Annotated in this window: 96 protein-coding genes, 2 pseudogenes, 1 riboswitch and 1 other annotated feature; of the genes and pseudogenes, 75 read left to right on the forward strand and 23 right to left on the reverse strand. The window is 27.8% G+C overall.

The genetic code is table 11. From position 1 onward, the window contains the following. Positions 1 to 28: 28 nt before the first annotated feature. The gene (locus tag Q3304_RS06740) at positions 29 to 733 is read right to left on the reverse strand and encodes a Crp/Fnr family transcriptional regulator (protein WP_407813869.1); all 705 of its coding nucleotides are present in this window, start codon (positions 731 to 733) and stop codon (positions 29 to 31) included. A 164-nt stretch (positions 734 to 897) separates the two neighbouring features. On the opposite strand from Q3304_RS06740, the gene Q3304_RS06745 reads away from it, so the two are divergent. The 5 genes from Q3304_RS06745 to Q3304_RS06765 all read left to right on the forward strand — a co-directional run bounded on the left by Q3304_RS06745 (position 898) and on the right by Q3304_RS06765 (position 6,972). Continuing rightward, on the forward strand, positions 898 to 1,626 hold the full coding sequence (locus tag Q3304_RS06745) for a 4Fe-4S binding protein (RefSeq protein WP_054270627.1): 729 nt from the start codon (positions 898 to 900) through the stop codon (positions 1,624 to 1,626). A 57-nt stretch (positions 1,627 to 1,683) separates the two neighbouring features. Continuing rightward, the gene (gene hcp / locus Q3304_RS06750; RefSeq protein ID WP_407813868.1) at positions 1,684 to 3,276 is read left to right on the forward strand and encodes a hydroxylamine reductase; all 1,593 of its coding nucleotides are present in this window, start codon (positions 1,684 to 1,686) and stop codon (positions 3,274 to 3,276) included. Positions 3,277 to 3,703: 427 nt separating this feature from the next. Then, positions 3,704 to 4,609 carry a patatin-like phospholipase family protein gene (locus Q3304_RS06755; protein WP_407813867.1) on the forward strand — a complete coding sequence of 302 codons (906 nt, stop codon included), beginning with the start codon at positions 3,704 to 3,706 and terminating at the stop codon, positions 4,607 to 4,609. Positions 4,610 to 4,733: 124 nt separating this feature from the next. Further along, complete coding sequence (gene msrA, locus Q3304_RS06760) at positions 4,734 to 5,687, forward strand: peptide-methionine (S)-S-oxide reductase MsrA (RefSeq protein ID WP_054270624.1); 954 nt, start codon at positions 4,734 to 4,736, stop codon at positions 5,685 to 5,687. Positions 5,688 to 5,841: 154 nt separating this feature from the next. Continuing rightward, positions 5,842 to 6,972: a helix-turn-helix transcriptional regulator gene (locus Q3304_RS06765; RefSeq protein WP_074179631.1), complete on the forward strand. Its 1,131-nt coding sequence runs from the start codon at positions 5,842 to 5,844 to the stop codon at positions 6,970 to 6,972. A 127-nt stretch (positions 6,973 to 7,099) separates the two neighbouring features. On the opposite strand, the gene Q3304_RS06770 is transcribed toward Q3304_RS06765, so the two are convergent. Together Q3304_RS06770 and Q3304_RS06775 are read right to left on the reverse strand one after the other, a co-directional pair. Further along, complete coding sequence (locus Q3304_RS06770) at positions 7,100 to 7,222, reverse strand: hypothetical protein (protein WP_265340538.1); 123 nt, start codon at positions 7,220 to 7,222, stop codon at positions 7,100 to 7,102. Positions 7,223 to 7,323: 101 nt separating this feature from the next. Continuing rightward, on the reverse strand, positions 7,324 to 8,292 hold the full coding sequence (locus Q3304_RS06775; protein ID WP_407813866.1) for an L-lactate dehydrogenase: 969 nt from the start codon (positions 8,290 to 8,292) through the stop codon (positions 7,324 to 7,326). Positions 8,293 to 8,640: 348 nt separating this feature from the next. Between Q3304_RS06775 and Q3304_RS06780 the strand changes: the two genes are divergently transcribed. The 7 genes from Q3304_RS06780 (at position 8,641) to Q3304_RS06810 (ending at position 15,064) form a co-directional block, all read left to right on the forward strand. After that, entirely contained in the window at positions 8,641 to 9,006 is a 366-nt protein-coding gene (locus Q3304_RS06780) for a hypothetical protein (protein WP_407813865.1), read from the forward strand. Positions 9,007 to 9,265: 259 nt separating this feature from the next. Beyond that, positions 9,266 to 10,465 carry a DHHA1 domain-containing protein gene (locus Q3304_RS06785; protein WP_407813864.1) on the forward strand — a complete coding sequence of 400 codons (1,200 nt, stop codon included), beginning with the start codon at positions 9,266 to 9,268 and terminating at the stop codon, positions 10,463 to 10,465. Positions 10,466 to 10,517: 52 nt separating this feature from the next. Continuing rightward, on the forward strand, positions 10,518 to 11,018 hold the full coding sequence (locus Q3304_RS06790; RefSeq protein WP_054270619.1) for a GNAT family N-acetyltransferase: 501 nt from the start codon (positions 10,518 to 10,520) through the stop codon (positions 11,016 to 11,018). A gap of 97 nt (positions 11,019 to 11,115) precedes the next feature. Next, positions 11,116 to 11,433, forward strand: a complete 318-nt coding sequence (locus Q3304_RS06795; RefSeq protein WP_054270618.1) for a hypothetical protein — start codon at positions 11,116 to 11,118, stop codon at positions 11,431 to 11,433. Positions 11,434 to 11,588: 155 nt separating this feature from the next. Next, complete coding sequence (locus Q3304_RS06800) at positions 11,589 to 12,548, forward strand: VanZ family protein (RefSeq protein ID WP_407813863.1); 960 nt, start codon at positions 11,589 to 11,591, stop codon at positions 12,546 to 12,548. 115 nt (positions 12,549 to 12,663) lie between these two features. Beyond that, complete coding sequence (locus Q3304_RS06805) at positions 12,664 to 13,452, forward strand: putative ABC transporter permease (protein WP_407813862.1); 789 nt, start codon at positions 12,664 to 12,666, stop codon at positions 13,450 to 13,452. 292 nt (positions 13,453 to 13,744) lie between these two features. Further along, a complete protein-coding gene (locus Q3304_RS06810) occupies positions 13,745 to 15,064 on the forward strand; it encodes an aminotransferase class III-fold pyridoxal phosphate-dependent enzyme (RefSeq protein WP_054270615.1) in 1,320 nt (439 codons plus the stop codon). Between the two features lie 73 nt (positions 15,065 to 15,137). Here Q3304_RS06810 and Q3304_RS06815 read toward each other — a convergent pair whose 3' ends face one another. The 6 genes from Q3304_RS06815 to Q3304_RS06840 all read right to left on the reverse strand — a co-directional run bounded on the left by Q3304_RS06815 (position 15,138) and on the right by Q3304_RS06840 (position 21,054). Then, the gene (locus Q3304_RS06815; RefSeq protein WP_054276933.1) at positions 15,138 to 15,572 is read right to left on the reverse strand and encodes a hypothetical protein; all 435 of its coding nucleotides are present in this window, start codon (positions 15,570 to 15,572) and stop codon (positions 15,138 to 15,140) included. 90 nt (positions 15,573 to 15,662) lie between these two features. Further along, positions 15,663 to 17,039 (reverse strand): [FeFe] hydrogenase H-cluster radical SAM maturase HydG, encoded by a 1,377-nt coding sequence (hydG, locus tag Q3304_RS06820; protein ID WP_407813861.1) that lies wholly within the window; start codon positions 17,037 to 17,039, stop codon positions 15,663 to 15,665. Further along, the gene (gene hydE, locus Q3304_RS06825) at positions 17,040 to 18,125 is read right to left on the reverse strand and encodes a [FeFe] hydrogenase H-cluster radical SAM maturase HydE (protein ID WP_231300711.1); all 1,086 of its coding nucleotides are present in this window, start codon (positions 18,123 to 18,125) and stop codon (positions 17,040 to 17,042) included. A 35-nt stretch (positions 18,126 to 18,160) separates the two neighbouring features. Beyond that, entirely contained in the window at positions 18,161 to 19,369 is a 1,209-nt protein-coding gene (gene hydF, locus Q3304_RS06830; RefSeq protein ID WP_407813860.1) for a [FeFe] hydrogenase H-cluster maturation GTPase HydF, read from the reverse strand. 14 nt (positions 19,370 to 19,383) lie between these two features. Next, positions 19,384 to 19,635: a TM1266 family iron-only hydrogenase system putative regulator gene (locus Q3304_RS06835; protein ID WP_003430584.1), complete on the reverse strand. Its 252-nt coding sequence runs from the start codon at positions 19,633 to 19,635 to the stop codon at positions 19,384 to 19,386. A gap of 378 nt (positions 19,636 to 20,013) precedes the next feature. Beyond that, a complete protein-coding gene (locus Q3304_RS06840) occupies positions 20,014 to 21,054 on the reverse strand; it encodes a M42 family metallopeptidase (RefSeq protein ID WP_407813859.1) in 1,041 nt (346 codons plus the stop codon). Positions 21,055 to 21,529: 475 nt separating this feature from the next. Between Q3304_RS06840 and Q3304_RS06845 the strand changes: the two genes are divergently transcribed. From Q3304_RS06845 to Q3304_RS06875, 7 genes are all read left to right on the forward strand, one after another. After that, on the forward strand, positions 21,530 to 22,690 hold the full coding sequence (locus tag Q3304_RS06845) for a DUF819 domain-containing protein (protein ID WP_054270609.1): 1,161 nt from the start codon (positions 21,530 to 21,532) through the stop codon (positions 22,688 to 22,690). Between the two features lie 340 nt (positions 22,691 to 23,030). Further along, positions 23,031 to 23,192, forward strand: a complete 162-nt coding sequence (locus Q3304_RS06850; protein WP_003424559.1) for a hypothetical protein — start codon at positions 23,031 to 23,033, stop codon at positions 23,190 to 23,192. A gap of 204 nt (positions 23,193 to 23,396) precedes the next feature. Beyond that, entirely contained in the window at positions 23,397 to 24,026 is a 630-nt protein-coding gene (locus Q3304_RS06855; protein WP_407813858.1) for an endonuclease/exonuclease/phosphatase family protein, read from the forward strand. Positions 24,027 to 24,265: 239 nt separating this feature from the next. Then, complete coding sequence (locus tag Q3304_RS06860; RefSeq protein ID WP_407813857.1) at positions 24,266 to 25,525, forward strand: VanW family protein; 1,260 nt, start codon at positions 24,266 to 24,268, stop codon at positions 25,523 to 25,525. Positions 25,526 to 25,706: 181 nt separating this feature from the next. Next, complete coding sequence (locus Q3304_RS06865; protein WP_407813898.1) at positions 25,707 to 26,687, forward strand: protein kinase domain-containing protein; 981 nt, start codon at positions 25,707 to 25,709, stop codon at positions 26,685 to 26,687. Between the two features lie 249 nt (positions 26,688 to 26,936). Then, positions 26,937 to 28,004 (forward strand): RNA ligase RtcB family protein, encoded by a 1,068-nt coding sequence (locus tag Q3304_RS06870; protein ID WP_407813856.1) that lies wholly within the window; start codon positions 26,937 to 26,939, stop codon positions 28,002 to 28,004. 518 nt (positions 28,005 to 28,522) lie between these two features. Then, the gene (locus Q3304_RS06875; RefSeq protein ID WP_054270604.1) at positions 28,523 to 30,439 is read left to right on the forward strand and encodes an endonuclease MutS2; all 1,917 of its coding nucleotides are present in this window, start codon (positions 28,523 to 28,525) and stop codon (positions 30,437 to 30,439) included. Between the two features lie 54 nt (positions 30,440 to 30,493). Here Q3304_RS06875 and ytaF read toward each other — a convergent pair whose 3' ends face one another. Beyond that, on the reverse strand, positions 30,494 to 31,117 hold the full coding sequence (gene ytaF, locus Q3304_RS06880; protein WP_074179643.1) for a sporulation membrane protein YtaF: 624 nt from the start codon (positions 31,115 to 31,117) through the stop codon (positions 30,494 to 30,496). Positions 31,118 to 31,300: 183 nt separating this feature from the next. Between ytaF and Q3304_RS06885 the strand changes: the two genes are divergently transcribed. The 13 genes from Q3304_RS06885 to Q3304_RS06945 all read left to right on the forward strand — a co-directional run bounded on the left by Q3304_RS06885 (position 31,301) and on the right by Q3304_RS06945 (position 45,271). Further along, entirely contained in the window at positions 31,301 to 31,945 is a 645-nt protein-coding gene (locus Q3304_RS06885; RefSeq protein WP_054276925.1) for a helix-turn-helix domain-containing protein, read from the forward strand. Positions 31,946 to 32,137: 192 nt separating this feature from the next. After that, on the forward strand, positions 32,138 to 33,196 hold the full coding sequence (locus tag Q3304_RS06890; protein WP_407813855.1) for a potassium channel family protein: 1,059 nt from the start codon (positions 32,138 to 32,140) through the stop codon (positions 33,194 to 33,196). A gap of 103 nt (positions 33,197 to 33,299) precedes the next feature. Continuing rightward, positions 33,300 to 34,484: a D-alanyl-D-alanine carboxypeptidase family protein gene (locus Q3304_RS06895; RefSeq protein ID WP_176702528.1), complete on the forward strand. Its 1,185-nt coding sequence runs from the start codon at positions 33,300 to 33,302 to the stop codon at positions 34,482 to 34,484. 207 nt (positions 34,485 to 34,691) lie between these two features. After that, positions 34,692 to 35,405: a 30S ribosomal protein S2 gene (gene rpsB, locus Q3304_RS06900; protein WP_003424537.1), complete on the forward strand. Its 714-nt coding sequence runs from the start codon at positions 34,692 to 34,694 to the stop codon at positions 35,403 to 35,405. Between the two features lie 78 nt (positions 35,406 to 35,483). Beyond that, complete coding sequence (tsf, locus tag Q3304_RS06905; RefSeq protein WP_054276922.1) at positions 35,484 to 36,395, forward strand: translation elongation factor Ts; 912 nt, start codon at positions 35,484 to 35,486, stop codon at positions 36,393 to 36,395. A gap of 84 nt (positions 36,396 to 36,479) precedes the next feature. Further along, positions 36,480 to 37,184 (forward strand): UMP kinase, encoded by a 705-nt coding sequence (gene pyrH / locus Q3304_RS06910; protein WP_021384989.1) that lies wholly within the window; start codon positions 36,480 to 36,482, stop codon positions 37,182 to 37,184. Between the two features lie 25 nt (positions 37,185 to 37,209). Next, the gene (gene frr / locus Q3304_RS06915; RefSeq protein WP_021384992.1) at positions 37,210 to 37,767 is read left to right on the forward strand and encodes a ribosome recycling factor; all 558 of its coding nucleotides are present in this window, start codon (positions 37,210 to 37,212) and stop codon (positions 37,765 to 37,767) included. A 2-nt stretch (positions 37,768 to 37,769) separates the two neighbouring features. Then, on the forward strand, positions 37,770 to 37,973 hold the full coding sequence (locus Q3304_RS06920; protein WP_054270598.1) for a hypothetical protein: 204 nt from the start codon (positions 37,770 to 37,772) through the stop codon (positions 37,971 to 37,973). A 28-nt stretch (positions 37,974 to 38,001) separates the two neighbouring features. Beyond that, positions 38,002 to 38,736: an isoprenyl transferase gene (locus Q3304_RS06925; protein WP_054270597.1), complete on the forward strand. Its 735-nt coding sequence runs from the start codon at positions 38,002 to 38,004 to the stop codon at positions 38,734 to 38,736. A 12-nt stretch (positions 38,737 to 38,748) separates the two neighbouring features. After that, a complete protein-coding gene (locus tag Q3304_RS06930; protein WP_054270596.1) occupies positions 38,749 to 39,528 on the forward strand; it encodes a phosphatidate cytidylyltransferase in 780 nt (259 codons plus the stop codon). Positions 39,529 to 39,531: 3 nt separating this feature from the next. Next, positions 39,532 to 39,672 carry an RNA helicase gene (locus Q3304_RS06935; RefSeq protein ID WP_407815416.1) on the forward strand — a complete coding sequence of 47 codons (141 nt, stop codon included), beginning with the start codon at positions 39,532 to 39,534 and terminating at the stop codon, positions 39,670 to 39,672. 541 nt (positions 39,673 to 40,213) lie between these two features. Next, the gene (locus Q3304_RS06940) at positions 40,214 to 43,255 is read left to right on the forward strand and encodes a diguanylate cyclase domain-containing protein (protein ID WP_407815171.1); all 3,042 of its coding nucleotides are present in this window, start codon (positions 40,214 to 40,216) and stop codon (positions 43,253 to 43,255) included. A 198-nt stretch (positions 43,256 to 43,453) separates the two neighbouring features. Next, positions 43,454 to 45,271 (forward strand): putative bifunctional diguanylate cyclase/phosphodiesterase, encoded by a 1,818-nt coding sequence (locus tag Q3304_RS06945; protein WP_407815170.1) that lies wholly within the window; start codon positions 43,454 to 43,456, stop codon positions 45,269 to 45,271. An 84-nt stretch (positions 45,272 to 45,355) separates the two neighbouring features. Here Q3304_RS06945 and Q3304_RS06950 read toward each other — a convergent pair whose 3' ends face one another. Together Q3304_RS06950 and Q3304_RS06955 are read right to left on the reverse strand one after the other, a co-directional pair. Then, a complete protein-coding gene (locus tag Q3304_RS06950) occupies positions 45,356 to 45,937 on the reverse strand; it encodes a hypothetical protein (protein ID WP_074179646.1) in 582 nt (193 codons plus the stop codon). A gap of 129 nt (positions 45,938 to 46,066) precedes the next feature. Continuing rightward, entirely contained in the window at positions 46,067 to 46,792 is a 726-nt protein-coding gene (locus Q3304_RS06955) for a hypothetical protein (protein ID WP_407815169.1), read from the reverse strand. A gap of 176 nt (positions 46,793 to 46,968) precedes the next feature. Between Q3304_RS06955 and Q3304_RS06960 the strand changes: the two genes are divergently transcribed. From Q3304_RS06960 to ispG, 4 genes are all read left to right on the forward strand, one after another. Beyond that, entirely contained in the window at positions 46,969 to 47,172 is a 204-nt protein-coding gene (locus Q3304_RS06960) for a helix-turn-helix transcriptional regulator (RefSeq protein WP_021384994.1), read from the forward strand. Between the two features lie 164 nt (positions 47,173 to 47,336). Further along, positions 47,337 to 48,491 (forward strand): 1-deoxy-D-xylulose-5-phosphate reductoisomerase, encoded by a 1,155-nt coding sequence (locus tag Q3304_RS06965; RefSeq protein ID WP_243192568.1) that lies wholly within the window; start codon positions 47,337 to 47,339, stop codon positions 48,489 to 48,491. Positions 48,492 to 48,503: 12 nt separating this feature from the next. Continuing rightward, positions 48,504 to 49,508 carry an RIP metalloprotease RseP gene (gene rseP, locus Q3304_RS06970; protein WP_054270591.1) on the forward strand — a complete coding sequence of 335 codons (1,005 nt, stop codon included), beginning with the start codon at positions 48,504 to 48,506 and terminating at the stop codon, positions 49,506 to 49,508. Positions 49,509 to 49,694: 186 nt separating this feature from the next. Continuing rightward, complete coding sequence (gene ispG, locus Q3304_RS06975; protein ID WP_074179648.1) at positions 49,695 to 50,750, forward strand: flavodoxin-dependent (E)-4-hydroxy-3-methylbut-2-enyl-diphosphate synthase; 1,056 nt, start codon at positions 49,695 to 49,697, stop codon at positions 50,748 to 50,750. Between the two features lie 196 nt (positions 50,751 to 50,946). Here the strand turns inward: ispG and Q3304_RS06980 are convergent, their stop codons facing one another. Continuing rightward, entirely contained in the window at positions 50,947 to 52,071 is a 1,125-nt protein-coding gene (locus Q3304_RS06980; RefSeq protein ID WP_407815168.1) for a DUF3810 domain-containing protein, read from the reverse strand. Positions 52,072 to 52,266: 195 nt separating this feature from the next. On the opposite strand from Q3304_RS06980, the gene Q3304_RS06985 reads away from it, so the two are divergent. Beyond that, the gene (locus tag Q3304_RS06985) at positions 52,267 to 52,491 is read left to right on the forward strand and encodes a hypothetical protein (RefSeq protein ID WP_054270588.1); all 225 of its coding nucleotides are present in this window, start codon (positions 52,267 to 52,269) and stop codon (positions 52,489 to 52,491) included. Positions 52,492 to 52,537: 46 nt separating this feature from the next. Beyond that, complete coding sequence (locus Q3304_RS06990; protein ID WP_054276912.1) at positions 52,538 to 53,062, forward strand: GNAT family N-acetyltransferase; 525 nt, start codon at positions 52,538 to 52,540, stop codon at positions 53,060 to 53,062. Positions 53,063 to 53,171: 109 nt separating this feature from the next. Here Q3304_RS06990 and Q3304_RS06995 read toward each other — a convergent pair whose 3' ends face one another. Continuing rightward, complete coding sequence (locus tag Q3304_RS06995) at positions 53,172 to 53,318, reverse strand: hypothetical protein (RefSeq protein WP_167640550.1); 147 nt, start codon at positions 53,316 to 53,318, stop codon at positions 53,172 to 53,174. A gap of 138 nt (positions 53,319 to 53,456) precedes the next feature. After that, positions 53,457 to 54,383 (reverse strand): AEC family transporter, encoded by a 927-nt coding sequence (locus Q3304_RS07000; protein WP_074179650.1) that lies wholly within the window; start codon positions 54,381 to 54,383, stop codon positions 53,457 to 53,459. A 191-nt stretch (positions 54,384 to 54,574) separates the two neighbouring features. On the opposite strand from Q3304_RS07000, the gene Q3304_RS07005 reads away from it, so the two are divergent. Beyond that, a complete protein-coding gene (locus tag Q3304_RS07005; protein ID WP_407815002.1) occupies positions 54,575 to 56,446 on the forward strand; it encodes a tetratricopeptide repeat protein in 1,872 nt (623 codons plus the stop codon). A gap of 91 nt (positions 56,447 to 56,537) precedes the next feature. Here Q3304_RS07005 and Q3304_RS07010 read toward each other — a convergent pair whose 3' ends face one another. Further along, positions 56,538 to 57,473 (reverse strand): magnesium transporter CorA family protein, encoded by a 936-nt coding sequence (locus Q3304_RS07010; protein WP_021384983.1) that lies wholly within the window; start codon positions 57,471 to 57,473, stop codon positions 56,538 to 56,540. A gap of 519 nt (positions 57,474 to 57,992) precedes the next feature. On the opposite strand from Q3304_RS07010, the gene Q3304_RS07015 reads away from it, so the two are divergent. Beyond that, positions 57,993 to 58,505, forward strand: a complete 513-nt coding sequence (locus Q3304_RS07015) for a flavin reductase family protein (protein WP_054270585.1) — start codon at positions 57,993 to 57,995, stop codon at positions 58,503 to 58,505. Positions 58,506 to 58,670: 165 nt separating this feature from the next. Here the strand turns inward: Q3304_RS07015 and Q3304_RS07020 are convergent, their stop codons facing one another. The 3 genes from Q3304_RS07020 to thrC form a co-directional block, all read right to left on the reverse strand. Next, a complete protein-coding gene (locus tag Q3304_RS07020) occupies positions 58,671 to 59,729 on the reverse strand; it encodes a nitronate monooxygenase family protein (protein ID WP_074179651.1) in 1,059 nt (352 codons plus the stop codon). A 126-nt stretch (positions 59,730 to 59,855) separates the two neighbouring features. Further along, the gene (thrB, locus tag Q3304_RS07025) at positions 59,856 to 60,749 is read right to left on the reverse strand and encodes a homoserine kinase (RefSeq protein ID WP_054270583.1); all 894 of its coding nucleotides are present in this window, start codon (positions 60,747 to 60,749) and stop codon (positions 59,856 to 59,858) included. Positions 60,750 to 60,758: 9 nt separating this feature from the next. Then, positions 60,759 to 62,240: a threonine synthase gene (gene thrC / locus Q3304_RS07030; RefSeq protein ID WP_407815001.1), complete on the reverse strand. Its 1,482-nt coding sequence runs from the start codon at positions 62,238 to 62,240 to the stop codon at positions 60,759 to 60,761. 106 nt (positions 62,241 to 62,346) lie between these two features. Beyond that, positions 62,347 to 62,578 (reverse strand) — a binding site (T-box leader). Positions 62,579 to 63,434: 856 nt separating this feature from the next. On the opposite strand from thrC, the gene trxB reads away from it, so the two are divergent. After that, positions 63,435 to 64,343, forward strand: coding sequence for a thioredoxin-disulfide reductase (gene trxB / locus Q3304_RS07035; RefSeq protein ID WP_054270581.1), 909 nt, complete (start codon positions 63,435 to 63,437; stop codon positions 64,341 to 64,343). A gap of 87 nt (positions 64,344 to 64,430) precedes the next feature. On the opposite strand, the gene typA is transcribed toward trxB, so the two are convergent. Continuing rightward, positions 64,431 to 66,254, reverse strand: coding sequence for a translational GTPase TypA (typA, locus tag Q3304_RS07040; protein WP_407815000.1), 1,824 nt, complete (start codon positions 66,252 to 66,254; stop codon positions 64,431 to 64,433). A gap of 210 nt (positions 66,255 to 66,464) precedes the next feature. On the opposite strand from typA, the gene Q3304_RS07045 reads away from it, so the two are divergent. The 9 genes and pseudogenes from Q3304_RS07045 (at position 66,465) to Q3304_RS07085 (ending at position 75,718) form a co-directional block, all read left to right on the forward strand. Beyond that, complete coding sequence (locus Q3304_RS07045) at positions 66,465 to 66,707, forward strand: hypothetical protein (RefSeq protein ID WP_021384973.1); 243 nt, start codon at positions 66,465 to 66,467, stop codon at positions 66,705 to 66,707. A 145-nt stretch (positions 66,708 to 66,852) separates the two neighbouring features. Continuing rightward, a complete protein-coding gene (locus Q3304_RS07050) occupies positions 66,853 to 67,044 on the forward strand; it encodes a hypothetical protein (protein WP_003424459.1) in 192 nt (63 codons plus the stop codon). Positions 67,045 to 67,343: 299 nt separating this feature from the next. Then, a complete protein-coding gene (locus Q3304_RS07055; RefSeq protein WP_407814999.1) occupies positions 67,344 to 69,842 on the forward strand; it encodes a heavy metal translocating P-type ATPase in 2,499 nt (832 codons plus the stop codon). 159 nt (positions 69,843 to 70,001) lie between these two features. Continuing rightward, positions 70,002 to 70,325: pseudogene (locus tag Q3304_RS07060) on the forward strand (response regulator); the annotation flags it as partial. A gap of 666 nt (positions 70,326 to 70,991) precedes the next feature. Next, the gene (locus Q3304_RS07065; protein ID WP_407814998.1) at positions 70,992 to 71,237 is read left to right on the forward strand and encodes a hypothetical protein; all 246 of its coding nucleotides are present in this window, start codon (positions 70,992 to 70,994) and stop codon (positions 71,235 to 71,237) included. 252 nt (positions 71,238 to 71,489) lie between these two features. Further along, positions 71,490 to 73,361 carry a group II intron reverse transcriptase/maturase gene (gene ltrA / locus Q3304_RS07070; protein WP_407814997.1) on the forward strand — a complete coding sequence of 624 codons (1,872 nt, stop codon included), beginning with the start codon at positions 71,490 to 71,492 and terminating at the stop codon, positions 73,359 to 73,361. A gap of 90 nt (positions 73,362 to 73,451) precedes the next feature. Continuing rightward, a pseudogene (locus Q3304_RS07075) lies at positions 73,452 to 73,826 on the forward strand (response regulator transcription factor); the annotation flags it as partial. Further along, positions 73,810 to 75,087, forward strand: a complete 1,278-nt coding sequence (locus tag Q3304_RS07080; protein WP_054270578.1) for a cell wall metabolism sensor histidine kinase WalK — start codon at positions 73,810 to 73,812, stop codon at positions 75,085 to 75,087. The pseudogene Q3304_RS07075 and the gene Q3304_RS07080, both read left to right, overlap by 17 nt. A 409-nt stretch (positions 75,088 to 75,496) precedes the next feature. After that, a complete protein-coding gene (locus tag Q3304_RS07085; RefSeq protein ID WP_054270577.1) occupies positions 75,497 to 75,718 on the forward strand; it encodes a hypothetical protein in 222 nt (73 codons plus the stop codon). Positions 75,719 to 75,930: 212 nt separating this feature from the next. Here the strand turns inward: Q3304_RS07085 and Q3304_RS07090 are convergent, their stop codons facing one another. Next, a complete protein-coding gene (locus Q3304_RS07090; RefSeq protein WP_054270576.1) occupies positions 75,931 to 76,695 on the reverse strand; it encodes a DeoR/GlpR family DNA-binding transcription regulator in 765 nt (254 codons plus the stop codon). A gap of 272 nt (positions 76,696 to 76,967) precedes the next feature. Here Q3304_RS07090 and fsa point away from each other — a divergent pair, with 272 nt between their 5' ends. Further along, positions 76,968 to 77,642 carry a fructose-6-phosphate aldolase gene (gene fsa / locus Q3304_RS07095; protein ID WP_054276903.1) on the forward strand — a complete coding sequence of 225 codons (675 nt, stop codon included), beginning with the start codon at positions 76,968 to 76,970 and terminating at the stop codon, positions 77,640 to 77,642. A 123-nt stretch (positions 77,643 to 77,765) separates the two neighbouring features. Here the strand turns inward: fsa and Q3304_RS07100 are convergent, their stop codons facing one another. Next, positions 77,766 to 79,160 carry an SLC13 family permease gene (locus tag Q3304_RS07100; RefSeq protein ID WP_407815011.1) on the reverse strand — a complete coding sequence of 465 codons (1,395 nt, stop codon included), beginning with the start codon at positions 79,158 to 79,160 and terminating at the stop codon, positions 77,766 to 77,768. Positions 79,161 to 79,547: 387 nt separating this feature from the next. Then, a riboswitch (purine riboswitch) is annotated at positions 79,548 to 79,650 on the forward strand. A gap of 93 nt (positions 79,651 to 79,743) precedes the next feature. Between Q3304_RS07100 and Q3304_RS07105 the strand changes: the two genes are divergently transcribed. Further along, positions 79,744 to 81,120, forward strand: a complete 1,377-nt coding sequence (locus Q3304_RS07105; protein ID WP_054270573.1) for an NCS2 family permease — start codon at positions 79,744 to 79,746, stop codon at positions 81,118 to 81,120. A gap of 94 nt (positions 81,121 to 81,214) precedes the next feature. On the opposite strand, the gene Q3304_RS07110 is transcribed toward Q3304_RS07105, so the two are convergent. Continuing rightward, on the reverse strand, positions 81,215 to 82,360 hold the full coding sequence (locus Q3304_RS07110; protein WP_407815012.1) for a DEAD/DEAH box helicase: 1,146 nt from the start codon (positions 82,358 to 82,360) through the stop codon (positions 81,215 to 81,217). 254 nt (positions 82,361 to 82,614) lie between these two features. On the opposite strand from Q3304_RS07110, the gene Q3304_RS07115 reads away from it, so the two are divergent. From Q3304_RS07115 to Q3304_RS07225, 23 genes are all read left to right on the forward strand, one after another. Then, the gene (locus Q3304_RS07115; RefSeq protein WP_054270571.1) at positions 82,615 to 83,322 is read left to right on the forward strand and encodes an ABC transporter ATP-binding protein; all 708 of its coding nucleotides are present in this window, start codon (positions 82,615 to 82,617) and stop codon (positions 83,320 to 83,322) included. Between the two features lie 46 nt (positions 83,323 to 83,368). After that, positions 83,369 to 84,964 carry a putative ABC transporter permease subunit gene (locus tag Q3304_RS07120; RefSeq protein WP_407815013.1) on the forward strand — a complete coding sequence of 532 codons (1,596 nt, stop codon included), beginning with the start codon at positions 83,369 to 83,371 and terminating at the stop codon, positions 84,962 to 84,964. A 103-nt stretch (positions 84,965 to 85,067) separates the two neighbouring features. Beyond that, a complete protein-coding gene (locus tag Q3304_RS07125; protein ID WP_407815014.1) occupies positions 85,068 to 86,150 on the forward strand; it encodes a lysylphosphatidylglycerol synthase transmembrane domain-containing protein in 1,083 nt (360 codons plus the stop codon). 148 nt (positions 86,151 to 86,298) lie between these two features. Further along, positions 86,299 to 86,460, forward strand: a complete 162-nt coding sequence (locus tag Q3304_RS07130) for a DNA polymerase III (RefSeq protein WP_407815015.1) — start codon at positions 86,299 to 86,301, stop codon at positions 86,458 to 86,460. A 346-nt stretch (positions 86,461 to 86,806) separates the two neighbouring features. Continuing rightward, positions 86,807 to 88,075 (forward strand): sodium:proton antiporter, encoded by a 1,269-nt coding sequence (locus Q3304_RS07135; protein WP_054270567.1) that lies wholly within the window; start codon positions 86,807 to 86,809, stop codon positions 88,073 to 88,075. 192 nt (positions 88,076 to 88,267) lie between these two features. Then, positions 88,268 to 89,056 carry an FAD binding domain-containing protein gene (locus tag Q3304_RS07140; protein WP_407815016.1) on the forward strand — a complete coding sequence of 263 codons (789 nt, stop codon included), beginning with the start codon at positions 88,268 to 88,270 and terminating at the stop codon, positions 89,054 to 89,056. Further along, the gene (locus tag Q3304_RS07145) at positions 89,056 to 89,505 is read left to right on the forward strand and encodes a (2Fe-2S)-binding protein (protein ID WP_054270565.1); all 450 of its coding nucleotides are present in this window, start codon (positions 89,056 to 89,058) and stop codon (positions 89,503 to 89,505) included. The genes Q3304_RS07140 and Q3304_RS07145 overlap by 1 nt, the downstream gene beginning before the upstream one ends. A 3-nt stretch (positions 89,506 to 89,508) precedes the next feature. Then, positions 89,509 to 91,773, forward strand: coding sequence for a xanthine dehydrogenase family protein molybdopterin-binding subunit (locus Q3304_RS07150; RefSeq protein WP_407815017.1), 2,265 nt, complete (start codon positions 89,509 to 89,511; stop codon positions 91,771 to 91,773). Between the two features lie 140 nt (positions 91,774 to 91,913). Further along, complete coding sequence (locus Q3304_RS07155; protein ID WP_054270563.1) at positions 91,914 to 92,222, forward strand: hypothetical protein; 309 nt, start codon at positions 91,914 to 91,916, stop codon at positions 92,220 to 92,222. Between the two features lie 283 nt (positions 92,223 to 92,505). Further along, entirely contained in the window at positions 92,506 to 93,006 is a 501-nt protein-coding gene (locus Q3304_RS07160) for a QueT transporter family protein (protein ID WP_074179660.1), read from the forward strand. A 57-nt stretch (positions 93,007 to 93,063) separates the two neighbouring features. After that, positions 93,064 to 94,041, forward strand: coding sequence for a WYL domain-containing protein (locus tag Q3304_RS07165; protein WP_284182024.1), 978 nt, complete (start codon positions 93,064 to 93,066; stop codon positions 94,039 to 94,041). Between the two features lie 49 nt (positions 94,042 to 94,090). Beyond that, positions 94,091 to 94,813: a cell division protein gene (locus tag Q3304_RS07170; RefSeq protein ID WP_407815018.1), complete on the forward strand. Its 723-nt coding sequence runs from the start codon at positions 94,091 to 94,093 to the stop codon at positions 94,811 to 94,813. Positions 94,814 to 94,840: 27 nt separating this feature from the next. Continuing rightward, complete coding sequence (locus Q3304_RS07175) at positions 94,841 to 96,775, forward strand: McrB family protein (RefSeq protein WP_407815019.1); 1,935 nt, start codon at positions 94,841 to 94,843, stop codon at positions 96,773 to 96,775. Beyond that, positions 96,768 to 98,036: an McrC family protein gene (locus Q3304_RS07180; RefSeq protein WP_054276891.1), complete on the forward strand. Its 1,269-nt coding sequence runs from the start codon at positions 96,768 to 96,770 to the stop codon at positions 98,034 to 98,036. The genes Q3304_RS07175 and Q3304_RS07180 overlap by 8 nt, the downstream gene beginning before the upstream one ends. A 352-nt stretch (positions 98,037 to 98,388) precedes the next feature. Beyond that, positions 98,389 to 99,429, forward strand: a complete 1,041-nt coding sequence (locus tag Q3304_RS07185; protein WP_054270557.1) for a sigma-54-dependent Fis family transcriptional regulator — start codon at positions 98,389 to 98,391, stop codon at positions 99,427 to 99,429. Positions 99,430 to 99,784: 355 nt separating this feature from the next. Then, positions 99,785 to 101,107: a uracil-xanthine permease family protein gene (locus tag Q3304_RS07190; RefSeq protein ID WP_407815181.1), complete on the forward strand. Its 1,323-nt coding sequence runs from the start codon at positions 99,785 to 99,787 to the stop codon at positions 101,105 to 101,107. Positions 101,108 to 101,403: 296 nt separating this feature from the next. Then, positions 101,404 to 102,765, forward strand: coding sequence for a uracil-xanthine permease family protein (locus tag Q3304_RS07195; RefSeq protein ID WP_054276888.1), 1,362 nt, complete (start codon positions 101,404 to 101,406; stop codon positions 102,763 to 102,765). A gap of 73 nt (positions 102,766 to 102,838) precedes the next feature. Next, a complete protein-coding gene (locus Q3304_RS07200; protein WP_054270554.1) occupies positions 102,839 to 104,233 on the forward strand; it encodes an amidohydrolase family protein in 1,395 nt (464 codons plus the stop codon). Positions 104,234 to 104,294: 61 nt separating this feature from the next. After that, positions 104,295 to 104,765 (forward strand): (2Fe-2S)-binding protein, encoded by a 471-nt coding sequence (locus tag Q3304_RS07205; protein ID WP_054270553.1) that lies wholly within the window; start codon positions 104,295 to 104,297, stop codon positions 104,763 to 104,765. A gap of 2 nt (positions 104,766 to 104,767) precedes the next feature. Beyond that, positions 104,768 to 106,984 carry a xanthine dehydrogenase family protein molybdopterin-binding subunit gene (locus Q3304_RS07210; RefSeq protein WP_407815179.1) on the forward strand — a complete coding sequence of 739 codons (2,217 nt, stop codon included), beginning with the start codon at positions 104,768 to 104,770 and terminating at the stop codon, positions 106,982 to 106,984. A gap of 82 nt (positions 106,985 to 107,066) precedes the next feature. Further along, positions 107,067 to 107,738, forward strand: coding sequence for a flavodoxin family protein (locus Q3304_RS07215; protein WP_054270551.1), 672 nt, complete (start codon positions 107,067 to 107,069; stop codon positions 107,736 to 107,738). Positions 107,739 to 108,096: 358 nt separating this feature from the next. Continuing rightward, positions 108,097 to 109,311: a diaminopropionate ammonia-lyase gene (gene dpaL, locus Q3304_RS07220; RefSeq protein WP_054270550.1), complete on the forward strand. Its 1,215-nt coding sequence runs from the start codon at positions 108,097 to 108,099 to the stop codon at positions 109,309 to 109,311. A 123-nt stretch (positions 109,312 to 109,434) separates the two neighbouring features. Beyond that, positions 109,435 to 109,798, forward strand: a 364-nt coding sequence (locus tag Q3304_RS07225) for a M20/M25/M40 family metallo-hydrolase (protein WP_407815180.1), incomplete at its 3' end; no start/stop codon positions are given.

Here is a 109,798-nt window from a genome sequence, read left to right on the forward strand (position 1 = left end):
TTGAGGTAGACAAGTTTAAATGTCTAGTCTATTTTTGAAAACAGAATATTTCAAACTTGTTTTTATTAAAAGATAACAAACCTTCATCTCTCATCTTACCAAGCTCTCTTGACATAGAACTCCTATCAACGCACAAAAAATCAGCCATTTCATTTCTTGAAAAAGGAACTGTAAATTTGTGACTACCTGTTTGTTCTATTTGTTTTGAAAAATACATAAGTAATTTTTCACGAGTCGTTTTACGAGAAAGTAATTCTATTTTATTGTGAAGTAAAATATTTTTTTCAGCTATTAATTGTAACATGTTTTCAATTAATCTATTATGAAATACACATGTTGATGAACAAATACCAGTTACACTTTTAAACTTTATAAATAAAATTTCACAAGAAGATGTTGTAGTCACTGTGACATTGCTTTTATGTAGTCTAGTACATGCAAATACTTCTCCAAATAAATCTCCAGGTAATAGTTCAGCTACAATATTTCGATTACCTTCAATATCTTCCTTTATTATATGTGCACTTCCTTTAAGCATAATTCCAATAGAAGTGACCTCACTTCCAACTGAGAATATTATGCTATCCTTTGGATAAATCTTATCAACAACACCTAAACATTCTAACATTGCTTCAAGTTCGTCATTTTTAATTCCTTCAAAGAGAGGAATTTTTTTTAGCAGATTTATATGTTTTTCTAAAATTTTTTTCAAACAATCACTTCCTTGTTGCATATGCAACCGATAATTTGTTTTTATTGTACTATACTAAATTTATAAAAGCAAGAAGATATAAAAATCTTATTACAAAAAATTTGAAAGAAAAAGATGTAAGTCTTGAAAATAAATATATAAAAAATCAATATTTTAAATTAAAAAAATTTTATGAGGTGATATAAATGATGAGAAAAATAATTAAAATCGATGAGAAAAAATGTAATGGTTGTGGATTATGTGTTGAAGCTTGCCATGAAGAAGCTATAGGAATGGTAAATGGAAAAGCAAAACTTTTAAGAGATGATTATTGTGATGGTCTAGGAGATTGTCTACCAACTTGTCCAACAAATGCTATTTCATTTGAATATAGAGAAGCAGCAGAGTATGATGAAGTAGCAGTAAAAGCAAACATGGAAGCAAAGAAAGCACAAAATACAAATCTAGCATGTGGATGTCCAGGCTCTCAGTCTAAATCTATAAATAGAGACGTGTCAGATAATGAACAGGTAAATAATAATATAGCAGCTGAAACACAAGGGTCTCAGCTTAATCAGTGGCCAGTACAAATAAAACTAGTACCAGCTAATGCATCATATTTAAAAAATGCAAGTCTTTTGATAGCAGCTGACTGTACAGCATATGCATATGGAAATTTCCATAATAAATTTATGAAAAACAAGGTTACATTAATTGGTTGCCCTAAACTTGATGAAGTAGATTATGCTGAAAAACTTACAGAGATTTTAAAAACGAATGATATTAAAAATATAGTAGTAACACGTATGGAAGTTCCTTGTTGTGGTGGTATAGTAAATGCTGTTAAGACAGCTCTACAAAATAGTGGAAAGATGATACCATGGCAAATAGTTACTATATCTGTAGATGGAAAAATTGTGGATGGAGAAATTTAATTAAGCTAATAACAAAAAATGTAATAAATTTTAATAAATAAAAAGGGAGGAATAAAAATGGAGAATATGTTTTGTTTTCAATGTGAACAAACAGCAGGGGGTAAAGGATGTACTATAAACGGAGTTTGTGGCAAAAAGGGGGGTACAGCCAACTTACAAGATGAGCTTACAGGAGTATTAATTGGTCTTTCAAGAGCAACTATTGGAAATAAAAATAGACCAACAAGTGAAACAGATAAAGTTATGATAGAGGGATTATTCACTACTATAACAAATGTAAGTTTTGATGATGAAGCTATAAAAAGACAAATTGAAAAAACTGAGATAGAAAAAAGTAAACTTGTACCTAGATGTTTAGATTGTGAAACAAAATGTAGTAGAAATGATAACTATGATATGAAAAACTTGTGGAATGACAATGAAGATGTACGTTCATTAAAATCATTAATTCTATTTGGATTAAGAGGTATGGCTGCTTATGCATATCATGCAATGGTACTTGGTTATACAGACAAAGAAGTAAATGAATTTTTCTATGAAGGATTAATAGCAGTTGGAGGGGACTTAGCGATTGATGAACTTTTAGGATTGGTTATGAAAACTGGAGAAATAAACTTAAAATGCATGAAATTACTTGATAGAGCAAATACTGAAACTTATGGAATACCAGAGCCAACTCAAGTACCTATGAAAATTGAGAAAGGGCCATTCATAGTAGTTACAGGACATGACCTTTATGATTTACACAAATTATTAGAACAAACAAAAGATAAGGGAATAAATATATATACTCATGGAGAGTTATTACCAGCACATGCATATCCAAAATTAAAAGAATATAAGCACTTAAAAGGAAATTTTGGTACAGCATGGCAAAATCAACAAAAAGAGTTTGATAATATTCCTGCTCCAATACTGTTTACAACAAACTGTTTAATGCCTGTTAAAGACAGTTATAGAGATAGAGTATTTACTACAGAAGTAGTTGCTTATCCAGGAATGATTCATATTGATGAAGATAAAGATTTTTCTAGTGTAATAGAGAAATCTCTTGAACTTGGAGGCTATAAAGAAGATGTTCATATGACTGGCATTAATGGAGGAGATACATTAACTACTGGTTTTGCAAGAGGTACAGTTTCATCTGTACAGGATAAAGTAGTAGATGCTGTTAAAAGTGGAGATATAAGACACTTTTTATTAGTTGGAGGTTGTGATGGTGCAAAACCTGGAAGAAACTATTATACTGAATTTGTAAAACAAGCCCCTAAAGATACTGTCATATTGACACTTGCATGCGGAAAATATAGATTTAATGATTTAGACCTTGGAGAAATTGGAGGTTTGCCTCGTTTAATGGATATGGGGCAATGTAATGATGCTTATAGTGCGATACAAGTAGCAGTCTCATTGGCGAATGCTTTTGAATGTGGAGTAAATGAATTACCTCTTAGTATGGTATTATCATGGTATGAGCAAAAGGCTGTTTGTATACTTCTTACATTACTTCATTTAGGTATCAAGAATATTTATATAGGACCTTCTTTACCAGCATTCTTATCTCAAAATGTATTGGATATATTGGTTGATAAATTTGCATTAACACCTATATCTACTCCAGAAGAAGATATGAAGAAAATACTAGGATAAAGAAAATAAGTATATTCAAGAAGGGAAGTATTTGTAATTAAAATAAATAAGGAGGTGTCTCAAATTAACTTTTTAGTTCATGAGGCACTCTTTTTTTTATGAAATCAAATATATTTTTATCATTTCAATAATAAAAAAGAGACTTATCTCTACTTTGGGATAGCCTCTTATTTATTTTTTATAATATGTTAAGGTAGAGAAATTATTTTGATTCTTTAAATTTATTACTTATAATATCTAAAACAAATACTATATTCTATAATATTTATTTTAGATATTATAAGGTATGTACAGTACAAAGTACTTTAAATACCGAAATAGTAACATCGTTATATAGAACTTGCATAAAATATATATACTACTATAATGAAATTATTTTGACTGAAATTTAAAATCGATAAGGTATTTTGTATGGGGGTATATGTATATGAAAAATTCTAATTTTAATATATTGACTTTTGATGGTGGTGGATTAAGAGGAGCATTGAGTGTAGCCATACTTGAGAGAATGGTAAATCAGTATCCAAATTTGTTAGATAATATAAATATGTTTGGAGGTACATCTACAGGAAGTTTAATCGCATTAGGTCTTGCGTATGGTGTAAGTCCAAAAGATATAAAAGAACTCTATTCAATAGAAAATTCAAAGCATATTTTCAGTAAAAGTTATGCAGAAATGTTAAGACCTAAGTATGAAAATAAAAATTTAAAAGAAGTTTTACTAAGTATATTTCCAGAAGAATTAGAATTAAAAGACTTGAAAAAATTAGTAATGATACCAAGTTTTTATATAGGAAATGAAGAAAACTCATGGAAACCAGTGTTTTATAATAATATGCCAAGTTCTCTTACAAAGACTAGTAAGGTTATAGATGTAGCAATGGCAAGTAGTGCTGCTCCTGTGTTTTTTCCAACGTATAATCGACATATCGATGGAGGAATAATAGCAACTGACCCAAGTTTAGCATGTATAATTCATGCCATTGATAGTGGGTTTAAACTTAAAAATACAAGACTTTTTTCAATAGGAACTGGATATGTGTATAATAGTATAAAGGCAGATACTACTGAATGGGGAGCTATTGATTGGATAATTAATAAAGAACCCGATTTACCAATTATATCTATAACATTAGAAGGAAATTCTCAAATGAGCCAGTTATTTTCTCAAAAACTTCTTGGAGATAATTACTATAGACTAAATCCAAAAATGGAAAAGAATGTAGCTATGGATGATTATGATGAGTTGGAATATCTGTTATCTTTGGGCGAAAATTGTGATATAAAGGATGCTTTTGGATGGATAAGTAAAAAGAGTTTTTATAGAAAATAGATTTAATTTATAATTACATTTACAAACATTATTTTACTAATTAGATAAAAACAAGAAAATACAAGATTATTAAGCTACTTCTTAGGGAATAAATAAAATATAATTTTTTTAAGGAGTGATGAAAATGATAAAACTTGCTACTTTTGCAGGTGGATGTTTTTGGTGTATGGTGAAGCCTTTTGATAAATATGATGGAGTTATAAAGGTAGTTTCTGGATATATAGGTGGTCATGTTGAAAATCCCACATATCAAGAAGTATGTTCAGGAACAACTGGTCATGTAGAAGCTATTCAAATAACTTATGATGATGATATAATAAGCTATGATGAGTTACTAAATATATTTTGGAAACAGATTAATCCTACAGATGATGGTGGACAATTTGGTGATAGAGGGACTCAATATAAGACTGCTATATTTTATCATGATGAAGAACAAAAAAATATAGCTTTAAAGTCAAAAGAAGATTTAGAAAATAGTAAAATATTTGATAGCGAAATAGTAACAGCTATAATTCCAGCAACTAAATTTTATGATGCAGAAGAAAATCATCAAGATTATTATAAAAAAAGACCATTAAACTATAATATGTATTATAAAGGTTCAGGTAGGTATAACTTTGTAAAAAGTCACTGGGATGGAAATAATATAAATAGAGAAGAGTTAAAAAAGACTTTAACTCCTATACAATTTGAAGTTACTCAAAATGATATGACAGAAGTACCTTTTGAAAATGAATACTATGATAATGATAAAGAAGGGGTTTATGTTGATGTTGTGAGTGGAGAAGTTTTATTTTCATCAAAAGATAAATTTGATTCAGGATGTGGATGGCCAAGTTTTTCAAAGCCAGTAATAGATAAATCTATAGTTGAGAGAAGCGATTTCTCACAAGGTATGTATAGAGTTGAAGTAAGAAGTGCTAAAGGAAACTCTCATTTAGGTCATGTATTTGATGATGGGCCAAAAGAACTTGGAGGCTTAAGATACTGCATAAATTCTGCCTCTCTTAAATTTATACCTAAAGAAGAGATGGAAGGTTTAGGATATGGAGAATATCTAAAACTTTTTAAATAATTAAAATTAGCTATTATAGACTTAGATAAAAGGTGAAAATAAAAGATATATTTTCATCTTTTGTTTTTTTGTCAATAATATGATAAATTATTAATTGTAATCTTATAATTTATATTGATAGATTAAGAATTTAATTTTGAAAGAGAGAAAACAAATGAATTTAAAAGACTTTAATGGAAAGAGATTAAAATCAGCTAGAGTTTTTAGAGCAAAGACTATAGAACAGTTAGCTAAGGAAACGAAAATAAATAAGAAAGATTTGAAGGCTTTTGAAGAAAATAAATATATTCCTAATATGGAAAATACATTAAAATTATCAAATATATTAAATTTTCCAAAAGAGTATTTTTATAAACATGAAAATATGAATGTTATTGTTGAGGATAGTCATTTTAACCCTCAATCTAAACTACCTAGAGTAGAAGAAATTTCTTATAGAGAAAAAATGATAATTATTCATAAAATATACTCATTTATGGAGAGTTATATTAAGTTTCCAAAAGAAAATTTACCAAGCAAAAGAATAATGTCAGATACTAACATAAATGATATAGAAAGTCTTGCATATAAAACAAGAGAATTTTGGGATTTAAATAACAGCCCAATAGTAAATATGGTAAACTTACTAGAATCTAATGGAATTATAATATCTGGTATGAATGTAGATAAAAAAGGGGCAACAATCTTTACCCAAAAACAGAGAATTGGAAAAGAAGTTAAATATTTAATATCTCTGGGCAATGATAAAAAATCAGCATCAATTAGAAACTATGATTTAGCATATGAACTTGGTTATATAGTGTCAAGTGAATTGAGAATACCAAATAAGCAATTTTCAGCAGATGAGTATGCATGTGCATTTTTATTACCAAAAGAGAGTTTTTTAGAAGACTTGATTCATCCAGAAGACATAGATTATTATGTAGAGTTAAAGAAGAAGTGGATTGTACCTATGTCTGCTATGCTTTTTAGAGCATATAATCTAGGTAAGATAAATTATAAAAAATATAATTATCTTATGAATGAGATGGAGAAAAAAGGGTGGTTAAGAGAAGAACCTCTAGATAAAATGAAAGGTTCAAGTCCAATGTATTTAAAAAGAGCAGTCGAATTATTGATAGAAAATAAAATAATGAGTACAAATAGTATAGTATCTAGTTTAGAAGAATTTGGAATAAATCTTTATCCAGAAGATTTAGAATTGTTAATGGGACTAAAAAAGGGATTATTATCTCAAAATATAAATAAAAAAAGCAAAGTTATAAAATTTGATGGAAATAAGTAGGTTGACATTTGAGTATTGAAATTAAAAGCAGGTATAGATGATTTTAACATTAACTTAGTTAAAAGATTTTTGTTATGAGTAATTTACCTGCTTTTAATATAAAGTTTTAAAATTTAAAAAAAGTATCTTAGTCTACCATTAGTAGCTCATAACAAACACCTTGAGCTACCAAGTTAAATCCAAAATGTGAACCAACATGACCAATTCCGATTATTGATATTTTTCTAGGTTTTATTGTAAAACTTAGCATCTCATCACATTTTGTTTTATGTATACATATCATGATACTCTACAATAATCATAGAGTTATTTAAATGAGTTAGATAAGACTCTCTTAAAATAATTTTGAATCTAAAGTGTTTTTGAAAGTGCAATATGTTCTCTTAAAACAGAGCAAGATTTACTAAATTCATTTTGCTCATCTTCAGTCAGATTGATTTCAATAATTTCTTCTATGCCATCTTTTCCTATAACACAAGGAACACCTGCAAATACATTTGTCTCATTGTATTGACCTTCTAACAGTGTAGAGACAGGTAGAATTTTTTTCTCATTATGTAATATAGCTTTTACAATTTCTACTAAAGCAGTGCCTATTCCAAATTCTGTACAATCTTTACCATTTATTATACTTATACCTGTTTTCTTATTTTTTTCAACTATTGATGGCAAATCTAGTTCTCCATAAGTAGTTGGATTATCCTTTATCATGTCTAATAAAGGCTTACCACCAATTGAAACATGAGACCAAGGAACCATTTGAGAGTCTCCATGTTCACCCATAGCATAAGCTTGTATTGACTGTTGAGCTATTCCAGTTTCTTCAGATAGAAGTCTTCTAAGTCTTGTTGAATCTAAAGCTGTGCCAGTTCCAATAACTTTATTTTTAGGAAAACCAGATTTTTCCCAAATATAATTTGTGACTACATCAACAGGATTAGATATAACTATAAATATACCATCGAAACCAGAATTAATTATAGGTTCTACTATAGACTTTATCATTCCAATGGTTGGTCTTAGTAGGTCTAATCTAGTTGTGTTTTGTCTACGTAAAGGTCCTTCTGAAGAGTCAGCAACGCTTATTACTACTATATCAGAATCTTGGCAATCATCAAAAGTTCCCTTGTCTATAGATACTTTATGTGGTAAATAAGAAACTGCATCAGCTAAGTCTAAAGCTTGAGCTTTTGCTTTAGCCTCATCTATATCAATCATAAAGAGTTCATCACAAACCCCTTGAGTTATCAAACTAAATCCACAATGAGACCCAACATGCCCTGAACCCACAATAGATATTTTTCTTGGTTTTATTGCCATTTTATATCACTCCCCCTAAAACAACGACACATTTATAAGAAAATTATAGATGTTATTAAAAGCTGTTTTTGTATATTTTAATATTCTATTATTTCAGAAAATTTATTTAATATGATTTTATACTAAAATTTTTAAAAAATCAATGTTAATATACTCTATATTAATGAATGTTAAAGTATTATATGTATATTTAAAATTATTAATAATTATTAAAATATGTAATGTCACGGATATTCAAAACATTTAAGAGTAGAATATGTTCATAAATAATAATGATGTCGGTTGATAATGATATTAAATTGAGGTATACTGTTTTTTCAAATTAAAAAATAAAGGAGTAAATGTGTTATGAATTATTACACAAAGGAAGAATTGATGAAAGCACTGAGAGTAGTTTCTTCAAGTATTATTAATTGTGAAAAAATGCAACCAAAATTTTCAGAGGGGACTTCTCAGCATTCCCTTCTTAGAAATAGGATAAAAGCCTTGTATATTTCTAAGGCATTGATAGAATCTGAGGATATTATGGATAAATATACAAAAGAAGAGTTAATAGAAGCTTTACCACCTGTAACTTCGATTATTAGCAAATGTGAAAAAGGAGAGATGAAATTTTCAGAGGGGACTTCTCATCATACACGTTTTAAGAATATTATAGAAGCAATGTATATTTCAAAATCATTAATAATGTATGAAATTAGTAAAAGAGATTAAAGCTTGTTTTACAATTTAACATGTTTTAATATACTTTTCATTATATAAGAAAATAAGTAAGCATGCATGTTATAAAATATTGGAATAATATACAATTATAAATTTGTTAACATTAATATCTATATGTTAAAATATAGTAGATGATGTTAGTAAATAATAGGATGAGTTCTATTTTAATACAATTAAATTAAGCTTAGGTTGAAATTTGTATTTAAAAAGTAAAGTAGTCTAGAATTAAGAAAATGGAGATAGAATTATAATGGAAAAGTTATATTATACAAACCAATATGTAAGAGATTTTACAGCAGAAATAATTGAAATAAAAGAAATAGAAAATAAGTATCATGTTTTATTAGATAAGACAGCGTTTTTTCCTGGAGGAGGAGGTCAGTTTGGAGACCTGGGAAAAATAGAGAATTATGATGTAACAAGTGTGTATGAAGATGGAAAAAATATATACCATATATTAGATAAAAAACCTATAAAGATACATAAGGTAAAGTGTAGTATTGATTGGGAGAGAAGAGAGGATGGAATGCATCAACATTTTGGACAACATGTACTATCTGGATGTTTTTTTAAAACTTTTAATGCAAATACGACAGGTTTTCATCTAGGAAATGAGTATAGTACAGTAGATATAGAAGGTAATTTAGAAGAAGATAAAATTAGAGAGATAGAGTTGCTTGCTAATGAAATTATTCGTCAAAATATACAAGTAGAAACCTTACTTCCAACAAAAAAAGAACTAAAAAAGATTTGGTTAAGACGTGACTTGCCAAATACTAATGAAGAGATAAGAGTAATAAAAATAGGTGATTTAGATACAAATGCGTGTTGTGGAGTGCATCCAAAATCAACTGGTGAATTGAGAATGATAAAAATAAAGAAATGGGAAAAACATAAGTCAAGTACAAGAATAGAGTTTCTAGCAGGTAAAAGGGCAGTGGATGAAGTATTAAAAAGGGATATATATCTGACTAAAATATGTAGATATTTGAGTTGCAATGAAGAGGATGCTATAAATGGTATTGTAAATTTAAATAATAAGGTGGAAGCAGCTCTAAGTAAAAAAAGAAAGATTGAAGAAGTAGTAGCTAATTATCAAGTTAAGGAAATGATTGAAAATGCAAATAAAATTAATACTATTTCAGTTATTAAAAAGGTCTATGATAATGAAGATTTAAAATATGTAAACAAAATAGCAAACAAAATTACAGAAGATGAAAATAATATTGCATTATTTGCTGTTAAATTTGAAGATAAAATAAATCTAATTTTTGCATGTTCTAAAAACTTGAAAAATATTAATATGGGAAATTTATTAAAAGATGCAATAAGTCTTATAGATGGTAAAGGTGGAGGAAGCCAAGTACTAGCTCAAGGTGGAGGAAAAAATAATGGTAATTTAGAAGCTACACTTGATTATGCATTTATGAAGCTAGAAAAAACTCTATAAATATATTTAAGCAAAAACATCAATGTAATAAAATAGATATGGGGGAATAAACATGGAACAACAAAAGGATTATATAGAGTTATATGAAAATGAAGAATTAATAGAGATAAGGGAAGCTCGTATAGATGATTTGGATGTAATAGCAAAATTTAATTATAATTTAGCTAAGGAAACTGAAGGAAAAGAGCTTGATATGGATGTTCTGACTAAAGGTGTAAAAGCATTATTATTGGATGAAAGAAAAGGTAAATATCATGTCTATACAGTATTTGATAAAGTTGTTGCACAGATTATGTATACGTATGAGTGGAGTGATTGGAGAAATGGGAATTTTCTTTGGATTCAGAGTGTATATGTAGAGAAAGAATATAGAAGAAAAGGTATTTTTAATTATTTATTTAATTATATAAAAAATATGTGTGATAGAGATGAAACTATTGTTGGAATGAGATTATATGTAGAAAAAGAAAACATAAATGCAAAAGCAACATATGAGTCTTTAAATATGTATGAGTGTGATTATAATATGTATGAATATGAAGTAATACACTAGTAATATAAACCTATGATATTATAGAGATTATTGAGTATATTGATAATTATGTGAAATAAACTGGATATTATAATTAGAATTTTTAGGGGGTATAAAAATGGACGTTTTCAAAGGAATGTTTTATGTATTTTTATTTTTAGATTTAGTATCAATATTTTGCTTCTTTTTCAACAAAGGAAAAATAGCATCTAATAAATTTGTATTTAATGCAATAGGGGTACTTACATTTGTGCTTTGTTTTATGCTTTTTAGTTATTATCCAAATAGCAATATTCTTGGTAAGTTTATTGCATCTATATTTTTTATATTTGGAATAGTAGGAGTTATGTTAAAAGAGAAAAACTTTTTATATGCTAGGCTTCTTTTAACATTAGTTATTGTTTTTTCAACAATTATATTGTTCGTTATTCATTAGAAGATATTTGTTTAAGGATTTGTTAAGGTCTACACTTTTTAGTGTAGGCTTTTTTATGTTTTTAATAAATATTTAAGGAAATTTTAAGAAAATTTTAAAATCGTCTTAAATGTTTATTGCTACCATTGAAATATTAAGAGAGAAGGTGATTATTAGTGGAAGAAAATAAAAAATTAGAAAAATTCTTACTATCAATTGTGTACATAATATTTTTTGTATATGTTTTATTGACTATAAGAATAATTTTATTTAAAGATGTACCAATTTATGCTATTTTTAAAGGAATGTTCAGGTCTGTAAATTTAATACCATTTTATACAATATGGCAATTTATCATAGATAATAATATTAGTTTTATGAGAGCTACTGTAAATATTATAGGAAATATAGGCATATTTATTCCAATGGGGATTTTCTTCCCTATAGTATTTAAAGAATTAAATAAAAAAACTATGATTATAGCAATTATATTTATTAGTTTAGGATTTGAAACAATACAATATATTCTTGCTCTTGGAAGTAGTGATATAGATGATATTATTTTAAATTCATTGGGTGGTATAATTGGTATTGCTATTTACATAAATATGACTAAATTATTTCCTAATAATATAATAAAGTTCAAGGCTATAATAGGAACGAGCTTGGTTTTAGGAGTTATAGGGCTAGGAATTATTTCTATAAATTATCAAGATTTGCTAAACTTTAAATTTAAATCAAATAAAGAAATATCAAAAATATTAATTGAGGAAAATAAGGAAATAATCAAGGATATAAATAAAGATGAAGTAGACATAATTGGTACATTTGAGAAATTTGAAAAAGGCACAATAACCATTAAAGCTGGTTCTAATAATAAAGTAAAGAGACCAGAAAATATAATTGATAGTGATGGAAATGTAAGAATTTATTTAAGTGAAAATACAAGATTAGTATCTTATGTGATTACTGAAGAATCAAAAAGTGATGTAGTTAAATATCAAGAATTTGATGTTAAAAATTTACCATTATTAAGGAAATACGATACATTTTATGTTTGGATTGATAAAGAAAACCAATCAAAAGATAAACATGGGATTGTAGCTAGCAAATTGTTAATTGGATTAAATGAATAGGACATTAATTTAATATAAAAGAATAACAAACATAAAAAACGAAAAAACTATTTCTATAACTATTTTTACATTATGCATAAAATAAGACAACTTAGTGAAGGAGTAGAGATAAATTATGGAAATAATAAGGTATGTTTTGTACTTTTTTATATATTCTTTTTTAGGATGGACAGTAGAAAGTATAGGTTGTTCTATAGCGAGCAAAAGAATAATTAATAGAGGCTTTTTAAATGGTCCAATATGTCCTGTTTATGGTTTTGGAGCAGTGATTATAATATCATTATTGGAAAGGTTTGATAATATAGTCATAATATTTATATTAGGCATGATTTTAACAACAATATTAGAGTATTTTACAGGATTTATTTTAGAGACCTTATTTCATGCAAAATGGTGGGATTATTCTGACAGAAAATTCAATATAAAGGGTAGAGTATGTTTAAAAAATGCAATATACTTTGGTGTAATGTCTGTTATAATAGTAAAGTTGATACATCCATTTATAAAGTATTTTGTAGGAACAATTCCATATAGAATATTAATATCAATGGCTATAATTACAACACTTTGGGCTATAATTGATTTGATTGTTACTATTATAACACTCAAAAAATTGGATATAAAGTTAAACTTGTTAGATGAGATAATTGCAGACCTTAGTGAGATAAATGTGAAACTTGATAAATTTGATAGAGGCGAGATACAAGCTTTATTTAAAACAGTAAATAAAGATGAATTGGAGACTAGAGAAAAAATAAACAAAATAAACAGTAAATTAGACCGTATAGAGTCCAATATTATCCTACAAAAAAGAGTTATCAAAGCTTTTCCATATATAAAACATAAAAAACAACAAGAGCAATTAGAGTATTTCAAAGGTATTATTAGAGAAAATAAAAAATAATTATATAATTTAATAGAAAATAAACAGAATAATGGTATTTATAAGTTAATTTTCAAAGGACTCTATAAAAATAGAATAGAGTCCTTTATTTTTTGTGGAATAATGTTTATTTGATAAGAATAAAATATATTGTTCCTGAATAACAAATATTTTGAAAATTGTAAAAACATATATTGACAATTTGTGTCAAAGATAATAACATTAAGTATATAAAGAATTTTATATAGGAATATCTTTATAAATCGCAATAATTTTAAAACATAAATCTATTTAAAGAGGGGATGATTTGCCAATGAGCGAGATAACTAGTCAAATGATAAGTACAGAAGAAAAAAAATATGTTGCTAAAACTCAAAAAATACCTTACTATCCAGTAGCATTTAAATCAGGTGATGGTGCAATGTTATATGATTATGAAGGTAATGAGTATGTTGATTTTTTAGCAAGTGCAGGCTCTGCGAATGTAGGTCATGGAAATAAGGAAATCTCACAAGCAGTTAAAGAACAAATGGATGATATTACACAATATACACTTGCGTATTTCCATAGTGATCCTCCTGTAAAATTAGCTGAGAAGCTTGTGGAAATAGCCCCTGGAGATAATGATAAAAAAGTATTATACAGTGCAACAGGTTCTGCTTGTATAGATGCTGCTATAAAACTAGCAAGAGGGTATACTGGAAGAACAAAAATAATATCTATGTATGAATCTTATCATGGAAGTACTTATGGAGCTATATCTATATCTGCATTAAGTACAAATATGAGAAGAAAAATGGGTCCATTGTTACCAGAAGTTTATCACTTCCATTATCCTGATAAAAATAGAACAGCTAAAGAATGCTTAGATGAGATAGAATATGCTTTTGCGCACTATTTACCAGCAGAAGAAGTAGCTGCAATATTTATAGAACCAATTGCAGGAGATGCAGGAATAATAGTACCTCCAGTAGAGTGGGTACAAGGTTTAAGTAAAATATGTAAAGAAAATGGAATACTACTTATAAGTGATGAAATACAACAAGGTATGGGAAGAACAGGTAAGTGGTTTGGTATAGAAAATTTCGGAGTTGAAGCAGACCTTATAGTTCTTGGAAAATCTGTTGGAGGTGGATTACCTTTAGGAGCAGTTGTTGGAAGAACTGAGATAATGCAAAGCCTTGATGCTCCAGCACATCTATTTACTTTAGCTGGAAATACAACAGTATGTGTAGCTGCTTTAAAATCTATAGAAATAATTGAAAGAGAAAACTTACTTCAAAAGAGTATAGAAATGGGAGATTATATTAAAGCAGGATTTGAGAAGTTAAGAGAAAAATACGATATAATTGGAGAAATAAGAGCTTTAGGATTATCTATAGGAGTTGATATAGTTAAAGGAAATGGCTCTAATGAAAAAAATCCAGATGCTACAGCTAAGATATGTTATAGATGTATACAAACTGGTTTAATAATGATATTCTTAGGTCAATCTACTTTAAGAGTACAACCTCCTCTAGTAATAACTAAGGAACAAGTAGATAAAGCAATGAGTATCATAGATTCTGCAATAGATGATTATTTAAATGGTAGAATTGGTGATGAAGTATATGAAGTAACTCAAGGTTGGTAAAATACATATAAATAAAAATAAGAGTTATCTCAGTTTTAGAAAGTAATTTCTGAAATGAGATAACTCTTTTAAATTACCCACAAGTAAGAAGATTAGTTGATTCATTAAGGGTCATGTTTTGGATGTCATTCTTGTGAGCATCAGAAACAGTATTACGAGAGTAGTTACCTTTACTTGTATTATCTGTTAATTTAGTTATAATTAATATTGCTAAAAGAATAAAAATTACTGTGTATAAGGCAATAACATAAGGTTTTCTTTTATATTTGTATTTGTTGTTAAAAAAAGAATGACCATAATTATTTTTATTGACTTTAGATTTATTGGTATTTATATTCTTTTTCTTGTTACTTTTCTTTTTATCATCCTTTTTTCTATTTTTAGGGTAAGGAATGACTTTGTGTGTATTATCAAGTTTGATATTTTTATTTTTTTGAATATTGCTTTCTAGGCTAGCTTTTTTTTCTCCAAATTGAATAGTTTTATTGGTATTGTTGTTATCTTTCAATGTTAATCTCCCTCCCTTAAACTTTCCCTTTAGATAATATTACTACTAACCCATAGAATATACAATAAATAATATATAAGTAATAAAATTTTATAAGTATAAGTCTCTTTCTCCACGTTCTAAGGCAGTCATATTGTTAGATACTATGTTTCTTATATCTTCTCTTTCTATCTTAGCTATTTCTTCTGTGATAAGTTTTTTGCCCATAGCTTTAAGTTCCTCATCACCATAATCAATTAGAAATTCGTTTAATGTAGTAAGAGCATTTGGTGTACAGACATTGTGGATTTGGCGACTTTTAGCTAAACTCATAAATCTATCTCCAGTTCTACCTTTGCGATAACAAGCTGTACAATAACTAGGGATATATCCATCAGTTATTAGTTCTTTAAGCACCTCTACAGGGCTTCTATGGTCTCCAACTTCAAATTGTTCTGTATTGTCACCATCTTCATATGCTTTATATCCTCCAACACCTGTCAGAGAACCTGCACTGACTTGTGATACACCATATTTTAGCAATTCATTTCTCATATCAGCAGTTTCTCTAGTGGACATTATAATTCCAGTAAAAGGAATGGCTAATCTAGTTATAGCTACTATTTTTTTGAACATATCATCAGAAACTAAGTGAGGAAAATCTTCTAAACTCATTCCTTCAGCTTTTTTTAATCTAGGGAAAGATATAGTGTGGAATCCTACTCCAAATTTTTCCTCTAAGTGTTCATTATGCATCATAAGTCCTAGAACTTCAAATTTTGGGTCAGATAAGCCAAATAAGACTCCAGCACCAACATCATCAACACCAGCTTCCATAGCTCTATCAAAAGCTGTTAAGTGGTAATAGTAGTCATTTTTTATAGATTGACCATGCATCTTTATAAATGTTGGTTTATGATAAGTTTCTTGGAATAATATATAAGTTCCTATTCCTTTTTCCTTTAGTAACTTGTATTCATCTACACTTGTAGCAGCTATGTTAACGTTTACCCTTCTTATATTTCCATTTTCGTTATATGTTGAGTAAATTGCATCTAAGCAATCTAAAATATAATTTATATCACAGTTTTTAGGGTCTTCACCAGCTTCTAGAGCAAGTCTTTTATGACCCATTTTTTCTAGTATTTTAACCTCTTCTTTTACTTCATCCATAGTAAGTTTTTTTCTTTTAAATTTGTTGCATGTACTGAAACCACAGTAAACACATTCATTTACACAGTAGTTTGATACATAGAGAGGGGCAAATAAAACCACTCTATTACCATATATTTCGTTTTTTATTTGCCCAGCTATACTAAATAATCTATCTAGTTGTTTTTTATCTTCCACTTCAAGAAGAGTAGCTATATCTTTATAAGTAAGTTTTTCCCTTCTATCAGCCTTATCAAGTACCTTTTCAATATCATCATAAGTTGAATTTTTTGCATCCTCTAATAAAGAATTAATTAGTTCATGTTTTATGAACATTTACAAACGCCTCCATTCAATATTATCACCACGAGAATAGTCGACTTTAAGTCCTAATGACTTGATGTTTTCTTCTAAACTTTGGTGATACTCACAAGCTTCTTGACCAGTAAAGGCTTTGTTATCGTAAAGAGAATATTGTTTTCTAAATTCTTGAGGAGAAAGGTTTGGCATAATTACATTACAGCCAGCTAAAAGACCTGCATTTCTTCCACTAGGGTTTATAGATGCAAGGGCCGTTGTAGCAGGTAATAAAACTTTTGGAAGTAGAAGTCTTGTAATTGAAAGCATAAGTAGTGTCTTTTCTAAATCTCCATGTTTATAATCTTTAAATATTGTATCATGATGTGGAATAAAAGGTCCTATTCCAACCATATGAGGATTTAATTCTTTTAGATACAATAAATCACGAACAAGGTCCTCATTGGTTTGAAATGGTGACTCAACCATAAATCCAGCACCTACTTGATAACCAATTTCCTTAAGGTTTTTTAGGCATTCCTTTCTAGTTTTAAGTTCAATGTTTGGTGGATGTAATTTTTTATAATGACTGTCTGTAGCAGTTTCATGTCTTAAAAGATACCTGTCTGCACCACTTAAAAAGTATTTTTTATATGAGTCATAACTCTTTTCTCCCAGTGATAGTGTTATGGCACAATCCTCATATTTATTTTTTATATTTGAAACAATTTCACATATTTTATCATCATTAAAATATGTATCTTCACCACCCTGCAAAACAAAAGTCCTGTATCCTATTTTATATCCTATATCACAACATTCAAGTATTTCATCAAGTGAAAGTCTGTATCTTATGATATTTTTATTAGAAGATTGTATTCCACAGTAGTAGCAATTATTTTTACAATAGTTTGTAAGTTCTATAAGTCCTCTCAAATAGATTCTGTTTCCATAATGCTTATTTCTCATGTCGCTAGCTTGCTTATAAAGATAGTTTCTTAAATTTTGTTCAAAGTTATATTCTTCATTGTCGATATTTTCTATTAAATATAGTAGTTCATCAAAGCTTAATGAATTTATGCTGTAAAGTTTATCTATAAAGTATTTAATCTTATTTTTAGTCATATCTAAATATGTAATTATTAAATATGGTTAAATTTTTAATAATTGAAAAGTTCAAGTGATCTTTCTAAAATACCTTTTACATATGCTATTAAAATACCATAGTTTACTATAGGTACATTGAAAGATTTTGCCTTTTCTATTCTAGATAACATTCCAGCTCTATTCATCATACAAGCTCCACAATGAACTACAAGTGCATATTTATTTATATCTTCAGTGAAGGATACTCCAGAACTAAATTCAAAAGCAATATTTTTACCAGTTTTCTTTCTAATCATGTTAGGAATCTTTACTGTTCCAATATCATCAGTCTGTCTGTGATGAGTACATCCCTCAGCCATCAAGACTTTATCACCATCTTTTAAGTTTTCTAAAGCATAAGCACCATTAATTAATTCTTTAAGGTCTCCCTTTTGTCTAGCAAATAATATAGAAAAAGATGTAAGAGGAATATCTTTTGGAGTATCTTTATCTACTTGTGGAAATACTTGAGAGTCAGTAATAACAAGTTTTGGTTTTTTACCTAGACTAGATAGAGTTTCTTTTAAACTATCTTCTTTTGTAACTATAGAAATTGCTCCAGTATCTAAAATATCCCTTATAACTTGCTGTTGAGGAAGTATAAGTCTTCCCTTTGGGGCTGCTTTATCTATTGGAACTACCAAAACAACTAAATCATTTGGTTCAATTAAATCTGATACCAATTTAAATTCAGTGCTGTCTTTAGGCAAGACTCTTATTATTTCATTCTTTAAATCTTCAATTCCAATTTTATCTGTTGATGAGACAGAAACAACTGGACATTTAACTTTATTTTTAGTTAAGTCTAAAATTTCAGAGTGATTCTTAATTGTATCAATCTTGTTAAGAACTAAAATATGAGGTATATTCTTATCATTAAACTTTTCAATTAGCGTTAAATCTTCTTTTGATATACCAATTTGGCAATCAACTACTAGTAAAGCTATATCTGTTTTTTCCAAAACATCTAATGATTTACTTATTCTAAGTTCACCAAGTTCACCAACATCATCAAGACCGGCAGTATCTATAAGAACACAAGGTCCTATAGGAAGGATTTCCATTGGTCTAAATACTGGGTCTGTAGTAGTTCCAGCAATATCTGATACTATCGCAGCACTTTGATTCGTTATAGCATTTATTATGCTAGATTTACCTGCATTTCTTTTACCAAAGAGACCTATATGTACTCTTATTGATTGTGGAGTAGAATTTAGACTCATTTGTACTCACCACCTTAAATTTCTTTTTTTGATATACTAGTTTTTACAGATACATGAGGTATGTTTCCCAATTTACCAGTCAAACTATTAATAGTATCCATTTCGCCAACAACTGCTATACATACAATCGATACTCCTTCTTCTTCACAAGGAATTCCCATTCTGCCTTTAATAATACCTTTAAAACCTGATACAACCTCATTAAATTTAAGCTGACATTCTTTTGGCTCTTCTAAAATAGCACTTATGACCGCAACCTTTTTCATAAATATCCTCCTAACTCAGAAAATATGTCTTAAACAAATCCAAAATCAAAAAACTTTTCTTTTAAAGAAAAGTTTCTACAAAAGAAAAGTTATTAATTACACAAGTATAATGTGCCATATTAAACTATTTCCTTACAGATTAGATAACTCTTTTCTGGTAGGGTTAGCTTGTAAAAATTTAATTTAACAACAATTAACTAAAGAAAATTTTCACATAATTTATATAAATTATATAAAAATTAACTAAAGAAAATTGAAGCTACTTATATAATAGTAGTAAATTGAAATTAAGTCTATAGGAAAACCAATTTTTGTATAAAAATTAAAATTAAAATTGGTTATTTGTTAAGAAATGACTTTAGTAAAATGTGTATTTAACTATTTTTTAAGCATATAGTTTATAAGTAGTTTTAGAGTGTTTTCGATAGCTTCTATATGTGTTCTTTCATAGTGATGACTATTGTTTGTTCCAGGACCAACACATGCTATTTGAACATCTTCTCCCCAACGAATGGCCTCTGAAGCGTCTGAACCATAGAAAGTAAATACATCGACAGCATAATCTAAATTATTGTCTTCTGCAACATCGACAAGTTTGTTTCTTAAATTAAAATCATATAATGATAAATTATCTTTTGCAACTATAGTTACACCATGTTCACTAGATGTTTGACTTGGCCCAGTTGGTGCTATATCTATTGCTACAAATTCTTTTGTTTTTTCAGGTAAAGCTTTAGAAACACCATGTCCAATTTCTTCATAATTACTTATATAAAAGTTAGTAGTATGTTTAGGAGTTAAATTATTTTCCTTAAAATATCTACATATTTCAAGAACCATTGCTACAGCAGCTTTATTATCTATATATCTAGATTTTATAAAACCAGATTCTGTAGCTTCAAAGCGATGGTCTAGATACACAAAATCTCCAACACTTATTCCTAAATCTAATACATCTTGTTTTGTAAATACTTTTTCATCAAGTCTGATAATCATTGTTTCTTCATTTCTCTCAGTAGCAGCCTTTGTCTGACCATATATATGTGTAGAAGCATATTTAAATACAATACTTCCTCTGATTTTTTTACCCTTTCTAGTTATAACAGTACAGTTTTCTCCTTCTATAGCTGCCCAACAACCACCACCAACTTTATGGTATTTAAGAGTACCATCAGATGATATTTCTTTTACCATAGCTCCAAGTGTATCCATATGTGCAGATATTGTTATTTGATTTGAATCATCTTCACCAGGAAGAGTAGCTATAAGTGCACCTTTTTTTGTAAGAATAGTATTAAGACCTAATGCTTCAAAGTCTTTTTTACTTTCTAAAACTGCATTTTCAGTATATCCAGCTGGACTTGGGATATCTAAATATTTTTTCATTAAATTTATAGTATTAGTTAAATTTAAATTCATATTGTTTCCTCCTAAAAAATATATATTCATACAAATTATAACATAAATACGAATGTTCTGAAAACTAAAAATAAAAGAAAAAATTCTAAATATACTTAAAAAAAAAGTATATAAAATAAATTTAATTTATATTATATAGATTTAAAGTAAAAATAGTTTTATCACATAATTAATAAAAATAAATACAAAACAAAATGAATGAATAAATAAAATATTTAGTTTAATTATCTTTACAAATAAAAATTTTAGTAATAAAATAATTGTTGGAAAAGATTTTAAATTCAGATTATTCATTTTTTAAAGTAATTAATCTGCAAACCTTTATTAATATATGTAAATAGTTAAGTATATATGTATTTAATTAGCATAATATAGATAAAAATATTTATTTTAATTGTTTATTTTCTGAAGAAAAGGTCTTTATTAGTAATCATAAAAAATAAAATTAATTAAGAAAAGAGAGGATGTGTATATTGTGATTGAGAATGGATTTGTATATTGTAGTTTCTTAGTTGTATTTGTAGGTGTAATTTTTTTTATGGTAGATAAATTGAAATGGAAAATATTTGATGTAATTAATCCAATGCTTTTAATATACTTAGGAGCAGCTATACTAGCATCATTTGGTTTATTTGCACAAAATGATGATGTTGGAATATATCAAAATATAATAACAGTAAATTTTTTACCATTAATGTTAGTTTTCTTGTTAATTCAGTGTGATTTAAGAAAAATATTAAAAATGGGTCCTAAAATGTTATTATCATTTTTCTGTGCTACATTTACATTTATGCTTGGATTTGTTATAGCATTTATAATTTTTAAAGGTTCAATGGGTGCAGACTCATGGAAAATTCTTGGAGCAGCATCTGGTTCATGGATAGGTGGTTCATCAAATATGATTGCTGCAGCAAATGCTTTAGGAGTTGCAGAAGAAGGTCTTAGCTATGCAATACTTATGGGTTCTATAGGATATACAGTATGGATGTCTGTTTGTTTAATGTCTGTAAAATTTGGACCTAAATTTAATAAATGGACAAAATGTGATACAAGTTTTATAGATGAAGTTACATCAAAACTTGAGAAAGAAAATAAAGATAATACAGCACCCACATTTGTAGAACTTATGACTTTACTTTCTGTTGGGTTTGGAGTAGCAGCTTTTGCACAAATTGTATCTAAGATACTTCCAACTTCGGGAATACTTAATGAAACTATGTGGGTAGTACTCGTTGCATCTACAGTATCAATACTATTAGGTATGACTAAAATATCAAAACTTAAGGGAAGTACATTAGTAGGGAATGTGTTTATGTATTTACTTCTTGCAGCTACAGGAAGTAAAGCAAATTTCTTTGGATTGTCAGAAGCACCTGTTTACATAATGTTTGGGTTAGTAGTAGTACTTGTACATGCTATTTCATTTATAGGACTTGCAAAATTGTTTAAACTAGATTTATTTACTTGTGAGGTAGGAAGTATAGCTAATATAGGGGGAGTAACCACAGCACCTATGATTGCTGGAGTTCATAACCCAGTATTAATACCAGTAGGAGTGCTTATGGGACTTTTAGGAAATGTCATAGGTACATATTGTGCTCTTATGGTAACTCAAATATTACATATGTTAGCTTAATAAAAAACAATATTAAACTAATACTTTTATATAAGAAAAGTCATCTCAATTTAAGTGTAAGCTTTTATTGAGATGATTTTTTGTTTGACAATATAATTTATATAAAAAAGATATTTTGACATATTTAGTGCATAACATTGTAAAACTTACTAGAATCGAGATATATTTAATTTTTGTATTGAATCGAACGTCTGTATGATGTATAATAAATATATAGAACGAATGTTTGCAGAACGGATGTTTTTTGAATTTATTTTAATAATTTATGAATATATACCATAATACATAAATATATTTAAATATAAAGATTAAAAAGAATTTAAAGGAGTGTTGATAACTTATGATAATTCCATCAAGAAGAATACAAGATATAACATTAACAAATTTAAAAAATGGTGAAGTAACTTTAATTGAATTGGATGAAATATATAAGAAGATGGGATTTTTATTTGTTGTTAGTGAAGGCAAATTGAAAAAGATAAAAAAGGAGAATCATCATTAGAAATGAATGAAATAATAAATATTATAATAGTTTATAAAACCTAACTTATATAGTATATAAATACTTAAGTTAGGTTTTTTTGTGATAAAGTTTATAAGTAATTAAATAAGTAATTGATTTTATAAGCTAAGTAATGTTATTAAGTGAAAAATAAATAAGTTTAAACTTTAATAAGTATTATATTACATAAGAGGTGATATTATTATGAAAATAGTAACCTACAATATTCATAAAGGTATGGATTCAAATAATAGATTAACTCTAACTAAAATGGGAACATATTTAAAACAGTTGGATTGTGATGTAATTTGTTTGCAAGAAGTATTATATCCTCAATTTTTAGCTTTAAAAACTGTTTTAAATATGGATGGTGTATTTGCTACAAACGTAAAAAAAGTAAGTATGATATATGGTATTTGCACGTTTACAAAATTTAAAATATTAAACAGCAATCATTTTTTCCTAACTAACAAAAAAGAACAACGAGGAGCACTTTGTATGACTATAGATGAATATGGAAGAATAGTAAATATAATAAATACTCACTTGGGTCTTGATAGACAAGAAAGAGCAAAACAATTAGATGAAATAATAGACTATAGAAATAGATTAGTGGGGATAGTTGTTTTGTGTGGTGACTTTAATGAGGAAAATGTCTTTTTAAGCATGTTTAATGATATTGCCATTTCACTAGCTAAGTCTCATCTATCTACATTTGAAAAATCAAAATCTAGGATAGATTACATTTTTGTTAATAAAAATGTTGAGTTAAAGGGATATGAAGTAGAAAAAATTTACTTGTCAGACCATTATCCAGTGATAGGTTATATTTAAATTTTAATATAAATTAAACTAATTATTATAAAATCCTTGATTTTTTTATTAAGAAATAATAAAAAAATATAATAAAAAAATATCAAAAATAAAACTAATTATAAGACATAAATTTACAATAAAGTTACATTTGATTAAATTCCTTGTTTAAAAAAAGCTATTCAAATATAATCTAAAGTAGTTTTGAAATGGAAACTCTATTAGGCAAAATTAAGTTAGTGTTAAAATGAGGTGAAGTTATGGGCAGAAGTGCAACAAGGGTTTCAAGATTAGGAAAAGAAAGAAAGAGAAATCTTATAATAGTATTAGCAATTTTAGTTGTAGCTATAGGAGGATTTACTTATTTTTTTAATAACAAATTTCTGTATAATGGGAAAATCGCTAAAAATGTGTATATAGAAGGAATAAATGTATCTGATATGACTAAGGAAGAAGCATTAAAAGCTATAACAGGTAAGTATATTCCAGAAGATTTAAATCTTAGTTATGATGGGAAAAAATATACAATATCTCCAAAAGATATTGACTTAAGATATAATACAGAAGAAGTTGTAAAAAATGCATATGAGACTACAAAAAAAGGCTCTTACTTTCAAAACTTAAAAAAATATATTGATATAAGAATAAATAAGCTAGCTCTAAAAATAGAATCCAGTTATGATGAGGCAAAGCTTAGTTCAAAAGTATCATCTATAGCAGATAGTATCAATGTCAAAATGAAAAATGCTTCTATTAGTGTTGGAAGTGGAGGATTGAATTATACAGATTCTGTTGTAGGAAGAGAATTTGATTTAGCAGCAAACAAAGAATCTATATATAATATGATAAAGAATAAAGAGCATAAGTTTTTAGAACTTAAAGTAAATCTTCAAAAACCAGACATAACAACTGAGCAAGTAAAAACTGTGAATTCTGTTATAGGTCAATATTCAACTACTTATTCTCAGGCTGTAGAAGGTAGGTCATATAATGTAGGTCTATCAGCAAGAAAAACTAGTGATGTATTATTAATGCCAGGCGAAGAGTTTTCATATAATAAGCTTACAGGACCTAGCAATAAGGCTAATGGTTATAAGGATGCACCAGTTATAGTTTATGGGAAATTAGAACAATCAGCAGGTGGAGGTGTTTGCCAGACATCTTCAACAATTTATAACGCTGCTCTTATCTCAGGAATGGAGATAACTCAAGTCACAAATCATTCGTCTGCATCAACGTATGTGCCAAAAGGAAGAGATGCTACTGTAAGTGATGGAGGATTAAACTTAAAGTTTAAAAATCCATATGACCATCCTGTATATATTAAAAACTATGCAGGTGGAGGAAGTGTATCATCAGTAATATATGGTAACTCTGGTGACAAACCTAATATATCAATAGAAGTAAAACAGACTGGTCAAAATAAGTATTCTACATATAGAATATTTAAAGATTCAAATGGAAATGTAATAAAAAAAGAACATATATCAAATAGTTCCTATAAAGAACTAAAAAAATAAATCATTTTTTAAAGTGATATTTATACAAAAAAACAAGGAAGCCTCTTACTTTCTTGTTTTTTTTGTATAAAAGTAACATTATTGACTCTTGTTTTGATATTAGAGTCATTAATATATAGAAAATATTCCTATATATTGGTATAATTGTAAATAGATTTAGTTATATAAAATGTATGAGGAGGTGACATGGTTGAATTTTATAGGCAATAGATATGAGGTAGTAAATTCTGATGACGTTTTAGAAATTAACAAAATCTATAAAGCTAGAGATGTTTTTTACAGAAAAAATGTGCTAATAAAAGTCATAAAGCACAATAATTATATCTGTGGGGATTTTGTTTCAAATTTAATTGATGAAAGTACTGCTTTAGATGAAATAAACTCTCCTTATATACTAAAAATAATAGATGTTGGAATTCATTGTACAGAAGAAACAACACTGTATTATGTTGTAAGTGAAGACTTTAATGGTATCGGATTAGATGAATTAATTCTAGGGAATTATCTTCATTTAGAAGCAATTGTAAATATAATGATACAAGTTTTAAAAGCTTTAGAAATGATACATAGAAATCATTCATATCATGGTAGTTTAAAATCAAGTAGTATAATAGTAGATACAGAATATAATATCAAGGTTTGTGATTTTGGAATTACAAAAGCAAATAATGGGGTTAATACAAGAAGTTATGGAAATAGAAGGTATTTATGCCCACATCAACTATGTATAAATTATACCGATAAAGAAAGTGATTTTTTTGCGACAGGACTTATTTTATTTGAGTCAATATTTAAAAAATTACCTTTTGGAGAATTGAATTCAGAAGAAAGAATATTACAGTCTATTGATAAAGGATTAGATTGGAATAGTATAAAAGCAATTAATGGGAATACAGAACTTATAAACGTTATAAAGAGGCTTCTTGGTAGAAATAACAAGTATACCAGAGCCAATGATATTATTGTTGATTTAAGTAAAGTAATGTATGAAAAAGCTTATATAGAAGTTGAAGATGAGAAAAAAGAAGAGAAAAAAGAAAAAGTCGTACAGATAAAAAAAGAAGAAAAAATTAAAGTGAGAAAAAAATTACATAAAAAACTTGTTGTTGCTGGTCTAGCAATAGTTATGATTTCAATGATTATTATCAGCTCTATAATATAAAAACTATATATTACATATTTAAAAGCAATATCTATGAACAATATACATATAGATAGAAAATTTAGTTTAGTCATAAATTATGAGAGGAAGTGGTTATTATGTTAGAAAAAAATAATGAGGTATCAAACATCTAAGAATATTTTAACAAATAGCCACCTGCTTTTGTAATTTAGAATAAAAAGCTGTGGCTAAAAGTCACAGCTTTTTGCTACTTTTTAAAGGCAGGAACATATTAAAAAGGAGCAAAGTATGAGTGAAATAAAAATAATAGCAAGCGATAAGTGTTGGATTGAAGATATAGCAAAGAAACAGCTTGAAGATATTTCAAACTTAAATGGAGTTTTAAAAATAGTAGGATTACCTGATTTACATGCAGGTAAAATACCTGTTGGTCTAGCTGTTGAAACTAGTGACTTTATTTATCCACATATAATTGGAAATGATATAGGATGTGGAATGACCTTATTTAAAATTGGGATTTCAAAAAAGAAATTTAAAAAAGAAAGATGGATTAAATCTCTTGATAAGATTAAAGACTTATCAGATATAGAAATAGCAGATATATATGAAGAAGAATGTCCAATTTTAAATTTGGGAACTATTGGAAGTGGAAATCATTTTGTAGAGTTTCAGTGTGTAAATGAAGTTTATAATAAAGAAGAATTTGAACAATTAAGATTATCAACTGATGATATAATGATGTTGGTTCACTGTGGCTCAAGAAATTATGGAGAAACTATTTTGAATAAATTTTATAATAAAAATGGTATTGAGGTTGAAAGTGATAAAGCAAGAGCGTATATGGAAAGTCATGATAAGGCTTTAATTTGGGCAGAACGTAATCGTGAAGCTGTCAGTAAAAAAATTATGCAATCAATAGGTATATCTGGAAATATTGAAAAGATATTATCTATAAATCATAATTTTATAGAGAAAAGACAAGATAAATTTATACATAGGAAAGGCGCTGTTTCAAGTGAAAGTGGAGCTGTAATTATACCAGGTTCGAGAGGGAGTTTATCATATATAGTTATGCCTACTGAAAATACAGAGATATCTTTATATTCTCTGTCACATGGAGCTGGTAGAAAATGGTCTCGTTCAATTTGTAAATCTCGTCTTAAAAACAAGTATAATAAAGACAACATAAAACAAACTAAATTTAAAAGCCATATTATATGTAATGATATAAATTTATTATTTCAAGAGGCTCCAGAAGCTTATAAAAATATAGAACAAATTATTGAAAGTTTGATAGAGTATAAGCTTATTCAAGTAGTGGCAACTATGAAGCCACTGATTACTTATAAAGGTTAATTTTCAAAGTTAAGAAAGATTAAAATTATATTAGATTATAAATAGCTGATTTTGTTAGAACATGTAAAATTGTTTTACTATTATCAGCTATTTTTTTGTTCTCATAAAAGAATATAAAATGCAAATAAAGAGATTATGTTAATAAAATAAATAGAAAGTTTAAAAAGTGTGTTGAAAAATAAGGATATAATGAGTATAAGTATTTATGGATTCTTGATGAAGTACAATTTTTATTATGCAAAAATATCAATGAAATTATTTTTATTGACATGAAGATGGAATCTATGAAATAATATTAGGAGCACCAAGATAAATGATTAAGTAAAAATAGAAAAGGAGCAGTTTTTTATGAAGAAAAATACTAATAGTAATGAGTCCGGGGTTAAGCTTCTTAATAAATAAGGAGTTTGATGCAGAATAACTCCTTATTTATTAAGTCGTTCACAAAATAACTATTATCAGAGTAAATGGTATGGGGATTTAAAAGCCTATGACTTATAAATAAAGGAGAAAAAATAATGAATAGTAATACATTTGAAAGATTACAACTAAACGAAGTTAAAGAGTTAATAAAAGCATATTGTGTAAGCTCACTTGGAAAAAATCTGATAGATAAATTAACTCCTAGTGGTAATATTGGAGTAGTAAGAAGAAAGTTAGCAGAAAATAAAGAAGCTAGAAAGATAATTGAAAATAGCAATCATATACCACTTGAAGGATTGTTTAATGCAGGTTCTACAATAGACAAAATTGAAAAAGGAATGATAATAGAACCAATTGAACTTGTAAATATTGAAGATTTTTTAAGAGGATGTAGGAAGATTAAAGCTTTTATGCTAGAAAAAGAATTTTATTCACCTACATTAAGTTCCTATGCTTTAAATATAACAGAATGTAAAAATATAGAAGATGAAATAAATTACTGTATAAAATCGAATAAAGTCGATTCTAATGCTAGTAAAGAATTAAAAAAAGTAAGAAGAAATATAGAAATTACAGAAGGAAAGATAAAAGATAGACTAAATAAATTTATAACATCAACTATAAATAAAAAATATATACAAGAGTTTATAATAAGTAAAAGAAATGATAGATATGTAATACCAATTAAAGCTTCCTACAAAAATGAAGTTGATGGTACTATATTAGACACCTCATCAAAGGGAAATACTGTATTTATTGAACCTATAAGTGTTTCAAATCTAAGTACAGAGTTGACTATGTTAAAAGCTGATGAGACCATTGAAGAATATAAAATCTTATCTTATTTAACAGAACTTATATTTGATAAGATAAATCAGATAAAATTGAATATAGAAATACTTTCTGAATATGATATGGTATTTGCAAAAGCTAAGTATAGTCAAAAAATAAAAGGTATTACTCCGAAAATAAATAATAATGGCTATATAAAAATAATTAAAGGTAAACATCCTCTTCTAACAGGAGATGTTGTACCTTTAGATTTTGAAATAGGAAAAGACTACAGAAGTCTTGTAATAACAGGACCTAATGCAGGAGGGAAAACTGTAACTCTTAAGACCGTTGGATTATTAACTTTAATGGTTCAATGTGGATTTGATATTTCTGCAAAAGAAGGCAGTGAATTTAGTGTATTTGAAAAAGTTTTTGTGGATATAGGAGATAATCAAAGTATTGAAAATGCATTAAGTACTTTTTCATCACACATAAAAAATATCGCAGAGATTATGAGTTCATCAAATAATTCTACTCTTGTTCTATTTGATGAGATAGGAAGTGGAACTGAACCTAATGAAGGTTCAGGATTAGCAATATCATTATTAGAAGAGTTTTACAGAATGGGATGTATAACAATAGCATCAACTCATTATGGAGAGATAAAGAAATTTGCTAATTTACATCCAGAGTTCGAAAATGCTGGTATGATGTTTGATAAAGAAACTTTAGAACCAATGTATAAGTTGACTATAGGAAAATCTGAGGATAGTAATGCTCTTTTTATTTCAAAAAAAATGGGAATAAAAAATAGAGTACTAGAGAGAGCTAAAGAATATATAATTGATAGAAACTATAATTTAGACTTAATTAAAAGAAGTAAATTACAATCGAATGTTGAAGAAAATAAAAACTCTGAAATTATTTCAAACTATACAGATTATAATGTAGGAGATAAGGTAAAATTATTAGATGAAAATGATTTTGGGGTTGTATATAAACCAACAGACAAGTTTAATAATGTAGAAGTATTATTTAAAGATGATTTTATTTCAGTAAACATAAAAAGATTGGAACTTAGTATAAAAGCGTCAGAATTATATCCAGAAGGATATGATTTGGATACCTTGTTTACTAGTTTTGAAGATAGAAAATTAGAAAAAGATATTCAGAGAGGTTCAAAGAAAGCTCTTAAAAAGATTCAGAAAGAAATTAGAGAAAATAGAAAACAAATATAAAAACACAAAAGAAGCTATCTAAAGATAAAATTTTATTTTTAGATAGCTTCTTTATTAACATATCTTCATAAATCCAATGACCAACAGTATTAAACCACTTAACCAAGATAAGTTTAGATTTATTTTTTTAACAAATACATTTCCTAGTAAGCAACCAAGTAGAACTGCAATTATATTTGAGAGTAAAGAAAATAGAATAACTTGTATATAATTTACTCCTACAAGACCACTACCAAATCCAATTGCTAATCCATCTAGACTTAGAGCAATAGCAAGTGTAAATGCTTCAGCGGACTTAAGTATTTTAGATTTACTTGTATCTAAAGTATCAGGTTCAATGCTTACATTAAAATTTAGTTTAAGGTCTAACATATTAAGATTATAATCTTTTGAATGTATGGATTTTTTCTTAAAATAAGATTTAAAAAAGCTTTCAATTAGTCGAGCACTTCCTAATAAAAATAAGATAAAGAAACATATTAACATTGTTATATTTTGAGGTAAAAAATCTCTAACGATTGTACCTGCAAAAAGTGATATTGCTAAAATAGCTGAACAGACTACACTAATAATTATATTTGAATATAAAGGAACTTTAACTTTATTTACGCCATATCCAAAGCTTGTTACAAAGGCATCTATACAAAGAGAAGTCACTAATAAAATTGATTCAATCACAGCAGATTAACATCCTTTCTCTTAAATTTTGTACTTATATTAGTTATAGTATTGTAAAAATGGATAAATTGTTACAGATAAACCAATAAATTGTTGATAAAATTTCAACATCATACAACACCTAAGTAACAGAACAATCATATTAATAATATAAAACCAATCATAATAAAGCAGGTGAAAAGGATGGAACAAAATAGTGCGGTTGGAAATTTCGGTGACTTATTTAAGATTTTGCTAGAAGAAAAAGATATATCAATGGGAGAATTGAGCAAAAAAAGTGGAATTGACAAAGCTACTATATCTCGTATAGCTAATAATAAGCAAAAACCCAATATAAATCACTTGGAAAAGATAGCAATACATTTAAATATTAATTTAGAAGAGTTATTAAAAGCTTCAGGACATGAATTTAAAAGCAATAATAATCAAATATTTAATACAGATAGTGATTTTAGTAATTTTGATGATATTCTTGGATTTGCAAATTTAATCAATGATAAGAATTTTAATGGAAACATTGAAAAAGAATTGAGTAAGTGCAAATTATATGTACAGACAGATGAAGGTAAAAAACTACTTTTTGATAATTTTAGTAAAAAAGTAGATTCTATTGAAAAGCAAGGTCAATTTACAGATAGACTAAGAAAAATGTATGCTGACTTTTGTACAGGAGGACTTACAATAAAGAAATATTTATTGATTGGAAGTATGTTACTTTATTTTGTAATATCAACAGATGTTATTCCAGATTTTGTATTTCCAATAGGATTTATGGATGACTTAGTAGCACTAAATATAGTTACAAAATTACTCAAGGATGATAAGTAATTTTAAAGTTGTATTTATTACTTAAAGAAATAAAAGTATAGATAAAATTTATTCTCTTATTTGTAAGTAAGATATTAAAAATTTTAAAATGAACAAGTTAATATATATTTTATAAGTATTTAAGTATATAAAATAAAATAATATCCAAACTAATACAAAATAGTAATAATTGTTTTGTACTGGAGGATATTTATGAACTGTAAATGGATATCTAAAATAGATGGACAAAAAAAATGCCCTAGAGAAGCGGATTCTTCTGGATATTGTATCTTTCATAAAGAACATAAGTCTGATAAAGATATACAACTAATGATGGATACTATTTATAAAGAAGAAATTAGTGAATTTGATGGGTTTATATTTGAAAATGAATTTAATGCAGAAGAAATATTAACTTATAATTACAAAAGATTGAATTTTTCTGAAGTAATATTTAAAGAGAAAGTAAATTTTAAAAAATACATTTTTAAAAAGAATATTATTTTTAACTATACAGAATTTAGAAAAAGTGTGTTTTTTAATGGTGGTGTATTTCTAGAAAACTGTGATTTTAATAAAACAAGATTCAGTAAAGCCTATATAAATGACCGTATATTTGAAAAAGTAAAATTTAAAGGACCTGACTTAGTAGTTAATAGAGCAGAAAATTTTCCACGAATGGATGGAATTATTTTTAGTATGTGTACAAAGTTTGTACTAAAAAATGTAGAGTATAATAAAAGTGAGTATAAGCATGGAAAGATAAATTATAGAATAGCTAGAAATCAAGCAACAAAAATTGGAGAATACGAAATGATAGGGTTTTATTATTATAAGGAAAGAATTTATAGTAGTAAAATAATGAAACGCTCTGATTATCCTACTTTCAGTGACTATTTAGTTGAGAAATTTTTTGACCAAGTAGCACGTTATACTACAGGTTATGGAGAAAAGCCATGGAATATATTGTTAGTAATTATAGTGATAATAAGTGTTTTTGCCTTATTATACTTGTTTGTAGGCATACAAAGTTCAAATAGTACACTTGTAGCTTTAAATATAAATAATATAGGTGATTATTCATTAAGTGAGATTTTTAGAATGTATATAGACTTATGGTATTTTAGTATGGCTACATTTAGTACAGTAGGCTATGGAGATATGGTTGCTACAAGTTTAATTGGAAAGGCTTTAGCAGGAATAGAAGTATTTTTTGGAGTTACAATAGGAGCAATTTGGGCATCTGTGATTATTAAAAGGATGATAAGATAATATCTGTGTAAATATGGATAGGTATTAATTACTAGATATAAATTGGACTAAATAGGGAAAATTTAAATATAAATATACTTAATAATCCAAGAAGGTGAAAAAATTGAAAAATGCAATAAGAAAAATTATAGCATTAGCCATGATACTAGTTTTTATAATACCAACTTATTCATTTGCAGATGAAAAATCTGTAGACAAATACTCAAAAACATCTATACTTATAGACCAAGAGACAGGTAGAGTTTTATATAGTAAAGAACCTGATATGAAGGTACCATTAGCTAGTTTAAGTAAGATGATGACTTTTTTACTTGCAATAGAAGCTATTGAAAATAAAGAAGTAAAAGAAACTGATGTAGTAAAAATAGACAAGTCTATTGCATCTGTAAAAGGTTCAAGTTATAAACTTAAAAATGGTGAAGAAGTACCACTTATAGAGCTTATGAGAGGTCTTATGATTGTATCAGGAAATGATGCGGCAATTGCTATAGCAAAACATATTTGTAAAACTAAGGAAGCGTTTGTGGATAGAATGAATAAAAAAGCAAAAGAAATAGGAATGACAAATACACATTTTCTAAATCCAAATGGTCTTCCAATATACGATTTAAATAATCCAAAACAACCAGCAAAAGAAAATAAATCTACTGCAAGGGATATAGCTATTCTTGGTAAATACATGTTTGACCATTATGAAAAACAAGTAACAGCTATAACTGATATGGAGACATATACAAATTCAGATAGAAGTTTTGAAAAAAGCAATACAAATGCATTATTAAGAATTATACCAGAAGTAGATGGTATAAAAACTGGATATACTGGTAATGCCGGATATTGTTTATCATTTTCTATGATTGTAAACAAAAATGAAAAAAATGAGAAAAAACGTAGAGTAATAGGTGTAGTATTGGGTACTAATCATAAAAATAAAAGAACATCTGCTTCTTTAGCACTACTTAAATATGGAAAAGAAAATTTTAATATGAAAAAATTAATTGATAAAGATAGTTTTATTGGTAAGAAATATATTAAAGGCATGAAAGAATTAGAAGTTACTTTAAAAGCTAAGGATGAACTTTACACAGTATTAAAAGATGATGAAAGTATAAAATCAGAAGTAAAGATTAAAGATATAGAATATCCTGTTAAAAAAGGTGATACTATGGGTACTATAAAATACTATACTAATTCAGGTGACTTACTTGGAAGTGTAGATATAGTAAGTAGTAATAATGTAGACAATATATCATTAAAAACAAAATTAAAAATGAAATTTGCAAATTAAATTCAAAAAAATGGTATAAAATACACAAAAAAATATAAAAATAGAAAATATGGAAAAAATATTGTTATTTTTTCACCTCTATGATATACTACTAGAGGTGAAAAAATAAAATAAATCACACACAGCATTGGGATCCTTAAAAGGTGCCTATTACATGGTTTTTTAGGGAGAAGATCAAGCTGGAGGTATAAAACCAGGAGGTAAAATATGTCAGTAATATCAATGAAACAATTATTAGAAGCAGGTGTTCACTTTGGTCATCAAACAAGAAGATGGAACCCTAAAATGGCTAAGTATATATTCACAGAAAGAAATGGAATATATATAATAGACTTACAAAAAACAGTTAAAAAAGTTGAAGAAGCTTACAAGTTCACTAAAGAAGTAGCTGAAACAGGAAAGCCAATCTTATTTGTAGGAACTAAAAAACAAGCTCAAGATGCGATAAAAGATGAAGCTGAAAGATGTGGAATGTACTTTGTTAATGAGAGATGGTTAGGTGGAATGTTAACAAACCACAAAACTATAAAAACTAGAATAAATAAATTAAGAGAATTAGAAAAAATGGAAGAAGAAGGTGTATTTAATGTTCTTCCTAAAAAAGAAGTTATAAAATTAAGAGCTGAAAAAGAAAAACTAGAAAAATACTTAGGTGGAATAAAAGACATGCCTGAATTACCAGGTGCAATGTTCGTAGTTGACCCAAGAAAAGAAAACATAGCTATACAAGAGGCTCATAGATTAGGTATACCAGTAGTTGGTATAGTTGATACTAACTGTGACCCAGAGCAATTAGACTTTGCTATACCAGGAAATGATGATGCTATAAGAGCCGTAAAATTAATAACTGGTGCTATGGCAACAGCTGTAATCGAAGGTAGACAAGGTGCTGAAGAAGAAGTAGCTGAAGACCAAGAATAATAATTTGACAATTAAATGGTAAGGGTCGCCCTTACCATTTATAATATGGAATAGAATAAGTAGGAGGAAACTTAAAAAATGGCTAATATAACTGCTCAAATGGTAAAAGAGTTAAGAGAAAGTACAGGCGCAGGAATGATGGACTGCAAGAAAGCTTTACAAGAAGCTGAAGGAAATATGGAAAAAGCAGTAGATTTATTAAGAGAAAAAGGATTATCAAAAGCTGCTAAAAAAGCTGGTAGAGTTGCTGCTGAAGGTCTAGTTGCGATAGAAATGAATGATGATAATACAGTTGCTTCTATGGTAGAAGTCAACTCAGAAACAGATTTCGTTGCTAAAAATGAAGACTTCAAAGTATTCGTTAAAGATGCTGCTTGTATGGCATTAGCTACTGATAAAGAAGATGTAGCTTCTTTATTAGGTGAGACTCATAGAGAAGGAATAACTTTACAAGAAGTTTTAAATAATAGAGTTGCAAAAATCGGTGAAAAATTAGACTTTAGAAGATTTGCTAAAGTTGTAACTAATGGACAAGTTGCTGGATACATTCATGGTGGTGGAAAAATAGGTGTTCTTGTTGAAATGGAAACAGAAGCTAGAGATGCTAAAGTTTTAGAATTAGGTAAAGATGTAGCTATGCAAGTTGCTGCTATGAATCCTAAGTACGTTTCAAGAGATGAAGTAGATGCTGAATACATAGCACATGAAACAGAAGTATTAACTCAACAAGCTTTAAATGAAGGAAAGCCAGCTAATATAGTTGAAAAAATGGTTAAAGGAAGATTAGAAAAAGAATTAAAAGAGGTTTGTTTATTAGAGCAAACTTTCGTTAAAAATCCAGATATAACTGTTAAACAATTAGTTGCTGATGTTGCTAAAGCAGTAGGTTCTGATATAAAAGTTGTTAAAGTTGTGAGATTCGAAGTTGGTGAAGGTATACAAAAGAGAGAAGAAAACTTTGCAGAAGAAGTTGCGAAGCAACTTAAGTAATAACCAAAGAGAGAACACGCAGGTGTTCTCTTTTTTAAAAAATAGAAAAAAATGGATATGAAGGATTGAAATAGGAGGTTTCTGATGGATAAACCAATGTACAAAAGGGTATTGTTAAAATTAAGTGGAGAAGCATTAGCTGGAGAAAGAGGTTTTGGTATAAACAATGATGTAGTTAATGATATTGCTATTGCTATTAAAAAAATACAAGAAATAGGTGTTGAAGTAGCTGTAGTAGTAGGTGGAGGAAACTTCTGGAGAGGTAGAACTAGCGAAGGAATGGACAGAACTACTGCTGATTATATAGGAATGTTAGCTACAGTTATGAATGCGATGGCATTACAAGATGCACTAGAAAATATAGAGGTTGCTACAAGAGTTCAAACTGCTATAGATATGAGACAAATTGCAGAGCCATATATAAGAAGAAGAGCAGTTAGACATTTAGAAAAGGAAAGAGTTGTTATATTTGGTGCAGGAACAGGAAACCCTTACTTTACAACAGATACAACTGCTGCTTTACGTGCTGCTGAAATGGAAGCAGAAGTTATCCTGTTAGCTAAAAATGTTGATGCAGTATATGACAAGGATCCAAAAGTACATGCAGATGCTAAGAAATTTACAGAATTAAGTTATATGGAAGTTATACAAAAAGAATTAAAAGTAATGGACTCTACAGCTACATCTTTATGTATGGATAATAAGATTCCAATAAAGGTATTTGAGCTTACAACAGAGAATATAATAAGAGCAGTAAAAGGTGAAAATATAGGAACTACTGTAAAATAATGAAGAATGAAGGAGGAGTAAAATTATGAAACTAGAAATACATAAGCAGTTAGAAGAGAAAATGAATGGGACAATTGATGCTCTGAAATTTGAATTTGGGACTATAAGAGCAGGAAGAGCTAATGCACAAATGTTAGACAAGATAAGAGTTGATTATTATGGAACTCCAACTCCGATAAATCAAATTGGTGCTATATCTGTACCAGAACCAAGAGTATTGATGATATCTCCTTGGGATAAATCTGCTATGCATGAAATAGAAAAAGCTATATCTAATTCAGATTTAGGATTAAATCCATCAAATGATGGTGAAGTTATAAGACTTTCTGTACCTGCTTTAACAGAAGAAAGAAGAAAAGAACTAGCTAAAAAAGCTAGTAAAGCTGCAGAAGAATTTAAAGTTAGAATAAGAAATGAAAGAAGAGACGCCAATGAAAAGATTAAAAAAATGGAAAAAGGCGGAGAATTAACTGAAGATGAGTCAAAGAAAGCACAAGATGAAGTTCAAAAAATGACTGATAAATTTATAAAAGAAATAGATGCATTATTATCTAAAAAAGAAAAGGATATAATGGAGGTATAATATTGAAAAAATATTATAACCTTTTAGGTCTTCATGTAGATGAGGTAAAAAAATATTTTGATGAACAAAATATAACTTATACTATAAAATCGATTGAAGGCAAAAAGGATAAAGATAAACTTGTAGTTCCTAGAGTTATAAAAATATCTGAGATAGGTGATAATGTAGAACTAATAATCACATACTTTTCTGACTCCTTAGTTTAAGGAGTCAGAACAATATTGGAGGCAAAATATGAATAACAACATTATGTATGACATAGACTTAAATAACATACCTACTCATATTGCTATTATAATGGATGGGAATGGAAGATGGGCAAAATCTAGATTTCTTCCAAGAACTGCAGGACATAAGGCTGGAGTAGAAACTATAAGAGATATAGTAAAAGAATGCTCAAATTTAGGAGTTAAGCACTTGACATTATATGCATTTTCAACAGAAAATTGGAAGAGACCAAAAATTGAAGTTGATACACTTATGAACTTATTATCTACATACTTAAGAAATGAAATAGCTGAGCTTCATCAAAATAATGTAAAAGTAACAGCTATAGGAGATATAAGTGCTTTACCAAAGACTTGTATAAGAGAATTAAACTCAGCTAAGGAAATGACAAAAGACAATACAGGAGTTAACTTAAATTTAGCATTAAACTATGGAAGTAGGGCAGATATAAAAAATGCTCTTATAGATATAGTAAAAAATTGTGAAAGTGGTAAAATAGATATAAACAATATTGATGAAGATATTATAAAAAACTATTTAAGCACAAAGTCTATACCAGATCCAGACTTGGTAATAAGAACAAGCGGTGAACAAAGATTGAGTAACTTTTTACTTTGGGAAGTTGCTTATTCTGAGTTTTACTTCACTGATATACATTGGCCTGATTTTAATAAAGAAGAATTACAAAAGGCTATTTATGTATATCAAAAAAGAGATAGAAGATTTGGAGGACTTAAGTAAGGAGATTATTTTATGCTTACAAGAATTATTGCTTCACTAGCTCTGGTTCCATTATTTCTATTTGTTGTATATGGAGGGATTCCTTTATATATAGCTGAGATGGCAATAGTTTATATTGCATTACATGAGTTTTATAAGGCGTTTAAAATAAAAGATATAAATCCAATCTTCATTATTGGATATATATTTTCTATTTATTTAGCTATAAAAAATATTTTTAACTTACCATTAGAGTATACTTATGCAATGATTTTCATTTTATTTTTAGCAAGTATAATTTATATGTTGATGGGCAAAAACAATGTTATAGATGTTTCGATTACGTTTTTAGGGATTTTTTATATAGGAGTGTTTTTAGATTTTATAGTTATAACTATAAATGGTTTTGAAAAAGGTAATATCTATGTATGGCTTATATTTGTTATATCTTTTATGACAGATATATTTGCATATTTTAGTGGCTATTTACTTGGAAAACATAAGTTAATTCCTAAAGTGAGTCCTAAAAAGACTGTAGAAGGAGCTATTGGAGGAATAATAGGAAGTACACTTTGTTGTATTATATTTGGATATTTATTTGGTATTAATTTGCTTCAATTAGCAATAATAGGAAGCATAGGAAGTATAATAGCTCAATTAGGAGATTTATTTGCATCTTCTATAAAGAGATATGTAGGGATAAAGGATTATGGAAAGATAATACCTGGTCACGGGGGTATATTAGATAGATTCGATAGCGTTATATTAGTTGCACCTTTTGTGTATAGTGCTATTAAATTTTTTATTAGATAAAGATTGGTTTTAAAAGAGCAGTCTATAATTGCTAGTAATGAAAATAGCTATGTAACTTCTAAAAGCAGAAGATTCTGCGATTGTTTAGTTACATGGCTATTTTCATTGTTTAATGATTTAGAATATATTAAGTGGATTATATAAAATAGGTATTGATTTACAAATATATACTATACTTGTAGTATGTATTTGTTTTGTATACGAGAATTGTCATTAAAAAGTATTTTTTTGTTTAATAATATCGATATTCTTAATTTTATTATCTTTTTATAATATATATATCTAAATGTAATTAGTTTATTATATATTTATAAATTTTATTTTTAAACATAATTAATAATAGATAAGTAGATTGTTGCTTTTATTGTACAAGTATATGTATAATTTAAGTAATATCTCAAAAAAAAGGAATATATTTCCATAATGTGATAAAATAAATTCAAAGAGTTAAATTCTAGGTAAATGGTACTTTAATTGTTTATTAAAATAAATTAGATATTCCATCTTCAATGTCATTTACTTGATGATTAAATTTAAAGTAGACTAATATTTAAAATAGCTTTTGAATTAGGTAATGATTTATTATACACATAAAAACTTTCACAGATATAAAATGTTAGTAAAATAAAAAAATAATAGATAAATGTTTATTTCAAAAAGTTTGAAATTTGAGGGGGATGGATTAATGGAGACATTAACTAATAATATTATAGATAAATTAACGAATTTAAATGGGAATTATAATTTTAGGATGATGCTTTCAAGCTTAGAAAATCAGAAGAATCCATATGGAATTATGTTTATTGGAATAGATGATTTTGAGCAAATTAATAATTTATATTCTTACTCATTTGGAGATAAGGTTTTAAAAAAATTTTCTAGAGCTATTTTACCCTTTTTACCTGAAGATGTAAGTTTATATAGATTGGATGGAAATGGCTTTGGAGTTTTGTATCCAGATGGAGATTGTTATGAATTAATAAAACTATTTAATAGGTTTCAGGATGTAGCACAATGTATAAAACAGATTAATGGACATGCTATTTCATTTACTATATCAGGAAGTATTTGTTTTTATCCTAAGGATGGTATAGATTGTGATTCATTGTACCAAAATGCACGTGTTACTTTTGAGAGGGCAAAGAAACAAGGAAAAAAGACTCTCCTTGTCTACTCAAAGGATAAGTTAACTTTTTCTCAGTATTCTATAAAATTGATAGAGTATCTAAGAGAAAGTGTGTTAAATGATTTTAAAGGATTTTATTTAAATTATCAACCACTCATTTTTGCTGATAATAAGAAACTATATGGATGTGAAGTATTACTTCGTTGGAAGAATCCTAATTTTGAAATGAAACTTGGCCCAACTGAGTTTATACCTTTTTTAGAATCTTCTGGACTTATGGATAAAGTTAGTCAATGGATAATTAGAACTGCTTTAAAACAACTGAATATATGGATAAAATATATGCCAAATTTCAAGATGAACATAAATGTATCATATCAACAACTTGAAAACCCTAGCTTCAAGTTCTTTATTTTAGATACTATAAGAAAAGAAGGTGTGCCACCATCTCTAATAACATTGGAATTGACAGAAGATAATACTATAAAAAAAATAGAAGAAATAAGACGTTCTTTCGATTTTCTTCGAAGTCAAGGCATTAAGATTACCTTTGATAGTTTTGGAGCGAAACATTCATCCTTAGAAATTTTTCGTGAATTAAGTGCAGATTCTTTAAAAATTAATCATACTCTTTTAAATCGTATTACATATGATGTAACAGACCAAAAAATTGTTTCACAAATTATTAACTTGTGTCACAGTATGAATATGACAGTCTATGTTGAAGGAATTGAAGATAAGGAAACTTTAAAAATTATTGAACAGATGAGACCAGAAATACTGCAAGGGTTTTATTATAAAGAGCCTATAAATGCAGATAAGTTTCATGAATATTATTTTGAAAAATATGTTGATTCATTTAACTATCAGGAAGATATTATATCAAAAGACACTTCTTTAGAAAAGGAAAAGAGCATGGTATATTCTGCACTCACTCCAACGCATTCAATGAATATAAAAGAACTGATAGATAATGCATATGCAGGTATATTTCAAGTTGGAATGGACCATGAATTTACTTTTCTTACATGTAATGAAGGGTATCGTAGAATGCTTGGTTATACAATTAAAGAGATGGAAGAAAAATTTAAGAATCAAGCATTAGGATTTGTTCATCAAGATGATATAGAATATGTAAATTATGAAATTAGGAGACAACTTGGAATTAGTGATATAGTAACTATTGAATTTAGAGTAGTAAAATCTGATGGAACACCTATATGGATACTCGGAACAGGTAATGTCGTAAGAGGAAAAGAAGGATTTAAGAGCTTAATTGTAGTTATTGTAGAAAATGATAGACTTAAGAAGAGGTCTTTAGAGATGGAAGAATCATATTGGAAATACAGGAAAGTACTGGATAATATTCCTGCTTGTGTAAAATGTATTCGTTTTGATGAAGATTTCACTTTAGATTACATTTCTCCTAGTTTTATATCATTAATAGGTTATACAGAAAAAGAAATAAAAAACAAGTTTGATGGAAAGTATATTGATTTAATCTTTGAAAAAGATAGAAAAAATGTAATAAGTGATATAATAAGCCAAATTAATTCTAAAGATATAATTACACTCAACTATCGCATTAGATGCAAAGACAATCGTTTAATTTCTTTAGAAACAATTTCTAGGTTATGTGAAAATGATAAGGATGGGAAACAGTATTTTTATTCAAGTATAGTAGACGTAACAGATGAAACTTATGAAGAAAAAGATAGAACATCTAATAACTTAGCTAATCGATACCAAAAAGCATTAAAGCAATGGGGTGACATTTTATTTGAATATGATTTTAAGGATGATACAATAATATTTTCTGATAATTATTACAATATTTTTCAAGTAGAACCAAAATCAACAATTACTGAACAGCTATTAAATATTTATGAAGATGATTGTAAGACCTTACTGGATGCTTTAGAAGAGGCACAGAGAGGTAACAAGCCAGAAACAATAGAAATACGTATACTCTCTAAAAATAATGTGCATTTATGGTGTTCTATAGAGTTTAATGAACCAGATAAGATTGGAGATACTGCTATATCCATACTAGGAAAAATAAGAAATATAGATGAAGAAAAGAAAGAGTATAATAAATTAATTGAACAATCTCAAAATGATTTAATGACAGGATTGCTAAATAAGAGCACTACTGAGGAAAAGATTAGAAACATATTGCTATCGAGTGATAGAAGTAGAAGTTATGCTCTGTTTATGATTGATGTAGATAATTTTAAATATGTCAATGATACTATGGGACATGTATTTGGAGATAAAATATTAGTTGACTTAGCTGAATGTTTAAAAAGAAATTTTAGAAAAGCAGATATAGTTGGTCGTGTAGGAGGTGATGAGTTTATAGCTTTTATGGAGTACAGTGGAGAAAAAGAAAGTATACAAAATAAAGGTCTTGATATATTAAAAATACTAGATAGTACATTTAAGTATGATGATTTATATTTTGAAATAAGTGTAAGTATAGGTATTTCTGTATATCCAGAAGATGGAGAACAATTTTATGAGTTATATCATCATGCAGATAGTGCTCTATATAGAGCTAAAGAAGAAGGAAAAAACACATATTGTATGTTTTCTATCTAAAAAAATCTATATTATCAGAGATTGGTCTATCTTAGATATATAGAAGATAGAGCTATTTAAGGTAAATACATACTACTGCAAAGTGTTGATTATGCAAAATTCTATGAAACAGGAACCCTGTGACTTTAGTCATGGCAGATTCAGAAGTGATTAGTCATTTGCAAATTATATAGATATATTATAATTGAGGTAACAATAATGAAGAAAAAATATGATTTTTTAATTTATGCTACTATTTGGTTAGTTGCTATTATAATTTTTATATTTTCCCTATACAATAGTATAGAACATATTAAAATTATAAATTATACTAGTACCATTGGTAGTGAAACTCAAAAAGTTGTTAAACAAGAGTTGAATAATAAAAGAAATGATAACTTGATAAAACAACTAGATAGCATTTTAATAGAGCTAAGAACAGGTAAAGGGGAAAATGGATTACAAAGGTGTGATAATAAAGAATTTCAAGAAAAATTAATTCAAATGGATTCTATGTGGAAATCTATGAAAAAAGAAATTATAAAAGTTAGAAATGGTGGTTCAGGTGATGAATTATACAGATTGAGCGAAACATATTCTTCACTATCTAGAGATGTTATTTTTATATCTGAAAAACATTCTGACATAAAATTGCATACCTTTGCTACTGCATTACTTATCTATCTTATAGTCTCAACAATAAGCCTATTGATTTGGGAATGTTATAATAAAAGAAAATTTGATAAAATATTTTATACTGACAATTTGACAAAAATAAAAAATCAAGTTGCATTTGAAAACAGAGCTATTGAAATTTTACATCATGCACATAAGGGAGAATATGTGTTATTAAATATTGATATTGACAATTTTAAATATATTAATGATACACATGGATATGAATATGGTGATAAAGTTTTAATAATAGTTGCAACTGCACTTTCCAAGACATTTAATACTAAAGAAATTTGTGCAAGAGTTGGTTCAGATAATTTTGTGATACTTGCAAAATATAGAGAGACTCTATTAGATGAAATTAGTAAAATTCTGACTGATGCCATAATATCTGAATTAAATATGAATGTAACTCAAACTATATCTTACTGTATAGGTGCATATTTAGTTGAAGATGAGAAATTAGATTATAAATCTATTAACTCTATAATGGATAAGGCAAATATTGCACATAAGGTAAGTAAAAAGAGAGGGATTTCATCTACAGTATGGTATAATGAAAATCTGTTAAAACAATTACAAATGGAAAATAGTATTTATAATTATATGCACAAGGCACTAGAAAATGAGGAATTTCATATGTATTTGCAACCAAAATTTCAAATATCTTCTTTAAACGTTGTGAGTGCAGAAGCTCTTGTACGATGGTTTTCTCCAGAACTTGGATTTTTGTCACCAGATCAATTTATTCCATTATTTGAGAAAAGTGGATTTATTATTGAATTAGATTTTTATATGTTAAAGAAAGCATGTTCATTTATAAAAAAGACATTTATGAAAAAAAATCAATACACTTATCCTATAGCAGTTAATTTTTCAAGAGTTACTATTTATCAAAATGACTTCTACCAAAGATTTTTAGATATTGTTAGAGAATATGAAATTCCTTTTAAATATATAGAAATAGAGGTAACTGAAAGTGCTTTTAATGAAATATCTGAGCCAGTTATTTCGATTTTGGATAATCTTAAAAAGTTAGGATTTTTAATTTCTATGGATGATTTTGGTTCAGGATATTCTTCTCTAAGTCTTTTATGCTCTTTATCGATTAACGGGTTAAAGTTAGATAAAAGTCTACTTAAAGAAACTTTTAATAGAGAAAAAGTGTATAGTATTATTCAGTGTATTATCGAAATGTCACATCGTATAGATATGTCTGTTGTATGTGAAGGTATTGAAACTAAAAAGGATCTAGATTTTTTAAAGACGATTAAATGTGATGTGGGACAGGGTTTCTATTTTTCTAAACCGATAGAAGAAAAAGAATTTTTTAATAAATATGTAACTGGAAAAATAGTATAATGTTTTTTTATTGATTTATGGATTGAGCTATTTAATGAAATATGAAATAGCTCAATCCATAGTTATGTACATCAAAAATATAAATCATTCAAACTGTTTTTTATATTTATATAAAAATTCTTCTATATTTTTTGATTGTTCCCATATTTCAACTGCCTCTACATCTAGTAAATAAAGTATAGAATCATTTACAAGTTCAACATATTCCCCATCTTCTGAGCCAAGTGCATGCCTTTCAATTTTTAATCCTTTTTCCTCATAATATATTTTTGTTTCTCTATATAATGATTCTCGTTTTTGTATATAGTCTTTTACTTCATTGTTTGGAAAATTATATGAATCTACCAATGTTTCACCATTTATAAAGGTTTTTTCATTAGCAATTTTTTCATCCCAACAATGGATTTCGTTCCAGCTAAAAAATATCTCACCATCATTTGGTATGAATGAAAATCTAGTAATAATATATAAATAATTGTTGAAATTTACTTCATAATATTCAGGGATATCTTTAAATTCAATATAGTAATTTATATAATTAAAATTACTACTGTCTCTTTTTACAAATGGTATTTTTTCAATAAATTTATATATCGATTGTTCATTTTTAAAAATTCCTATATCGTAGCTTCTTTCAAATTGATTAATTTTTAATAAATATGGCATATTTTCTCCTTTTTTCTAAAATATAAATTTAAAAATTTTTTAATTAAATATTTGTATATGATTTATATAATATTATAATAATGAGTTTTAAATCAATATAATAGTATGTATTTTTGGATAGCTATTTTTCTAGTTTTGTAATGCCCAGTATTCATAACCAAATATACTTTTTCTTTTACAAAGTTTAACTAATTTATTTCTATTTATTGACTTGTACATTTTATTGGAAACTTTCATTCTTTTTATTTTATTATCTGCCTCTATTTTAAAATAATGTTCCTTTCCAGAACGAGAAGAAATACTTACTTTATCAATCACTTTTACAAATTCAATTTCAGGTTTATCCAATGTGGCAACATAATTTAAAGCTGGTGTTGTAGAAAAACTAAGAATGAACGTAGAAAAGAGAACTAATAAGATGATAAATTTTGTCTCTCTTATTTTTTTTGAAATTAACATTAAAATATATGGTATAAATAATATTATCATATAAATGAAAACAAAAGTGAATCTCTCTTTTGTGGATGTATATAATAAATTTGTAGATAGAAGAAGAATCATTATTGACAATACACATGCAGTGAAAGGAAATGGTATATAATATTTTTTTAAGTCTCTTTTTTTAGGCATTTCCATTGGCATTTTAGGATATAGTAATAAATACACTATCCAACAAAATAATGAGATAAATATGTATATAGAGAACTTAAGCTTAGTGGGAAGAAAAAAAGCAATAATAGCAAGTGTTGTTAGAAAGTAACGAATAATGCGAACAACATTTCTTTCTTTTTCTATGACAGTTAAATCCCAGTGATTTTTTATAAATTCGTGTTTTCTTTTTTGAGCCTGATTCATTTAATCATCTCCTGTTAGTAGTATAGTTTTAAATCTATTACTTTGATTTATTTTAACATATTTATTTCTACTAAACTATAATTCATATCTATTTATAAAAGAATTATTTATCTAAATAGGTGAAAATTTTCCAAAATAGATAAAATGTGATAAAATATATTTTGCGAGGTGATAATATGATTTCATACGCTCCATTATGGAAATTATTAATTGACAGAAAAATAAAGAAAATGGAATTTGTAAATATATCAGGTATAAGTATTTCTGTTTTAGGGAGACTAGGAAATGATAAATCTGTTTCTATGGATACAATGGAGAAGATATGTCTGGCACTAGACTGTAAAATAGAGGATGTTGTTGAAATAAAAAGAGACATTTAATGATACTAAAATATTTTATAATACTTTATAAAATACAGAAACAATGGATTGATTTTGGTTTGTAGAATATACTACATGAAATTTCTATGAAGAGTAAAAATAATTGTTTTAGTAGTGTTATAATGTTTTGATAGGGTATATTTATTATTAGAAAGGATTATTATATGAAAAAGATATCAATTTTAGGCTCTACAGGCTCTATAGGTAAACAAACTTTAGATGTAGTCAGAGAAAATAGAGACAAGTTTGAGATAGTTGCAATATCAGCTAATAGTAATATTGAGTTATTACTAGAACAAATAGTAGAATTTAAACCTAAATACGTAACAGTTTTTGAGGAAGATAAAGCATTAAAATTAAAAGAAATGTTGTCAAAAGATATAAAAATAGAAGTTTTAGCAGGGATGGAAGGACTAAAAATAATATCATCACTTGATGAAGTTGATGTACTTCTAACTGCTGTTGTAGGAATGATAGGCTTGGTTCCAACTCTTTGTGCTATAAAGAAGGGAATAGACATAGCATTAGCGAATAAAGAAACGTTAGTAACTGCTGGCGAACTTGTAATGAGAGAGGCAGAAAAATATAATGTAAATATTCTTCCTGTTGATAGTGAACATAGTGCTATATTTCAATGTTTAAATGGAGAAAATAAAAAAAACATAGAAAAGATAATACTTACAGCATCTGGAGGTCCATTTAGAGGAAAGAAAAAAGATGAACTTGTAAATATAACTAAAAATGAAGCTCTTAAGCATCCAAACTGGAGTATGGGTAGAAAGATAAGTATTGATTCTTCAACACTTATGAATAAAGGTCTTGAAGTTATAGAAGCTAAATGGCTATTTGGGGTAGAACAAGAAAATATAGATGTAGTAGTTCATCCACAAAGTATAATCCATTCAATGGTACAATATACAGATAGCTCAATAATAGCACAATTAGGATGTCCAGATATGAGACTACCAATACAATATGCTCTTACATATCCAGATAGAATGGAAAGTAGCTTTGAAAGAATGAATTTTTCAAAATTTAGCACTTTAACTTTTGAAGAGCCAGATTTAGAGACTTTTCCATGTTTAAAATTGGCTTATGAATGTTTAAAAATGGGAGGAACTTATTCTTCTGTTCTAAATTCAGCAAATGAAGTTTTGGTAAGTGAATTTTTAGAGGATAAAATTGGTTTCTATGACATACCATATTACATAGAGAAGACTTTAGAAGTTCATAGTAGCATAAGTAAACCAACATTGGAGGAAATATTAGAAACAGATAGATGGAGTAGAGCTTATGTTGCAAATCTGATAAAAAAATAGGAAGGTGAATTTATGACTATAATAGCTGCATTAATACTATTTAGTATAATTGTATTAATACATGAGTTAGGACATTTTATATTTGCAAAAAGAAGTGGTATCAAAGTAAATGAGTTTTCTATAGGTATGGGACCTAAGATATATAGTGTAAAAAAAGATACAGAGTATTCTATAAGAGCACTTCCAATTGGTGGATATGTGAGTATGGAAGGTGAAGATGAAGAACAAATAAGTCCAAATTCTTTTGGAAATAAATCTATATTACAAAGATTTAGTACTATTGTAGCAGGACCAATATTTAATATAATATTAGCAGCAATACTTTTGGTACCAGTATTTTTATATATAGGTTCTCCAACAACTAAATTAGGGAAGATAATGCCAGATACTCCTGCACAGGCTGTAGGGCTTCAAGTAGGAGATAAAATAAACAAAATTAATGGTAATTCTGTTAAGTCTTGGGATGAAGTTGCAAATATAATAAATACTTCTTCTGGTGGAGAATTGAAGCTTAGTATAACTAGAGATGGAAGTGATAAGGTTATAAATGTAACACCTAAAAACAATAATGGAAAGTATGAAATAGGGATTCAACCACAAAGAGAGAAGGATTTTTTTGGTTCAATTGTAAATGCATGTAAAACTACTGTGGATATGACGAAGCAAATGTTGACATTCTTAGGTCAAATGGTTACAGGACGTGTCCCAGGAGGAATTGGTAATGCTGTTGCAGGTCCAGTAGGTGTTATTGGTATGGTATCAGATGCAGCTCGTACAGGTATTATAAATGTAGTGTATTTAGCTGCTATAATAAGTTTAAATCTAGGTATAGTAAATCTATTACCAATACCAGCCCTTGATGGATGGAGAATACTTATGTTATTACTAGAAGCAGTTAGAGGTGGTAAAAAACTTGACCCAAATAAAGAAGGTATGATAAATGTGGTTGGTTTTGGAGCTTTGATGTTATTTATGCTTTTTATCACATATAAAGATATATTAAGGTTATTTCAATAATTTAGTTTTTTATAGATATTAAGAAAAGGGCTATGTAGTTTTAAATGAGAATAAATAAATTTCAATATACGATATTTATTCTTATTTCTTTAACTATATAGCTTTTTAATTTATAATATATATGTAGATTAGAGTATTTTTAATAGTTAAATAGAATTAATATAAAATAATATATAGAGGTGGAATATGAGTTACGAGAGAAGAAAGACTAGAGAAGTAAGTGTAGGAAATATAAAAATAGGAGGAGAAAACCCTATAAGTATTCAATCTATGACAAACACTGATACAAGAGATGCAGATGCTACAATAGCTCAAATAAAGAGACTAGAGGAAGCTGGTTGTGATATAGTTAGAGTAGCAGTTCCTGATATTAAAGCAGCTAAAAATATAGGTAAGATAAAGTCTAGTGTAAATATACCTATTATTGCTGATATACATTTTGATTATAAATTAGCTCTTGAAGCTATAGAACAAGGTGTGGATGGAATTAGAATAAATCCTGGTAACATTGGTAATATAGAAAGAGTTAAGGCTGTAGTTGAGAAATGTAAGGAAAAAAATCTGAAAATTAGAATTGGAGTTAATGGAGGTTCTTTAGAAAAAGAACTTTTAAAAAAGTATGGTTCTGCAACAGCAGAAGCATTAGTTGAAAGTGCAATGGGGCATATTAAGATTCTTGAAGATTTAGATTTTCATAATATAGTTATATCTCTAAAATCATCTGATATTTATAAAACTGTCGATGCATATGAATTAATATCAAAAAAAGTTGATTATCCTCTTCATGTTGGAATTACAGAATCTGGAAGTATCCATAAAGGAACAATAAAATCTTCTATAGGTGTAGGAGCACTCCTTCTTAAAGGAATTGGAGATACTGTTAGAATATCTTTGACAGGAGACCCAGTTGAAGAGGTTGTTGTTGGTAAACAAATCTTAAGAAGTCTAGGACTTTTGAATGATAAAATTAAGGTTATATCATGTCCTACATGTGGTAGATGTAATATAGATTTAATTAGTGTTGTAAATGAGGTTGAGGAAAAGATTGGAAATATGGAAAAAGATATTACTGTTGCAATTATGGGATGTGCTGTAAATGGACCTGGTGAAGCTAGAGAAGCGGATATAGGTATTGCTGGAGGTAAAGGTGAAGGTCTTTTATTTAAAAAGGGAGAAATAGTAAGAATGATTGATGGTAATAAGTTAGTTGATGAGTTACTAGAAGAGATTGATAAGTTATAGTATAAAATAAATCGATTTTAATTGGCTAGATTTTTAAATACTTTTAGACTAGATTTTATCTAGAGTATTTTAATCATCTAGCCATTTTTACTTTGAGAAACTTTAATAGATATAAAAAAATATATATTCTGATTTAAATGAAAAACAGCTAATTTAACAGCTGTTATCTTGTTAAGAGCGTTTTTAATTGTCTTGTTTAATTGTATGAATATAATTCATAATAAGTTAGCAATAAATCGACCATTTTACCATAGCTCTGAGTACCTTCAACAACACCATTAGCTTTTAAATAAGAATTGTTGAACTCATTAGAAATTTCATCAATTTTACCTTCATATTTTTGCCAAAACTCACTTTCATTTTTTAAATCTTTAAGGACTGACTCTGAAATACCTTTAGATATGTCAACATAGGCATTATAATCAATCCTACTTAAGGCAGAAGCAGTATAATTTAAAGCTAAAATATAACCAGAATAGTTAAAATCAATATTAGGATGTTTTATACATGTAAGATATGCTATAAAATTAGCCTCATCTTCACTAGCAAATCCTCTTTGATGTGCCATTTCATGTTCGACTGTACAAGGAATATACAAGTCAGGTATTGCTACATTTACATTTGCCTCACCTGTAAATGGAAAATATATACCTGTTATTCCTGTATAGCACATAATATTCGATGAAATAACATACTTAGCTTTAGAATAACTTCCACTAACGCTAGGTAATATATCTAGAACATTATCATATCCTAGTTGAGCTCTATTTATCACACCTTTATAATCTGTATTAGATTTTATAACTCCATTCTTATCTTGTAATGTGAGTTTTCTAGTTTCATTTGACTTAGTTACAAGAAATTTATATAATTTAGTAAGTTCTTTAGCACTATGTTGCTTTGGTTGAATAGAGCTCTTATTTTCTAAATTATATTGATTTATAAGGGTAGTTTCAAGTGGAATCCTATTATAGTTTATCCCCCAAAGCACTATAAAAAGAAAGTATACTATTGATACAATAGATAATATATTTAAAATAGCATTCTTTAAAAATATTTTAAAATTTTTTTTCTTATTGAAAATCGTAAATATAGTAGAGCATAAAAATAAAATGATAGATATAACAATTATGTACATTGTTATTTCATATAGAGAAAATGGGAAAATTCCTGAAATCTTACTCAATATTTGTACAATTGTTTTATCTATTGCTTGAGAGTAATATTTTTCAACAATGTGTGGAATTTTACTTGCTATAAAATTTAAAAGTAAAGCAATAGGAAAAAGAATTAAAGAAAAATATTTTGCTTTTTTGTTCATATTTCACCTCACAGACTCTAGTTTATATAAACATATTATATATCAATTGGAGATATGTTGTAAAATAAGTATATATATGTATTTATAACTTTATACTAAATTAATGATAAGTTATAATATATTAATATGAATAAACAATATGTATACAACTAATAATAATAAAAAATATTAACTATATAAGGAGTAGATAAAAATATGGTAATAAAACTTACTAAAGATAACTTCAATTTTAGATTCAAGCAATATGAAGGCATGTTTTTTCATGCAGAATTAATTGAAGGAAAAGAGTCAATTAGATATAAAATAACTAAAGATAAAGAAGGTGTAGAGTTAAAAGAATTTGGAAGTACACATATAAAAGATAATATGATATATGTGCCTCAAATAGAAGCATACATAGATTTAAATAGTATAAAATAAGGATTATAAAATTTAAATAAAATTTTTTTAGTAGGGGGAATTTAATATGAGTAATCCTATAGATATAATAATAAGACCTATAAGGAGTGAAGATGCACAAGCTGTTAATGAAATGAGAAGGACATATGGTGTTATGAGAAATACTTTGGCTCTAATGAGTGATAGAGTAGATAAAACTATAACTATGTTGAATTCTTTAGGAGAAAATGATTACATGTTTGTTGCTGAGATTGATAACAATGGAGAAAAAACTGTAATAGGTTTTGCTGGTTTACATGTAAATTCCTCTCCAAGATTAAGACATAGTGCAGAACTAGGAATAACTGTGGATGAGAATTATCATAGAAGAGGAGTAGGAAAAAAACTAATAGAGCAGCTTTTAGATATAGCAGATAATTGGATTATGTTAGCTAGAGTAGGATTAGAAGTAATTGTGGATAATGAAAAGGGATTAAATTTATATAAAAAATTAGGTTTTGAAGTAGAGGGTATTAAAAGATATGCTGTAATTAGAGATGGAAAATTTGAAGATACCTATGTTATGGGAAGATATAATAAAAATTTGATTTAAAGAGTCTGATAGGAATAGAGAAGTAGAATAAATTGTCTTTAATATAAATTTTCATTAAAGATAATTTATTCTACTTCTCTATTATATTAAAAAACTTATTTTTAAATGTTTATAAAAACATTCTATATACAAATAAAATTATTAGCAATATCAAAGCTATTTTAAAAGCTAGACTAGCAACAGTCTTTATAATTTTTACAGAAACACCTATAGCAACTATAGCAAATACTATTTTAAAGAGTAAATCTAAATCCATATTTAAGCCTCCTATTCTATAATACATATAGATATTATTGACAAATATCTAGGAAAAAATTCCATCAATATGCTACAATAAAATGTTTATATTTGTAATTTATTGAATATGTTATTATATAATACATAAAAGAATAAATCAAGATAACAATAAAATACTTATAAAAGGTATAGATATAACTGAAAATAGTGTTGTAAAAAACACACATTGTGAAGCTAATGTTATATTGGAATCATATTGATTAGCCATTATAGCAGTATTTGCGGCGGCAGGCATTGAAGAAATTACTACTGGTATAGCTAAAATCATCTTATCATCTATCCATCCCTTTAGAATAAAATATACAATCACAGGAAGTACTAATAATCTTATAAAAGTGACTAGATATAATTTTTTATTGATAAAACAATCTAGAGCTGAAGAATTAGCAAGTAAACTTCCAATGATAATCATTGATATTGGTGTAGTGATGTTTCCTAACATCTTAAGCGGGTCATTTATAAATTGAGGTAATCTAAGTCCTGTCACAAATAAAAAAAGTCCAATAACCACAGCTATTGTAGCAGGGCTTATAAGTGATTTCATTGAAAAACTTTTGTTTGTACTACCTTTAGATAGAAGGTAAATTCCTAAAGTAAAAGAAAACAAGTTAAATGGTAGATTGAATATAGCAGTATAGAATATCGCTTCATGGCCTAGAACAGCTTCAATTACAGGATAGCCCATAAAAGCAACATTTGAAAAAACAACTATATACTGATATATCCCCAAATCTTTTTTATTGTCGCATTTCAAAACGTATTTTAATAAAAATGCAATTATAATTGAGACCATATACATAATCAGAGATGTAAATAATAACAATAGTATTTTTTGTATCATTTTATTATCAAAGTTAATTTGCATGGAGCTAATTATCATTGATGGCAAAAAAACCGTCATTGTCAAGTTTGAAAGTTTAGATGTGCAGTGGTCATCTAATAAGTTGAATTTTCTGACAAAATATCCAACTAAAATAATTATAAATAAAACTGCCACTTGAATAAAAATATTGCTGAAGTTCATAAAATGTCCCCTCCCTATATATACATTATATACCAATTATATAATAAAATCTAATGATTATAAAATTTAAAATCTAATGTTACAATATAGTGACAAAAGGTAAAAATTCAATATTATAGCATTAATTATGGATTATAATGTATAATAATGTTTGAGAGATTATATTTTATAAAATGGGTAGGTAGCTAATAATGAAAAATACAAAATTTTCTATAAAAAAAATAAAAAATATATCTAGTGACCCGAAAGTGATACATGCTAAAGGGGCTCTTCTTGAAAAGATGGGTAAGACAGAAAGTGCAATAGAATTATATAAGAGTGCAGCATTAGATAATTATGTAAAATCTCAATATACTTTGGGAAATATATATGAAAGTAAAAAACAATTTAAAGAAGCCGAAAAATGGTACTCAATGGCATATAAAAATGGAAGTGAGGATGCCGCTTTTGATTTAGGTAATATGTATTATAGATTGGATGGTTATGAGTATGCCATATATTGGTATGAAAAGATAGCAACTTTAGGATATTTACCAGCACAAAATAATTTGGGTGTATGCCATTTTAAAATGAAGGATTTTATAAGAAGTGAAAAATGGTTAAAAGCAGCAGCAGACAATAACTTAGGGAAAGCTTGTTTTAATCTAGGAGTATTATATACTTTTTTGGAGAAGGATGATGAAGCATATGAGTATTATAAAAAAGGTTCTGTACTTTTAGATGATGATGCAAAATATAATTTAGCAATATTAAATGGAAAAAAGAAAGATAACAAATCGACAGTGAGTCTATATAAACAATTGTATAAATCAGGTCATATGAAAGGTTGCTTTAACTTAGGTATGATTATGGAAATAAATGATAATTTAGAAGAAGCAGAAAGGTACTATAAAAAAAGTGCAGATAGAGAAGATGTAAAATCTGAATACAGACTTGCATATGTATACGATAGAAAAGAAGAACTAGGAGATGCAATTTATTATTATGAGAAAGCAATAGAAAAAAATCATACACTTTCTAAATATAGACTTGCTAATTTATATAATAGGGAAAATGATATAGAAAAAGCAAAAATTTATTACAAAATGGCTGCAGAAGATGATATAACAGAGGCAAAAAATAATCTGGCAGGTATATATTTTGAAGAAAAAGATTATGAAAATGCTATTAAATATTATGAAGATGCTATAGCTGTTGGATGTAAAAGTTCACTTGAGAATCTTGGAGATTTATATTATCAAAATCAAGATATAGAAAAAGCAATTTCGTACTATTCAAGGATTCCTAATAATGCATCTTGTCAAATCAAATTAGGAAATATCTATGAGGATTTAAATAATATCGAAGAAGCTATAATTTGGTATAAGAAAGCATCTGAAAATGGAGATACTAGGTCTAGTTATAGATTGGGATGTATATATGAAAATCTAGGAAATACAAAAAATGCTAGAAAATATTTTGAGATGGCAAGTAGTAAAAGTCATATGAATGCTCGTATACACTTAGGTAGAATTTACTTTAGAGAAGGAAAATTAGAAGAAGCTAAGATGATGTTTGATACACCTGCTAATGAAAATAATGTGTATGCTCAACATATGGTAGGATTAATTTATGATATGTTCTATAAAGACTATGTAAATTCTAAGTTTTGGTATGAAAAGTCTAGAGCACAAGGTTGTGTTGAATCAATCTATAATTTAGGACAAATTTATTTGAAATTAAATGATGATGTAGAAGCTGAGAAATATTATAAAGAAGGTATTAAATATGGAAGTAAGAAGTGTGAGTATATGCTTGCAGGCCTTTATTATAAAAAAAGTTTAGATATGTATACTTCTTTAGCTAATGAAGGATATGATAATTGTGAAGAGATAGTAGAAGATTTCCCTAATTTAAATATAAACTTTGATGAAGTATTAATTCCTCCATTTAAACTACAAGAGGAAGTAATTGACGAAGAAGAGTATGTGCCAATTTATATATTAAATATAAAAGAGAGTTTAGATTCTATGTTAGAAGGTCTTGAAACTGAAATGATTATAGAGGAAGAACACGATAACTAAAAAACGTTATAAGAGTCTATAGATTTAAATATATAAAAGCCATTAGAATAAATGAAATCAATTAATTCTAATGGCTTTTTTAATAAATATTTTATAATAGCTTATTTCTTGACATGAAAAATGTAATCACTATACATATTATAGAGGTAATAAGCAGAATTATCCAAAATCCATTTGGATTATTGGAAAATGGCATATTGATAACATTCATACCAAAGAATCCTGATATTATTGTAGGTATTGAGAAAATTAGTGTAACTACTGTTAAAATTTGCATAACATTATTTTGATTATTACTTATAATTGCACTGAAAGCATCCATAATTCTACTCAATATATCTCCGTATATTTTAGCCATATCAAGAGCCTGTCTATTTTCGACTATAACATCTTCTAATAGGTCTTCATCGTCTGGGTATTTCTTTATACCAGCAGTTCTAACCATTTTGTTTAAAACCAGTTCATTAGATTTTAATGAAGTAGAGAAGTATACCAAAGACTTTTCTAATTCCAATAATTGAACTAATTCTCTATTTTTCATTGATTTGTAAATTTCTCGCTCTATTATGATTGTCATCTTATTTATTTTTCTTAAGTAATGCAAATAATAAGCTGCATTTTTATGAAGAATTTGAAGTAAAAAGCGAGTTTTTTTAAATGTAAAAAAATCTTTAATATGACCAACTATAAAGTCGTTTAAAATCTTAGTCTGTGCATTACAAACGGTTATAATAGCTTCTTTAGTTATTATAATACCTAGGGGTATTGTAGTATAATGAGAAGAATTAGAGTCACTTTCGTCTACTGGTATATCTATAAGTATAAGAGTATGATTGTCTTCAACATCTATTCTTGAGCGTTCTTCTTCATCTAGTGCAGATTCTATGTTTTCTACATCTATATTCAATAAATTAGAAATTTCGTTGATTTCGCTATGATTAGGTTCAACAAGATTTATCCAACAGCCATCTTCAAAAAAACTAAGTTTCTCTAATTTTGAATCTATAGTTTTGTAATATCTTATCATGGCAACACATCCTTTATTCAGTTTTATATAAATCTCATCATTTAATAGTATCTATTAATTAGCTAATTTATATAACTGAATATATGTATTAGTTTTGATTTTAGATATTATTAAGTGATGAGATTGTAAAAAATTCTCTCCGCAACGGACTAGTATCCATTGCCCATCACTCTCCTTATTTATTATTTTATATACCTATATACTAAATTCGTATTTTAAGCACTCTTTAATATAATACCTTTTCCAGGTATATAAATCAAGTTTTGATTTGATTAAATAATATTTTTACCACAATTTACATGTTAAATACAACAGTTATATTTAACTTAAATAAAGAATATATATATTCTGAGTGAAAATATTAAATATATTAAAAAAATAAGTGTGTGTTTATATATTTACTTATTTACAATAATATATTTAAAATACGGTATTTTATTTTCAAAAGTAAATTTTATTTATAATTTGTAACGAAAATAAGAGTACCATAAATATAAGAGAATGAGAGGTTATTGAGATATGAGTGAATTTAAAGAAATTGTAGCAGAAGATATTAAAAATAATCCATTTGGATTGATAGGGAAAGACTGGACACTTATAACAGCAGAAAAAGAAGGCAAAGTAAATACCATGACTGCTAGTTGGGGAGGTCTTGGAGTTATGTGGGGAAAAGATGTTGCCTTTGTAGTAATAAGACCACAACGTTATACTAAGGAGTTTATAGATAATACAGATAAATTTTCTCTTACTTTTTTTGATGAAGATTTCCGTAAAGAGCTTTCATATTGTGGTAAAGTATCTGGTAGAGAAGAGGATAAGATATCACAAATTGGATTTAATATAGAACACTTAAATGAGACACCTTATTTTAAAGAAGCAAAGATGGCTATTATATGTAAAAAGATGTATAGTCAGAAAATAGAGCCTCAATGTTTTATTGCTGAAGGTATAGATGGAAGATGGTATCCACAAAAGGATTACCACACTTTATATATAGCTGAAATAACTAATGTTCTTGTAAAAGAAGATTAAATATAAGACTACTATTAAATTGAGTTGAATAGGAGATTTGCAAAAAATATATTGATATATAAAAACATATAAAAAAGCTAAGGAAGTAAATATGTTAACAAAGGTTAATCGATAACATATATAAACTCCTTAGCTTTATAAAATTTCAAATTATAACTCTTTAAATTACAACTCAGAAATCAATTCATTGATAACATCTTCAACACTACTTAACTTGTCAATCTTATATGCATCATTTCCACAAAATAAAAGTGAATTTTCAACATCTCCTTTAACTGCATTGATTAAAGCTTGAGAAATACAGTAAGGAGTTTCTTTTGGATTGCAAGGAATCAAGCAATTGTAACATTTTGTTATTTCTGGACGAGTTATTTTAACTTCTTCTATAAATTTATTTCTTATAGCACGTCCAGGAAGACCTACAGGGCTTTTAACTATATGAACATCGTCTTCACTAGCATTTATGTATGCCATTTTAAAGTTCTCATGTGCATCACATTCATAAGTAGCAACAAATCTTGTACCAACTTGTACACCACTTGCTCCCATGTCTATATATTTTTTAACATCGCTACTTGATGTTATACCACCAGCAGCAACAACTGGAATGTTTCTGCCAAATTTTTCTCCATAAGTATTTGCAACCTTTAAGATTTCAACAAATTCCTTATCATAGTCTATAGAATCTATGTTATCAAGTTCCTCATTAGAGTATCCAAGGTGACCACCAGCTTTTGGACCTTCAACAACTATTAAGTCAGCTGTAGTTTTTTCTTTTCTATCCCACATCTTTAAAATTACATTAGCAGCTTTTGCAGTTGAAACGATAGGAGCTATTTTTACATTACTTCCTTTTACCAATGATGGTAACTTATTAGGTAATCCAGCTCCAGATATTATAAGGTCTACGCCAGCTTTAACAGCTTCCTTTACGTATGTTTCATATTCTTTCATAGCTACCATGAAATTAATACCAATAATACCACCATTTGAAATTTCTTTAGCTTTAGAAATATGTTTTTTTATAGCTCTTAAATTTGCATTTATAGTGTTAGTTTCAAAATCTTCCTCATCATATCCAATTTGAACCCCAGAAATTACACCAACACCACCAAGCTTAGCAACTGCACCAGCTAATGATGATCTAGATATACCAACACCCATTCCACCTTGAATTATAGGAACTTTTGCAACTAAATCTCTAATTATTAACTCTTTTATGATAATCCCTCCTTAATGTAAACATGTTTAAAGAACTAGATTATAATACTTAATATTATTACCTAGTCCTAATTATTATACTACAAATTATAATAAAAGAGTAGTTATATTTTATAGATGAGATGATAATTATATAATATTTAAAACAGCTCCATTAGAATCACAACATAACTCTTTTATTTGCCAATCAGATTTTAATTTTGATAGGTAGTCTTTCATATTATCTACAAAATTATCATCATTTTCTTGTATTAAAGACATTATAGTAGGCCCAGCTCCACTTAAAAAGACTCCAATACTATTTAATTGCTCAGATTTTTCAACAATATCACTGTAGTTTTCAATTAGAGTTCCTCTATAATCTTGATGTAATTTATCCTGACAAGCCACTTTAAGAAGGTCAAAGTTTTTGTTTAGTAGAGCTGATACAAGTAATGCAACCCTACTGACATTAAATACACCATCAGAATAAGGTATTTCTTTTGGTAAAACACCTCTAGCTTTTTCAGTTGATAACTTAAAATTAGGTATCATTGCACAAAATTTAAGTTCGTTAGGAATTTCTATAATATCATAGTGTATGTTATCATTATCAGTCACAGAGACAATCATATTTCCTAAAATAGCAGGGGCAACATTATCTGGATGCCCTTCTATTTCTGATGCTATATTTAACAACTGGCATTTATCCAAATTAGCATTTGATAGAGCATTTGCAGCTATAACACCAGCTACTATGCAAGATGCACTACTACCAAGTCCTCTACATATAGGGACTTCACTTTGAATTTTTATTTTGATGCCAGTAGGTATTTTGTCTGGCTTAACTCTATCAAAAAAGTACTTCATAGATGTATAAACCAAATTATTTTCGTTTTTATAGGCATCTTCACAGCCTTCTATTTCAAGACCATTTTCAATTTCTTCAATATAAAATTTATTATATATATTTAATGCAATTCCAAGACAATCAAACCCTGGACCTATATTAGCACTTGTTGCAGGTACTATAATCTCTAACATAACAATCACCTATACTTTCAAAAATTTTTTTATAGCTAGTTTTAATTCATCTTTTTCACAAATATCTTTATGTAGTATTTCTGCATCCTTAAGATTTTTAATAGGTTTTGGTATATCTATTTTAGAAATACTTGATAATCTATCAATTATAGCGAAGTCATCAAGGTTCTCAAAATCACAATCTATAGATTTTAGAACATCCTCAGAAAACTTGAATGGACTTGCAGTACTTACAATAACAGTTTTTGTGTTATCAGAAGTTTCTTTTTTGTACTTTTCATAACAATTGTATGCAACAGCAGTATGAGTATCTATCAAATAGTTATAATTTTTAAATACATTATTTATTGTTTCTTTAACTTCTTTTTCATTTGAATATTCTCCATAAAATGAAGATAAATTTTTTTCCATATCTTCATTTATTTTGTAGACTCCATTATCATTAAGGTCAGATAATAGTTTATTCACGATAGCAGTGTTTCTATTTGATATCTCAAACAACAGTCTTTCTAAGTTACTAGATATTAATATATCCATAGAAGGAGAAGACGTTAATTTTAATGTTCTATTTTTATCATAAATACCAGTTTTAAAGAAATCATAAAGAACATTATTATCGTTTGATGCACATATCAATTTGTTTATTGGAAGTCCCATTTGTTTAGCATAATATCCAGCTAAAATATTACCAAAATTACCAGTTGGTACAACAAAATTTATTTTATCATTTAACTTTATCTCACCCTTATCAACTAATTTCATATATGAATAAAAATAATATGCAACTTGTGGAAGAAGTCTTCCTATATTAATTGAATTAGCAGAAGATAGTATATAATTATTATCTAATAATTTTTGATTAAATTCTTTATCAGAGAAAATTTTCTTTACACCAGATTGTGCATCGTCAAAATTTCCTTTTATACCAACTACATACGTATTTTTTCCTGTCTGAGTCTTCATTTGAAGCTTTTGTACTGCACTTACACCATCTTCTGGGAAGAATACAATTATCTTTATTTTATCAATATCTTTAAATCCCTCAAGAGCAGCCTTTCCTGTATCTCCAGATGTAGCAGTAAGAATCACAACATCTTTCTCTAAATTATCTTTCTTAATAGATGTTTTAAGAAGATGAGGCATTATAGTAAGTGCCATATCTTTAAATGCTAAAGTTGGTCCATGATATAATTCCAAGAAATAAGTATCATTTATTTTATTTAATGGAGCTATACTAGTGCAATCAAACTTTTCGTCATATGCATTTTCTATACAGTCTTTAATCTCATCTTCAGTAAAATCACATAAAAATTTACTAAGCACAAAGAATGCTATCTGAGAATACGTTAAATTCATTAAATCTATAAGTTCATTTTCAACATTTGGAAATTTACTTGGGACATAAAGACCACCATCATTTGATATTCCCTTTATTATTGCTTGTGATGCAGTTACTTTTTCTTCGGTGCCTCTTGTACTTGAATAATACATTTCTATAATCCTCCATATATTTTAGATTTTTAATTAGCTAATTAAGTTAAGTACAGAATATTTTAAAAACTGAATTTAGGTAATAAAAAAAGACCCTCATCCCTAAAAAAGGGACGAGAATCTGTTTCCCGCGGTTCCACCCAAATTGATTTAAAAAAATCCACTTGATACTTTAACGTAAGTAATAAAAACGTCTATTCCTACTAAAATCATTAAGATAACTTCAGATAGAAGCTCATAGGTAGTTTTCAATCTTTCTAATTAGGGAAACATTTCAGCTAATAGTTTCCTTCTCTGGTAACCGATTCAGATTTACTCTTCCTAATCAAAGCCTTTCAATATTCTTAATATTATTAATTATTCTAGATTATAAAACAGACAAAGTCAAGTATTAATATAAAAATTTGGGAAAAATATTTTTTAAATTGTAAAAAAATTGTAATCAAATTGGGTCATAGAAAAATATTTTTTTAACTGTTTTTAAACTCTTAGGATTTTGTGTTTTCATAGGAATGAAGCTGTTTTTAATATAACTAATCAAGAGGGAACAGTTACATCTCTGTAATATTACAGTTTTATACTACACTATATTACAAAAAAAGTTTACAAAACTTTAATTTGAAAAATGTAATTATATGGTATATGATATAAATATAAGTAAATAATGTTAATATTTAAACTATTAATAACAATTGACTTAATAAAAGTATATAATTAGGAATATTTAATTTGAAGAAATTGTTAATATAAAATTACAGCTATATTCAAATTAAATTCACAAGTATTTCACATAATAATAGTATACTGTAAACAAAAGGAGGTATTAAATATGGGAATAGTACTTATAACAGCAGCATTAGTTTTGGTTATGTATGGACTTTCAATTCTATCATATATATCAGAAAACAATATATTAGAAGACACTGTAAATGATAACCAATAAGGTTTTAAATTATATAAATGAGTAGGAACTGTAAATAAAAATTACTTTTATTTGCAGTTTTTTTACATATATGTAAAATAAAGTTAACTAATAAAAAACAATCCTTATATCGAAATAAAGGTTAATTAAACTTTTTATACATTAATAAAAAATAATGTTTTGTTTATAGTATATATGGATAATAATAGTAAAGTATAAGAATAATGAGAATAATATATAAGAAATAATAATATAAAGAGAGGTAAAATGTTATGGTAGATATTATTGTAATTGGTGCTGGACCAGCAGGTTTAACTTCAGCAATTTATGCTATGAGAGCAGGATTAAGTGTCACAGTATTTGAAAAAAGTATTTATGGAGGTCAAGTTGCAAGTACATCTGAAGTAGAAAATTATCCAGCAGTTCAAAAGATTTCTGGGGTAGAATTTTCTAATAATATATATAATCAAGCTATCGCTCAAGGTGTTGATATTCAGTTTGATGAGGTTGAAGAGATAAATCTTGAAGGAAAGATAAAGGTTGTAAAGACATCTTCAGGTGAGCATAAAGCAAAGGCTGTTATTCTTGCAAATGGAGTTGAAAGACGTAAATTAGGTTGTGAGGGAGAAGAAAAATTTACAGGTAGAGGAGTATCTTATTGTGCTACGTGCGATGGAGCATTTTTTAAAGATAAAGAAGTAGCCATAGTAGGTGGAGGAAATACTGCTTTAGAAGATGCTTTATTTTTGGCTAACAACTGTACAAAGGTGTACTTAATTCATAGAAGAGACAGTTTTAGAGGTGAAGAAGTATTAGAAAAATCTGTAAAGGCAAGAAAGAATATTGAGATACTTTATAATCATGGTGTAGAAAAAATAGAAGGTGAAAAGACTGTATCAAATATAGAAGTAAAGAATTTAAAGACTGAAGAGAAAAGAACAATAGATGTTAGTGGTATTTTTATTGCTATAGGTCTTAAACCTAATAATAAAATGTTTGAAAATGTTCTTGACTTGGATGAAGGTGGATATATAATTTCAGATGAATCTTGTACAACATCAGTAGAAGGTGTATATGTAGCAGGAGATAGTAGAACTAAATTTTTACGCCAGATAATAACAGCAGCGTCAGATGGAGCAATTGCGGCCGTTCAAGCTGCTAATTATATAAATATTGAATAATATAAATTTTAAATAAAAATAGCCATATATACTGAAAGATATCTTTTAGTATGTATGGCTATTTTATTAACTAGAGATAAATATATATTATTTACCTTGTCTAGATTTATTATATCTTAATCTATCATGTTCATTTAAGAATCTTTTTCTAAGTCTTATAGAATCAGGTGTGATTTCAACTAATTCATCATCTTCTATAAATTCTAGAGCTTCTTCAAGAGTAAATATTCTAGGTGGAGATAGTTTTATAGCATCATCTGAACCAGAAGCACGTACATTACTCATTTTTTTATTTTTACAAGGATTGACTACCATGTCGTCTTTTCTAGAATTCATACCGATTATCATACCTTCATAAACTTCTACACCAGGGTCTACGAACATTACAGCTCTATCACTTAAAGCATTAAGAGAATAACCCATAGTAACACCAGGTCCTTGTGCTATTAAAACACCATTTCCTCTTGAAGGTATCTCTCCTTTGAATTCTTCAAACTTTTCAAATGAACGAACTAGAGTACCTTCTCCACGAGTAGCATTTATAAATTCACTTCTATATCCTAAAAGACCACGAGTAGGTGCTAAGAATTCTATTTTTACATAGTCTCCTTCTATTGACATAGATTCCATCATACCTTTTCTTAAGTTCAATTCGTTTATAATAGTACCAGAATAAACTTCAGGACAGTTTACAACAACTCTTTCTACTGGTTCCATTAATTTTCCATCTTCTTTATGCATTAAAACTTCAGGTTTAGAAACACCAATTTCATAACCTTCACGTCTCATATTTTCAAGTAGTATAGATAAGTGAAGTTCTCCACGTCCAGAAACTTTATATCCATCAGTAGTTTCAAGAGGTTCAACTTTAAGCCCAACATTCACTTCAAGTTCTTTTTCAAGTCTATCTTTTAAATGTCTAGTTGTAACAAACTTTCCACTTTTTCCAACAAATGGAGAGTCGTTTACTAAGAAGTTCATTGAAAGAGTAGGTTCTTCTATTCTTATCATTTCCATAGGTAGTAGATTATCTAAATCACATAGAGTTTCTCCTATAGATATATCTGGTATACCAGCTATAACAACTATTTCTCCACTAGTAGCTTCATCAACTTCAACTTGTTTTAAACCTTCATACACAGAAAGTTTTGATACTTTTCCTTTAGATACAACAGAATCTTCTCTACATATAGCAACTTGTGTATTGCTTTTAAGAGTACCTTTGTAAATTCTACCTATACCAAGTCTACCTACATAATCATCATATGCAAGGGCTGATATTTGGAACTGTAAAGGTTCATTGTCATAATCAGGATAAGCTTCAACATGATTTACAATAGTTTTAAATAGAGGAGAAAGGTCTTCACTATCATCATCCATTTCAAGTTTAGCTATACCTTGCTTAGCTATACCATATATTATAGGGAATTCACATTGTTCATCTGTTGCATTTAAGTCTACAAATAAATCGAAAACTTCATTAACTACTTCTTCCGCTCTTTGGTCTTTTTTATCAATCTTGTTTATAAATAATATTGGTTTTAAACCGAACTCTAAAGATTTTTGTAAAACGAATCTAGTTTGAGGCATTGGGCCTTCACTAGCATCAACTAATAAAATAACTGTGTCAACAGTTTTCATAACACGCTCAACTTCAGAAGAAAAGTCGCTATGTCCTGGAGTATCAACTATATTTATTTTATAATCTTCATAGTTTATTGCACAGTTTTTTGAATATATAGTTATGCCTCTTTCTTTTTCAAGGTCGTTACTGTCCATAACGCAGTCTTTGACTACTTCGTTCTTTCTAAAAACACCACCTTGAGAAAGGAACGCATCAACCAATGTTGACTTTCCAGCATCAACGTGGGCTATAACTGCGATATTTATAATTTTATGTTTTTGTGACATCTTTGTTGCTCCCTTCGATTAAAATAACTTACTAATTATATCACAATATATTATTAGGTACAAGGAGAAATAGATTAAAATGTATTAATATAGCTCAAATTGAACAAAAATGCTAGTTTTGTATATAAAAATTTATTTTGTTTAAAAAATTTTTATATACAAATAATAGATTTATAAATGAAAATATTAATAAAAAGCAAAGGATGATATATGTTGGAAGTAACAAAAATAATAATTAAGTATTTTGCTAGCGAAAGTGATACTTTCTTAAAAGAAGAGATTTGTAATTTTGATGAGCTATTAGAATGGTCTCATAAATTTATTGAAGGTAAAAAGACAGAAGATGTTTTATATATAAAGTCTAAAGAAAACTACAAAGTAAATGTAATTAAATCTTTGGAAATTAAAGAATTGGAAATAATAAGAAAACAACAGATACCACCATACATGTAATAATAATATATAAAATGTCTATATAATGTTGATAATATGATAAAAATGGAATTTATGGAAATAATTTATAACAAAAAAGATTTTTATAAAATTTATATTTGGGTATAAAACTATTAATTAGACATTAATTAGGAGGAACTTAAATATGATAAGAGTATGTCCAAACTGTTCAAATGTGGATGTAAATAAGTTAAAAACTTTAGTTGGAGAAGAAAATGTGAAGACTGGTTGTATAGGTCAATGTAGAGCATTTAAAAAAGAAGCTGTCGGGATAATAGACAATGAGCTTGAAATAAAAGAAACAGAAGCAGAATTTTTCGAAGCATGTAAGGAATAAACTATAAATAGAATATAAATTATAAGAAATAGAGTATATAAATTGTACAAACATTAAACAATTTATATACTCTATTTTTATTTATATATTTAATTAGGAGTATACTTTTTTAGTAAATACAAATAAATATAACTAATAAATTTATTTATAAAAAATTATAAAAAAATATTGATTAAGTATACCTATAGGGGGTATAATAAAAATATAGATTTCTAAATAAATAATTTATCAAGATTACATATCAAAGTGCAAAATTATAAATTGATTGAAAACATGTTAAAAGAAAGGACGGATTTATTATGAGTTCAAATAAAGTAGTAGAAAGTTATAAAATCACAGGTATGACATGTGCAGCCTGTGCAAAGGCAGTAGAAAGAGTAACCAAGAAAATGGATGGAGTATATGACCAGAGTGTAAATATAGCTACTGAAAAACTTAAAATAGAATATGATAATTCTAAAGTTAGTTTTGATGATATAAAACAGGTTGTAGAAAAAGCTGGATATGGAATTGTAAAGGAAGAAAGTAATAAAAAAATTGATATGAAAATTGATGGAATGACATGTGCAGCTTGTGCAAAAGCAGTAGAGAGAGTAGTAAAGAAATTGGATGGAGTAGAGAACATTAGTGTAAATATAGCAACAGATAAAGCTAATATAGATTATAATCCATCAAAGGTAAAATTATCTCAAATAAAAGCAGCTATTGAAAAAGCTGGATATAAGCCAATAGAAGAGGTAAGAGATAAGGTTGATGTAGATGAAGATAAATTAAGAAAAGAAAAAGAAATGAAGTCTTTATTTGTTAAATTTATAGTTGCAATAGTATTTGCAGTTCCATTGTTTTATATAGCAATGGGACCTATGATAATAAAGCCTATAGGGCCATGGCCTTTGCCAGAGATTATAAACCCTATGACGAATACTTTGAATTATGCATTAATTCAGCTGATTTTAGTAATACCAGTAATGATAGCTGGATATAAATTTTATATAAATGGATTTAAAGCACTTTTTTCTTTAAGCCCTAATATGGATTCTTTAGTTGCAATTGGTACATTAGCAGCATTTTTGTATAGTTTATATACAACAATACAAATAGCAAATGGACAAATTCAAGGTATGCACCATCATCAGTTATATTATGAAAGTGCAGGAATAATAATAGCACTTATTTTACTTGGCAAATATTTAGAATCAAAATCAAAAGGAAAAACATCAGAAGCAATTAAAAAACTTATGGGATTACAACCAAAAACTGCAATAGTATTAGTGGATGGTAAAGAAGTAGAGACTCCTATAGAAGAAGTAGGAATTGGAGATATAATATTAGTAAAGCCAGGTACTAAGATACCAGTAGATGGTGTCGTAATAGAGGGATATACATCAGTTGATGAATCTATGCTTACAGGAGAAAGTATACCAGTAGAAAAGAATGTTGGAAGTAAAGTTACAGGAGCTAGTATAAATAAAAATGGAGTTATTAAGTTTAAGGCTGAAAAAATCGGTGGAGACACAACTCTTGCTCAAATAATAAAATTAGTTGAAGATGCTCAAGGTACAAAGGCACCTATTGCCAAACTTGCAGATACTGTGTCTGGATATTTTGTACCAATAGTAATTGCAATAGCAGTAGTGGCATCATTATTGTGGTTTTTAGTAGGTGGAAAAGATATAGTCTTTGTACTTACTATCTTTATATCAGTGCTTGTAATTGCTTGTCCTTGTGCACTAGGATTAGCAACACCAACTGCTATAATGGTTGGGACTGGAAAAGGTGCAGAAAATGGTATATTGATAAAAGGTGGAGAAGCATTAGAATCTGCACATAAAGTAAATACAGTAATATTTGATAAAACAGGAACAATAACAGAAGGAAAACCAAAGGTAACAGATATTGTATTAAATAATGTAGAAGAAGAATATCTTATTAAGATTGCTTCAAGTGCAGAAAAAGGTTCAGAACATCCTCTTGGTGAAGCAATAGTAAGATATGGTGAAGAAGAGAATATAAAATTGGAAAAAGTTGACGATTTTAAAGCTATACCAGGTGCTGGTATACAAGTTATTATCAATAAAGAAAATATATTACTTGGAAATAAAAAACTTATGAATGATAATAATATTCTTCTTGAAGATTTAGAAGAAAAATCTAATGAGTTGGCAAGCCAAGGTAAAACACCTATGTATATAGCTGTAGATGGAAAGTTGGCAGGAATAATTGCAGTAGCAGATGTAGTTAAAGAAAGTAGTAAAAAAGCAATAGAAATCCTTCATGATATGGGAATAAAAGTTGCAATGGTAACTGGAGATAATGTAAAAACTGCAAATGCTATAGCAAGTCAAGTAGGTATAGATATGGTGTTAGCAGAAGTATTACCAGAAGATAAGTCTAAAGAAGTTGAAAAATTGCAAAACCAAGGCAACTTTGTTGCAATGGTAGGAGATGGAATAAATGATGCTCCAGCCCTTGCAAAAGCAAATATAGGTATAGCAATAGGAAGTGGAACTGATGTAGCAATTGAGTCTGCAGATATAGTACTTATGAAGAGTGACTTGATGGATGTTCCAACAGCAATTAAACTTAGTCATGAGACTATAAAAAACATAAAACAAAACCTATTTTGGGCATTTGGATACAATACGATTGGTATACCTGTAGCAGCAGGATTATTGTATATATTTGGAGGACCTTTGTTAAATCCCATGATTGCAGCAGCGGCTATGAGTTTAAGTTCAGTTTCAGTTGTTTCAAATGCACTTAGACTTAAAAATTTCAAACCATATAAAAGAGATTAGATTAAAAAGTTAAATAAAATGTATAAAAAAGAGCTATCTTTAAATTAAAAGAATTAATTTACAAATTAAGATAGCTCTTTTTTCATGTAAAATTCACAACAATGATATAAAATATAAGTAATGTAGGAAATTTCAAATAAAATAGAAAGGATTGATAGAATGAACTCGTCAATACTTGTAATTGAAGATGATTCAAATATACAAGAATTAATATCAGAATTTTTAAGTGCAGAAGGTTATCAAGTTGATACAGCCAATGATGGGTTGGAAGGTATACAAAAGTTTAAACAAGGAAGTTATGATTTAGTTATATTAGATATAATGATGCCAAATCTAGATGGTTATGGGGTTTGTAAAATGATAAGAAAATCATCAAGTGTTCCAATTATATTTTTGACTGCTTTGAATGATGAAGGGGACCAACTTAAAGGCTTTGACCTAGAATGTGATGACTGTGCGACACTTTATATAGTGAAAAGCTATATCGCTTAGAAGATTAAATAAAACTAATACATACAAAAGTATGTATTAGTAATCCGATAAGTAGAACTAACAACTTGATTAGTCAAATGATAGGGTAACGCCTTGAAGGGCTAACACTGATACTCCAAACAGCGTCTATAGGATAAGATATAGAGGTTGTAAGCTTGGTAAAGTCGGCTGAAATGTACCCTAATAGTATACAATACTAAGGAAAATCGAACTAGAGGTAGTCGAGTACATGATAGGTCGGGTGTCTATAAAATACCTATGATTAGAATGAGTGTAGAAAACTCCGACGAATCTCCGAGAGAAAGACTCTATACGCATGCTTTATAGAAATGTAAAGGGACTAAAAAGTCGTTTCAGAGGTTGAGTAAAATTAGTCGTTATGAAAAACCTTATATTGTTACAGGCAATATTGTTGAAACAGGGTTATAGGAGAGGTCTAAGGGTATATGCAAAGATAAAGTTGTTGGAAAGTGGAAAGTTCGTGACATCGATGCTCTTATCAAGCAAATGAAGTGGTAGTAAGGAAAGTTAGAAAGAACATTTTGATTGACAATAAAATACAAAAATGGTATAATTTATGGAAAGTATTTTCATTTTCATTCATTGAAAACTCCTCCTTTTTTAGTTTTTAATATATTTTCAAAGGAGTTCAAGAATATGGAAAAAGCAGAAATTACTGAAATAAAACTAGGTAGAACACAGTTCTACCTAGATATAATGATAACATATGAATTTTGTAATCATGACTTCAAATTTACACGACTATGTCCAAAAATAGTGAATAATCGTGAAAGAGTTGAACTTATAGAAATTACAAAAGAAGAAGGTATGAAAATCATACCTTCCTCAATATTAAATGTATTTCTCAAGAACTGTCGTGAATACGACAGAAAATGCATTTAATATATGTTATTAATATATTAAATTATATGGGGTAAAATATTACCCCATATGATACACCAATCAAAATTAACTACAAATCTAATATAACTTACTTTTACACGAATGAGAGTAGAGCCACAGTACCTGTGAAACTATGATAATAAATAGTGGAGGGATAGGCTCAAGTCAATTATTTAAAAATTATCTAATTAATTTCAAACAAAACAAATCAAATTTTAGGGTTCAAGTTAAGACTAAGAAAGATTATATTCCATGTTACAAAAACTACAAGGAGATAATCGACCTAAACCAATGAAAAATACGGAAGAAATAAGCTTAAAGAAAGATACACTAAGATATAATGAATATTACAATATGCAACATATATTTGACAATTTATATAGACAAAGCTTAACTGGAAGCAAATTCACTAATCTATATAACATCATAACAAGTAATGAAAATATAATGTTAGCTTACAGGAAAATAAAGTCTAATCATGGAAGTAAAACTCCAGGAATTAATAGACACAATATAAGATATTGGGAAAATCAACCAATAGATTATTATCTCAATTATATAAAAACTAGATTAAGCAATTATAAACCACAACAAATAAAAAGAGTTGAGATACCAAAAGGAAACGGTAAGATGCGACCATTAGGAATACCAACAATAGAAGATAGACTAATACAACAGTGTATAAAGCAAGTTTTAGAACCTATATGTGAAGCAAAATTCCATAGAAATAGTTATGGATTTAGACCTAACAGAAGCTCTGAACATGCAATAGCAAATGTACTTAAGAAAATCAATATCGACAAAGCTTATGTGATTGTAGATATAGATATAAAAGGTTTCTTTGATAATGTCAATCACAGTAAATTATTAAAGCAAATTTGGGCAATAGGAATAAGAGACAAAAAAGTGATAAGTATAATAAGTGCTATGTTAAAAGCTGAAGTAAAAGGAATCGGAAAAGTATCAAAAGGTGTTCCACAAGGAGGAATCTTATCGCCACTTTTAGCTAATATTGTATTAAATGAATTAGATTGGTGGATAAGTAACCAATGGCAAACATACAAAACTAAGAAAGAATATAAATATACAGGTAATAAATACAGAGACCTGAGGAAAAAAACTAATCTGAAAGAAATGTACATAGTCCGATATGCAGATGATTTTAAAATCATATGTAAAAACTATGACCATGCAAAAAGAGCATATTTAGCAACACAAAAGTGGTTAAAAAGCAGACTAGGATTAGAAGTAAGTCCAGAAAAATCTAAAATAACAGATGTAAGATACACAAATTCAGAATTTCTAGGATTTAAAATAAAAGCCTATAAAAAATATCAAAAATATATTGCGTATGTAAGATTAACAGAAAAAGCAAAACAAAAGGTAACAAATAACATAAAAGAACAATTAAAAATAATACAGAAATTTCCTATAACGAAGAATGTATATAAACTAAATAGAATAATTGCAGGGGCACATAACTACTATGGCATTGCAAATAATGCTTATATAGATTTTTCAAAAATAAATTATAATCTTTCTAAAAGCTTCAAAACACGTTTAAAAGGTTGCAGAACCAAACATGGATATAAAACAATGGAATACATCATTAAATACAAACACTATAAAGGATATGATAGATATGTCAACAAAGCAATTATATATCCAATATGTGGTATCAAAATTAGAAATCCATATAATTTTGAACAAATAATATCAAATTATACGGAAATAGGACGGATGAAAATTCACAAAAAACTAGGTTATATAGATAAAGATATATTGAACTACCTAGTAAGAAATCCAATACCCAACAGAAGCATTGAATATAATGACAATAGACTATCATTATATTCAGCACAAAAAGGTATGTGTCCTATATGTAATCTACCACTGGACTTATATATGGAAACGCATCATATAGTGCCAAGAGAACAAGGGGGTACAGATAAATACGATAATCTAATTTTGTTAAATCATATAATACACAAGTTAATACATATGACAAGTGATGAAATACCAATGTTATATATCAAATGGGCAGAAAATCAAAAACGTGCAATGAAGAAAATTAATAAATACCGTAAAATAGTTGGAAATGAAATAATTACGATTGATAAATAATTGAGGGAACGCCGTATGAGGTGAAAGTCTCACGTACGGTGTGGAGCGGGGGAAAAGATGGAGATAACTTCAAAGTCTTACCTATCGCTATATATAACAAAGCCATTTTCATTTAATCTTCTTATAAAAAGAGTAGAAGCTATTTTGAGAAGAAGTAACAAAACTATAAATGATAAATTTATAGTATTTGAAAAATTAAAGCTAGATTTAAACACATATATAGCTGAGATAGATGGAGAACCTATAGAGCTTACACTAAAAGAGTTTAATATATTGAAAGCTCTAATAGAAAAGTATCCACAGGTTATAACTAGAGAAGGTCTTTTAGATAGTATATGGGGTTATGACTATTATGGAGATACTAGGATTGTAGATGCACATATAAAAAATATAAGAAAAAAAATATCATTACCATATATTAAAACTGTAAAAGGGATAGGATATACACTTGAGAAGGATATTTGATAAGTGGGAAAAGTTAAGCATAAAGTATAAGTTATTTTCTATAACGACATCATTATTAATAGCATTAGCTTTAATAATATATTTAATTTTATATTTTTTATTGCCATCATATTATCATGAGTATAAAATTGAGTCTCTTCAAGAAAGTTTAAAGTCTTTAGTAGATAGTTCGATTCATTTTGATACGTATACTCTAGAAGAAAGACTTTATTATATGGCTAAAGACCAAAATCTTGCTATTTTATTAAAAGATAGTCAAGGAAAAATCGTATATGGTAAAAATGAAGTAGTTATTTTAAGATATAGTAAGTACATGATTAATAGCATTGAGGATGAATATAGAACATCTATACCTATATATACTAAAGATGCAAAAGATGGGCCATATACTTTGGAACTCGTTATGCCATTACAGCCAATTGATGAAGCAAACGAAGTTATAAGAAAGTTAATGCCATACATCATATCAATAGCGATATTAATAGCAATTATTGGAGCCTATATATATTCGATTGTAATAACAAAACCTCTGATAAATATAATAGAGAGTGAGAGAGAACAAGAATATAGGAGAAAGGATTTTGTAGCTACAATATCACATGAACTAAAAACTCCAATAACCATAATAAGTGGTCAAATTGAAGGGATGATTTATAGTGTAGGTAAGTATAAAGATAGGGATACTTATCTGAAAAAATCATATGAATGTACACAAGAATTAAAAGATTTAGTAAATGAAATGATAGAAGTTTCAAAATCAGAGATACTTGAAAAAGATTTGAAGCTTGTATCAATAAATATAAGCGAACTTTTAAATAGATTGGTAAAAAGACAAGTATTTTTAATAGAAGAAAAACATATGAAAACTATTTTAAAAATAGAGGAAAATCTAGAAGTAAAAGCAGACCAAGAAAGAATAACTAAGGCAATTAATAATATAATAAATAATGCCATAAAATATTCTCCTGAAGGTTCAGAGCTTATAATTAGACTTTATGATAAAAATAAACGTATAAATAAAAAGACTTCTAATCAAAGGGTAATTTTAGAAATTGAAAATACTGGTGTAACTATAGAGAAACGTTATTTAGAAGAAATATTTAATCCGTTTTATAGAATAGAAAAATCTCGTTCACGAAAAACTGGAGGAAGTGGACTTGGACTTTATATAGTCAGTCAAATTTTTAAAAGTCATGGATTTGATTATAGTATAAAAAATAAAGAAAACTCTGTAGTATTTACAGTCGAATTTAAAAATTGATTTGTTTGAATAAATAATATAGAAGTTTCAATAATAGTTCATTCTAAAATCATAAAAAATTCATACTAAAAATGTATTATATAAATATAAATAAAAAAAGTTTTAAACCATAAAATACACCAAACTATAATGATGAGATTTTATTACATCCTCCATATAAGTCATCATTATAGTAATCCCAACAATTAAGTTATTGTGAATTTAGAAAATAACATCGAGCATATAGTTTATGTTTGATGTTATTTTTATTTTGAAACAAGAAATATTTAATCTATCAAAATTTATATATTTAAGCACTATTAAATTACATTTAATGACTTAAAAATTATAAGTGATATTGCAAATAAATATATGTACTTTGGGAAAAATAAATATAGAAAATATTATATTTACAGAGGAGGTAGTTTTGATGGATAGATTAAAAAGAGACATGAAAAATATGAAAGAAGATATAAAAGACGGTGTTAAAAAGACAGCTTATGTAATGAAGAATACTGCTGAGGATTTAAAAGATGATGCACAAGGTGCTATGGTAAACTTAGAAATGAAAAAAGACGAAATGATGGAAAGATACGAGCAAAAAAAATTTGCTAAAGAAATAGAAAAGCAAATGAAAGATGAAATGAAATAAGATTTATATATAGTGTATAATAGTATTAAATTGTTTGTTAAAGAAATAGACTTTCTAAAAATAACTGTATTACATTTAGAAAGTCTATTTCAAATTAGTTTTAACCACTAAATTCAATTGTAAAATAATTATTAGAAAATTAGGTTTTTTAAGCTTCTTTATAAAATAATAATTTGTATTTATAAGTAAATCTATAAAGTGTGTAATTGAGTTTATAAAACATTTACATTAAATTCGGATAAAGTGTTTACTATATCAGGAGTAGGAGATTTTTCTGTAATTATAGAACTAATATCTTCTAAGTGAGCAAATTTAAAGTTTCCATCAAATTTAAATTTTTTATCTTCCATAACTATAAATACTTTCTTACTTGAATTTATTATAGCTTTTTTTGTAAGCCCATCTTCAATTTCAAAAGTTGTAAGTGAAGAGTTAAATACATCCACACCACAACTACCCATAAAGGTCTTGTCAAATTTATATTTTGATATAAAGTCTATAGTTGGAGTGCCAACAAATCCATCTAGACTAAGATTTAATAAACCTCCAGTAGAGATTATATTTAAATTATTTGGTCTTGAAGTAACTACATTTAGTATGTCCAACATATTTGTCACTAGTGTCACCTTTTTATTACTTTCAGCTAGAAGTTTTGCCAGTAAAATATTAATTGTAGAGATGTCTAAAAATATAGTTTCTCTATCTGTAATTAGATTAAATGCTTTCTCTGCTATTATTTTCTTTGTTGGAATGTTGATTTCTTTTCTATCTTTTGTATCTTGGTTTTCTAAGGTTTCTCTGGCTAATACAGCTCCACCATAAATTCTTCGTATTGAAGAGATTTTTTCTATATTTTTTAAGTCTTTTCTTATACAATCTTCTGTAACGTTAAATTTAGAACTGAGTTCTTTTACAGTAACTCTACCTTCTTTTTTTAGGATATTTAATATAGCTTGAATCCTTTCTTCTGCAAACATTTTTTACCTCTTTTCCTAATGTAGTATTATAGTAAATATTATAAGATAAAATACCATATATCAACTATTTTAACATGGAATACAAAATTAATTTAATATAAAAAGTATATTTTTGATAATTATATATTTAGAATTTAATAAATAAAGAGATTATAAAATTAAAAAGAAAAGTAAAACAATAATAAAAAAGAAAAAACAATAACAAAATTATTGAAAATAATACCAAATCAATATATAATAAGAATAAATAAAAACTAAAGGGGGATATTTTAATGCAACTAATCTTAGATACAGGTAATGTAGAGGAGATTAAGGAATTATGTACTTGTTTACCAATAGATGGTGTAACTACAAATCCAAGTATTGTCTCAAAAGAAAAAAAGAATTTTAAGCAACTCATAAATGAGATTGGTGAAATTATAGGTGAGGATATGCCTATACATGCTCAAGTGTTAAGTAAAAAGTATGAAGAAATATTAGAAGAGGCATTATATATAAGTAGTTTGAGAAAAAACATATATGTAAAAATACCTGTAACACAAGATGGTTTAAGAGCTATAAAAGACCTTCATAAAAAAGGGATAAAAATAACTGCTACTGCAATATTTACAGCACATCAAGGTTTTTTGGCTGCAAAAGCTGGAGCAAACTATATCGCGCCTTATGTAAATAGACTTGATAATATATCTGGTGATGGAGTATCTATGGTTTCAGAGCTTATAAAAATAATAGATACATATAAAATGGACACAAAAGTACTTGCTGCAAGTTTTAAAAATGCACAACAAGTTATAGAATTAATGCAAAATGGAGTACATAGTGTTACAGTACCATACGATATTTGTAAGGCTATGATGAATCATCCATTGACAGACTGGAGTGTAGATAAGTTTATAGAAGATTGGGAGAATACTTTTGGAAAAGGTAGTAAAACAAATAATATCTAGCATTATAATTAAAAAGTGGTTTTATGCCTAATTATGTAAGTAGACTTGTATTAAAAGATGAAAATATGAATTATTTTTAATAATTTAAGCTATTATTTTAAGTTAATTCATATTTTCATCTTTTTAGATTTCTAAACCTATGAATCTCCACCAGGGGAATGTCACACATATTATTATAAAATAAGTTAAAGGAATTAAAGTTAAACCATACTTAAAAATAACCTTGCTATTATACAGATTTTCACCGTGTCCAACCATTATTGTTGCATGATGGAATGGTAGTATGTATTGTATACTTACTATGATATAGACAAATAGGCATAATGTAATGCTATTTTCTTTTAGTATGTGCAAACTTCCAAGCAATGGTATTACCACAGATGATGTAGTAACAGCACTTCCAAGACATATATTCAATACTATTGTTAGAGTTATTAAAAATAAGATTGAAATAATTTCTGAAGAGTGTGGTATAAACTTTATCAAATAATTTCCCATTATATCTACAACTCCAGAGTACTTTAATACTCCTCCAATTGAAAATGCCGCTACGAAAAAAATAAGGACTTTCCAGTTTATTTCTTTTAAAGTATTGAATCCAATTATTTTTCTTAATAATAAAAGAAGTACACAAATTGACATTATGATTAGAGTGTTTATGTTATGTATAAACTGGGTCAAAAACATAAAAAACATTACTCCTAGGCATAAAAAAGTGTATTTTTGTTCCTTATTCAATAAATTAAACTCCATTTTAAAATTAGAATATGAAAATTGAAATTTATTAGAATCAAGATTTTTGTTAGAAATAAATTCTATTGAAGCTAATTCTTTTTTAAAAATAAAAATAAATAAAAAATAAGTTACAAGACAAGTAATTATAGTTGGAACAGACATATAAAAAGCCCATTGACCCCAATTTATATTACAGTTTCCAAGTTCTAATACAACGTAGTTTAAAAGGGTATCTCCATTTATAAAAAACATAGATGTAAAGGTAGATGCTGTAAATATGCTAAATAAAAGTATAGATTTTGAATCTTCAGTTATTTTTTGTTCTTTTAAAAACTCTTTGTAAAAAGCTGATACCAAAATGACCCTTGGGAATGGTTGTGGAATAAAAAATATTAACAATATACCTAAAATATATGATAAAAGAATCATTTTTTTAGGAGTGTTAACAATATTTAAAATTAATTTTTCAGAAATAATCCTTGCAACACCTGTCTTTGTAACTGCATTAGTAATTATGTAGGCAAGGACTATTATATAAAAATTTTCTGTAAATAAAAATTGTAAAATTACATTTAAGGGTGCAATGTTAAAAATAAATGCTAGAATTACGAAAAATAATGCAACTACAGTTTTTTCAACAGAGTCTATAGCCCAAATTAAGATGGTTAAAAAAGATAAGCATATAGAAAATTTTATATTAAAACTGTAATTAAGAGAAAAGTACAGAATTATTGTAGCTATAATAGTCATATAAAATTTTTTTGGCTTAAGAATAATACCCATTTTTATATTCACCTCCATAATTTATTATATCATAATGGAGGTAAATACATTTTATCAAAAGATTATTCATTGATTATATGATTTACAATAACTTTAATTTTTTAATACCCTTTATGGCATATAGTTAAATTCTTCACTTTGTTTTTTAAAAATAAAAAATTTATCAATTCATTATAATATAATCTTAGAGTAAGCTTTATATTTCAACTATAAATAAATTGTATTAAAATATCATATATTTTTCGAAAATGTAAAGAATATAATTATAATCGGGATAAGAGAAATTAATACTTAATATAATCGAATATTAATACAAAATCAGTATAATATATACGTATATATTGACAAAATTAATTATATAAATTAAAATAATATTCGTAAAGAAAAAATAATGTTTTGGATTGTATAACATATAATTTTGACAATATGGGTCATAAGTTTCTACCGGAATACCGTAAATATTCTGACTATGTATACTATTATTTAGTTAATTAAATATTTAATTAACTGAATTATGAAGGATACGGCTCAGCTTATCAATTACTGTGTCGTTTTTTTGTAAAATTTAATAGGAGGTGTTGTTATGCAAACAACAAACAGTAGTACCATGCAGAAACTTTTTCCAATTTTGACTAATAAAAATGTTGATATGAAAAAAGAAGTCATTGCAGGAGTAACTACTTTTTTAACTATGGCTTATATAATAGCTGTAAATCCAAATATTTTATCTGAGACAGGTATGCCAGCTGGTGCACTTGTTACAGGGACATGTTTAGCAGCGGCATTTGGATGTATTTTAATGGGTGTAGTTGCAAATCTTCCTTTTGCTTTGGCATCAGGTATGGGTCTTAATGCATTTTTTGCATACACAGTAGTTTTACAAATGGGTGTTCCTTGGGAAGTGGCTCTTACAGCAGTATTTGTAGAAGGTATTATTTTTATAGTTTTATCAGTAAGTGGAGTTCGTGAGGCTGTTGTAAATGCAATACCAAAAAATATGAAATTAGCTGTTACAGGTGGTATTGGTATATTTATTGCACTTATAGGTTTAGTAAATAGCGGAATTGTTATTGGAGATCAAGCTACTCTTATCAAAATGGGTAGATTTACACCAGCAGTAATAATAACTTGTATAGGATTAATAATTATTGCTGTATTAGATAAAAAAAGAGTTAAAGGTTCTATACTTTTTGGAATAGTAGTAAGTTCATTACTTGCTTGGGGATTTGCTTTTATGAATCCAGAGTATGCACAAAAACTAGGGATATATTTACCTGGTGGAGTATTTAAATTTGAAAGTTTAGCACCAATAGCAGGTAAAATAGATTTAGGATATGTATTACATCCAACGAATATAGGTGGATTTTTAGTAGTAGTTTGCACATTTTTATTTGTTGATTTCTTTGATACAGTTGGTACATTAGTAGGTGTTTGTTCTAAAGCAAACATGCTAGATGAAAAAGGAAATGTTCCTAATGTAGGAAGAGCTTTACTTACAGACGCAGTTGCAACTACAGTAGGTGCAGGACTTGGAGTGTCTACAGTTACAACTTATGTTGAAAGTTCAACAGGAGTTATTGCAGGTGGAAGAACTGGATGGACAGCAGTTACAGTTGGGATTTTATTTTTAGCTGCAATGTTTTTCTCTCCTGTATTTATAGCAATTCCATCATGTGCTACAGCACCAGCTTTAATATATGTTGGATATTTAATGCTTGGTACAGTTAAGGATATAGAGTTTGACAATATAACTGAAGGTGTTCCAGCATTTGTTACTATTGCTTGTATGGCATTAACTTATAGTATAGGTGATGGTTTAACTTTAGGTATATTAACTTATGTTTTCGTAAATGTATTTTACAATATATTTGGAACTAAAAAAGCAGAAGATAAGAAGCATGTTTCTATAGTAATGATTGTCTTGGCTATATTATTTATAATAAAACTTTGGCTTTTATAATGAATATTATTTAAAAAATTAATTTAATAAAATAAAGAGCTGTAATTTCTAACATGTTTTAATGAGAAATTACAGCTCTTTTGTATTTGTTAAATTATTTAACTGTATCTATTAGCTTTCCATTTTGTAAAATTTTAGGCACAATTGTTATATTAAATTCTTTTTGTAAATCCTTTATCACATCTAATTCTTGTTTTGTTATTATTGAGATTGTGTTACCATCTCGATTCCCTCTAGCAGTTCGGCCACATCTATGCAAGTATTCATTTTTACTTTTTGGAAAATCTAAATTAAAAACATGACTTACATCTACTATATCTAGTCCACGAGCAGATAAATCAGTTGTAATTAAAATTTTTGCTTTTCCAAGTTTAAATTTATTTATTGCATTTTTTCTATCTTCTTTTGCCATGTTTCCAAAGATTCCAATTGCCTTATAATTATGATAATTTAGTTTTGATACTAGAACTTCTATATTTTTTTCGTTGTTTACAAATACAATTGCTCTTTTTGGATTTGTGGCAGCTAATGTTTTTCTAAGAAAATTAAATTTATCCCTTATTTCACCTAATAAATATGAGTGATTTATATTAGGATTTATTTGTGACTTTTCTTTCGTTTTTATTATTTCAAATTCTTTCATAATTTTATCACAAATTTTTATAGTATTATCAGTAAGGCTTGCAGAACATCCTATAATCTGTCTATCCCTTAATGTAGTTCTTATTATATCTTCTATACAAGTTATATTTTTTCCATTCAATAGATTGTCTACTTCATCTAAGACGATAGTTTTTATATTATGTGATTTTAATTTCTTTTGTTTTATTAAGTCTAAAACTCTTCCACAAGAACCAATTACTATATGTGGTTTTATTGTTTTTATGTTTTTTATTTGCTTTTGTATATTTACTTCCCCAATTAAAGCTAAAGAAGTTAAAGGAATTTCTGAGTTTTTAGCTAATAATTCAACTTGGTTTGTAATCTGCATTACTAGTTCATGTGTAGGTGCAAGTATAAGCGCTTGTGTCTCTCTTTTTGATGTATCAATTTTTTCACATATAGGTAGAAGATATGCCAGTGTTTTTCCTGTTCCAGTCTGAGAATTAATCAATAAATCTTTATTTTGTATTATATTTTCTATAGCAAGTGTCTGAACTTCTGTTGGAGAAGTTATGTCTTGTTTTTTAAGCCCATCTATCAAAGTAGAACTTATTTTTAATTGTTCAAATGTATTCATGTTTTGCTCCTTCTATTTAATCATTAATATTATTATAGTCAACTATTTTTTATTATACATTGTTTAAGCAAATCGAACTATATATTCTTTTATAATTATGTGTAATTTAGAAGTAAATATAATTTATATTTCCATATTTCTAATGGTTTTGTATTTTCTAAACTTTAAAAATAAACAAATAAAAGTTGTAATTATTTGATAGTTGTTATATATTATATATAACAACTATCAAAACTATAATATGGAGGGAAATTATGTTAAAGGTAATCAATGTATCTAAATCATATAAAAATAAGAAAGTAGTAAATAATATTTCATTTGATGTAAATGATGGAGAGCTTTTTGGGTTTATAGGTCATAATGGTGCAGGTAAAACTACTACTATTAAGGCAATTGTTGGGATACACGATTTTGAAGAGGGAGAGGTGCTTGTAAATTCTAAGTCGATAAAAAAACAACCTGTTGAATGTAAAAAAGAAATGGCATATATACCTGATAATCCGGATTTATATGAATCATTAACTGGTGTACAATATCTTAATTTTATAGCAGACATATTTGAAGTTGATAAAAATAAAAGAGAAGAGTTAATAAAATATTATTCGAATAAGTTTGAACTTAATAAAGCATTAGGAGATTTAATATCTTCATATTCACATGGTATGAAACAAAAATTAGCCATAATTTCAGCTTTAATACATAATCCAAAAATTTTAATTCTTGATGAACCTTTTGTAGGTCTTGACCCAAAGGCATCGTTTATATTGAAAGAGATTATGAAAGAATTCTGTGCAAAAGGTGGTTGTATATTTTTCTCAACACATGTTTTAGAAGTTGCCGAAAAAATTTGTGATAAGATTGCCATAATAAAGGATGGAAATATAATTGCTTATGGAAGCACAGAAGAAGTTAAAGGAAGTAATTCACTTGAAAGTATTTTTTTGGAGTTAATAGAAAAATAAATTGTTTTTTATACAATATAGTGTCTAAAGTGAGGAATGATAAAACATGAACAATCTAAGTATATTAATAAAAACTAATATAATAAATGAATTTAAATTGAATACTTTAAAAAAAGCAGATGGAAGAGAAAAACAAAAAATAATAGGAATGGTATTTTCAATTGTTATTATAGCAGGGTTGCTAATTTTTTATGTAACTAGCTTAAGTCTTTCTCTAGTTGATATTTTGAAACAGATAAATCAAATGGAAATGTTACTGATATTTGGGTTTGGACTGTCAACATTAACAACTATCGTTACATCATTATACAAAACTTCATCATATCTATTTCAAGCAAAAGATTTAGATCTCTTGACTAGTTTACCTATAAAAGAATCTACTATACTAGCAAGTAAAATATTGATGTTGATTGGAACAAACTATTTATTTTCTTCAGTATGTATGATTATACCAGCAGTAGTTTATTTTTTTAATTCTGATGTAAGTATAGCTTATTTTCCTTATTTAATATTATTATTTTTAGCTTTGCCTCTATTACCAATAGTTGCATCATCAATAATTTTTTTATTTATAGGGCAGATATCATCAAAAATAAAATATAAAAATTTAGTATTAATCATAGGTAGTGTAATATTGCTTTTACTTTATACTCTATTTATGTCAAGACTGAATTCTATATCAGCTGAAATGTTAAAGAATAGTGTATCTATTTCAGAAACTATTAGAAAAATATATCCACCTACATATTATTTTGTTGATGCTCTTAAAACAGGAAGTATAATTTCTTTTTTAGCATTTATATCAATATCAATAATACCATTTTTTATGTTTATAACTTTATTTGCTAAAAGATTTAAAAATATAAATTCTAAAATGCGTGAAAGTTATAAGTCAAAAAGTTATGAGTTTAAGAGTCAAAAAATTTCAAGACCATCAAAAGCTCTATTAAAAAAGGAGTTTAAAAGATATTCTTCTTCATTCATTTACTTTTTAAATTCATCTGTTGGTCTGTTATTTCTAATAGTAGGTACAATTTTAATATTACTATTTGGGGCAGATAAAATGGCTGAATTGCTAAAAATGAATATTGATTTTAGTATCATAAAAATACAGTTATTAGGTGTGTTCTTCTTTATAATGGTAATGAATTGTACAACATATTGTTCGATTTCTTTTGAAGGAAAAAATTTATGGATATTAAAATCTTCTCCAATAGATGAAAAAGAAATATTCTGGTCAAAGATATTGATGAATTTTTTATTAAATGCACCATTATCTATTTTGTGTTTGATATTAGTGTCTATAAAATTAGATTTTGAAGTCCAATTTATTATTGTATCAATTTGTTTACTTACAACTTTTTCAATGTTTGTAGCTTTGATGGGGTTATTAACAAATTTATTATATCCAAATCTTGATTGGAAAAATGAAGTTGCAGTTGTAAAGAGAAGTGCAAGTATGATAGTTACAATGTTAGCATCATTAATATATATAGTTGTACTTGGAGGTATATATATATTAATGGGAATTTCATTTTTAAATATGTATATTGTTTTAGCAAGTGTGCTTACATTAATACTAGATTTTATGATATGGAGAATTATTTCTACTAAAGGAGTAAAAATTTTTAAAAGTTTATAGATGTGTTTGTGTCAAATAGAGACTTATTTTTTTTAGTATTGCAAAGAATATGTTAAGTAGTATACTATGATATAGTGATATGAAAAAATTTAGGAGAAAATAAATGAGAAAACTATCCAAAAAAGAAAAAGATTTTATTCAATATGGATTTTTGCTATTTTTGATATGTATTACTACTTATTTAGTGTTAACCACTTTAGATATAAAAATGATACCTAAAATTATAAGGATGGTAAATAAGGCCTATATATTCTTTGGGATATTAATAATACTAGTATATATGCTAATTGAAGCTATTGTAACTCATTTGATAATAAATGCAGTTCAGAAGACAAAAGTAAAATTTATTGGTATTAAAATGGCTACGATGGGATTTTACTATAACTTAGTTACTCCATTTGCATCTGGGAGTCAACCAATGCAAATATATGCACTTACAAAATATGATGTGAGCCTTAGCAAATCAGTAGCTATAGTTACTAACAAGACAGTGGTGTTTCAAAGTACAGTTACCATGTTTTGTGGAATTTTAATTTTACTAAATAAGCCGTTATTAATGCAACAAATACATTCTGTTAGAGTTTTGATAACGGTCGGGATGATTATGAATGTAAGTATGTTGTTAGGTGGACTACTAATAGTATTTAGTCCAAAACAAGTAAAAATGGTAGCAGAAATTTTGATTAATTTTTTATCTAAATTTAAGACATTTAAACTCTTAGATTCAAAACGTGATAGAGTAAATCATTATATTGATGATTATAATTACTCTATAAAAATATTTATTAAAAATGTGAGAGTTTTAGTTTTAAGTATATTACTTACTGTGTTGCAACTAATAGCGTATTTTAGTATAGTCTATTGTGTGTATAAAGCTTCAAATCTAAAAGGAGTATCATACATACATATAATGACACTACAAGTGTTTTTGTATATGGCAATATCGCCAGTACCAACACCAGGAAATGTTGGAGCGAATGAAGTTACATTCTTTACTATGTTTTCAAAAATAATTCCCAAAGAGTTATTAGGGTATTCAGTACTATTATATAGTGGATTTGTATACTATTTTATATTAATAGTCTCGGGGATATTTACGTTTAGGACACATTATACCTTAAATAATTGGAAAAAAGAAGAAGAAGTAAGTTCTAATTTAGAGGAAGTTATTGAAAAATTTAATTAGTAAAATAATTAGGGAAATTCTAGATACGAATATAGTGTTAAATAAGCTATATTATATTGAGAAATTTCCTTTTTTTGATTAAAACTATAGAAATTTGAAATAATAAGTAATAAATAGAAAAATTTATATTGTTTTGAAAGGACAAAATATGAAAAAAGATAAAAAAGATGAAAATAGAAGTAATATTTTTAGTACGAAAAAAAATCTTCATAACAAGCTTGAAATTGCTGAAGAATTACATCCAAGTAAAAATATAGGAAGTATGCTTGGATATAGGATAGATAAGAAAAAAATGAATAAACCAAGTTAATGAAAATGTTGAAAATAGTACGTTTTAAAAAAAATATATAATGAAATGTTTTATTGTTAAATTTAAAGTTATTTTAATAAGAAAAAAAGTCGAAAAATATCTAAAAAAGATATATATATAGATAGTATTAATATATATATATTATAAACTTGACAAAATCAACCTTTTAATAACTGGTAAAAAATATTAAAATTATAGAAGCGTTATTTAATTATCAAAAATGAAGGTTAAGTTGCAGGAAGGAAAAAATATGATTGATAACATTTATTTGTGTGCTATAATTATATAGTAAAACGAATAAATGAGTATGTCATATAATGCATGCATATTGGGAGGAGAGACTGACATGGAATCATCTATACACACAATTGCCAGTAATAATTTATTGGTGATTTTTGCTGTTGTAAGTATAACTGGAATAATTTGTAGCAAGCTTAGCGAAATATTGAAAGTTCCTGATGTTGTACTATTTTTACTTGTAGGAATTCTAATAGGACCATCATTTTTAAAATTTATAGATATTCGCGGATTTCAAATAGAAAATCAATTAATACTTACATTTGGTTCTGCATTTATCTTATACTTAGGTGGAAAAGAAATAAGTTTAAAAGTGTTGAGAAATGTAAAGATATCTGTATTCTTACTAGCTACTTTAGGAGTTGTGATATCTGCTTTTATAATGCAACAAGTAATAAGCTTTGCTTTTGGAATAAGTGCGATGACTGCTTTACTAGCAGGAACTATAATAGCATCAACAGACCCAGCTACTCTTGTACCTATATTTAATCAAGTAAAAATAAAGGATAGAGTAAAACAAACTGTAATAAGTGAATCAGCTTTTAATGATGCAACAGGAGCTATATTAACATCAGCAGTGTTAGCTGTAATTTTATCAAATAAATTTTCATTAAGTGAAAATATTTATGAATTAGGGACAATGGTTATTGTCGGAGTTGTGATTGGTTTAATTACAGGAATACTGCTTTTGAAATTGGTTAATGATAAACCATATGGAATATTCAAAGATTTTGCACCAATAATATCTGTTATTTCAGTTGTTGTTGCATATGAATTATCTACAAAATTAGGTGGAAGTGGATACATGTCTTGCTTTATTGTAGGTATAATAACTGGTAATAAGAAAAACTTTAGAATTTGGTTAAGTCAAAAATCTTATGATGCAGATTTCTATGTTGCTGAAACTTTAGGTACTATTTGTCGTATGGCAATATTTATAATATTAGGTAGCCAAGTTAATTTAGCTCAATTAGGCCAATATTTTGTACCATCTGTAATTACAGTACTAGTATTAATGTTTATAGCAAGACCACTTTGTGTTTTAGTTTGTACACTTGTGGATAGAGAAGCAAAATGGAGTAAAAATGAAATGTTATTTATGATGTGGGTAAGGGAAACTGGAGTAATACCAGCTGCACTTTGTGGTATCATTTCAGCAATGAAAGTTCCTGGATACGAAGTAATTTCATCAGTAGTATTTATGACTATACTAATAACTTTAGTAATACAAGGAAGTACTACAAAATTGGTAGCTAAAAAACTTGGATTATTAGAAGAAGAAGTGATAAATATAAGTGAAAAAGTATCAACTTTTTAAAATTTCACTTTAAATAATACATAATAATGGCTATTTTAAAATTATCTAATGATAATTGTTGAAATAGTCATTTTTTATGTAGAAGTAATTTACAGAATTTACATATTGGATATATTTATTATCAAAATTTGTTGAAGCTATGATATAATTAGTTGTATTTAAAATAAGAATAGCAAATAAGGGAGGAAATTTATGTTTACGGTTATGGATATTGTACAGCCAGATACAGTAGAAGAAGCGTACTCAATTTTAAATAAAAGAAAAACTAATCAAGTGATTGGTGGAAGTGCTTTTTTAAGAATGGGGAAAAAAAGAATAGGTACAGGGATAGAATTATCTAATTTAAACTTAGACTATATAAAAGAAGAGGAAGATTATATTGAGATTGGCTCTATGACTACTTTTAGAACTTTAGAGACAAGTCAAATAGTCAAAAAAAATTTTGGAGATATAATAGAAGATTCAGTTAAAGATATAATAGGAATTCAGTTTAGAAATGTAGTAACGGTTGGAGCTACAGTATTTTCTAAATATGGTTTTTCTGACTTGATAGTAGCATTGCTTTCATTAGACACAGAAGTAGAATTATATAAAGCTGGAAGGATTAGTCTTGAAGAGTTTCTTAATAGAGAGTATGAGAAAGATTTACTAATTAAGGTATATATAAAGAAAACAAATAAAAATGCTTCTTATAAATCACTAAGAAATGCAAAGAGTGATTATCCTCTCCTAAATGTATCTGTATCAAAACACATGGGAAAATTTAAATTATGTGTAGGTGCAAGACCTCAAAAAGCTACGATTGCGAAACAAGCTAGTGAATTCCTATCTAATAATGAAGTTAATGAAGTTAATATAGATAAAGCAATAGAAATTGCGTCAGAAGAATTAACTTTTGGTTCTAATATGAGAGCATCTAGGGATTATAGAAAAGCTATGAGTAAAGTACTTTTAAAAAGAGCTATAATGGAGGTTATTTAATGTTAGTGAAACTTAATATAAATGGAAAGAAAAAAAGTGTAGATATAGAGCCAGAAGAATATTTAGTTGACACTTTAAGGAAAGTTGGTAATTTAAGTGTAAAAAGAGGTTGTGACACAGGATGTTGTGGTCTCTGTACAGTTTTAATTGATAAGAAACCTACATTATCTTGTGCAACATTGACATTGAGAGCTTTAAATAAAGAAATAACTACAATTGAAGGTTTAGAAGATGAAGTTAGAGAGTTTAGCGAAGTTTTGGTAAAAGAAGGTGCTGAGCAGTGCGGATTCTGTTCTCCTGGTTTTATACTTACTGTACTTGCAATGAAAGATGAGCTTGAAAATCCTACAGATGAAGAAATAAAACATTATCTGACAGGAAATCTATGCAGATGTACAGGATATATGGGACAGTTAAGAGCTATCAAAACTTATCTGGAGGTAAAGTAGAACATGAATATAGTTGGAAAAGGAATCAAAAAAATAGATGGAATGAGTATTACAACAGGTAAACCTGTGTATACAGATGATTTATCAGCAAAAGATGCTTTGGTGGTAAAGATACTTAGAAGTCCTCATGCTTATGCAAAAATAAAAGATATAGATACATCAAAGGCAGAAATGGTTGATGGTGTTGAATGTGTTTTAACATATAAAGATGTACCAAAATCTAGATTTACACTTGCTGGTCAAACATATCCAGAACCATCTCCATATGATAGATTAATTCTTGAAGATGTTGTTAGGTATGTAGGTGATGAAGTAGCTATAGTTGCTGCTGTGGATGAAAAGACAGCAATTAAGGCAATGAATCTTATCAAGGTAAAGTATGAAGTACTTACTCCTGTTTTGGATTTTGAAAAAGCAATAGGGAATAAAGTTGTAGTTCATGATGAGGATAGACATTGTAACTTTGACATAGGTATGCAGAGAGAAAATAATATAGTATCACATCATGATTATACTAAAGGTGATATGGACAAAGTACTAAGTAATTGTGATATAGTAATTGAAGAAACTTATTATACTCAAGCACAAGCGCACGCAATGATGGAGACATATAGAGCATACAATTATTTAGACCACACTGGTAGATTGGTTGTAGTAAGTTCAACTCAAATACCATTTCACGTTAAAAGACATTTGTCTCGTGCATTAGAGCTACCAGCTAGTAAAATTAGAGTCATAAAACCTAGAATTGGTGGTGGATTTGGCGGAAAACAAACTGCATGTGTGGAGATTTTCTCAGCAATTGTAACTTTAAAAACAGGTAAACCAGCTAAAATAATTTATGATAGAAAAGAAACTTTTAATTGTTCAACAAGTAGACATGCGATGAGATTGAAGGTTAGACTAGGTGCTACTAATGATGGAATAATAAAAGCTATAGATATAAATGCACTTTCTGATACAGGTGCATATGGAGAGCATGCCTCTACAACTATTGGTTTGGTTGGAGAAAAAACTTTACCAATGTATAATAAAGTTGAAGCAACAAGATTCATTGCAGATGTAGTATATACTAATAAAATGCCAGCAGGAGCACTTAGAGGTTATGGAGCTTCTCAAGGATGTTTTGCTGTTGAATCAACTATAAATATGCTTGCTGACAAATTAAAAATGGACCCAACAGATTTAAGGTTAAAAAACGTAGTAACACAAGGTGAGACTACATTTGCATATGGAAAAACTTTAAATAGTGTGGATTTAGTAAAATGTATAAATAAGGGTAAAGAGCTTATTGGATGGGATGAAAAATATCCTTGTAAACATCTTGAGAATGGAAAGATTAGAAGTGTTGGTATGGGAATTACTATGCAAGGTTCTGGTATACAAGGTCTTGACAAGTCTTCAGCTGAAATTAAATTGAATGACTGTGGAGATTATACACTTATGATAGGTTCTACTGATATGGGTACAGGAAGTGACACAATCCTAGCCCAAATGGCTGCTGAAGTACTTGAAACGAGTATCGAAAATATAACAGTCATATCGGCTGATACTGACTTAGTTCCATATGACCCAGGTTCATATGCTTCAAGTACTACTTATGTAACAGGTATGGCAGTAGTTAAAGCTGCTCAAGACTTAAGAGCAAAAATAATTTCTGCTGGAGCTACTAAACTAGGTGTTGATATAGATGAAGTAGAATTTGATGGTGTAAACTTAACTAGTAAAAAAGGTAGCACATTATTATTTGATATAGCAGTGGATTCTACAATTGGGCCTGACACTAATCAATTGATAGGTCTTGCTTCTCATGGTAGTCCAGTATCACCACCACCTTTTATAGCTGGTTTTGCAGAAACTGAAATAGATAAAGAAACTGGGAAGGTTGATTTAGTAAATTATGTGGCTATAGTAGACTGTGGAACAGTTATAAATAAAAATCTAGCTAAGATACAAGTTGAAGGTGGAATTGTTCAAGGGATTGGAATGGCCTTATTTGAAGAAGTTAGATACACAGAAAAAGGTAGTATGGATACGAATACATTTATGCAATATAAGATTCCGGCTAGATGTGATATTGGAAATGTAGAAGTAGATTTTGTTGAAACTTATGAACCAACAGGGCCATTTGGTGCTAAGTCAGTTGGAGAAGTTGTTATAAATACACCTTTGCCAGCTGTACAAGAAGCTGTATTTAATGGGGTTGGTGTGAGAATAAATACACTTCCTATTACACCTGAAAAAGTATTCATGGCAATGAATAAATAATTATTTATGAAGATTTTAGACTAGTTTTACATGTTAAACAACCAGTTATGTCATACCTGTTGAAAGATATTTAATAAGTAGTTATTATAATATTATGAATTTTACTTATAAAATATAAAATTAACTAAGGGGATGATGTTTTGGCTGGAAATCTAAATAACATAAGAGCAGTAAATAATTTTAGAGGAGATAAAAACATTTTAGAATGTTTAGTCAGCTTTGAGGGTCGTTCGATAAGTCAGAGAAAAGTAAGAGTGTTCTTTAAAGAAAAACAAAATCAAATAGAAATTGACTTTGCAGAAGAGGAAATTTCTAAACTTGTTGAAAATGTAGTTTTAAATACATCATATCAAGAAATGTTGTATGATGAGATAGAAAAACAACTAGAAATTGATTGCATAGGTACTTGGATGATATTATCTAAATTAAAAGATAGCAGAGTTCATTGATTTTGACATAAATTATTAGAGCCTAATTTTAAGGCTCTTTTTTAATGTTTTTATAGAATAATAGAAAATTAAATTTGAATTTGTATACGATAATTATAACATATATTTAAAATATAGATATTTGAGTTTATATGTATCATATTGTATAATATAAATTGAATTAATAAAATAGTTCGTTAAAATAATTTATTTATATAAAATAACTGTTTAACTTTATAGAATTTGTATAAAATAAAGTTATATTATTAATTTTTAGCAATAAAATTTTTACTAGGAGACAGATATGAGAAGAAAGAGTATTAATATAGCATTAACAGCAGTTGTTACAGCAATTTATGCTGTTTTAACTCTGTCATTGGGATTTATAAGCTATGGACCAATACAATTTAGAATAGCAGAGATTATGATGCTCTTAGCATTTTTAGATAAAGGATACATAGTAGGTCTTACATTAGGATGCTTTTTAGCAAATGTTATAGGACCATATGGTGTACCTGATATAGTATTTGGGACATTAGCTACATTTATAAGTGGGAGTTTGATTTATTTTACTAGAAAGATAGGTGGACAAAGTAAAGGCACACTGATCATAGCTTCTATATGGCCAACTATCGTAAATGCAGTTGTAGTTGGATTGATGTTAAACATATTTTTTGGACTTCCTTTGATTTTATCTATGATACAGGTAGGTTTTGGAGAATTTGTGGTTGTGACAGTGGTTGGAGTACCATTTTTCAGTTTCTTAATGAAAAAATACAAGAAGGTCATCGATATTAAATTTTAAAAAATAAATTATCATTTCATAGATTAAGATTAGTATTAATAATAAGGGGGATTTTATTTGTCAAAGATAAAAAGATTAACTGATGTTTGGACATATATTAATGATAAACAGAAGTTTACAATTAAAGAGTTGTCAGAAGAGTTTAATCTTTCGACTAAGACTATTCAACGATACTTGACAGAATTAAATGAAATGGGACTTCCAATTCAGACAGAGAAGGGTAGGAATGGAGGATATAGGGTTTTAAATAATAGTTATATACCTCCTGTTGTATTTACAGAAATAGAAGTCATGTCCATCTTCTTTGCTCTTAAGTCACTTCAAATTTATAGGTCGATGTTAATAGATAAAGAAATTGATTCTATAATAAGAAAAATAAGTTATGAGCGTAAAAGCAGTATAAAAGAAGGAATAGATAATATAAAAAGTTATATTGAGTTTATACCTAATGAAGGAATGTATAAAAGTAGTGATATAGTTGAAATTTTTAGAGCTTCATCAGAGTCTTGTATTTTAAATATTAAATATAAGTCTGGAAATCAATTACATGAAAAAAATGTATGTCCTATAGGTATATTTTTAAAGAAGTGTGTGTGGTTTACACCTGTGTATGATTATGAGAGTGATAAGATTATATTAATTTGTATGGAAAATGTAATTGAATTTAAAAGGATAGGAAATAGCAAAAAGAAAAATATAAGTTTGAAAGAGTGGATAGACACAGTATATATGGAAGCATATGAAAATATGCAATTTGCTAAAGAATTTGATGAAAATACTAAACTATGTGTACTATTGACTGAAGAAGGTGTATTGAAACTAAAGAATGATTCTTATGATTTAGATATAAAGATGAATGAAGATGGAAGTGGTATAATTGATACATTTATAAAGCATGATGAAATAGATTGGTATGTATCTACTTTATTTTCAATAGGGCAAGAGGCAAGGGTGGTAGAGCCGAAATTTATAAATAAGTTGCTTTATGACAAGGCTAAGGAGTTAAAATATTTTTTTGAAGAAAATATGTTATAATATTTAAAAATGTTAAAACTAAATAATCATTAAGGAGAAATGTATTATAATGGAAGATTTTAATAAGAATGCTAAGATAATTGGTATTGGGACTGAAGGTATCAATATAATAAATGAAATAGAAGAAAAAATAAAAGAAAATGTAGACATAGAAAGAATCAATATAAATCAAGAAGTTGAGAAAGAATATGTAAGAAGTCTTTTAGACGGAGTAGACATATTATTTTTAGCCTATTCAACTGAAGATAAACAAAGTAGAGAAATTATAAAAGCTATTTCATATATGTCAAATGAAAGAAGAATTTTATCTATAGGAATGAATTGTTCTGATAAGGAAAATAAAGAAGATTTGGAACTTGGAAGAGAATTTAAAATCAATAGAGAGAGTATTTTTAAATTTGTTGATTTGATGAATATTATGATAGAGTCTATTTCAGATTCTTGTATGATAAATATAGATATAACTGACTTAAAAGAAGCGATTATAGGAGATAAAGGAATTAAGTATTCTTTTGAAGAATTTGAAGATACAAAAGAATATAGTAAAATGGCTAACACTTTATTTGAGAGAATGGAATATCTTGGTGAAGAATTTGTAAATAAAAAAGGCATTGTATTTGTTGAAGGAAATATGGATTTTTCTCTAGTAGAATTGAATGATTTAATAAATAATATTCAAAGTAAGATAGAAGAAAAATATGAAGTGATATTCTCTTTATACTTAAAAGAAAATTTAGGTGGAAAGATTAAAGTTGCTTTATTGTATAATTAGCATATTTTAGATATTAAGGAGAAAGATATGTCTGAAAATATAAGGATTGCAGAGTATTGGTTAATGGAAGAATTTTTTTATCAAGAAACAGATACACCACAAGTTTTTAGAGAAGAAAGTATAATTGCACTTGGTTTTGATATAAAAATAAATCTAAAAAAAGTATTCAATATGGGAAAAAAATCAGAAAAATATATCAATGAGAACTGTAATGACAAAGATTTTATAAAAAAGTTTATGTCAATTAAAAAAGGAGATTATTTTTTATATAAGGCATATCAAAATATAGAAGAAAAAATTAAATGTAGTGTATCTATTGGTATAGTTGATGAAAGTTTTGAAGATGGTTATGAATTAAGTCATATTTTGGGGCATACATTGCCAGTGAAATGGATGCACAACTTTGATGCAGTTTCAAGTTACAAAGTATATACAAGCGAGTTTTATAAATTAAGTAATAATGATATTAGTTCATATTTAGAAATCATTAAGTTACAAGATAAGAAATCATTGAGAAAAATGATAGAAGAAAGTGACAATAATAAATGGTATCTAAAAAACTATTATTATAAAAATGTAGATGAATGTATAGACAATGAAGAATTATTTATTCAACCGACTAACCTAGAGCAATTAGAATATCTTAAAAACATAAATACAGATGATTATATTTTGTTATATAATAGTGAGAAAGTAATCTGTGAAAATGACCATACAATGAAGAGTGTATTTGGTGTATGTCAAGTTATGGAAGGATTCGATATAGAAAAAATAAGTATCTTAGAGGGAGGATATTTTTTACCTGTTAAGTGGATAGAGCATGAAAAAGAGAATATAGATGGAAATGCTTGGGTCGTATTTGAAAATAATAGTCTAGTTGAGAAGTATATAAAAAGGTTTACTAATAAAATGCCTTTAAATACTATACTTTATGGTCCACCAGGAACTGGTAAAACATATAATGCAAAACAAGAAGTTTGTAATTTGATAAATGGAACTAGTTTAAAAGATAGAGATTACATAAGTAATACAAATTATAAAAATAATGTAGAATTTTGTACATTTCATCAATCATATGGATATGAGGAATTTATAGAAGGACTAAAGTCTGATGGTGAAGGTAATTTTAAACCAGAGGATGGAATATTAAAAGATATATCTATAGAAGCATGTTATGATGCATTGAAGTTTGAAAAAAAGTTGAATCTTGAGTTGGAAAAAGAGTATTTGACTTTAGAAGAGATAAAAACTAGAAAAAAGAAGTTGATATTAGAAAATATAGAATCTAGTGACAGTTTTAATTTTGAAGAATCAGAAAACTATGTTTTAATAATAGATGAAATCAATAGAGGAAATATATCTAAAATATTTGGTGAGTTAATAACATTACTTGAAGAAGATAAAAGACTCACTAAATCAAATCAAACTATTGTAAAATTACCATACTCAAAAGAAAAATTTTCTTTACCTCCCAATTTGTATATAGTTGGAACTATGAATACGTCAGATAAATCAATAGCACTCTTAGATATAGCTTTGAGAAGAAGATTTAATTTTGAAGAAATTATGCCAGAGTATGATTTATTGCCTATTGTAGATGGTATAGATATTAAAAATATGCTATATACAATTAATAAAAGGATAGAGTTTTTATATGATAGAGACCATGTAATTGGACAAGCTTACTTACTTGATGTAGATAATATTGATGATATAGTGTCAGTATTTAGAAGTAAAATAATACCACTTCTTCAAGAGTATTTTTATTATGATTCAGAAAAAGTAGGTCTTATTTTAGGTGGTATAGGGAAAGATGAAAAAGATAAATATATTGTTTATAAAGAAGAACTTATAGCTTCTGAATTATTTAAAAAAAATAATACTTCTGTGATTGAAAATAAAGTTAACTATTGTATAAAGCGAAACATATCTAGTGAGGAGTTAAAAAATATATATGAGTAAAAATATATATGTTAAAGAAACTTACGAATGGATAAGGGTTGGTAATGGTGAAAATGAGCTTACAGAAATTGAATATGAAAAATTGCTTAAATATATAGATAATAATAATGATGTATTAAAGAGCAATATAATAGATATTAAGTATAAAAAACTTAGATTCATAAACTATGTAGGTGTTATATGTTTTGAAAATGTAATACTTGAAGTGCTTCCAAAACTGTCATTAAGTGATAATCTTGCAAAAGATAGAGAAATGTTATTACAGATGCTTTCTATATGTAATAAAATTCCAATTATAATGAATGAAAGCATAAGATTAAGTTTGAAAAATTATAATCTTTTAAATTTCTTTGTCATGTATTTTATTGAAAATATGCAAACACAAATTAAAAGAGGCATTCACTTTGAATATATAAATAAAATAGAAAATTCAAATGTTATAAGAGGTAAAATATTGTTGAGTACATACGCAAGAGAAAGAGGAATTTCTCCAGTGAAAATAAAATGTGAGTATGATGAATATAGTGAAAATAATTTCTTGAATCAAGTTCTTAAAAAAGCATGTATATCTATTTTATATAGAATAAATGATAATTTAATTCAAAGTAAGATTAAAAAAATTTTAAGCTATTTTCAAAATGTAGACTTAATTTATGTAGACAAAGAAAAACTATTAGATTATAAATTTTATAAAAACAATGATAGATTTAAAGACTGTTACTTACTAGCTAGACTCATACTTTTAAATTTATCGATGGATAATAGTCAAAATAATCAAGAAGCATTTTCTATATTATTTGAAATAAATACTTTATATGAAGAATATATAGGTGTCTTAATAAAAAATATATGGGACAATTCATCTAGAGAAACTTATATACAAGATAAGAGTAAATTTCTCTTAAAAAATGAACAAACAGGAAAGAAAAATTTTAATTTAAGACCAGATATAGTATTATACGATTTAAAAAACGAATATGAAATTATAATTGATACAAAATGGAAAGCTATTGAAGTAGATTCAAATGTTTTTTATAGGTCAAGTGATATATATCAGATGTATGCATACATAACAACCTATGAAAATGCAAAAAGATGCATATTGTTATATCCTTGTATTCAAAAGGATAAAAATTATAGTTCTTGGAAATTATCAGAATCATTTAAAGGTAAATTTATAGAAGCAAAAACTGTGAGATTAGATGATGTGAAAAACACAAAAGATGATTTGAAAAAAATAATTTTTAATTATAAATTTTAGAAATAAGAATTATAAAAATAATAAAAATACTTTAAAAAAGGGTAAATATAACTCTATATGTATAGAAAAATTTCTGATGTATAGAAAAAAATTTATAAAAATCTTAAATTTAAAATTTTGAAAAGCATTTATATGTAAAGTGTGGCATCGCAATTGCTTGTTTAATATAAGATGCGTGTAAGATTAAGAAAGTATATCTACTAATTTGAGATTTGGTAGATATACTTTTTATTAATCTTAACTTGAAAAATAAAATATTATTAAATTATAACTAAACTTTTCTGTTATGATATAATTAAATAGATAATTTGAAGGATTATTATATAGAATACTTATTTGGAGTTGATATTTTATGGACAAACACAGTGATTCAGTAATGTATGGTGGAATGGAAGTATACAATATTTGGGGGACAACAACAGTAGACTCTATAATTGGAGATTCTGATGTAATGCGTGCTCTAAAAAATAGAATTCGCAAAATTGGAAATAGCGATTCTACTGTAGCTATAACTGGAGAAAGTGGTACTGGAAAAGAGTTAATAGCAAGGGCCATTCATCTCGCAGGAAATAGAGGGAATAAAACATTCGTTGCTATAAACTGTGCTGCTATACCAGAACCTCTACTGGAAAGTGAACTTTTTGGATATACAAAAGGAGCTTTTAGTGGAGCAGATTCAAAAGGTAAGATTGGTAAATTTGAATTGGCCAATGGAGGAGTCGTATTTTTAGATGAGATAGGAGACATGCCAATTCAACTACAATCGAAGTTATTGAGAGTATTACAGGAAAAGAAGTTTACGAGAATAGGCTCAAACGAACTGATTGATATAGATGTTAGAATCATATCGGCTACTAATAGAGACTTATTTGAATTGGTTAAAGAAAATAAATTTAGAGAAGACTTATACTATAGATTAAATGTAATACCTTTAGAAGTACCTCCACTTAGAGAAAGAGGAGATGATATACAAATATTAATAAACAATTTTATAGATAAATATTCCAGAAAGATGAAGAAAAATGTGTACCATATAGAACCAGATGTAGAGCAAATGTTGCTTAAATATCCTTGGCCAGGGAATATTAGAGAGTTGGAAAACACTATAGAATTAGCCTTAAATCTCCTTGAAGAAGATGGCATAATACACAAAGGTATAATAAATAGAAAGATAATTGAATATTTTAAGCGAAACAATATAAATATAAAACTACTTGAGGAAAATGACTATGAGATAAGTATGGAACAAGAGATACTTACGCTTGAAGAGTTTGAAAGAGCATATATAAAGAAAGTGTTGAAGTTTTATGGTAATGATACTAAGTCTAAAAAGTTAGCTGCTAAAAAACTTGGAATATCATTAGCTACTTTATACAGAAAAATAGATGTATAATAATTAACTTTTTAATTCTCAATTCTAAAAATTGAAATTATAAAATTGATAAAAAACACTTGGAAAATAATTTTCCAAGTGTTTTTTTGTGTAATAGTATTTTATTATCCAAAAATAAAAAAAATTTAAAAGAATTAAAAAAAATAAATGCTTTATCAAATTATCAAATACTAACAAATATAATAAAATTTATATGTGTAAAACAATTCTGTTAAAAAATTGGCATTATAATTGCTTCATAGTAAATTGAGATGACAAAATAAAAAAAGAAAGGATGTTGTATGAGATAATAATAACTGTCATTAAAAAATAGTTGGGAGTGATAACCTTGAGTAAATATCAAAAGAGTGTCTCTATGTTTGATATTGATGGAAGGCCACCAATTTTAAAGTGTCTGCCACTATCAATGCAACATATATTAGCAATGATAGTTGGAACTGTTACAGTACCTATAGTCGTAGGAGGAGCTGTAGGTGTTAGCCCTACACAAATAACGCTTTTAGTCCAATATGCATTAATAATAGCTGGCATATCGACACTTATACAACTATATCCAATAGGAAATATTGGTTCAAGATTGCCTATAATTTTTGGAGTTGGATTTACTTATGTACCAACACTTGTAGCAGTTGGAGGAAATTACGGATTAGCAAGCATTTTGGGGGCACAACTAATAGGGGGAATTGCTACAGTATTAATAGGATTATTTATAAAAAAGATAAGAAGATTTTTTCCTAATATAGTTGCAGGAACAGTAGTGTTTACAATTGGATTATCTTTATATCCTATAGCAATAAATTATATGGCAGGTGGTGTAAATAGCCCTACTTATGGCTCTATGCAAAATTGGTCAGTAGCAGCTATAACACTAGTGGTAGTTATAGGTCTTAGTCAATTTGCAAAAGGGTATGCAAAATTGGCAGCAATATTTTTGGGAATTATAGTTGGATATTGTGTATCTTTAGTTTTGGGTATAATAAATTTTGACCCTATTAGAGAAGCAGCTTGGTTTGCAGTACCTAAACCACTTGAGTTTGGATTGGAATTTGATATACCTGTAGTAATATCAGTAGTAATTGTAAGTATAATCAATGCTGTTCAAGCAATTGGAGATTTATCAGCTACTACAATGGGAGGTATGGACAGGGATATTACAGATAAAGAATTATCAAGTGGAGTAGTAGGAAGTGGAATTTGTACTATGATAGGAGCTTTGTTTGGAGGTTTGCCACCATCATCATACAGCCAAAACGTGGGGATGGTAGCTATGAACAAAGTAATAAGTAGATTTGTGCTTGGAATAGCTGGTATATTTATGTTATTGTCGGGGTTTGTACCTAAATTTGGTGCATTAATGACTACTATACCATATTCAGTTTTGGGAGGAGCTACAATATCTATATTTAGTATGATAACAATGACAGGTATAAAGTTAATTATTACAGAAGAGTTGTCATCAAGAAATATTACCATTGTTGGTTTGGCAATTGCTTTAGGCATGGGAATAACATCAGTCCCAGCAGCCCAAGAGGCATTTCCTTCATTTGTAAAATTAGTATTTGGAGAATCTCCAATAGTAATCGCAACATTGGTTGCATTCATTTTAAATCTAATAATACCAAATAAAAGTCTAGAGGATGAGGCTAAAGAAAGAGCTGTTATGGAAGAAGCCAATTAAGATATAATAATTTGAAAGGGTTGTTTAAATTATTTATTATGAGGTTGTTAGATTATTTTTGATAGCTATTCATTTTAATAAAAAATTTATCAAAGAAATATATACCAGACAATTAATATTTATTCAAAAAGAAAATCGGGGAGGGTATATTAGAAAATTTGTTAATTTTTTATAAAAATAGCTCAGTTTAGCTGTGTTTATCGGTTGAGCAATAAATTCATGGTCATAAAAATATTTATAGAAAATAATTATAAAAATATTTAGTCAAGATATTTATGTATGGGAGGATTTATTTTATGAAAACACGTAATACTTCAAAATATGATGTCGATGGGATACCACCACTAAAGGAATCAATACCTTTAGCTTTACAACATCTGTTAGCAATGATAGTAGGAAATATGGTACCAGCGATATTAATAGCAAACGTGGTAGGACTTAACCAGGGGCAAGCGACAATGCTGATTCAAGGCTCTATGTTAGCGGCAGGTTTGGCAACGTTTTTACAATTATATCCAATACCTTTATTTAAAGGATTTAAGTTAGGTTCAAGATTACCTGTAATGATGGGAATGAGTTATGTATTTTTAGGAGCATGTCTTTCAGTAGCAGCTAAGGATGGTTTAGCAGCTTTATTTGGAGCACAGATTGCTGCTGGGGTAATCGTATTCTTTGTAGGATTTGGAGTTAAGAAAATTAGACATATATTCACTTCAATAGTTTCTGGAACTATAATCGCATGTATGGGACTTGGATTATTTGCAACAGCTATAAAGAATTTAGCAGGTGGAGAAGGGGCAGAAACATTTGGAAGCCCAATAAACTTTATAGTGGGAGTTATAGTTGCTTTTGTAATAATAATGATAAATAAATATGGTAAGGGTCTAGTAAAAAATTCTTCGATATTGATAGGAATATTGGTAGGTTATGCTATATCTTTAGTTTTAGGATTAGTTGATTTTTCAGCAGTTCAAGGAGCAGCCATAGTATCTTTACCAACACCAGCAGCTTTTGGATTAGAGTTTAGACCAGAGTTAATAGTAATGTTTACTATTATTTACATAATAGGTATAGCTGATATGATGGGTGCATGTACAATAGCTACAATAGGTGCAATGGATAGAGAGGTAACTGATGAAGAGTTATCATCAGTTGTTTTAGGAAATTCTATAACTTCTATAATTTCATCATTATTTGCAGCTCTTCCAACTGGAGTATTCAGCCAAAATACAGTAATCGTATCTATGAATAAAGTTACAAGTAGATTTGTAATAGCACTTGGTGCACTTGTATTATTACTAGCAGGAATATCTCCAGCATTAGGTGCAATAATGACAACTATACCATCTTGTGTTGTTGGTGGAGCAACTTTAGTAGTATTCTCATCAATAGCAATGTCTGGTTTCTCTATTATGAGTATGGATGGATTTACTGAAGAAAACAATCTTATAGCAGGAGTATCTATAGCAACAAGTATGGGTCTTACAACTGCACCACAAGTTTTAGACCAATTCCCAGCAACAATTGGAACTGTTCTTGGAGGGTCAAGTATAGTTTCTGGAGCAATAATAGCTATATTACTTCAGACATTATTTAAATTAAAATCAAATAAAAAGTCTGAAAACGTTACTTCAAACCTTGAGGAAAATATTGGATAAATGTATTAGATATGATATGAGAAAGCCATATGATAAAATGTTGTAATGAAAGTATTAATAAGGGGGATTTAAGATGATTGATATACTAATAAAAAATGCAATAGTTGTTACAGTTAACAAAGATAGAGAAGTCATATTTGATGGAGCAATAGCTATTCAAGGTGATAGAATTTTAGATATGGGAAACACAGCTGATATTGAGCCTAAGTATCTGGATGCTAAAAAGGTTATAGATGCTAATGGAAAAGTTATATTCCCTGGCTTTATAAATACTCATAATCATTTATTCCAAGTATTATTAAAAGGTCTAGGTGATGATATGGCACTTCATGAGTGGCTAAATACAATGATGTTTCCATCAGCAAAATTCTTAACAGAGCAAGATACTTATGATGCTGCAATGCTTGGATGTATGGAAGGTTTAAAAAGTGGTATAACTACAATGGTTGATTACATGCATACACACAATAGACCTGGACTTACAGATGGAATAGTAAAAGCGTATAAAGATTTAGGAATAAGAGGCGTTGTAGGTAGAGGCTGTATAGACTTAGGTATTCATAAAGAGCTTATAGAAGATGTGGAAACGGTTGAAAAGGATTTAAGAAGGGTATTTGAAAAATATCATAACTCAGAAAATGGAAGAATAAAAATTTGTGTAGCACCTTCTTCAATGTGGGCTATATCTGAAGAAATGGGTAAAATGCTTTGGAATATAGTTAAAGAATATGACTCATATTTTACAGTTCATATATCTGAAACAGAATTTGCAAGAACAGCAACAAAAGATATACATGGAGAAATAGATATAAAATTACTTGAAAAATGGGGTATAGTAGGTCCAGAAGTTGTAGCAGTACATTGTGTATGCATAACTGATGAAGACATGGAAATGCTTAAAAAGTATGATATAAAAGTTTCTCATAATGTTGCAAGTAATATGTACCTTGCCTCTGGAGTTGCACCTGTTCCAGAAATGTTAAAACAAGGAATAAATGTAAGTTTAGGTCTTGATGGTGCAGCAAGTAATAATGCACAAGATATGGTAGAGCTTATGAAACTAACAGCTTTACAACACAAAGTGAATAATTGTGACCCTCTTGCAATTTCTGCAGAAAAAGTTCTTGAAATGGCTACAATAGAGGGAGCAAGAACTCTTAGAATGGAAGATGAAATAGGTTCTTTGGAGATTGGGAAAAAAGCTGACTTAGTAATATTTAACTCAATGCTTTCTCCAAAATCAATACCTCTTCACAATCCTGTATCAACTTTGGTATACTCAGCTAGCATGCATAATGTAGAAAGTGTTCTAGTTGATGGAAATGTAATACTTGAAAATGGAAAAGTAACTACAATCGAAAGTGAAGAACAAGTATTATTGAATGCACAACATGCAGCAGAAGAATTATGTAAGAGAGCTAATGTAACTAATAGAATGGAAGGGCATAAGTGGAATAGCTTATACTAATATTAAAATAAGATTGTAATAATATTCTATTACAACATTAGTTTATCTGTAGGAGGAGAAAATGGAAAAAATAAAATTAAATATTAATGATTACATGTATGAAATAGAAATTGAAAATAATGAAACTCTTTTGCATGTACTTCGTGAAAAATTAAATCTAACTGGAGCGAAACAAGGTTGTAATAGTGGCAGTTGTGGAGCATGTAAAGTTTTGATAGATGGAGTTGACGTAAAATCTTGTAAACTTCTTGCAAGAAACTGCGAAGGTAAAGTTATATACACTATAGAAAGTTTTGCTAATGGGGAAAATCTTCATCCAATACAAGAAGCTTTTATAGAGGTTGGAGCTGTACAATGTGGGTATTGTACTCCTGGTATGATTATAACTACACAAGCTCTTTTAAATAGAAATACATCTCCTAATGAAGATGAGATTAGAGAGGCTTTTAAAGAAAATCTCTGTAGATGTACAGGATATGTGAAAATTATAGAAGCTGTAAAATTATCTGCAGCTAGATTAGGGGGTAGATAGTTATGGAAAAGGTAATAGGAAAATCATACCCTCTAAAAGATGCAGCTTTAAAAGTTACTGGTCAAATGAAATATGTGGCTGATATGAAACCACAGAATGTGCTTCATGCTAAAATGCTTTTAAGTCCTGTAGCACATGCAAAGATAAAAAGTATAGATATAAGTGAAGCAGAGAAAGTAGTGGGTGTTAGAGCTATAGCTACTCATCTTAACACATCACAAAGAAAATACAATGGTTCTTTGAGATTCTATGAACATAATATACCTGAAAACGAAGTTATATTTTCAGATACAGTTAGATTTGTTGGTGACCGTGTTGCAGCAGTAGCAGCAGAAACACCAGAAATAGCAGAAAAAGCTGTAAAGCTTATAAAAGTAGAATATGAAGAATTACCAGCTGTATTTACTATACAGGATGCAATAAAAGAAAATGCTATATGTATACATGGGGATTCAAATATAGTTTCCCAAAACAACATAAATGGAGGAGATGTAGAAAAAGGATTCAAAGAATGTGATTATATATTTGAAGATGAATACTCTACTCCAGCAATACATCATAGTGCAATAGAGACTCACAGTGTAATTGCACACTATGATTATAATGATAAGTTAATTGTACATACACCTTGCCAAAATACATTTGGATTTAGAATAATACTATCTCAAATTTTTGGGATGTCACTAAATAAAATAAGGGTTATAAGACCTGCTATTGGAGGTTCATTTGGTGGAAAATTAGAACTTACAATTGAGCCAGTAGCAGCAGCATTATCAAAAATGACTAGAAGACCAGTTAAAATGGTTCTTACAAGAAAAGAATCTATGATATCAACAAGAACTCGTCATGGGTCTTTTGTAAAATTAAAAACTGGTGTAAATAAAGATGGAGAAGTAATAGCACAAGATATAAAAATATATACAAATACAGGAGCATATGCATCAAGTGCTTTAAATGTTATAGGTGCACTTAGCCATAAAGTATTTAAAGTTTATAAAATACCAAATATAAAATTTACTGGAATGCCTGTATATACAAATACACCAATAGCTGGAGCTATGAGAGGTTATGGTTCACCTCAGATATTTATGGCTCAACAGGCTCAATTTGCTAAAATAGCTAAGGAAATAGGAATGGATTTAGTTGATTTCCAAAATAAAAACGCAGTAGAACCAGATGATGTTGATATAATTTTCCATGGTTCTCTTGGAAATCCTAGAGTATTGGATTGTATAGAACAAGGCAAAAAAATGTTTAAGTGGGACGAAAAGAAGAATCTTCCAAAAGAAGAAGGAAAATATTTAAGAGGTATAGGTATGGCAATAGGTGCACATGGTAATGGAGTTTTTGGTGCACATAGGGATGTCGTTACATTGACTCTTAAATTAAATGAAGATGGTACATTGACACTACTTACAGGAGCACATGATATGGGTAATGGTGTTGTAACTATGCAAACAATGATGGTAGCTGAAGTTTTAGGAATAACACCTGATAAAGTTGAAACATTTGAAACTGATACTGATGCATGTACATTCAATCTTGGAGATTATGCAAGTAGAGGTGTATTTGTAGAAGGTGGAGGAGCTAAAAAAACAGCAGAGAAATTGAAAACACTTATATTAGAAGAAGCAGAAAAATTACTTGAAACATCAAAAGAGGAATTATATCTAGATGGTGGATATGTAATTAGTAAACTTGATGAAAATATCAAAGCATCATTATCTGATGTTGCAGTATATAGTCAAAGTAAGTCTTTAAGAGAATTAACTGTTGTTGAAGACTATTCTTCTCCTGCAGGACTTACTTCATATGGTGTACATTTTGCTGAAGTTTTAGTAGACAAAGAAACTAAAGATATCAAAGTGGTTGATTTTGTAGCCGTGCATGATGTTGGTAGAGTTATAAATCCTCTAAACTTAGAAGGTCAATTAGAAGGTGGAATTCACATGGGTCTAGGTTACGCATTGAGTGAAGAGTTAGCATTTGATGAGCAAGGGAGACCTAAAGCTACTGATTTTAAAACATATAAATTATTTAGAACTGTAGATATGCCAAAGTGTCAAGTTGCATTTGTAAATGGTTATGAAAAAGCTGGACCTTTTGGTGGTAAAAGTATTGGAGAATGTGCTGTTGTACCAGTTGCACCAGCTGTTGCAAATGCAGTGTACAATGCAACTAATGTAGAAATACATTCATTACCAATAAAATTAAAGTAACAGAAGTTAAGGTAGAAATTACAATTTATTATATTTGTAAATGGATAATAAAAATAGATTTATTTGATGAGGAGATATTGTTATGGCAAAGATATTAGGTATCTGTGGAAGTCCACGTAAAGGAGCAACAGAATATGCAGTATTAGAAGCTTTGAAAGAAGCTGAAACTATACCTGGTATAGAAACTGAGTATTGGTCAGTTAGAGGGAAAAAAATAAGTCCTTGTGTACACTGTGATGCATGTATAAGAAAAGAGACTATGTGTATCATAAAAGATGATATACAAGAATTAGAGCAAAAAATATTAGAAGCAGATGGAATTATAGTTGGTTCTCCAGTATATGATATGAATATAACTGCTCAACTTACAGCAGTATTTAACAGACTTCGTCCTATGTATTTAGTTCATCCAGGGAAGCTTCAAAATAAAGTTGGAGCAGCTATAACTACTGGTGGAACTAGATATGGTGGTCAAGAGCTTACAAAACTTCCTATAATAAATTTCTTCCTAATGCATGAAATGTTAGTATCTGGAGGTTTAGGTGGTTGTTATATAGGTGGGACAATATGGAGTAAAGATGGAAAAGCAAAAGGTGCACAAGAAGACGAAACAGGTATGGATACTATAAAAAGACTTGGAAAAGGAGCAGCAGAAGCTGTTATGGTTTCTAAGTTTGGTCTTGAAAAATGGAATGTTGTAAAAGAGGAATTAGATGTTAAGAAAGATGAAAAATCACCTCTTAGAGACCATTAAAAACTTATTAGATTATGAATATGTAAATAGTGATGTAATAGATTATTACATCACTATTTATGTTTTAATTTAGATTTTATAAGCTAGGTATTAAAAAATATACAAACAGAGGATTTTAAGATTTATTTTTAAATTTTAAAAATGAGAATTAAAAAGTGAGAAGATAGAAAAGGTTTTTCATTTATTAAATTCTACACACATTGTATGAATTAAAGGTAGATAAGAAAAAATAATAAAAGCATTGCAATTTCTATATTAAGCAGTCATAGAAAAATATCCAACATATATTTAGTATTGGCATGTTAATTGCTTGTATATTAAAGTATAAAAATTTAACAATAATTTGGAGGTATTTTAGATGTTAAAAGAGATTAAATGGAAAGTAAATAATTTGCCAAAAGGTGACAAGGAAAATTGTATTAAATTCTTAAATGAAGAAGAAATAACTAAGGTTAGAAATTTTCATAAAAGCTTTCCTCAATATAAAGAAACTCCATTAGCAAACCTAGAAGGTTTAGCAAAAAAATTAGGAGTTGCAGGAGTATATGTTAAAGATGAATCTTATAGATTTGGATTAAACGCATTTAAAGTTTTAGGTGGTTCTTACTCTATGGGTAAATATTTAGCTCAAAGATTAGATACAGATATATCTGAATTAGGATATGACAAATTAACTTCAGATGAAATAAAAGAAAAATTAGGAGAAATAACTTTCTTTACAGCTACAGATGGAAATCATGGTAGAGGAGTTGCTTGGACTGCTAATAAATTAGGTCAAAAATCTGTTGTATTAATGCCAAAAGGTTCTTCTGAGTTTAGATTAAATAAAATCAAAGGAGAAGGAGCAGATGCTAGTATAACAGACTTAAACTATGATGATGCAGTAAGATTAGCTAATGATTATGCAGAAGCTGATGATCATGGAGTAATGGTTCAAGATACAGCATGGGATGGATATGAAGAAATTCCAGCATGGATAATGCAAGGATATGGAACTATGGCTCAAGAAGCGATAGAGCAATTAAAAGAATATGGAGTAGATAGACCAACACATGTATTTGTGCAAGCAGGGGTTGGTTCACTTGCTGGAGCAGTTCAAGGATATGTTGCTTCAATATACGATGAATGCCCAATAACAGTAGTAGTAGAAGCTGATGAAGCTGATTGTTACTATAAATCAGCAGAAGCAGGAGATGGAAAACCAAGATTTGTTGGAGGAGATATGCCAACTATAATGGCTGGTCTTGCTTGTGGAGAACCAAATACTATAGGATTTGAAGTATTAAAAAATCATGCTGCAGCATTTGTTTCAGCACCAGACTGGGTTTCTGCTAAAGGTATGAGAACATTAGGTAATCCTTTAAATGGAGATGCAAAGGTAATCTCTGGAGAATCTGGAGCAGTTACAACTGGTCTTTTAATAGCAGCTATGGAAAGAGAAGATTTAGCAGACTTAAGAAAAGATTTAAAATTAGATGAAAATTCAAGAATACTTTTAATAAGTACAGAAGGAGACACTGACCCTGATAAATACAGAAGTATAGTTTGGGATGGAGAATATCCAAGTATATAAATAATGATTAAAATATCATTATTAAGTAGCAATTTACATATTTAGAAAATATATAAATTCTAAAATTTAGAAAGTATATAACATATAATACATACATTATAAAAAATCTAGGGGGATAATGAAATGTTAAATGAACAAAGAAAACAAGAAGTAACTGAAATATGTCAAAAATTAATTCAAAATCCTAGTTCTTCTGGAAATGAAGAAGGCGTTGTAAAAGCAATAGAAGAATCTTTTGCAAAATTAGGTTTTGACAGTTGGTCAAGAGATAGATATGGAAATATAGTAGGATGCATAAAAGGAAACAAGCCAGGTAAGAAAATATTATTTGATGGTCATATAGACACAGTTCCAGTTCCAGATGAAAGTAAATGGAGCGTTCCTCCTTTTGAAGGAAAAATAGTAGACGGGAAAATATATGGTAGAGGAACTTCTGACATGAAAGGTCAATATACAGCAATGATGTCAGCAGTTGCATACTTTGCAA

It is taken from the genome of Clostridioides sp. GD02377 (assembly GCF_045899875.1).
GTDB classification, from domain to species: Bacteria; Bacillota; Clostridia; order Peptostreptococcales; family Peptostreptococcaceae; genus Clostridioides; species Clostridioides difficile_A.

What these genes read in the sequence shown, in the direction of transcription:
- Q3304_RS06765 (WP_074179631.1), top strand. Translation starts at nt 5,842, where the DNA reads ATGAATTTAAAAGACTTTAATGGAAAGAGATTAAAATCAGCTAGAGTT.
- Q3304_RS07005 (WP_407815002.1), top strand. Translation starts at nt 54,575, where the DNA reads ATGAAAAATACAAAATTTTCTATAAAAAAAATAAAAAATATATCTAGT.
- Q3304_RS06745 (WP_054270627.1), top strand. Translation starts at nt 898, where the DNA reads ATGATGAGAAAAATAATTAAAATCGATGAGAAAAAATGTAATGGTTGT.
- Q3304_RS07145 (WP_054270565.1), top strand. Translation starts at nt 89,056, where the DNA reads ATGTTAGTGAAACTTAATATAAATGGAAAGAAAAAAAGTGTAGATATA.
- Q3304_RS07180 (WP_054276891.1), top strand. Translation starts at nt 96,768, where the DNA reads ATGAGTAAAAATATATATGTTAAAGAAACTTACGAATGGATAAGGGTT.
- Q3304_RS06985 (WP_054270588.1), top strand. Translation starts at nt 52,267, where the DNA reads ATGGTAATAAAACTTACTAAAGATAACTTCAATTTTAGATTCAAGCAA.
- trxB (WP_054270581.1), top strand. Translation starts at nt 63,435, where the DNA reads ATGGTAGATATTATTGTAATTGGTGCTGGACCAGCAGGTTTAACTTCA.
- Q3304_RS06940 (WP_407815171.1), top strand. Translation starts at nt 40,214, where the DNA reads ATGGAGACATTAACTAATAATATTATAGATAAATTAACGAATTTAAAT.
- Q3304_RS07105 (WP_054270573.1), top strand. Translation starts at nt 79,744, where the DNA reads ATGCAAACAACAAACAGTAGTACCATGCAGAAACTTTTTCCAATTTTG.
- hydE (WP_231300711.1), bottom strand. Translation starts at nt 18,125, where the DNA reads ATGACTAAAAATAAGATTAAATACTTTATAGATAAACTTTACAGCATA.
- Q3304_RS06740 (WP_407813869.1), bottom strand. Translation starts at nt 733, where the DNA reads ATGCAACAAGGAAGTGATTGTTTGAAAAAAATTTTAGAAAAACATATA.
- Q3304_RS07150 (WP_407815017.1), top strand. Translation starts at nt 89,509, where the DNA reads ATGAATATAGTTGGAAAAGGAATCAAAAAAATAGATGGAATGAGTATT.
- Q3304_RS06855 (WP_407813858.1), top strand. Translation starts at nt 23,397, where the DNA reads ATGAAAATAGTAACCTACAATATTCATAAAGGTATGGATTCAAATAAT.
- Q3304_RS06955 (WP_407815169.1), bottom strand. Translation starts at nt 46,792, where the DNA reads ATGAATCAGGCTCAAAAAAGAAAACACGAATTTATAAAAAATCACTGG.
- Q3304_RS07210 (WP_407815179.1), top strand. Translation starts at nt 104,768, where the DNA reads ATGGAAAAGGTAATAGGAAAATCATACCCTCTAAAAGATGCAGCTTTA.
- pyrH (WP_021384989.1), top strand. Translation starts at nt 36,480, where the DNA reads ATGGATAAACCAATGTACAAAAGGGTATTGTTAAAATTAAGTGGAGAA.
- Q3304_RS07185 (WP_054270557.1), top strand. Translation starts at nt 98,389, where the DNA reads ATGGACAAACACAGTGATTCAGTAATGTATGGTGGAATGGAAGTATAC.
- tsf (WP_054276922.1), top strand. Translation starts at nt 35,484, where the DNA reads ATGGCTAATATAACTGCTCAAATGGTAAAAGAGTTAAGAGAAAGTACA.
- rpsB (WP_003424537.1), top strand. Translation starts at nt 34,692, where the DNA reads ATGTCAGTAATATCAATGAAACAATTATTAGAAGCAGGTGTTCACTTT.
- Q3304_RS07190 (WP_407815181.1), top strand. Translation starts at nt 99,785, where the DNA reads ATGTTTGATATTGATGGAAGGCCACCAATTTTAAAGTGTCTGCCACTA.
- Q3304_RS06875 (WP_054270604.1), top strand. Translation starts at nt 28,523, where the DNA reads ATGAATAGTAATACATTTGAAAGATTACAACTAAACGAAGTTAAAGAG.
- Q3304_RS07015 (WP_054270585.1), top strand. Translation starts at nt 57,993, where the DNA reads ATGAGTGAATTTAAAGAAATTGTAGCAGAAGATATTAAAAATAATCCA.
- msrA (WP_054270624.1), top strand. Translation starts at nt 4,734, where the DNA reads ATGATAAAACTTGCTACTTTTGCAGGTGGATGTTTTTGGTGTATGGTG.
- Q3304_RS07085 (WP_054270577.1), top strand. Translation starts at nt 75,497, where the DNA reads ATGGATAGATTAAAAAGAGACATGAAAAATATGAAAGAAGATATAAAA.
- Q3304_RS06780 (WP_407813865.1), top strand. Translation starts at nt 8,641, where the DNA reads ATGAATTATTACACAAAGGAAGAATTGATGAAAGCACTGAGAGTAGTT.
- Q3304_RS07135 (WP_054270567.1), top strand. Translation starts at nt 86,807, where the DNA reads ATGGAATCATCTATACACACAATTGCCAGTAATAATTTATTGGTGATT.
- thrB (WP_054270583.1), bottom strand. Translation starts at nt 60,749, where the DNA reads ATGTTAGAGATTATAGTACCTGCAACAAGTGCTAATATAGGTCCAGGG.
- hydF (WP_407813860.1), bottom strand. Translation starts at nt 19,369, where the DNA reads ATGAGTCTAAATTCTACTCCACAATCAATAAGAGTACATATAGGTCTC.
- ispG (WP_074179648.1), top strand. Translation starts at nt 49,695, where the DNA reads ATGAGTTACGAGAGAAGAAAGACTAGAGAAGTAAGTGTAGGAAATATA.
- Q3304_RS06885 (WP_054276925.1), top strand. Translation starts at nt 31,301, where the DNA reads ATGGAACAAAATAGTGCGGTTGGAAATTTCGGTGACTTATTTAAGATT.
- thrC (WP_407815001.1), bottom strand. Translation starts at nt 62,240, where the DNA reads ATGTATTATTCAAGTACAAGAGGCACCGAAGAAAAAGTAACTGCATCA.
- Q3304_RS07045 (WP_021384973.1), top strand. Translation starts at nt 66,465, where the DNA reads ATGTTGGAAGTAACAAAAATAATAATTAAGTATTTTGCTAGCGAAAGT.
- Q3304_RS06840 (WP_407813859.1), bottom strand. Translation starts at nt 21,054, where the DNA reads ATGAATTTAAATTTAACTAATACTATAAATTTAATGAAAAAATATTTA.
- Q3304_RS06795 (WP_054270618.1), top strand. Translation starts at nt 11,116, where the DNA reads ATGGACGTTTTCAAAGGAATGTTTTATGTATTTTTATTTTTAGATTTA.
- Q3304_RS06810 (WP_054270615.1), top strand. Translation starts at nt 13,745, where the DNA reads ATGAGCGAGATAACTAGTCAAATGATAAGTACAGAAGAAAAAAAATAT.
- Q3304_RS07115 (WP_054270571.1), top strand. Translation starts at nt 82,615, where the DNA reads ATGTTAAAGGTAATCAATGTATCTAAATCATATAAAAATAAGAAAGTA.
- Q3304_RS07090 (WP_054270576.1), bottom strand. Translation starts at nt 76,695, where the DNA reads ATGTTTGCAGAAGAAAGGATTCAAGCTATATTAAATATCCTAAAAAAA.
- Q3304_RS07195 (WP_054276888.1), top strand. Translation starts at nt 101,404, where the DNA reads ATGAAAACACGTAATACTTCAAAATATGATGTCGATGGGATACCACCA.
- Q3304_RS07100 (WP_407815011.1), bottom strand. Translation starts at nt 79,160, where the DNA reads ATGGGTATTATTCTTAAGCCAAAAAAATTTTATATGACTATTATAGCT.
- ltrA (WP_407814997.1), top strand. Translation starts at nt 71,490, where the DNA reads ATGTTACAAAAACTACAAGGAGATAATCGACCTAAACCAATGAAAAAT.
- Q3304_RS06990 (WP_054276912.1), top strand. Translation starts at nt 52,538, where the DNA reads ATGAGTAATCCTATAGATATAATAATAAGACCTATAAGGAGTGAAGAT.
- Q3304_RS07130 (WP_407815015.1), top strand. Translation starts at nt 86,299, where the DNA reads ATGAAAAAAGATAAAAAAGATGAAAATAGAAGTAATATTTTTAGTACG.
- Q3304_RS07000 (WP_074179650.1), bottom strand. Translation starts at nt 54,383, where the DNA reads ATGAACTTCAGCAATATTTTTATTCAAGTGGCAGTTTTATTTATAATT.
- Q3304_RS06890 (WP_407813855.1), top strand. Translation starts at nt 32,138, where the DNA reads ATGAACTGTAAATGGATATCTAAAATAGATGGACAAAAAAAATGCCCT.
- Q3304_RS07215 (WP_054270551.1), top strand. Translation starts at nt 107,067, where the DNA reads ATGGCAAAGATATTAGGTATCTGTGGAAGTCCACGTAAAGGAGCAACA.
- Q3304_RS07200 (WP_054270554.1), top strand. Translation starts at nt 102,839, where the DNA reads ATGATTGATATACTAATAAAAAATGCAATAGTTGTTACAGTTAACAAA.
- typA (WP_407815000.1), bottom strand. Translation starts at nt 66,254, where the DNA reads ATGTCACAAAAACATAAAATTATAAATATCGCAGTTATAGCCCACGTT.
- Q3304_RS07050 (WP_003424459.1), top strand. Translation starts at nt 66,853, where the DNA reads ATGATAAGAGTATGTCCAAACTGTTCAAATGTGGATGTAAATAAGTTA.
- hydG (WP_407813861.1), bottom strand. Translation starts at nt 17,039, where the DNA reads ATGTTCATAAAACATGAACTAATTAATTCTTTATTAGAGGATGCAAAA.
- Q3304_RS06930 (WP_054270596.1), top strand. Translation starts at nt 38,749, where the DNA reads ATGCTTACAAGAATTATTGCTTCACTAGCTCTGGTTCCATTATTTCTA.
- Q3304_RS06755 (WP_407813867.1), top strand. Translation starts at nt 3,704, where the DNA reads ATGAAAAATTCTAATTTTAATATATTGACTTTTGATGGTGGTGGATTA.
- Q3304_RS06805 (WP_407813862.1), top strand. Translation starts at nt 12,664, where the DNA reads ATGGAAATAATAAGGTATGTTTTGTACTTTTTTATATATTCTTTTTTA.
- Q3304_RS06925 (WP_054270597.1), top strand. Translation starts at nt 38,002, where the DNA reads ATGAATAACAACATTATGTATGACATAGACTTAAATAACATACCTACT.
- Q3304_RS06950 (WP_074179646.1), bottom strand. Translation starts at nt 45,937, where the DNA reads ATGCCATATTTATTAAAAATTAATCAATTTGAAAGAAGCTACGATATA.
- rseP (WP_054270591.1), top strand. Translation starts at nt 48,504, where the DNA reads ATGACTATAATAGCTGCATTAATACTATTTAGTATAATTGTATTAATA.
- Q3304_RS07120 (WP_407815013.1), top strand. Translation starts at nt 83,369, where the DNA reads ATGAACAATCTAAGTATATTAATAAAAACTAATATAATAAATGAATTT.
- Q3304_RS07125 (WP_407815014.1), top strand. Translation starts at nt 85,068, where the DNA reads ATGAGAAAACTATCCAAAAAAGAAAAAGATTTTATTCAATATGGATTT.
- Q3304_RS06850 (WP_003424559.1), top strand. Translation starts at nt 23,031, where the DNA reads ATGATAATTCCATCAAGAAGAATACAAGATATAACATTAACAAATTTA.
- Q3304_RS07160 (WP_074179660.1), top strand. Translation starts at nt 92,506, where the DNA reads ATGAGAAGAAAGAGTATTAATATAGCATTAACAGCAGTTGTTACAGCA.
- Q3304_RS06835 (WP_003430584.1), bottom strand. Translation starts at nt 19,635, where the DNA reads ATGAAAAAGGTTGCGGTCATAAGTGCTATTTTAGAAGAGCCAAAAGAA.
- Q3304_RS06860 (WP_407813857.1), top strand. Translation starts at nt 24,266, where the DNA reads ATGGGCAGAAGTGCAACAAGGGTTTCAAGATTAGGAAAAGAAAGAAAG.
- Q3304_RS07010 (WP_021384983.1), bottom strand. Translation starts at nt 57,473, where the DNA reads ATGATAAGATATTACAAAACTATAGATTCAAAATTAGAGAAACTTAGT.
- Q3304_RS06980 (WP_407815168.1), bottom strand. Translation starts at nt 52,071, where the DNA reads ATGAACAAAAAAGCAAAATATTTTTCTTTAATTCTTTTTCCTATTGCT.
- Q3304_RS06785 (WP_407813864.1), top strand. Translation starts at nt 9,266, where the DNA reads ATGGAAAAGTTATATTATACAAACCAATATGTAAGAGATTTTACAGCA.
- frr (WP_021384992.1), top strand. Translation starts at nt 37,210, where the DNA reads ATGAAACTAGAAATACATAAGCAGTTAGAAGAGAAAATGAATGGGACA.
- Q3304_RS07140 (WP_407815016.1), top strand. Translation starts at nt 88,268, where the DNA reads ATGTTTACGGTTATGGATATTGTACAGCCAGATACAGTAGAAGAAGCG.
- Q3304_RS07055 (WP_407814999.1), top strand. Translation starts at nt 67,344, where the DNA reads ATGAGTTCAAATAAAGTAGTAGAAAGTTATAAAATCACAGGTATGACA.
- Q3304_RS06945 (WP_407815170.1), top strand. Translation starts at nt 43,454, where the DNA reads ATGAAGAAAAAATATGATTTTTTAATTTATGCTACTATTTGGTTAGTT.
- dpaL (WP_054270550.1), top strand. Translation starts at nt 108,097, where the DNA reads ATGTTAAAAGAGATTAAATGGAAAGTAAATAATTTGCCAAAAGGTGAC.
- Q3304_RS06995 (WP_167640550.1), bottom strand. Translation starts at nt 53,318, where the DNA reads ATGGATTTAGATTTACTCTTTAAAATAGTATTTGCTATAGTTGCTATA.
- Q3304_RS07175 (WP_407815019.1), top strand. Translation starts at nt 94,841, where the DNA reads ATGTCTGAAAATATAAGGATTGCAGAGTATTGGTTAATGGAAGAATTT.
- Q3304_RS06790 (WP_054270619.1), top strand. Translation starts at nt 10,518, where the DNA reads ATGGAACAACAAAAGGATTATATAGAGTTATATGAAAATGAAGAATTA.
- Q3304_RS06965 (WP_243192568.1), top strand. Translation starts at nt 47,337, where the DNA reads ATGAAAAAGATATCAATTTTAGGCTCTACAGGCTCTATAGGTAAACAA.
- Q3304_RS07170 (WP_407815018.1), top strand. Translation starts at nt 94,091, where the DNA reads ATGGAAGATTTTAATAAGAATGCTAAGATAATTGGTATTGGGACTGAA.
- Q3304_RS07110 (WP_407815012.1), bottom strand. Translation starts at nt 82,360, where the DNA reads ATGAATACATTTGAACAATTAAAAATAAGTTCTACTTTGATAGATGGG.
- hcp (WP_407813868.1), top strand. Translation starts at nt 1,684, where the DNA reads ATGGAGAATATGTTTTGTTTTCAATGTGAACAAACAGCAGGGGGTAAA.
- Q3304_RS06770 (WP_265340538.1), bottom strand. Translation starts at nt 7,222, where the DNA reads ATGCTAAGTTTTACAATAAAACCTAGAAAAATATCAATAATCGGAATT.
- Q3304_RS07065 (WP_407814998.1), top strand. Translation starts at nt 70,992, where the DNA reads ATGGAAAAAGCAGAAATTACTGAAATAAAACTAGGTAGAACACAGTTC.
- Q3304_RS06960 (WP_021384994.1), top strand. Translation starts at nt 46,969, where the DNA reads ATGATTTCATACGCTCCATTATGGAAATTATTAATTGACAGAAAAATA.
- Q3304_RS06870 (WP_407813856.1), top strand. Translation starts at nt 26,937, where the DNA reads ATGAGTGAAATAAAAATAATAGCAAGCGATAAGTGTTGGATTGAAGAT.
- fsa (WP_054276903.1), top strand. Translation starts at nt 76,968, where the DNA reads ATGCAACTAATCTTAGATACAGGTAATGTAGAGGAGATTAAGGAATTA.
- Q3304_RS06775 (WP_407813866.1), bottom strand. Translation starts at nt 8,292, where the DNA reads ATGGCAATAAAACCAAGAAAAATATCTATTGTGGGTTCAGGGCATGTT.
- Q3304_RS07205 (WP_054270553.1), top strand. Translation starts at nt 104,295, where the DNA reads ATGGAAAAAATAAAATTAAATATTAATGATTACATGTATGAAATAGAA.